104 protein-coding genes are annotated in these 113865 nt (G+C 71.3%); 54 read left to right on the forward strand and 50 right to left on the reverse strand.

What is annotated here, in order from left to right:
• The first annotated feature begins 127 nt into the window (after positions 1 to 127).
• Entirely contained in the window at positions 128 to 280 is a 153-nt protein-coding gene (locus FK530_RS25855) for a hypothetical protein (RefSeq protein WP_158645100.1), read from the forward strand.
• Positions 273 to 1034 carry an MTAP family purine nucleoside phosphorylase gene (locus FK530_RS13685; RefSeq protein WP_146487594.1) on the forward strand — a complete coding sequence of 254 codons (762 nt, stop codon included), beginning with the start codon at positions 273 to 275 and terminating at the stop codon, positions 1032 to 1034. Before FK530_RS25855 ends, FK530_RS13685 begins: the two co-directional genes overlap by 8 nt.
• Before the next feature lie 72 nt (positions 1035 to 1106).
• On the opposite strand, the gene FK530_RS13690 is transcribed toward FK530_RS13685, so the two are convergent.
• The 7 genes from FK530_RS13690 to FK530_RS13720 form a co-directional block, all read right to left on the reverse strand.
• Positions 1107 to 1928, reverse strand: coding sequence for a bifunctional allantoicase/(S)-ureidoglycine aminohydrolase (locus tag FK530_RS13690; RefSeq protein WP_146487595.1), 822 nt, complete (start codon positions 1926 to 1928; stop codon positions 1107 to 1109).
• Entirely contained in the window at positions 1925 to 3196 is a 1272-nt protein-coding gene (locus FK530_RS13695) for a DUF6986 family protein (protein WP_146487596.1), read from the reverse strand. Before FK530_RS13695 ends, FK530_RS13690 begins: the two co-directional genes overlap by 4 nt.
• Before the next feature lie 105 nt (positions 3197 to 3301).
• Complete coding sequence (gene guaD / locus FK530_RS13700) at positions 3302 to 4585, reverse strand: guanine deaminase (RefSeq protein ID WP_146487597.1); 1284 nt, start codon at positions 4583 to 4585, stop codon at positions 3302 to 3304.
• Positions 4582 to 5391 (reverse strand): xanthine dehydrogenase accessory protein XdhC, encoded by an 810-nt coding sequence (gene xdhC / locus FK530_RS13705; protein WP_146487598.1) that lies wholly within the window; start codon positions 5389 to 5391, stop codon positions 4582 to 4584. Before xdhC ends, guaD begins: the two co-directional genes overlap by 4 nt.
• Positions 5392 to 5398: 7 nt before the next feature.
• On the reverse strand, positions 5399 to 7843 hold the full coding sequence (gene xdhB / locus FK530_RS13710; RefSeq protein WP_146487599.1) for a xanthine dehydrogenase molybdopterin binding subunit: 2445 nt from the start codon (positions 7841 to 7843) through the stop codon (positions 5399 to 5401).
• On the reverse strand, positions 7840 to 9288 hold the full coding sequence (locus FK530_RS13715) for a xanthine dehydrogenase small subunit (protein ID WP_231706631.1): 1449 nt from the start codon (positions 9286 to 9288) through the stop codon (positions 7840 to 7842). The genes xdhB and FK530_RS13715 overlap by 4 nt, the downstream gene beginning before the upstream one ends.
• A gap of 242 nt (positions 9289 to 9530) precedes the next feature.
• The gene (locus FK530_RS13720) at positions 9531 to 11039 is read right to left on the reverse strand and encodes an NCS2 family permease (protein ID WP_146487601.1); all 1509 of its coding nucleotides are present in this window, start codon (positions 11037 to 11039) and stop codon (positions 9531 to 9533) included.
• Between the two features lie 460 nt (positions 11040 to 11499).
• Here FK530_RS13720 and FK530_RS13725 point away from each other — a divergent pair, with 460 nt between their 5' ends.
• A complete protein-coding gene (locus tag FK530_RS13725; protein WP_146487602.1) occupies positions 11500 to 12264 on the forward strand; it encodes an IclR family transcriptional regulator in 765 nt (254 codons plus the stop codon).
• A 9-nt stretch (positions 12265 to 12273) separates the two neighbouring features.
• On the opposite strand, the gene FK530_RS13730 is transcribed toward FK530_RS13725, so the two are convergent.
• Positions 12274 to 14544 carry an enterochelin esterase domain-containing protein gene (locus FK530_RS13730; RefSeq protein ID WP_146487603.1) on the reverse strand — a complete coding sequence of 757 codons (2271 nt, stop codon included), beginning with the start codon at positions 14542 to 14544 and terminating at the stop codon, positions 12274 to 12276.
• Between the two features lie 57 nt (positions 14545 to 14601).
• Between FK530_RS13730 and hisH the strand changes: the two genes are divergently transcribed.
• The 7 genes from hisH to FK530_RS13765 are packed head-to-tail and all read left to right on the forward strand — an operon-like array spanning position 14602 to position 18850.
• Positions 14602 to 15231 (forward strand): imidazole glycerol phosphate synthase subunit HisH, encoded by a 630-nt coding sequence (hisH, locus tag FK530_RS13735; protein ID WP_146487604.1) that lies wholly within the window; start codon positions 14602 to 14604, stop codon positions 15229 to 15231.
• Entirely contained in the window at positions 15228 to 15482 is a 255-nt protein-coding gene (locus FK530_RS13740) for a hypothetical protein (RefSeq protein WP_146487605.1), read from the forward strand. Before hisH ends, FK530_RS13740 begins: the two co-directional genes overlap by 4 nt.
• A gap of 9 nt (positions 15483 to 15491) precedes the next feature.
• Entirely contained in the window at positions 15492 to 16229 is a 738-nt protein-coding gene (gene priA / locus FK530_RS13745; protein WP_146487606.1) for a bifunctional 1-(5-phosphoribosyl)-5-((5-phosphoribosylamino)methylideneamino)imidazole-4-carboxamide isomerase/phosphoribosylanthranilate isomerase PriA, read from the forward strand.
• Positions 16226 to 17089, forward strand: coding sequence for an inositol monophosphatase family protein (locus FK530_RS13750; RefSeq protein ID WP_146487607.1), 864 nt, complete (start codon positions 16226 to 16228; stop codon positions 17087 to 17089). The genes priA and FK530_RS13750 overlap by 4 nt, the downstream gene beginning before the upstream one ends.
• Positions 17090 to 17114: 25 nt before the next feature.
• Complete coding sequence (gene hisF, locus FK530_RS13755; RefSeq protein WP_146487608.1) at positions 17115 to 17891, forward strand: imidazole glycerol phosphate synthase subunit HisF; 777 nt, start codon at positions 17115 to 17117, stop codon at positions 17889 to 17891.
• Positions 17888 to 18232 (forward strand): phosphoribosyl-AMP cyclohydrolase, encoded by a 345-nt coding sequence (hisI, locus tag FK530_RS13760; RefSeq protein WP_146487609.1) that lies wholly within the window; start codon positions 17888 to 17890, stop codon positions 18230 to 18232. The genes hisF and hisI overlap by 4 nt, the downstream gene beginning before the upstream one ends.
• Before the next feature lie 54 nt (positions 18233 to 18286).
• Positions 18287 to 18850, forward strand: a complete 564-nt coding sequence (locus tag FK530_RS13765) for a hypothetical protein (RefSeq protein WP_146487610.1) — start codon at positions 18287 to 18289, stop codon at positions 18848 to 18850.
• Between the two features lie 16 nt (positions 18851 to 18866).
• Here the strand turns inward: FK530_RS13765 and FK530_RS13770 are convergent, their stop codons facing one another.
• Positions 18867 to 19325: a peroxiredoxin family protein gene (locus FK530_RS13770; protein WP_146487611.1), complete on the reverse strand. Its 459-nt coding sequence runs from the start codon at positions 19323 to 19325 to the stop codon at positions 18867 to 18869.
• Between the two features lie 37 nt (positions 19326 to 19362).
• On the opposite strand from FK530_RS13770, the gene FK530_RS13775 reads away from it, so the two are divergent.
• The 3 genes from FK530_RS13775 to trpC are packed head-to-tail and all read left to right on the forward strand — an operon-like array spanning position 19363 to position 22476.
• A complete protein-coding gene (locus FK530_RS13775) occupies positions 19363 to 20919 on the forward strand; it encodes an anthranilate synthase component I (RefSeq protein WP_146487612.1) in 1557 nt (518 codons plus the stop codon).
• A complete protein-coding gene (locus tag FK530_RS13780; protein ID WP_146487613.1) occupies positions 20916 to 21617 on the forward strand; it encodes a TIGR02234 family membrane protein in 702 nt (233 codons plus the stop codon). Before FK530_RS13775 ends, FK530_RS13780 begins: the two co-directional genes overlap by 4 nt.
• A 40-nt stretch (positions 21618 to 21657) precedes the next feature.
• Positions 21658 to 22476, forward strand: coding sequence for an indole-3-glycerol phosphate synthase TrpC (gene trpC, locus FK530_RS13785; protein WP_146487614.1), 819 nt, complete (start codon positions 21658 to 21660; stop codon positions 22474 to 22476).
• Here trpC and FK530_RS13790 read toward each other — a convergent pair.
• Both FK530_RS13790 and FK530_RS13795 read right to left on the reverse strand, forming a co-directional pair.
• On the reverse strand, positions 22473 to 23372 hold the full coding sequence (locus FK530_RS13790; RefSeq protein WP_146487615.1) for an N-acetylglucosamine kinase: 900 nt from the start codon (positions 23370 to 23372) through the stop codon (positions 22473 to 22475). The two genes, trpC and FK530_RS13790, sit on opposite strands and share 4 nt — an antisense overlap.
• A complete protein-coding gene (locus FK530_RS13795) occupies positions 23369 to 24802 on the reverse strand; it encodes a sugar porter family MFS transporter (protein WP_146487616.1) in 1434 nt (477 codons plus the stop codon). The genes FK530_RS13790 and FK530_RS13795 overlap by 4 nt, the downstream gene beginning before the upstream one ends.
• Before the next feature lie 98 nt (positions 24803 to 24900).
• On the opposite strand from FK530_RS13795, the gene FK530_RS13800 reads away from it, so the two are divergent.
• Entirely contained in the window at positions 24901 to 25629 is a 729-nt protein-coding gene (locus FK530_RS13800; RefSeq protein ID WP_146487617.1) for a GntR family transcriptional regulator, read from the forward strand.
• A 117-nt stretch (positions 25630 to 25746) separates the two neighbouring features.
• Here the strand turns inward: FK530_RS13800 and FK530_RS13805 are convergent, their stop codons facing one another.
• From FK530_RS13805 to FK530_RS13820, 4 genes are read right to left on the reverse strand one after another with little or no spacing between them, the layout of a single operon-like run.
• Positions 25747 to 26754: a transporter substrate-binding domain-containing protein gene (locus FK530_RS13805; protein WP_146487618.1), complete on the reverse strand. Its 1008-nt coding sequence runs from the start codon at positions 26752 to 26754 to the stop codon at positions 25747 to 25749.
• Positions 26751 to 27542: an amino acid ABC transporter ATP-binding protein gene (locus tag FK530_RS13810; protein WP_146487619.1), complete on the reverse strand. Its 792-nt coding sequence runs from the start codon at positions 27540 to 27542 to the stop codon at positions 26751 to 26753. The genes FK530_RS13805 and FK530_RS13810 overlap by 4 nt, the downstream gene beginning before the upstream one ends.
• Entirely contained in the window at positions 27539 to 28453 is a 915-nt protein-coding gene (locus tag FK530_RS13815; protein WP_146487620.1) for an amino acid ABC transporter permease, read from the reverse strand. The genes FK530_RS13810 and FK530_RS13815 overlap by 4 nt, the downstream gene beginning before the upstream one ends.
• Positions 28450 to 29163: a GNAT family N-acetyltransferase gene (locus FK530_RS13820; RefSeq protein ID WP_146487621.1), complete on the reverse strand. Its 714-nt coding sequence runs from the start codon at positions 29161 to 29163 to the stop codon at positions 28450 to 28452. The genes FK530_RS13815 and FK530_RS13820 overlap by 4 nt, the downstream gene beginning before the upstream one ends.
• Positions 29164 to 29242: 79 nt before the next feature.
• On the opposite strand from FK530_RS13820, the gene trpB reads away from it, so the two are divergent.
• From trpB to FK530_RS13845, 5 genes are all read left to right on the forward strand, one after another.
• Positions 29243 to 30601 carry a tryptophan synthase subunit beta gene (gene trpB / locus FK530_RS13825; RefSeq protein WP_166443293.1) on the forward strand — a complete coding sequence of 453 codons (1359 nt, stop codon included), beginning with the start codon at positions 29243 to 29245 and terminating at the stop codon, positions 30599 to 30601.
• Positions 30598 to 31380, forward strand: coding sequence for a tryptophan synthase subunit alpha (trpA, locus tag FK530_RS13830; protein WP_146487623.1), 783 nt, complete (start codon positions 30598 to 30600; stop codon positions 31378 to 31380). The genes trpB and trpA overlap by 4 nt, the downstream gene beginning before the upstream one ends.
• A 264-nt stretch (positions 31381 to 31644) precedes the next feature.
• Positions 31645 to 32814 carry a GGDEF domain-containing protein gene (locus FK530_RS13835; protein ID WP_146487624.1) on the forward strand — a complete coding sequence of 390 codons (1170 nt, stop codon included), beginning with the start codon at positions 31645 to 31647 and terminating at the stop codon, positions 32812 to 32814.
• Positions 32811 to 33947 carry a GGDEF domain-containing protein gene (locus FK530_RS13840; RefSeq protein WP_146487625.1) on the forward strand — a complete coding sequence of 379 codons (1137 nt, stop codon included), beginning with the start codon at positions 32811 to 32813 and terminating at the stop codon, positions 33945 to 33947. Before FK530_RS13835 ends, FK530_RS13840 begins: the two co-directional genes overlap by 4 nt.
• A gap of 63 nt (positions 33948 to 34010) precedes the next feature.
• Entirely contained in the window at positions 34011 to 35639 is a 1629-nt protein-coding gene (locus tag FK530_RS13845; protein WP_146487626.1) for an ABC-F family ATP-binding cassette domain-containing protein, read from the forward strand.
• 29 nt (positions 35640 to 35668) lie between these two features.
• Here the strand turns inward: FK530_RS13845 and FK530_RS13850 are convergent, their stop codons facing one another.
• The 7 genes from FK530_RS13850 to FK530_RS13880 form a co-directional block, all read right to left on the reverse strand.
• A complete protein-coding gene (locus FK530_RS13850) occupies positions 35669 to 36262 on the reverse strand; it encodes a class F sortase (RefSeq protein ID WP_146487627.1) in 594 nt (197 codons plus the stop codon).
• Positions 36262 to 37500, reverse strand: a complete 1239-nt coding sequence (locus FK530_RS13855; RefSeq protein ID WP_146487628.1) for a prealbumin-like fold domain-containing protein — start codon at positions 37498 to 37500, stop codon at positions 36262 to 36264. Before FK530_RS13855 ends, FK530_RS13850 begins: the two co-directional genes overlap by 1 nt.
• An 85-nt stretch (positions 37501 to 37585) precedes the next feature.
• Positions 37586 to 38824 (reverse strand): glycosyltransferase, encoded by a 1239-nt coding sequence (locus FK530_RS13860; RefSeq protein WP_146487629.1) that lies wholly within the window; start codon positions 38822 to 38824, stop codon positions 37586 to 37588.
• A 2-nt stretch (positions 38825 to 38826) separates the two neighbouring features.
• Positions 38827 to 39450: a TetR/AcrR family transcriptional regulator gene (locus FK530_RS13865; protein ID WP_146487630.1), complete on the reverse strand. Its 624-nt coding sequence runs from the start codon at positions 39448 to 39450 to the stop codon at positions 38827 to 38829.
• A gap of 32 nt (positions 39451 to 39482) precedes the next feature.
• Positions 39483 to 40253: a PIG-L deacetylase family protein gene (locus tag FK530_RS13870; protein WP_146487631.1), complete on the reverse strand. Its 771-nt coding sequence runs from the start codon at positions 40251 to 40253 to the stop codon at positions 39483 to 39485.
• Positions 40254 to 40327: 74 nt separating this feature from the next.
• Positions 40328 to 41983: an AMP-binding protein gene (locus tag FK530_RS13875; RefSeq protein ID WP_231706632.1), complete on the reverse strand. Its 1656-nt coding sequence runs from the start codon at positions 41981 to 41983 to the stop codon at positions 40328 to 40330.
• Between the two features lie 5 nt (positions 41984 to 41988).
• Complete coding sequence (locus FK530_RS13880; RefSeq protein WP_146487632.1) at positions 41989 to 42954, reverse strand: cyclase family protein; 966 nt, start codon at positions 42952 to 42954, stop codon at positions 41989 to 41991.
• Positions 42955 to 43110: 156 nt separating this feature from the next.
• Between FK530_RS13880 and FK530_RS13885 the strand changes: the two genes are divergently transcribed.
• The gene (locus tag FK530_RS13885; protein WP_231706646.1) at positions 43111 to 44055 is read left to right on the forward strand and encodes a helix-turn-helix transcriptional regulator; all 945 of its coding nucleotides are present in this window, start codon (positions 43111 to 43113) and stop codon (positions 44053 to 44055) included.
• On the opposite strand, the gene FK530_RS13890 is transcribed toward FK530_RS13885, so the two are convergent.
• The 3 genes from FK530_RS13890 to FK530_RS13900 are packed head-to-tail and all read right to left on the reverse strand — an operon-like array spanning position 44056 to position 49725.
• Positions 44056 to 47418, reverse strand: a complete 3363-nt coding sequence (locus FK530_RS13890) for an ATP-binding protein (RefSeq protein ID WP_146487634.1) — start codon at positions 47416 to 47418, stop codon at positions 44056 to 44058.
• Positions 47415 to 48215 carry a DUF4194 domain-containing protein gene (locus FK530_RS13895; protein ID WP_231706633.1) on the reverse strand — a complete coding sequence of 267 codons (801 nt, stop codon included), beginning with the start codon at positions 48213 to 48215 and terminating at the stop codon, positions 47415 to 47417. The genes FK530_RS13890 and FK530_RS13895 overlap by 4 nt, the downstream gene beginning before the upstream one ends.
• Before the next feature lies 1 nt (position 48216).
• Complete coding sequence (locus FK530_RS13900) at positions 48217 to 49725, reverse strand: DUF3375 domain-containing protein (RefSeq protein ID WP_146487635.1); 1509 nt, start codon at positions 49723 to 49725, stop codon at positions 48217 to 48219.
• 97 nt (positions 49726 to 49822) lie between these two features.
• Between FK530_RS13900 and FK530_RS13905 the strand changes: the two genes are divergently transcribed.
• From FK530_RS13905 to FK530_RS13920, 4 genes are all read left to right on the forward strand, one after another.
• Positions 49823 to 50845 carry a glycerophosphodiester phosphodiesterase family protein gene (locus tag FK530_RS13905; protein WP_146487636.1) on the forward strand — a complete coding sequence of 341 codons (1023 nt, stop codon included), beginning with the start codon at positions 49823 to 49825 and terminating at the stop codon, positions 50843 to 50845.
• Between the two features lie 194 nt (positions 50846 to 51039).
• Complete coding sequence (locus tag FK530_RS13910; RefSeq protein ID WP_146487637.1) at positions 51040 to 51801, forward strand: YdcF family protein; 762 nt, start codon at positions 51040 to 51042, stop codon at positions 51799 to 51801.
• Positions 51802 to 51927: 126 nt separating this feature from the next.
• On the forward strand, positions 51928 to 52752 hold the full coding sequence (locus FK530_RS13915; protein WP_146487638.1) for a VOC family protein: 825 nt from the start codon (positions 51928 to 51930) through the stop codon (positions 52750 to 52752).
• A gap of 67 nt (positions 52753 to 52819) precedes the next feature.
• Positions 52820 to 53542, forward strand: a complete 723-nt coding sequence (locus FK530_RS13920) for a hypothetical protein (protein WP_146487639.1) — start codon at positions 52820 to 52822, stop codon at positions 53540 to 53542.
• On the opposite strand, the gene FK530_RS13925 is transcribed toward FK530_RS13920, so the two are convergent.
• Together FK530_RS13925 and acnA are read right to left on the reverse strand one after the other, a co-directional pair.
• Positions 53539 to 54102, reverse strand: a complete 564-nt coding sequence (locus tag FK530_RS13925) for a TetR/AcrR family transcriptional regulator (RefSeq protein WP_146487640.1) — start codon at positions 54100 to 54102, stop codon at positions 53539 to 53541. The two genes, FK530_RS13920 and FK530_RS13925, sit on opposite strands and share 4 nt — an antisense overlap.
• 105 nt (positions 54103 to 54207) lie before the next feature.
• Positions 54208 to 57024 carry an aconitate hydratase AcnA gene (gene acnA / locus FK530_RS13930; RefSeq protein WP_146487641.1) on the reverse strand — a complete coding sequence of 939 codons (2817 nt, stop codon included), beginning with the start codon at positions 57022 to 57024 and terminating at the stop codon, positions 54208 to 54210.
• A 170-nt stretch (positions 57025 to 57194) separates the two neighbouring features.
• On the opposite strand from acnA, the gene FK530_RS13935 reads away from it, so the two are divergent.
• From FK530_RS13935 to FK530_RS13970, 8 genes are all read left to right on the forward strand, one after another.
• On the forward strand, positions 57195 to 57848 hold the full coding sequence (locus tag FK530_RS13935) for an Rv1476 family membrane protein (protein WP_146487642.1): 654 nt from the start codon (positions 57195 to 57197) through the stop codon (positions 57846 to 57848).
• Between the two features lie 241 nt (positions 57849 to 58089).
• Complete coding sequence (locus FK530_RS13940; RefSeq protein ID WP_146487643.1) at positions 58090 to 59559, forward strand: C40 family peptidase; 1470 nt, start codon at positions 58090 to 58092, stop codon at positions 59557 to 59559.
• Between the two features lie 92 nt (positions 59560 to 59651).
• On the forward strand, positions 59652 to 60713 hold the full coding sequence (locus FK530_RS13945; protein ID WP_146487644.1) for an AAA family ATPase: 1062 nt from the start codon (positions 59652 to 59654) through the stop codon (positions 60711 to 60713).
• A 2-nt stretch (positions 60714 to 60715) separates the two neighbouring features.
• Positions 60716 to 61687 carry a DUF58 domain-containing protein gene (locus FK530_RS13950; protein WP_146487645.1) on the forward strand — a complete coding sequence of 324 codons (972 nt, stop codon included), beginning with the start codon at positions 60716 to 60718 and terminating at the stop codon, positions 61685 to 61687.
• Between the two features lies 1 nt (position 61688).
• Positions 61689 to 62672, forward strand: coding sequence for a VWA domain-containing protein (locus FK530_RS13955; RefSeq protein ID WP_146487821.1), 984 nt, complete (start codon positions 61689 to 61691; stop codon positions 62670 to 62672).
• 75 nt (positions 62673 to 62747) lie between these two features.
• On the forward strand, positions 62748 to 63473 hold the full coding sequence (fabG1, locus tag FK530_RS13960; protein WP_146487646.1) for a 3-oxoacyl-ACP reductase FabG1: 726 nt from the start codon (positions 62748 to 62750) through the stop codon (positions 63471 to 63473).
• Between the two features lie 55 nt (positions 63474 to 63528).
• On the forward strand, positions 63529 to 64371 hold the full coding sequence (gene inhA, locus FK530_RS13965; RefSeq protein WP_146487647.1) for an NADH-dependent enoyl-ACP reductase InhA: 843 nt from the start codon (positions 63529 to 63531) through the stop codon (positions 64369 to 64371).
• The gene (locus FK530_RS13970) at positions 64368 to 65381 is read left to right on the forward strand and encodes a ferrochelatase (protein WP_146487648.1); all 1014 of its coding nucleotides are present in this window, start codon (positions 64368 to 64370) and stop codon (positions 65379 to 65381) included. The genes inhA and FK530_RS13970 overlap by 4 nt, the downstream gene beginning before the upstream one ends.
• 9 nt (positions 65382 to 65390) lie before the next feature.
• Here FK530_RS13970 and FK530_RS13975 read toward each other — a convergent pair whose 3' ends face one another.
• Both FK530_RS13975 and FK530_RS13980 read right to left on the reverse strand, forming a co-directional pair.
• Positions 65391 to 66167, reverse strand: coding sequence for an Rv1486c family protein (locus FK530_RS13975; RefSeq protein WP_146487649.1), 777 nt, complete (start codon positions 66165 to 66167; stop codon positions 65391 to 65393).
• A gap of 48 nt (positions 66168 to 66215) precedes the next feature.
• Complete coding sequence (locus FK530_RS13980; protein WP_146487650.1) at positions 66216 to 67691, reverse strand: flavin-containing monooxygenase; 1476 nt, start codon at positions 67689 to 67691, stop codon at positions 66216 to 66218.
• A gap of 106 nt (positions 67692 to 67797) precedes the next feature.
• Between FK530_RS13980 and FK530_RS13985 the strand changes: the two genes are divergently transcribed.
• The 4 genes from FK530_RS13985 to FK530_RS14000 are packed head-to-tail and all read left to right on the forward strand — an operon-like array spanning position 67798 to position 71581.
• Positions 67798 to 68907: a phosphotransferase family protein gene (locus tag FK530_RS13985; protein ID WP_146487651.1), complete on the forward strand. Its 1110-nt coding sequence runs from the start codon at positions 67798 to 67800 to the stop codon at positions 68905 to 68907.
• Positions 68904 to 70064, forward strand: coding sequence for an Rv3169 family protein (locus FK530_RS13990; protein ID WP_146487652.1), 1161 nt, complete (start codon positions 68904 to 68906; stop codon positions 70062 to 70064). Before FK530_RS13985 ends, FK530_RS13990 begins: the two co-directional genes overlap by 4 nt.
• Before the next feature lie 11 nt (positions 70065 to 70075).
• Complete coding sequence (locus tag FK530_RS13995) at positions 70076 to 70897, forward strand: DUF3097 domain-containing protein (RefSeq protein WP_146487653.1); 822 nt, start codon at positions 70076 to 70078, stop codon at positions 70895 to 70897.
• 36 nt (positions 70898 to 70933) lie between these two features.
• Entirely contained in the window at positions 70934 to 71581 is a 648-nt protein-coding gene (locus FK530_RS14000; RefSeq protein ID WP_158645101.1) for a TetR/AcrR family transcriptional regulator, read from the forward strand.
• Here the strand turns inward: FK530_RS14000 and FK530_RS14005 are convergent.
• Together FK530_RS14005 and FK530_RS14010 are read right to left on the reverse strand one after the other, a co-directional pair.
• Positions 71550 to 72230, reverse strand: a complete 681-nt coding sequence (locus FK530_RS14005) for an SGNH/GDSL hydrolase family protein (protein WP_146487655.1) — start codon at positions 72228 to 72230, stop codon at positions 71550 to 71552. The two genes, FK530_RS14000 and FK530_RS14005, sit on opposite strands and share 32 nt — an antisense overlap.
• Before the next feature lie 8 nt (positions 72231 to 72238).
• Entirely contained in the window at positions 72239 to 73600 is a 1362-nt protein-coding gene (locus FK530_RS14010; protein ID WP_146487822.1) for an MFS transporter, read from the reverse strand.
• Between the two features lie 174 nt (positions 73601 to 73774).
• Between FK530_RS14010 and FK530_RS14015 the strand changes: the two genes are divergently transcribed.
• The 3 genes from FK530_RS14015 (at position 73775) to FK530_RS14025 (ending at position 75974) form a co-directional block, all read left to right on the forward strand.
• Positions 73775 to 74236 (forward strand): winged helix-turn-helix transcriptional regulator, encoded by a 462-nt coding sequence (locus tag FK530_RS14015; RefSeq protein ID WP_146487656.1) that lies wholly within the window; start codon positions 73775 to 73777, stop codon positions 74234 to 74236.
• Positions 74237 to 74310: 74 nt separating this feature from the next.
• Entirely contained in the window at positions 74311 to 75216 is a 906-nt protein-coding gene (locus tag FK530_RS14020; RefSeq protein WP_146487657.1) for an AurF N-oxygenase family protein, read from the forward strand.
• Positions 75213 to 75974, forward strand: coding sequence for a DUF4873 domain-containing protein (locus tag FK530_RS14025; RefSeq protein ID WP_146487658.1), 762 nt, complete (start codon positions 75213 to 75215; stop codon positions 75972 to 75974). Before FK530_RS14020 ends, FK530_RS14025 begins: the two co-directional genes overlap by 4 nt.
• 1 nt (position 75975) lies before the next feature.
• Here FK530_RS14025 and FK530_RS14030 read toward each other — a convergent pair whose 3' ends face one another.
• Positions 75976 to 76851 carry an alpha/beta fold hydrolase gene (locus FK530_RS14030; protein WP_146487659.1) on the reverse strand — a complete coding sequence of 292 codons (876 nt, stop codon included), beginning with the start codon at positions 76849 to 76851 and terminating at the stop codon, positions 75976 to 75978.
• Between the two features lie 81 nt (positions 76852 to 76932).
• Here FK530_RS14030 and FK530_RS14035 point away from each other — a divergent pair, with 81 nt between their 5' ends.
• Both FK530_RS14035 and FK530_RS14040 read left to right on the forward strand, forming a co-directional pair.
• Positions 76933 to 77364 carry an NfeD family protein gene (locus tag FK530_RS14035; protein WP_146487660.1) on the forward strand — a complete coding sequence of 144 codons (432 nt, stop codon included), beginning with the start codon at positions 76933 to 76935 and terminating at the stop codon, positions 77362 to 77364.
• Positions 77365 to 77386: 22 nt separating this feature from the next.
• Positions 77387 to 78643: an SPFH domain-containing protein gene (locus FK530_RS14040; RefSeq protein ID WP_146487661.1), complete on the forward strand. Its 1257-nt coding sequence runs from the start codon at positions 77387 to 77389 to the stop codon at positions 78641 to 78643.
• A gap of 10 nt (positions 78644 to 78653) precedes the next feature.
• Here FK530_RS14040 and FK530_RS14045 read toward each other — a convergent pair whose 3' ends face one another.
• The 3 genes from FK530_RS14045 to FK530_RS14055 are packed head-to-tail and all read right to left on the reverse strand — an operon-like array spanning position 78654 to position 80931.
• Positions 78654 to 79121, reverse strand: coding sequence for a hypothetical protein (locus tag FK530_RS14045; RefSeq protein ID WP_146487662.1), 468 nt, complete (start codon positions 79119 to 79121; stop codon positions 78654 to 78656).
• A complete protein-coding gene (locus tag FK530_RS14050) occupies positions 79118 to 79723 on the reverse strand; it encodes a hypothetical protein (RefSeq protein WP_146487663.1) in 606 nt (201 codons plus the stop codon). The genes FK530_RS14045 and FK530_RS14050 overlap by 4 nt, the downstream gene beginning before the upstream one ends.
• A 56-nt stretch (positions 79724 to 79779) precedes the next feature.
• A complete protein-coding gene (locus tag FK530_RS14055) occupies positions 79780 to 80931 on the reverse strand; it encodes a TDT family transporter (protein WP_146487664.1) in 1152 nt (383 codons plus the stop codon).
• A 71-nt stretch (positions 80932 to 81002) separates the two neighbouring features.
• Here FK530_RS14055 and FK530_RS14060 point away from each other — a divergent pair, with 71 nt between their 5' ends.
• Positions 81003 to 81932 (forward strand): LysR family transcriptional regulator, encoded by a 930-nt coding sequence (locus tag FK530_RS14060; RefSeq protein WP_146487665.1) that lies wholly within the window; start codon positions 81003 to 81005, stop codon positions 81930 to 81932.
• Here FK530_RS14060 and FK530_RS14065 read toward each other — a convergent pair.
• Genes FK530_RS14065 through FK530_RS14085 form a run of 5 tightly spaced genes read right to left on the reverse strand, consistent with a single transcriptional unit; the run spans position 81880 to position 86805 of the window.
• The gene (locus FK530_RS14065; RefSeq protein ID WP_146487666.1) at positions 81880 to 82671 is read right to left on the reverse strand and encodes an ABC transporter permease; all 792 of its coding nucleotides are present in this window, start codon (positions 82669 to 82671) and stop codon (positions 81880 to 81882) included. The genes FK530_RS14060 and FK530_RS14065 overlap by 53 nt on opposite strands.
• The gene (locus tag FK530_RS14070; RefSeq protein WP_146487667.1) at positions 82671 to 83531 is read right to left on the reverse strand and encodes a 2-aminoethylphosphonate ABC transporter permease subunit; all 861 of its coding nucleotides are present in this window, start codon (positions 83529 to 83531) and stop codon (positions 82671 to 82673) included. The genes FK530_RS14065 and FK530_RS14070 overlap by 1 nt, the downstream gene beginning before the upstream one ends.
• Positions 83528 to 84610, reverse strand: a complete 1083-nt coding sequence (locus tag FK530_RS14075; protein WP_146487668.1) for an ABC transporter ATP-binding protein — start codon at positions 84608 to 84610, stop codon at positions 83528 to 83530. Before FK530_RS14075 ends, FK530_RS14070 begins: the two co-directional genes overlap by 4 nt.
• The gene (locus FK530_RS14080) at positions 84607 to 85638 is read right to left on the reverse strand and encodes a 2-aminoethylphosphonate ABC transporter substrate-binding protein (protein ID WP_146487669.1); all 1032 of its coding nucleotides are present in this window, start codon (positions 85636 to 85638) and stop codon (positions 84607 to 84609) included. Before FK530_RS14080 ends, FK530_RS14075 begins: the two co-directional genes overlap by 4 nt.
• Positions 85639 to 85698: 60 nt before the next feature.
• The gene (locus FK530_RS14085) at positions 85699 to 86805 is read right to left on the reverse strand and encodes a TIGR03364 family FAD-dependent oxidoreductase (protein WP_146487670.1); all 1107 of its coding nucleotides are present in this window, start codon (positions 86803 to 86805) and stop codon (positions 85699 to 85701) included.
• 155 nt (positions 86806 to 86960) lie between these two features.
• On the opposite strand from FK530_RS14085, the gene FK530_RS14090 reads away from it, so the two are divergent.
• Both FK530_RS14090 and FK530_RS14095 read left to right on the forward strand, forming a co-directional pair.
• On the forward strand, positions 86961 to 87725 hold the full coding sequence (locus tag FK530_RS14090) for a GntR family transcriptional regulator (protein WP_205124209.1): 765 nt from the start codon (positions 86961 to 86963) through the stop codon (positions 87723 to 87725).
• Positions 87722 to 88420, forward strand: a complete 699-nt coding sequence (locus FK530_RS14095; RefSeq protein WP_146487672.1) for a phosphonatase-like hydrolase — start codon at positions 87722 to 87724, stop codon at positions 88418 to 88420. Before FK530_RS14090 ends, FK530_RS14095 begins: the two co-directional genes overlap by 4 nt.
• A gap of 4 nt (positions 88421 to 88424) precedes the next feature.
• Here FK530_RS14095 and FK530_RS14100 read toward each other — a convergent pair whose 3' ends face one another.
• Positions 88425 to 90281, reverse strand: coding sequence for an HNH endonuclease signature motif containing protein (locus FK530_RS14100; RefSeq protein WP_146487673.1), 1857 nt, complete (start codon positions 90279 to 90281; stop codon positions 88425 to 88427).
• 131 nt (positions 90282 to 90412) lie between these two features.
• Entirely contained in the window at positions 90413 to 91099 is a 687-nt protein-coding gene (locus FK530_RS14105; protein WP_231706635.1) for a TVP38/TMEM64 family protein, read from the reverse strand.
• A 153-nt stretch (positions 91100 to 91252) separates the two neighbouring features.
• Here FK530_RS14105 and FK530_RS14110 point away from each other — a divergent pair, with 153 nt between their 5' ends.
• Genes FK530_RS14110 through FK530_RS14140 form a run of 7 tightly spaced genes read left to right on the forward strand, consistent with a single transcriptional unit; the run spans position 91253 to position 100110 of the window.
• Positions 91253 to 93046 carry a methylmalonyl-CoA mutase family protein gene (locus tag FK530_RS14110; protein WP_191834038.1) on the forward strand — a complete coding sequence of 598 codons (1794 nt, stop codon included), beginning with the start codon at positions 91253 to 91255 and terminating at the stop codon, positions 93044 to 93046.
• Position 93047: 1 nt separating this feature from the next.
• The gene (gene scpA, locus FK530_RS14115; protein ID WP_146487674.1) at positions 93048 to 95279 is read left to right on the forward strand and encodes a methylmalonyl-CoA mutase; all 2232 of its coding nucleotides are present in this window, start codon (positions 93048 to 93050) and stop codon (positions 95277 to 95279) included.
• Positions 95279 to 96262 carry a methylmalonyl Co-A mutase-associated GTPase MeaB gene (meaB, locus tag FK530_RS14120; protein WP_146487825.1) on the forward strand — a complete coding sequence of 328 codons (984 nt, stop codon included), beginning with the start codon at positions 95279 to 95281 and terminating at the stop codon, positions 96260 to 96262. Before scpA ends, meaB begins: the two co-directional genes overlap by 1 nt.
• 38 nt (positions 96263 to 96300) lie before the next feature.
• Positions 96301 to 96768: a flavodoxin domain-containing protein gene (locus FK530_RS14125; protein WP_146487675.1), complete on the forward strand. Its 468-nt coding sequence runs from the start codon at positions 96301 to 96303 to the stop codon at positions 96766 to 96768.
• Positions 96769 to 96827: 59 nt separating this feature from the next.
• Positions 96828 to 98474 carry a thiamine pyrophosphate-binding protein gene (locus tag FK530_RS14130; RefSeq protein ID WP_146487676.1) on the forward strand — a complete coding sequence of 549 codons (1647 nt, stop codon included), beginning with the start codon at positions 96828 to 96830 and terminating at the stop codon, positions 98472 to 98474.
• A complete protein-coding gene (locus FK530_RS14135) occupies positions 98471 to 99103 on the forward strand; it encodes an SRPBCC family protein (protein ID WP_146487677.1) in 633 nt (210 codons plus the stop codon). The genes FK530_RS14130 and FK530_RS14135 overlap by 4 nt, the downstream gene beginning before the upstream one ends.
• Positions 99100 to 100110: a 3-oxoacyl-ACP synthase III family protein gene (locus FK530_RS14140; protein ID WP_146487678.1), complete on the forward strand. Its 1011-nt coding sequence runs from the start codon at positions 99100 to 99102 to the stop codon at positions 100108 to 100110. The genes FK530_RS14135 and FK530_RS14140 overlap by 4 nt, the downstream gene beginning before the upstream one ends.
• Here FK530_RS14140 and FK530_RS14145 read toward each other — a convergent pair.
• Positions 100107 to 101351, reverse strand: a complete 1245-nt coding sequence (locus tag FK530_RS14145; RefSeq protein ID WP_158645102.1) for an alpha/beta hydrolase — start codon at positions 101349 to 101351, stop codon at positions 100107 to 100109. The genes FK530_RS14140 and FK530_RS14145 overlap by 4 nt on opposite strands.
• Before the next feature lie 100 nt (positions 101352 to 101451).
• On the opposite strand from FK530_RS14145, the gene FK530_RS14150 reads away from it, so the two are divergent.
• Entirely contained in the window at positions 101452 to 102750 is a 1299-nt protein-coding gene (locus FK530_RS14150) for a TrpB-like pyridoxal phosphate-dependent enzyme (protein ID WP_146487680.1), read from the forward strand.
• An 18-nt stretch (positions 102751 to 102768) separates the two neighbouring features.
• On the opposite strand, the gene FK530_RS14155 is transcribed toward FK530_RS14150, so the two are convergent.
• Entirely contained in the window at positions 102769 to 103536 is a 768-nt protein-coding gene (locus FK530_RS14155; RefSeq protein ID WP_146487681.1) for a helix-turn-helix domain-containing protein, read from the reverse strand.
• 80 nt (positions 103537 to 103616) lie between these two features.
• Between FK530_RS14155 and FK530_RS14160 the strand changes: the two genes are divergently transcribed.
• Entirely contained in the window at positions 103617 to 104558 is a 942-nt protein-coding gene (locus tag FK530_RS14160; protein WP_146487682.1) for an amidohydrolase family protein, read from the forward strand.
• A 4-nt stretch (positions 104559 to 104562) separates the two neighbouring features.
• Here the strand turns inward: FK530_RS14160 and FK530_RS14165 are convergent, their stop codons facing one another.
• The 6 genes from FK530_RS14165 to FK530_RS14190 form a co-directional block, all read right to left on the reverse strand.
• A complete protein-coding gene (locus tag FK530_RS14165; protein WP_146487683.1) occupies positions 104563 to 104889 on the reverse strand; it encodes a PspA/IM30 family protein in 327 nt (108 codons plus the stop codon).
• A gap of 52 nt (positions 104890 to 104941) precedes the next feature.
• Positions 104942 to 107467, reverse strand: a complete 2526-nt coding sequence (locus FK530_RS14170; protein WP_146487684.1) for a sensor domain-containing protein — start codon at positions 107465 to 107467, stop codon at positions 104942 to 104944.
• Positions 107464 to 108342, reverse strand: a complete 879-nt coding sequence (locus FK530_RS14175; protein ID WP_231706636.1) for a Gfo/Idh/MocA family protein — start codon at positions 108340 to 108342, stop codon at positions 107464 to 107466. The genes FK530_RS14170 and FK530_RS14175 overlap by 4 nt, the downstream gene beginning before the upstream one ends.
• A complete protein-coding gene (locus FK530_RS14180) occupies positions 108339 to 109802 on the reverse strand; it encodes an amino acid permease (protein ID WP_146487685.1) in 1464 nt (487 codons plus the stop codon). The genes FK530_RS14175 and FK530_RS14180 overlap by 4 nt, the downstream gene beginning before the upstream one ends.
• A 64-nt stretch (positions 109803 to 109866) precedes the next feature.
• On the reverse strand, positions 109867 to 111162 hold the full coding sequence (locus tag FK530_RS14185) for a styrene monooxygenase/indole monooxygenase family protein (protein WP_146487686.1): 1296 nt from the start codon (positions 111160 to 111162) through the stop codon (positions 109867 to 109869).
• A 23-nt stretch (positions 111163 to 111185) separates the two neighbouring features.
• Positions 111186 to 112400: an acyl-CoA dehydrogenase family protein gene (locus tag FK530_RS14190; RefSeq protein ID WP_146487687.1), complete on the reverse strand. Its 1215-nt coding sequence runs from the start codon at positions 112398 to 112400 to the stop codon at positions 111186 to 111188.
• 101 nt (positions 112401 to 112501) lie between these two features.
• Between FK530_RS14190 and FK530_RS14195 the strand changes: the two genes are divergently transcribed.
• A complete protein-coding gene (locus tag FK530_RS14195) occupies positions 112502 to 113752 on the forward strand; it encodes a PA0049 C-terminal domain-containing protein (protein ID WP_146487688.1) in 1251 nt (416 codons plus the stop codon).
• Positions 113753 to 113865 lie beyond the last annotated feature (113 nt).

A 113865-nucleotide genomic window follows, 5' to 3' on the forward strand; every position in this document is an offset into this window, starting at 1 on the left:
CTCGGAAACGATGTTCACGAGCAACCATCAGGTGGGGCCAGATCAAACCGTCGCAACACCACCGGCGAGTCGCAAACGGGGCCAGGTCTAGCCGTCGAGCCGGGGCCTCTTCAAGCTGTCATAGCCAATGAAGGCGGTACTCGAAGGCACTCTCGTCGTCGACGATCCCGACGACGTGCGCACGCACCCCGGGCACGGCACGGCCGCGTTCCCGCCCCGTGCGTCCGACGTCCCGACCACACCCGCCGGAGCCGACGCCGAAGGAGCGCGGAATGTCTGATCACGCCACGCAGCGCGGGGGTGACGCGACCGTCGCGATCCTCGGCAGCTGGGGGTACTACGGCCTGCTCGACGACGCGCGGTCCTACCCCGTGGAGACCCCCTACGGTGCCCCCTCGGACGATGTGGTGATCGGGACCGCGCACGGCCGGCGGGTCGCCTATCTCACCCGGTCGGGACGCGAGCGGAACATCCCGCCGCACAGGATCAATCACCGGGCGAACATCTGGGCGCTCCATCACCTCGGTGTGCGCCACATCCTCGCCGCGACCCCCGCCGGTGCCTTCGATCCCGGCGTCGGGGTCGGCACCGTCGTCGTGCCGGACCAGTTGGTCGACCGAACGGGCCGCACCGACGACACCTTCCACGACGACGAGGACGTGCGCGTCTCCTTCGCACGGCCCTTCGCCGAGAGGACCCGCGCCGCGGCGATCGACGCGTTGCGCGACCAGCGCTGGGTGGTGGCAGACGGCGGCGTCGTCGTGGTCATCCGCGGCCCGCGTTTCTCGACCGCGGCCGAATCCCGCTGGTACGCGGCGCAGGGGTGGGACGTCGTATCGACCGCGCCCTATCCGGAGGCGGCGCTGGCCCGCGAGCTCGACATGGGGTACGCCTGCGTAGCGCTGGTCACCGACCACGACGTCATCGCCGAAACGCCATGGCCCGTCAGCCAGGAGCGCGTGCAGGACGAGCTCGATGCGAACACTCTGCGGCTGCGCGAGGCGCTCATCCGCGCCGCCGCCGCGCTGTCCTGACGGGGCGAGTCCCCGCCCGTACGACGACGTGCCCCTCCCGGATCCCGGGAGGGGCACTCGCACGGTGGAGCGTCAGAGGACGATCTGGCGGTTCACGTCCTTGTACAGCAGGTACCGGAAGTTCGACGGTCCGCCGGCGTAGCAGGCCTGGGGGCAGAAGGCGCGCAGTGACATGTAGTCGCCCTCCTGGACCTCGACCCAGTCACCGTTGAGGCGGTACACCGCCTTGCCCTCGAGGACGTAGAGGCCGTGCTCCATGACGTGCGTCTCGGCGAACGGGATCGACGCGCCCGGTACGAAGGTCACGATGTTGCAATGCATGTCGTACGCGAGATCCTGCGGATCCAGGATCCGGGTCGTGCGCCACTTGTTGTCGGTGCCCGGCATCGGCGACGGCTCGATGTCGCGCTCGTTGCCGACCGCGGTCCGCGGGGTGTAGCCGGCGAGCGGCTCGTAGCGCTTGCGGATCCACTGGAAGACGGCGGCGCCGTCGGACGTGTTCGCCACGGACCAGGGCGTCCCGGCCGGGATGTAGGCGTAGCCGCCCGACGTGAGCGAGTGCGTCGTGCCGTCGATGGTCACCTCGAGCTCGCCCTGCGTCAGCAGCAGGAAGCTCTGGACCTCGGGCTGGGGCTCCGGCGCGTCCGAACCGCCGCCGGCCCCCACCTCGACGATGGACTGCGCGAAGGTCGTCGCCCCGCCGGCCACCGGCCGGTTGAGCACCCACGCCCGGGTGTTCGTCCATCCCGGGAAGACCGAGGTCACGATGTCGCGCATGACGCCGCGCGGAATCACGGTGTACGCCTCGGTCACGATGGCGCGGTCGGTGAGCAGGTCCGTCTGCGGCGGGTGGCCGCCCTGCGGCGAGTAGTAGACGGGTGCGGACGAGCTCATCGGGTCTCCTCGTGGGGGGTGGTGGAGCGGTTCAGGGCGAGATCGCGGACCGTGTCGACGGTGACCTCGGCCGCGGCGCGGACCTCGGTGTCGGTGAGCGCCCCGCATGTCACGCCGCGGTGGATGAAGGATGCGAGTGCCCGGGCGGTGGCGGGCTCGTCGAGGATCGCGGAGTCGATGCGGTGCACGTAGTTGCGCAGCCGCGTCGCCGCGGCCGGGAAACCGTCGCGGTAGAAGGCGTAGGTCGCGAGGAAGCGCGTGACCAATTGGGCGGGATGCAGGTCCCAGCCCTGGTAGATGCCGCGTTCGAGGTGCCGGCGTACGAGGCGCGCGTGGAGCCGCCACGCCTCGGCGACGTGGACGGGATCGCCGACCGGCAGGATGTTCGTGGAGCCGTCGGACATGTGCACGCCCGTGCCGGCGATCGCGAGCTGCATGATGTTCTTGGCGTGATCCGCCGCCGGGTGCTCCATCGACTGGTACTGCGCGGCGATGCCGAGCGAGGCCGAGTAGTCGTAGGTGCCGTAGTGCAGCGACGTGACGCGGCGGTCGGCGGCGTGCAGGAGAGTCGCGACCGGCGCCGTGCCATCGGCACCGAGGATGACCTGTGGGGTCTCGACCTGCACTTCGAAGCGCACCCGGCGCTCGTCGAGTCCGAGCGCGCTCTCCAGTGCGCGGCTCGCGTCGACCATCGCCTCGACCTGGCCGACAGTGGTGACCTTCGGCAGTGTGATGGTCAGCCCCGCGGGGAGCGGCCCGGCCGCAGCGAGGCCGCTCACGAACAGGTCGAGCGTCCGCAGGCCGCGGGCGCGCACCGGTGCCTCGAAACACTTGAACCGGATGCCGACGAAGGGCGGAGCCGAGCCCGCGCGGACGGCGGCCGACACCGCCTCGACGGCACGCGCGACATCGGCGTCCTCCGCGGCGTCACCGCGGTCACCGTAGCCGTCCTCGAAGTCCAGACGCAGGTCCTCGATCGGTTCGTCGTTCAGCTTGCGCCGTACCAGGTCCGGGAGATCCGGATCGTTGAGGCCCAGGGCGCGCGCCACCTCGGCCAGCCCGCCCGCGGCGTCCGCCGCCGCAAGGGCCTGTTCGCCCCATTCCCGCGCGGTCGCCGGGGTGTACCGGTCCGCGGGAAGGTAGACGGTGTGCACGGGCTGGCGGCGTCCGTCGTCGCCCGGGTAGTCGCGCGCCAGCAGATCATCGGTGGCGGCCAGCCGACGCTCGATCGCGGCCAGGGCGTCGTCGGTGAGCGAGCGGCTGGGCATGGGACCTCCGTCTAGGCTAATGGAAAAGTAATTCCGTATGGTGGAGTCTACGCCGATTCGATGCTCCGCACAAGGAATTCGCGACGCGGTCCCGTCGGATGAGGGCTAGGCGGACACCTCGTCGCCGCCGATCCAGACGCGCGCCACGTCGGCGGGCGTCGCCAGCGAGAAGATCTTCGCGAGAGCGTTCTCCGCCGACTCGGCGTGCCGGAGGCCCACGTCCAGCGGATGCCCCTCCGTCGGCCGGATCAGGAGCGCGTCGAACTGGCGTCCGACGGACAGGTCGCCCACCTCGTCGAGTCCGAGCGCGGTCGCGCCGGCACGTGTCGCCAGGTGCAGCAGGTGCGCCGCGGTGAGTGGGACGCCGTCGGCCTGCAGGAGCTGCTGCATGAAATAGGCCTGGAGACCCTCTTTGAAGAGGGAGAAGCCGCTGCCGGCGCCGACGTCGGTACCCAGGGCGACGGTGACGCCGTGGTCGAGGTGGCGCCGCAGCGGGAAGGACCCACTGGCCAGGGCCGAGTTCGAGGTGGGGCAGTGGGCCACCGAGGCCCCGGCGGACGCCATCAGTGCGAGTTCGGAATCGGTCGGATGCGCGTTGTGCGCGAGCACGGAACGCTCGTGGATCAGGCCGTGACGATGGTAGGTGTCGAGGTAGTGGGCCGACCCCGGGAACTGGTCGATGACCGCCGCGATCTCCGCGGGATTCTCGTTGATGTGCGAGGTGAACCAGAGGCCGGGGACGTCCGCCGCGAGCGCTGCGCCGCTCTCGAGCATCTCGGGCGATGTCGAGTACGAGAAGCGAGGGGTCACGGCGTAGCGGAGGCGCCGGTGGCCGTGCCAGCGCTCCGCGAGTTTGCGCCCCTCGTCGTACGACCTCGCCGGGGTGCTGAGCAGGGGCTCCGGGAGGTTGCGGTCGCTGGTCACGAGCCCCGCCGTGACTCGCACCCCCACCCGGTCGGCTTCGGTGAACAGCGCATCGACGGCGTCGGAGAAGTGCGAGCCGAAGACCAGGGCCGTCGTGGTGCCCGCGGCGGTGAGTCCCGTGAGGAACTCGCGCGCCACCGAGCGGGCGTACTCGGCGTCCGCCAGCCTGCATTCCTCGGGTAGCGCGCACCGGTCGAGCCAGTCCAGCAGCGGCATGCCGAGCCCGCCGATGGCCCGGATCTGCGGGTAGTGCACGTGCGTGTCCACCATGCCGGGCAGGAGGACGCCGTCGCGCAGGTCGACCACCTCGTCGTCGGGCCGGCGTTCGGCGATCGTGCGGAAGTCGCCGCGCTCGGCGATGGTGCCCGCCTCGACCGCGATTCCTGCGTCGTCGTGCGCCCGCAGTTCGCCTCCGGTGAAGGGATTGTCGGGCGTGTCCAGGACACGACAGCGGTAGATGGTCATGAGGGGTCTCCTTGTACGGCCGAGGGGAAGCGGGCGAGCAGGTCGGCGGCCACGCTCACGGCGATGGTCGCCGGGTGCTTGCCACTGAGGGTGCTCAGCCCGATGGGTGATTGGATGGTGTCGATGGTCGCGGCGTCGTGCCCGGACTCGGCGAGCATCGTGCGGAAGCGAGCCCACTTGGCCGAGGAACCGATCAGCCCGACGCTGCCCAGGCCGGGTGTGCGCAGGACCTGATCGCAGAGGCTGAAGTCCTCGGCGTGGTCGTGGGTCATGATCAGGACGTGGGCGCCCGGCGGCAGGTCCTCGAGGATCTCCTCGGGAAGCACCGAATGGTGCAGGTGCACCGTCGCCTCGCCGGGCTCCAGAGCGCGCGCCGCCTCGATCTGCTCGGGGCGCGAATCCGTGAGGTGGAGCTCGATGTCGTGGCGGGACAGGATGCGCGCGAGTTCGAGGCCCACGTGTCCGACCCCGAAGATCGCGACCGCCGGTACCACCGGGAGCGGCTCGAACAAGAGAACCACCTCGCCTCCACAGCATTGCCGCCCGTGTCGATTCCGGGCCTTGTCGTTCAGTCGCAGGGTGAGGGTCTCCGGCACGGAGATCGCTTCCGCGAGCAGCTCGCGCGCCCGATCGACGGCCGTGAGTTCCAGGTTGCCGCCGCCGATCGTGCCGAGCACGGCGTCGGCGGTGGCGATCATCTTGGCGCCCGGCTCGCGTGGCGCGTGTCCGCGCACCCCGATCTGTGTGATCAGGACCGCGGGTACGCGGTGCCGGCGGAGGCGGGCGGCGTCGCCCAACCAGGTCATGGTGGGCTCAGCCGAGCGGTGCGGGGGCCGTTGCCGCCGAGGCGGTATCGGCCGCCGGTGCCCCGGTTGGAGGCCGACCGTTGCGGGACGGATCGTTCGGCTCCACGGGGTGCGCGGGCAACGCCGACCGCGCGGCCTCCAGCGCCCAGTAGACGGCCTCGGGCGTCGCCGGGGAGGCGAGCTCGACGGAGACCCCGGCCGGGCCGAAGGCCGCCGCCGCCTGGCGCAACGCCTCGCGGACCGAGAAGGCGAGCATGAGCGGCGGCTCGCCGACGGCCTTGGACCCGTAGACCGCCCCGTCCTCGTGAGCCTTGTCCAGCAATGAGACCCGGAAGTCCGGCGGCATCTCCGAAAAGCTCGGCAGCTTGTAGGTGCTGGCGGATTGTGTCAGCAGCCTGCCGCGGGTGGGGCGGTCGCTCTCGTCCCAGCGGAGGTCCTCCAGGGTGAGCCACCCCGCACCCTGTACGAAGCCGCCCTCGATCTGACCGATGTCGATCATCGGTGAGAGCGAGTCGCCCACGTCGTGCACGATGTCCACGCGCCGTAAGCGGTACGCACCGGTGAAGCCGTCGACCTCGACCTCGCTGGCGGCCACGCCGTAGGCGAAGTACTTGAAGGGCTCACCCTGCATCGCCTTCGCATCCCAGTGCAGGCCCTCCGTGCGGTAGTACCCCGAGGCGGAGAGTTGAACCCGCTGGAAGTACGCGGCGTGGACGACCTCCTCCCAGGTCAGCTTCTGGGCCGATGCGCCGAGGCCGCTGATCGTGCCGTCGCTGAACCGCACGTCCGCGGCGTTGGTGCCGATGAGCGATGCGGCGACCGCGGCGAGGCGATCGCGGATCTGTTCGCAGGCGTTCTTGACCGCGCCGCCGTTGAGGTCGGCGCCGGAACTGGCCGCCGTGGCGGAGGTGTTGGGCACCTTGTCCGTCCGGGTCGGCGCGAGCCGCACGCGCGCGAGTGGCACGCCGAGCGTCGTGGCGGCCACCTGCAGCATCTTCGTGTGCAGGCCCTGGCCCATCTCGGTACCGCCGTGGTTGATCAGGACCGATCCGTCCTTGTAGACGAGGACCAGTGCGCCGGCCTGGTTGAACGCGGTGAGGTTGAAGGAGATACCGAACTTCACCGGGGTCAGGGCGAGGGCCCGTTTGACGTTGGGATGCGCGGCGTTGAAGGCGGCGATCTCCGCCTCACGGGTCTCGACCTCTCCGGATTCCACGACCTGCTCCCACGCCGTGCGCACCCGATCGGCGTGGCGCACGGGCTGGCCGTACGGCGTGGTCTGGTCGTCGCCGTAGAAGTTGCGGCGCCGCAGCTCGCGCGCGGACACGCCGAGGCGCGGGGCGCAGGTGCCGAGGATGTCCTCGATGACGAGCATGCCCTGGGGGCCGCCGAAACCGCGGAACGCGGTCTGCGAGGTCTTGTGGCACTTCGCGATCCGCCCGTGGACCGCGATGTTCGGGATCCAGTAGGCGTTGTCGATGTGGCAGAGGGCCCGCGCCAGGACCGGCTCGGAGAGGTCCAGGCTCCACCCGCCGTCGGCGGTCAGGGTGGACTCGAGGGCGGTGATGAGCCCGTCGGCGTCGAAGCCGACGCGCCAGCTGGCGTGGAAGCCGTGCCGCTTGCCGGACATGGTCATGTCCTGGGTGCGATCCAGCCGAAGTCGTACCGGCCGGCCCGTCAGCGTGGCGCCCAGCGCGGCGATCGCGGCGAAGCCGTGTGGCTGCATCTCCTTGCCGCCGAAGGCCCCGCCCATGCGCAGGCACTGCACGGTGACGGCGTTGCTGGGGAGACCCAGCACGTGCGCCACGATGTCCTGCGTTTCCGACGGGTGCTGGGTACTGGACTGGACGAAGATCTGCCCGCTCTCGTCGACCTGCGCCAGAGACGCGTGCGTCTCCAAGTAGAAATGCTCCTGACCCGCGAACTCGAACTCGCCGGTGTACACGTGAGCGGCCTCGCGGAACCCGGTGTCGGGGTCGCCGCGGCGGACCGTCGGACGGGCGCCGTGGAAGCTCTCCGCGGCGATGGCGTCGCCGACCGAGACGAGGGAGGGGAGCGGCTCGAGCTCGAGTCGCACCGCCGCGGCGCCGAGCCGCGCGGCCTCGAGCGTCTCGCCGAGCACCCAGCACACCGCGTGTCCGTAGAACATCACCTCGTCCTCGGGGAACAGAGGTTCGTCGTGCTTGACCCCGGCGTCGTTCACGCCCGGGACGTCGGCCGCGGTGAGCACCCGGACGACCCCGGGGATGCGCAGAGCGGGCGCGGTGTCGATGGAGACGATCCGCGCGTGGGCGCAGTCGGACTGGACCGGGTGTGCGTGCAGCGCGCCGGGCGTGCGCCCGACGAGGTCGTCGGTGTACAGCGCCGCGCCGGTCACGTGCAGCATCGCGCTCTCGTGCGGGATCTCCTGCCCGACGACGGGATTCGTGGGACGTTCGGAAAGGTGGCTCATGACAGCTCCTCTCGGGCCTGGTCGTCGGCGAACAGCTTCTCGAGCGAGCGGCCCAGCATGGCCACCCGGTAGCGTCCGGAGGCCCGGTGGTCGTCCATCGGCGTTCCCTCGGCGCGCAGCACCTCGGCGGCCGCACGGACGGTGTCCTCGGACCAGGGCCGGCCGAGGAGTGCACGTTCGGTCGCGGTCGCCCGCAACGGGGTCGCGGCGACGCCGCCGAGCCCGATCGCTGCACGCGTGATCGTGCCGTGCTCCACCGTGAGGGCGAAGGCGACGGCGACGCTGGAGATGTCGTCGAAGCGCCGCTTGGCTATCTTGTGGAAGGCCGTGAGCGGGTTCAGCGGCAAGGGGATCCGGACGGCTTTGATGAGTTCGTCGGGGCGGCGCACTGTCGCGCGGTAGCCGGTGAAGTAGTCCGCGAGCGGGACGGTGCGCTCACCGTCGCGCGAGGCGAGGACCAGGCGGGCTTCCAGCGCCAGCAGCGCGGGTGGTGTGTCGCCGATCGGAGAGCCCGTTCCCAGGTTGCCGCCCAGCGTCGCGGCGTTGCGGATCAGGCGGGAGGCGAACTGCGGGAAGAGCTGGGCGAGGAGCGGCACGCGGCCGTCGAGGCGACGCTCGATCTCGGACAGCGTCAGCGCCGCACCGATCTCCAGTTCGTCGTGTGCCCAGCGCAGTTCGCGCAGCTCCGGCAAGCGGTCGATGGCGACGACGAGGGGCTCGCGTCGCCCCTTGAGGTTGACGTCGACACCGAAGTCGGTGGAACCGGCGACGAGGACGGGGGAGTCGTCGCCGGCGAGGAGATCGAGTACCTCGCTCAGGCCGGCGGGCCGGACGAACCGGCCCTGCGGGCCGGTGATCTCGGTGGGGGTCGCAGCGGGGGCCGCGGCGGTGCGACGGGCCGCGAGCGGATCATCGGGCGCGGGTTCGGAGGGAAGGCCGTACGCCGCGTCCCTGATCGGTCGATAGCCGGTGCAGCGGCACAGGTTCCCGGAGAGCGAGTGCAGGTCGAAGCCGTTCGGACCGTGCTCGTCGTCGTGGTCGCCGCACTCCCCGGCAGGGCCCCCGGACGGCGCCCGATCGGGGCGGTAGAACTCGGCGGCCATGCTGCAGATGAAGCCGGGCGTGCAGTAACCGCACTGGGAACCCCCGCGCAGCGCCATCGCGGTCTGGACCGGATGCGACTCGTCCGGCCCGCCGAGTCCCTCGGAGGTGACGACCTCCTGGTCGGCAAGGGCGGCGGCCGGCGTGAGGCAGGCGTTGATCGCGGTCCACCGGGTCCGGTCGTCCGGGGCCTCGGGATCCCCGGGGCGGGCGACGAGAATCGAGCAGGCGCCGCATTCCCCCTCGGCGCAGCCCTCCTTGGCCCCGGTGAGGCCCTGGTCGCGAAGCCAGTCGAGGGCACTCGTGTGCACCGGGCCGGTGAAGGGTCGGGATCGACCGTTCACGGTCACATGACATCCGGTCAGCGTTTCGGTCACCGCTGCATCCCTACTGAACCGCGGCACGCGGTTCCGACAGGCATGGTTTGCGAGGCTGAGCTGGACCGCTGGTTTTCCATGCGAACACGATCCAGTGCATTTCATGATAGGTGACGGGAGTCACATCGGGAAGGTCTTTTCGGAATATTCTTTCCGCATCACGGAGTTGTGCGGCGGAGGTGGATCCGGCCACGCTGCGCCGTTGCAGCTCAGCCGCTGATGAACGCGGTGATCGGCCCTCGGACGAAGTAGAGGATGAACCCGACCGAGACCGCCCACAGTAGCCAGTGCGCCTTCTGTCCGCGACCGCTGAGGACGCTCAGGAGTGCCCAGGTGATGAAGCCCACGCCGATGCCGTTCGCGATCGAATAGGTCAGGGGCATGGTGACGATGGTGAGGAAGGCGGGCAGGGCCACCGAGAAGTGGGTGAAGTCGATATCCCGGATCTGCGCCACCATCATCGATCCGACGACCACCAGCGCGGCCGCGCCCACCTCCATCGGGATCACCCCGATGAGCGGCGCGAAGAACATCGAGCCCAGGAAGAGCACGCCGGTCACGCAGGCTGCCAGGCCCGTGCGCGCGCCCTCCGCGATGCCCGACGCCGAGTCGACGAAAACGGTGTTCGACGAGCCGGAGGTGGCGCCGCCGGCGACCGCTCCCATGCCCTCGATCACGAAGGCGGAGCGGATCCGCGGGAAGGTGCCGTCGGCTTGGCCGACGCCGGCCTGGCGCGCGAGGCCCGTCATCGACCCCATGGCGTCGAAGAAGTTCGTGAAGACCAGTGTGAAGACCAGCATCGTCGCTGCCAGAGCGCCCACGCGCTCGAAGGCCCCGAACAGGTCGAACTGTCCGATCAGGCCGAAGTCGGGGAGCGCGACGATATGGCTGGGCAACTCGGGTGCGCTGAGATTCCAGCCCTTCGGGTCCGGATGGTTGGGGTCGCCGACCGTGCCGAGCTTCGCGAAGTGCTGGATCACGATCGCCGCAAGGGTCGCAACGATCATGCCGATGAGGATGGCGCCGGGGACGCGGCGCGAGACCAGCACCGCGATGAGCAGCAGCGCGAAGATGAAGACGGCCGTGGGCAGCGCGTCGATCGAGCCGTCGTGGCCCAGTTGTACCGGTGGCCCGGCCGGCGTGCGCGTGACGAAACCCGAGTTCACGAAGCCGATGAAGGCGATGAGCAGGCCGATGCCGACGGTGATGGCGGTCTTCAGCTCCGCGGGTACCGCGCGGAAGATCGCGGTCCGGATGCCGGTCGCACCCAGAACCACGATGATCACGCCGTTGATGATCACCAGGCCCATCGCCTCCGGCCAGGTCACGTCCTTGACCACCGCCACCGCGAGGAAGGAGTTCATCCCCAGGCCGGCGGCGAGCGCGAACGGGAGGCGTGCGACCAACCCGAAGAGGATCGTGATCACGCCCGCGGTCAGGCCCGTGACCGCCGTGACCTGCACGAATCCGAGGGTTCCCTGCGCGGCATCGGACGAGCTGCTCAGGATGAGCGGGTTCAGCACGACGATGTAGGCCATCGCGACGAAGGTGACGAGACCGCCGCGGATCTCGCGGGGGATCGTCGAGCCGCGGCGGGTGATCTCGAAGAAGCGATCCAGGAACGGCGTGCCCGCGGGATCCGGGCCGTCTTTCCGGTCGATGGCCACGGGGGGTGCGACGTGTTCGTCGGCCCCGTTCTGCTCTTGCTGGCTGGTCATGGTGGTCCTCTCGGTCCGAAACGCCGGGCGGGTGCCCGTCGCGTTCAGGCGCTCCGGGGAGCGACGGCGAAGTGGGGCTGATCGAAGGCGACGCGTGGTGGCTATCGCGTGGGGCTCCGCAGATCTGCGTTCCGCCCATCGGAAATGTGATTCCGATCACGTCGAGTGAAGCACGCGCTCCAGGGGCTGTCAAGCACATGTTCTCCGGGATTCTCGCCGACTTCCGCCGTGCGCCAACATGTACCAGCTGAACCCTCTGCACGGGGGCTGAGCTTCAGTGGGGCGATGGCCCGTGGGCGTGATTCCGTATCGTGGTAGCAGATTTTCAGTCATCAGGCGTGATTGAGGCGTGCTGTCGGCCGCGGATCGACCGCGATACCGCAATACGGAACACAAGATGGAATCAGCGCGTACTGTCGCGATTGGAACAGCAAACGACCAGACGTCCGGGGAGGCGATCATGGCGGGGAAGTCCACGTCCGGGGTGCAGTCGGTGGAGCGCGCCTTCGAACTGCTCGAACTCATGGGGCGCGCCGGAGGCGAATGCTCGCTCAGTGAACTGTCGGCGGGGACGCCGTTGCCGCCGCCCACGATCCACCGCCTGCTGCGCACCCTGGTGGGCATCGGCTACGTCCGCCAGCTGCCGAACCGGCGCTACGCACTCGGTCCGCGGCTGATCCGCCTCGGCGAGGTCGCGAACCGCCAACTCGGCGCCGTCGCGGTGCCGGTGCTGCAGTCCCTGGTCGACGAGCTCGAGGAGACCGCGAGTCTCGCGGTGCTCGACGGCGACATGGTGATCTACACCGGACAGGTGCCCTCGCAGCACAGCATGCGCACGAACAACGAGGCAGGCCGCCGCGTCAATCTGCACAACAGCGGTGTCGGCAAGGCCGTCCTCGCGGAGCTCGACGACGCCCGCATCGTCAAACTCGTGGGGCAGGCCGGGATCCCTGCGCCGACGCCCAACAGCGTGAGCACTCTCTCCGGCGTCTTCGCCGAGGTCGAGAAGGTCCGCGCGCGCGGCTACTCGATCGACGACGAGGAGCAGGAGGCGGGGGTGCGCTGCTACGCCATGGCGGTGCCGGGCGCGCCCACCCCGATGGCCGTCGGGATCTCGGGCCCCGTCTCCCGGCTGAGCGACGACTTCGTCGATCGCGCGATCCCCGCCCTGCAGCGCGCCACCGGGATCATCTCCGACGCCCTGATCGGCGCCCGCGAGATCTGATCGTCCTGCTCACTCGCCGCCGGAGCGACGGCTCTCCGAGGGGGCGGGTCGTCCGCCGCCCCAGAACACCCGGTCGAGTCGGGCTCGATCCGGGCCGCGCCGGCCGCCGCGCAGTCGGCGTACGACGCGGCTCAGACCGTGCCCGACGGGGCGCGCCACCGCGGGGAAGGACAGCGCGACGCCGGCGACGAGGAGGAGTGCCACCGCGCTGAAGCCGTACGTCTGCGTGAGGTGTTGACGACGATCCGCGGCGCGGGCGACTTCCATCCGCTCGTAGGTCATCGGATGTCCGAGCACCGGCACCCTGTTCCTCGTGTACGCCCGGAGTTCGCGGGGAGGTTCGCCGGCGCGCACGAGGTCCTCCCGCGTGCCGATCTCGCGGTGGTCGATGAGCAGGCACGTGTCCTGGCGCTCCATCAGTCGCCCGTCGCACCGCACCGGCCCCGAGGCGACCTCGACGTCCGCGTAGCCACGTGCGGCCAGGACGAGGAAGCCCGCCGTGCACGCCAGGAGGAAGCCCCGCCACAGGTACGTCGCGGCGGTGGACGGGGCGGGCGCGCCTTCGTGCGCGGAACCCCGGTCGACCGGGTGGTCGGACGGTCGCAGATCCTTCAGAAGGAGCGCGGCCCAATCGGTCTCGTCGTGGCCGCCCGTGAAGACGGTCTCGGTGACGGTGTGCCCACTCGCTCGCGCGGTGGCCGCGACCGCGGCGACGTTCGGGACCAGTTCGTCCTCGTACGAGCCCACCGCGAGGTGCAGCGCGAAGGGGGCTCCTGGCGTCGAGAGCAGGTCGTGCACCCATTGCTCGCGGCCCAACACGGACTCGGGGCGAGTGGTAAGGCCGGGGCGCCACCAGACGGAGGGGGAGTAGGCGAGGACGGTGTCGATGCGCCCGGGGTGCTCACAGGCGAGCGCGAGTGCCGCGATCGCGCCCATGCTCTGACCCGCCGCGAGCACCCGCCGCGGCGCGCCGGGAAGGAGCGCCAGGGCGGCCGGGAGCACCTCGTCGGCGACGGCCCTGCGCACCGCGTCCGAGCCGAGGAACCGCAGCCGCTCCGCGGGGCCGGTGGGGGAGTCGATCCCGAGGACGCACATGCGCGGGCCGCCGCCCCGCGATCGCCGGCGCTCGACCACGGCGGGCAGCCCGTGCCGGTCGATCCACGCGTCGGCGTCGAAGACGATCGCGAGCTCCACTTCGCCCTCGCCGGGCGGAACGAAGAGGCGGTAGCGCACCGCGGGGTCGCCCTCGGTCGTGCCGTCCAGGACCGGGGACGGCGCGTCGTGGAGCCCGAGCCAGGGCGAGAGATCGGGGGCGTCGGGACCGCGCAGGACCGACCCGAACGACGAATCCGCGGAGCGGTTGAGCGGATCCGGTACTGCGGCGCTCCGGATCGCGCGCCCGTCGACCGGACGCCCGTCGCGCACGCCGGGGGAATCGGCGCGGAACGGGAGGATGCGGTAGCCGGAGAGCACATCCCGCGGCAGCGTCAGCTCGACGAACCAGAGGTCGCCCGCCGGGCGGAGCCGCATCAGTCCGGCATCGACGCGGTGCTTGTCGGTGAGGCGGTTCGCCCAGAGGTACACGCCGACAGGGGGATTCGCTGCCTCGTGGCGCCAGACGAACAGGGCTCGCACGCGGGCGGGATCGCGGGGGTCCTCCGTGAGCAGCGGAGTGTCCAGCGACCGGAGGGCCCTGGTCTGCGATCGCGTGAGCGGCTCCGCGCCGTCGACGATCGCCCGGCGCAGGGCGTTCGCGGACTTCGCCGCGCCGGCGCGCGGTCGCCTCGATGTCAGTATCGCCATGGCACCGACGGCGAGGGCGAGGGTCGCGATGCCGACGGAGCCCGGGATCATCGCCGAGATCAGGTGGGCGCGCGTATTCCGTTGGAACGTGAGCCGGCGGTCGTAGTCGTAGGGGTAGGGCTTCTCCGTGAGGCCACCCCTCATCACGACCGCCGGGACGTCGACCGCCACGCCGGCGCGCGCGAGTAACTCGAACATCGGCTCGCCGCGATCTCCCCTGCCCCGACTGAGGATCGCCCAGCACGTGTCGCCGCGCTCCATCACCTGACCACCACAGGCGACGGGGGTGTCGGGAAGGCGGCTGTCCCGGGCGTACGAGGCCGCCGCGGTGACCGCGATCCACAGGAAGACGATGCCCACGATCGTCAGGATCGCCGGCGCAGCCTTTGCGCCGAGGCGCGCGTTCTCCCTCGCGAACTCGGCGCGATAGGCCTGCGCCTCCTCGCTGCCCTCGTCCGCCCTGTCGAACACCCCCACGCCGCCAGCGTAATACTGCGGTGCGGCCGCTGAGCGGGGCCGATTAGGCTGGACGGCATGAAGAAGGTGGCGATCCTCGACTACGGCTCCGGCAACATCCGGTCCGCGCATCGTGCGATGGAGCGGGCCGGCGCCGAGGTCACCGTGACCGCGGACGCAAAGACCGCGCTCGCCGCCGACGGGCTGCTCGTCCCCGGCGTCGGCGCCTACGAGGCCTGCATGGCGGGCCTGAAGGGCGTGCAGGGAGACCGGATCATCGGCGAGCGGCTCGCCGGTGGGCGACCGGTGATGGGCATCTGCGTGGGCATGCAGATCCTGTTCGAGAAGGGCATCGAGTTCGGCGTCGAGACCGACGGGTGCGGCGAGTGGCCCGGCACCGTCGAACGGTTGCAGGCGGAGGTGGTGCCGCACATGGGCTGGAACACCGTTCAGGCGGCAGAGGGCTCGAAGCTGTTCGCCGGCACCGACGCGGACACCCGGTACTACTTCGTGCACTCGTACGCCGCGCAGCGGTGGGAGCTCGACATCGCCGACCACATCCGCGCGCCGAAGGTGACGTGGGCCGACCACGGCGGGCCCTTCGTCGCGGCCGTGGAGAACGGTCCGCTGTGGGCGACGCAGTTCCACCCCGAGAAGAGCGGCGACGCGGGCGCGGTGCTGCTGAAGAACTGGGTGGACACGCTGTGAGCGGCAAGCGGAACCTGTCCCTCGGTCGGCTCGCGCTGTTCTCCCTCGGCGCCGCGGTCGCCGTTCTCGGACTCGCGGTGCTGCTGCTCAACGTGCTGCGGCCCAGCCCCGCCGTCGGGCTGCTCATCGTCGCGGTGGGGCTCGTCGGGGCGGTCGCCGCGATGGGGATCGTGTCGAACCGCATCGTCGGGCGGGCCGTGCAAGGGTCCCAGGAGCGGGAGCCCGGAAAGTCGGATGACACGACGCACTAGGCTGGTCGCGTGAGTCTGGTACTTCTTCCCGCAGTCGACGTCGCCGAGGGCAGGGCCGTGCGCCTCGTGCAGGGTGAGGCCGGTAGCGAGACGGCCTACGGGTCGCCGCGCGACGCCGCCCTCGCCTGGCAGAACGACGGGGCGGAGTGGGTCCACCTCGTCGACCTCGACGCCGCGTTCGGCAAGGGCAGCAACCGCGAGCTGCTGGCCGACGTCATCGGCGAGCTGGACGTCAAGGTCGAGTTGTCCGGCGGCATCCGCGACGACGACTCCCTCGCGGCGGCGCTGGCCACCGGCTGCGCCCGCGTGAACCTCGGCACCGCGGCCATCGAGAATCCCGAGTGGTGCGCGAGCGCCATCGCCCGCCACGGCGACAGGATCGCGGTCGGCCTGGACGTCAAGCAGCTCGACGGCCAGTGGCGGCTGCGCGGCCGTGGCTGGGTCACCGACGGTGGCGACCTCTGGGAAGTGCTCGAGCGCCTCAACCGCGACGGCTGCAGCAGGTACGTGGTCACGGATGTCTCCAAGGACGGCACGCTGACCGGCCCGAACCTCGACCTGTTGGCCGCCGTCGCCGCCGCGACGGACGCGCCCGTGGTCGCCTCCGGCGGCATCTCGGCGCTCGAGGACCTGACCGCCATCGCCACCCTCGTCGATCGCGGCGTCGATTCCGCCATCATCGGAAAGGCCCTCTACGCGGGCCGGTTCACCCTTCCCGAGGCCCTCGATGCGGTGTCGCGTCGATGACCGCCCTCCCTGCGGGATTCACGGACGACCCCGATCGGCTGCTCGCTCTCGCCGGCGCGGCACTCGATGCCGCCGCGCCCCGCTTCATCGAGGGTGTCGGCGCGCCCGCCTCCATCGCGAAGGGCCCGGCGGACTTCGCCACCGACCTCGATCTGGAACTGGAGCGGCGCATCACCGCCGCCGTCGCCGAGGCCACGGGCGTGCCGGTGCACGGCGAGGAGTACGGCGGCCCCGCCGTCGACGAGGGCACCGTGTGGGTGCTCGATCCCATCGACGGCACCTTCAACTACTCGGCGGGATACCCCGCCACGGGCACCCTCCTGGGGCTGCTCCACGACGGCCGCCCCGTCGCCGGTCTCGCATGGTTCCCCCTCGTCGGCGACGCCTTCGCCGGACACGTCGCGGGCCCCGTCCGCAACCGCGGCGAGATCCTGCCGTCCCTGGGCGAGGCCGGGCTCGACGACGCGATGATCGCCGTCGGCAGCTTCAGCCGCGGCAGCAACGGCCACTTCCCCGGCGACTACCGCTACGCCATCCTCGGCGAGGTGTCGCGGCGCGTCGCTCGCGTCCGGCAGTTCGGCTCGACGGGCGTCGACCTCGCCTACACGGCGTCCGGCGCCCTGGGCGGCGCCGTCGTCTTCGGTCACCACCCGTGGGACAACGCCGCGGGCGCCGCACTCGTGCTCGCGGCCGGTGGTCGCGTCACCGACCTGGCGGGCGACGACTGGCACGTCGGTTCGGATTCCGTGCTCGCGGGCGCCCCCGGCGTCTACGACGAACTGCTGTCCATCGTGCGGTCGGTCGGCGCACCGTCGGACTTCCGCGGCGACCCGGGCCATTCCGGAACCCTGAGCTACTAGAGACATTCGAAGGAGGCATCGACCGATGACGGTGGCCGTGCGCGTGATCCCGTGCCTGGACGTCGACGACGGGCGCGTCGTCAAAGGCGTCAACTTCCAGAACCTGCGCGACGCGGGCGACCCCGTCGAACTCGCCGCCGCGTACGACGCGCAGGGGGCCGACGAACTGACCTTCCTCGACGTGACCGCCTCGAGCTCGGGCCGCGGCACCATGCTCGAAGTGGTGCGCCGCACCGCCGAGCAGGTCTTCATCCCCCTCACCGTGGGCGGCGGCGTCCGCTCGGTCGAGGACGTCGACACCCTGCTCCGCGCCGGCGCGGACAAGGTCTCCGTCAACACGGCCGCGATCGTCCGGCCGGAGCTGCTCCGCGAGCTGTCCAACCGGTTCGGCAGCCAGTGCATCGTGCTCTCCGTCGACGCACGCACCGTCCCGGACGGCGAGGAGCCGACGGCATCCGGCTGGGAGGTGACGACGCACGGCGGCCGCAAGGGCACGGGCATCGACGCCATCGAATGGGCCCGGCGCGGTGAGGAACTCGGTGTGGGGGAGATCCTCCTCAACTCCATGGACGCCGACGGCACCAAAGCCGGATTCGACCTTCGGATGATCGCCGCGGCCCGTGCGGCCGTGCACATCCCGGTGATCGCCTCGGGCGGCGCGGGCACGAAGGAGCACTTCTCGCCCGCCGTGGAAGCAGGGGCCGACGCGGTGCTCGCCGCCAGTGTCTTCCATTTCGGCGACATGACTATCGGACAGGTCAAGGACGAGATGGCCGGGCACGGCCTGGTGGTGCGACGGTGACGGGCCTCGACGAGGCGATCGCCGCCCGCCTCAAGCGCAACGCCGACGGCCTCGTCGCCGCCATCGCCCAGGAGGAGGGCACCGGCGACGTGCTGATGATGGCGTGGATGAACGACGAGGCGCTCGCGCTCACACTGGCGACCCGTAAGGGCACGTACTACTCGCGCTCGCGGAAACAGCTGTGGGTCAAGGGCGAGACCTCGGGGCACGTGCAGGAGGTCCGCGACGTACGGCTCGACTGCGACGGCGACACCGTCCTGCTCACGGTCCGGCAGACCGGTCCCGCCTGCCACACGGGCACCCATACCTGCTTCGACGGGGACCTGCTGCTCGGACCGTGATCGTGATGAGCATTACCTAGATCTTCCTCAGTGAATCCGGTATTCATTATGTTCATGACTACCGTGACCCTTCTCCGCCGCTTCGCCGTCACCTCCGCGGCGGTGGCCGTGGCCGCCGCCGGCGTCGCCGCACCCGCTTCTGCCGCGCCCGCCCGTCTCAGCGCGGCGTCGCTCTCGTTCCCGACGTCCGCGCTGCCCGGCTGGACCATCAGCCCCGCGGACGCCGGCGGTGTGGGCCTGGCGCGGGCCCCGTTCGGGCCCTCGGGCACGACGTGGGCGTCGCAGGTCAGCATCGGCGACTTCGGGCGGTCCGGCCTGGACGTGAAGGCTCTCGCCAAGGCCTTCGCCGCGGAGATCGCCAAGGACGGTGGTTACAACGGCCACAACCCCCGGCTCGAGGGCCTCCAGGTCACCGATGCCCGGGTCTCCGGGATCCCGGCCGCTCGGGCGACCGCGAACATCGTTCTCCAGAACGCTCCCACCCGCGGCGAGCGGTTGCGGATCACCGTCGTCGACACGAATCCCGAGACCTACTTCGTCTCGCAGGTGCCGTTCGAGGCGCCGGACCGCCAGGCGCAGGCCGCAGCGGCCGAGTCGGGGCTGGTCGCCACCCGCTGAGCCCTGGGGGTCGCCGCTACGCGCTGAGCGTGCGGAGGAAGGCCAGCGTCTCCTCGACGTGCGCGACCGCGCGCAGCTCACCGACGACGATGTGCAGCACCGTCCCGTCGGTGTCGACGAGGAAGGTCTGTCGCCGCACCGGGGCCACCGCGAACCTGCCGCGCTTGACGTCGTACTCCGCGGAGACGGCACCGTCGGCGTCGGTGAGCAGCGGGAAACCCGGCTCCATCACGTCCGCGAAGGCCTGTGTCCGGACGAGCGGGTCCATGCTGATCCCGATGCGGGCGGTGCCGCGACGATCGAACTCCTCGCCCGCGTCGCGGAACCGGCCGACCTCGGCCACGCACACGGGTAGGCCGGCGGTGAGGTAGAAGAAGACCGCGGCGCGGCCGTCGCCGCGGAGCTCCGAGAGGGTGCGGACGGTGCCGGTGCGGTCGGGGAGTGCGAACTCGGGGGCCCGCTGGCCTATGCGCATGTCCGTGAACCTACCGGCGCTGGGATACTGAGAGACGATGAGTACCGCACAGCAGCCCGACCTGCAGCCCGACGGCGCGACCACCAGCCGGGACGAGTTCCTCGCGCTCGCGGAGCGGCACCGCGTGGTGCCCGTGATCCGGACGGTGCTCGCCGACGCCGAGACCCCGCTGTCGACCTACCGCAAGCTCGCCGGAGGTCGTCCCGGCACCTTCCTGCTCGAGTCCGCGGCCGCGGGGCAGTCGTGGAGCCGGTGGTCCTTCGTCGGTGCGCCGGCGCCCGCCGCGCTCACCGTCGTCGACGGTGCCGCGACCTGGATCGGGAAGGCGCCCGCCGGCGCACCGTCGGGCGGCGATCCGCTCGAGGCCCTGGGCGAGGTGCTGCGGCTGCTCAGTTCCGAGCGGATCGCCGGGCTGCCGCCGCTCAACGGCGGCATGGTCGGCTACCTCGCCTACGACGCGATCCGGCGCCTGGAGCGGCTGCCCGACACCACCGTCGACGACCTGCACCTCCCGGAGATGGTGTGGCTGCTGGCGACCGATCTGGCCGCGATCGACCACCACGAGGGCACCATCACGCTCATCGCCAACGCCGTGAACTGGGACGGCTCCGCGGACCGGGTCGATGAGGCCTACGCCGACGCGGTGCGCCGGCTCGACGCGATGGAGGCCGCCCTGGCCGCCCCGCTGGCCTCCTCGGTCGCCTCGTTCACGCGGCCCGAGCCCGAGTACACCGCGCAGCGCACCGTCGACGAGTACAGCGCGATCGTCGAGAAACTGGTCGGCGACATCGAGGCCGGCGAAGCCTTCCAGGTCGTGCCCTCGCAACGGTTCTCGGTGCCGAGCGACGCCGATCCCATCGACGTCTACCGCGTGCTCCGCGCGTCGAACCCGAGCCCGTACATGTACCTGGTCCAGGTCCCGGCGCCCGACGGCTCGGTCGCCTTCTCGATCGTCGGGTCCAGCCCCGAGGCGCTGGTCACCGTCTCCGACGGGACCGCCACCACCCATCCGATCGCGGGGACGCGGTGGCGTGGAGCCTCCGCCGAGGAGGACCTGCTGTTGGAGAAGGACCTGCAGGCCGACGAGAAGGAGAACAGCGAGCACCTCATGCTCGTCGACCTCGGCCGTAACGACCTCGGGCGCGTCTGCACGCCCGGCACGGTGCGGGTCACCGACTACCGGCGCATCGAGCGCTACAGCCACGTCATGCACCTGGTCTCCACCGTCTCCGGCGATCTCGCGCCCGGCAAGCAGGCCCTCGACGCGGTCGCCGCGTGCTTCCCCGCGGGCACCCTCACCGGCGCCCCCAAGGTGCGCGCCATGGAGCTCATCGACGAGGCCGAGCTGACCCGCCGTGGGCTGTACGGCGGCATCGTCGGCTACCTCGACTTCGCGGGTGACGCCGACACCGCCATCGCGATCCGCACCGCGGTGCTCAAGGGCGGCACCGCGTACGTCCAGGCCGGCGGCGGCGTCGTGGCCGACTCCGTCGGCGAGTACGAGTACAACGAGTCGCGCAACAAGGCCCTGGCCGCGCTCAAGGCCGTGGCCGCCGCGAACACGCTGCGCACCGTGGCGGGGGAGGACCGATGACCGCCAAACGGAACCTCGCGATCGCGTCCGTCCTGCTCGCCGCTGCGGCGGGCGCCGTCTGGGGATCGGGCCGGATGTCCTGGATGGGCGTCACGATCGCCGACGGCCTCTCTCCCGAACGCACCCTGGACGTCGCGGGGCACACCTGGGCGCCCGCGCTCTCAGCGCTGTGGCTGGTCTTCCTCGCCGCGATCGCGGCGGCCCTGGCCCTGAAGAACTGGGCGCGGGGCGTCGTCGCCGTGGTGGTGGCCGTCGCCGCGATCGGCGCCGCCTACCCTGCGGTGACCGTGCTGACGCAGGACCCCGACATCGGGTACCTCGAGAAGATCCTGCGCGACGCGCCGGCCAACGGCGATGCGGGCACGTCCGTCATGGGCAACAAGGACTACATCGCCCAGGTCGACCCGACGGCCGCCGGGCCGTCCGTCGCGTTGCTCGGGGCCCTGTTCGCCGTTCTCGCCGCGGCGCTCCTGATACGCGGATTGCGGGGCGGCGGCATGGGCTCGAAGTACGTCTCGCCCGCGGCGCGGCGCGCGGAACTCGAGCAGCGCGTCTTCGACGAGGCCGCCCAGGAGCCCGCCTCCGAGCGGGACCTGTGGGACGCGCTCGACGGTGGTGACGACCCGACCGAGGCGGGTGGCGCCCGTCCCGGCACGGGTGAGGGGGCCGGACCCGAGCACCCGCGGGCCGAGGGCTAATGTTGGTGCACGCTCCACGATCCAGGAAGGGCCCGCAGCCGTGACTTCTCCCACTGCTCTCGACTCGATCATCGAGGGTGTGCGCGCGGACCTGGCTGCGCGTGAGGCCCTCGTCGATCTCGCCGCGGTCAAGGCCGCGGCGAAAGCCGCGCCGCCCGCCGTCGATGCCACCGCCGCGCTCCGCGAGCCCGGTATCGCCGTCATCGCCGAGGTCAAGCGCGCCAGCCCGTCGAAGGGGGATCTGGCAGGTATCGCCGACCCCGCCGAGCTCGCCGCCGAATACGAGGCCGGGGGAGCGCGCGCGATCAGCGTGCTCACGGAGGAGCGCCGGTTCAAGGGCTCGCTGGCGGACCTCGACGCCGTCCGCGAGCGCGTGCGGATCCCCGTCCTCCGCAAGGACTTCATCGTGACGCCCTATCAGATCCACGAGGCCCGCGCGCACGGCGCCGACATCGTGCTGTTGATCGTCGCGGCGCTGGAGCAGCCCGTCCTCGTCTCGCTGCTGGACCGCATCGAATCGCTGGGCATGACCGCGCTGGTCGAGGTCCACACCGAGGACGAGGCGGACCGCGCGCTCGAGGCCGGCGCGACGGTGATCGGCGTCAACGCCCGCAACCTCAAGACCCTCGAGGTGGACCGCGAATCCTTCGCGCGGATCGCACCCGGCCTCCCGTCCTCGGTGATCAAGATCGCCGAGTCGGGTGTGCGCGACAGCCACGACCTGCTGACCTACGCCGGCCAGGGCGCAGACGGGGTGCTCGTGGGCGAGGGCCTCGTCACTGCCGGGGACCCGCGGACCGCGGTCTCCGACCTCGTGACGGCCGGCTCCCACCCGAGCTGCCCCCGCCCCGCGCGCTAGTCCCTCGCGGTCCGCCGGTCCAGCTCGCGCAACGCGATCTGGATGGCGCCGCGCACCGGATCGACGGTCAGCACCCGAAGATCCGAGATGCCGCGCAGCCCGAGATGGTGCCGGACCCGCCGCTGCAACGCGGGCTGGTGCACGGCGAGGCCGCCCGCGAGCACGACCGGGCCCGTCGAGCCGATCCGCTCCGCCACCGAGGCGGCGATGTCCGTCAGCGCGATCGCCGCCTGGTCGACGATGTCCGTGCTCACCGGATCGCCCGACTGGGCCAGCTCGAAGACCACCCGCGCGCGACCGGCCCAGTAGCGCCGCTCCTGCTGCGCGTAGAAGTGATCGAGCAACTCGTCCGTGTCCTGCAGGCCGCAGTCCGCGGCGAGCTGCTGGCCGAGATGGTCGGCGGGCTCCTCGCGATCGAGCCGGATCAGCGTGCGGCGCACCGCCTCCTTGGCCACCCAGTAACCACTGCCCTCGTCGCCGAGGAGGTAGCCCCACCCGCCCGCGCGGGCGTGCCGGTCGCCCGCGCGGCCCCAGGCGACGGCGCCGGTGCCGGAGATGACCGCCACGCCGTCCCGCACGCCCGCCGCGGCCAGGATGAGCTGGCTGTCGTGCACGACGCGAACGCGGGCACCGGGGACGCGCTCGGCGAGGAGCGCAGTGAGGGTGGCCGCCCCGGCGGGGGTCTCGACGCCGGCGGCGCCGGCGCAGACCGCCCCCACATCGTCGACGCCGAGCCTGCCCAGCGCGATGTCGAGCTGGCGACCGGCCTCGTCGCGCCCCACGGAGGAGATGTTGGCGCTGCCCGCGAGCGCCTCGGCCACGACCACGCCGTTCTCGGCGCGGACCGCCTGCGTCTTCGACCCGCCGATGTCGAGGCCGATCACCGCCGAGCTCATCGCGCCGCCGCCCCGGCCCCGGCCCTGTCGGTCTCGGCCGGCCAGGTGCCGTTGTTGCGCCAGTAGTACTGGATGTCCTCGAGTTTGCGGCCCTTGGTCTCCGGGGCGAACTTGAGCACGAACAGGAAGGCGACCACGGAGAGCGCGCCGAAGACCGCGAAGGTTCCGGTGCCGCCGAGGAGCCGGCTGTTGAGCATCGTCAGAGTGAGCTGCGCGACGATGGCGTTCGCGACCAGGTCCGAGGTGAGCATCGCCGACGAGCCGTAGGCGCGCAGTCGGGCGGGGAAGGCTTCACCGGCGTAGACCCAGACCAGCGAGCCGAAGCCGAAGGAGAAGCCGATCACGACGAGGACCAGCCCCGCGAAGCCGACGACGCCCGCGGTCTCGTGGTTCGTGAAGTCCCCGTCGGCCATCTGGTACGCCAGGATCATCACCGCGAAGGCGAGGATCATGGTGCCGATGCCGCCGAGCAGAATCGGTCGCCGACCGAACTTGTCGACGGTGAAGATGGAGATGACCACCGCGAGCAGGCCGAAGAGCTGGACGAAGGCGGGCAGCATGTACTTGCCGAAGTTCCCGTCGTAGCCCATCGAGGCGAAGATGTCCGGGCTGTAGTAGATGATCGCGTTGATACCGGTGATCTGGATGAAGAAGCCGAGGACGACCACGAAGAAGGTGGCGCGCAGGTAGGGCTGGCGGAAGAGCTGACTCAGCCTGCCGCCGGACTCGTCGGACAGTTGGGCGCGCATCTCGTCCAGCTCTGCCTCGATGTCGGCCGCGGTCGAGTCCGGCTCCACGGAGATGAGCGCGGCGCGGGCCTCGTCCTCGCGTCCGCGGGTCATGTACCACCGCGCGGTGTCCGGCAGGCGGACCAGCAGCAGGGTCACGATGATCGCCGGGACCGCGGCGAGGCCGAGCATCCACTTCCACGAGGTCGTGCCCAGGCCGGCGAGCAGGTAGCCCAGGATGTAGCCGAGGATGATGCCCACGATCGTCGCGAACTGGTACGCCACCAGCATCGCGCCGCGCCGTTTCGCAGGCGCGGATTCGGCGACGAAGACCGGGACGACCACCACGGAGACGCCGACCGTGAGGCCGAGCAGGAAGCGCGCGGCCAGCAGGAGCGGAACCGTGGGGGCCAGCGCTCCGAACAGGGCGAAAGCGCTGTACCCCGCGGCGACGGAGATCATCGCCTTGCGGCGTCCGATCCGGTTGGCGAACCACCCGCCGACGAGGGCGCCGAGGATCTCGCCCACCACCACGACCGTGGCGAGCGCCTGGGTCATCGTGTCGCCGAGGCCGAAGTCGGCCCGGATGAAATCCTTCGCCGCGGCGATGTTCGACGTGTCGTACCCGTAGATGACGCCGAGGCTCGCCGCCGCGATCCCGACGAGCACCGCGTTCGACGCCGCACCCTGCCTACCGCTCATGTTCTCTCCTTGAGGTCTGCTTCAATTGGTCTACACCACTTGAAGTAGGCTAAGAGTGGCATAGACCACTTTCGGCGTCAAGGGGTAACGTGGAACACATGACGCTTCCTCGTACGTCGCACACCGAGCCGCCGCGGTACTTCCGCGCCAAACTCGAGCTGCAGCGCCGCATCGGCGACCTCGGGCACGGCGACACCCTGCCGGCGGAACGGCGCCTCGCGGAGCAGCTGGGCGTCTCGCGCACGACCCTGCGGAAGGCGTTGGCGGAGCTCTCCGCCGAGGGGGTGTTGCGCCGCGAGCACGGCAGTGGCACCTACGTGGCGCCGCCCAAGGTGGTGCGGGTCCGACAGCTCACCTCGCTGAGCGAGGACTTCGGGGTCGACGGCAAGGCGGTGCGGTCGCGCCTGCTCTCCTGCGACCACGTGACCGCGGACGCCGAGACGCAGGCCGCCCTGGAGCTTCCGCGCGGAGCGCGGGTCTACCGCGTGACGCGGTTGCGCATCGTCGACGACGAGCCGCTCGCCATCGAGGAGGCGCACCTGCGGGGGCCACTGCGCGGCCTCGCGGCCAGACTGGAGGAGCAGGACTCGCTGTACCGGGTGCTGCGGGAACAGTACGCGCGCGCGATCACCGCGGTGGAGGACACCGTCGAGACGGCTCTCGCCGCGCCGAGCGAGGCGGAGCTGCTCGGGGTGACCGCGGGCCATCCGCTGCTCATGGTGCACCGCCTCGGACGCGATGCCGACGGCGTGGCGCTGGAGTGGACGCGGAGCGTCTACCGGGGCGATCGGTTCAAGTTCGTCGCCCGCGCGACCACGTCGGGGTGACCGACGGTATCCCGTCCGTGACGTCTCGGACGGCGAGGTGGGCCGACGGGTGCCGACGACGAGGGCCGCGCACCGGATCGGTGCGCGGCCCCGCCTGTCGTCACTCGTCGGCGTCGGTCACTTGTCGGTGATCGGCAGACCGGGCGGATTGATCTCCGACGTCGGCACGGCCTCGGCTTCCAGGCCCCACCGCCGGAGCACCTTCGCGTAGTCGCCGCTGCGGATCGTCGATTCCAGCGCCGCCTGTACCGCGCGGATGATCCCGCTGTCCTTCTTGGTGGTCGCGCCGATCAGGCCCTGCAGCGTGGAGCCCGCACCCGACACCCGTCCGACGATCTTCGTCGCGTTCGGGGTCCCCTTGGTCTGCGCCACGTGGAAGGCCGAGATCGGGTTGGGACCGAAGTAGGCGTCGATCTGACCGGACGCGAGCGCGGCGTAGACACCGGTGTTGTCCTGGTAGTTCTTGATCGTGATCCCGGGCTTCCCGGCGGCGCGGAGGTCCGCGTCGTAGCGTTGCAGGATCCGCTCCTGGTTGGTGCCGGAGCCGACGGCGACCGTCTTCCCGGAGAAGGAGTTCCCATCGGTGAAGGTGAAGGTGGATGAGTCCTGGACCTCGACGGCCAGATCGTCCTTACGGTAGGTCGCGAAGTCGTACTTCTGCTTGCGCGCCTCCGTGACGGTGATGTTCGAGACGCCCAGGTCGAACTGGCCGCTGTCGATCCCGAGGAACAGGCCCTCCCACGAGGTGTTGGACTCCTCGAGCCGCAGGCCCAACGATCCCGCGATGAGGTACGCGATGTCCGACTCGTCGCCGATGAAGACGCGCTCGTCGTCCGTGGCGGGGAAGTAGAAGGGCGCGTTGCCGGCGCCCGAACCGTGGGCGACACGGAGCGTGCCGCGGTCCCGGATCGCCTGCGGGAGGAGAGCCGCCGCGGCCTCGTTCTTCGGCGGGAGGATGCGGTCCTGCTTGCTGGTGAGATTGAGCTGCTGCCCCGCCGCCCCGGTCACGCTCGCCGTCGACGATTCCGTGGTCTGCCCGCCGCACCCGGCGAGGAGAGATCCCGCGACGGCGATCGCCGCCACGAGGAGGGGCAGGCGATGGAGGGCTCGAGTGCGGGTGGTCATGCGGTCTCCTTGGTGGTCCAGTGGGCGAGGAAGGTGCGGGTGCGGTCGGTGGCGGGGCGGTCGAGGACGGCCGATGGGGTCCCGACCGCGACCACGCGGCCGCGGTCGAGGAAGACGATCCGATCGGAGATGCGTCGCGCGAAGGCGAGTTCGTGCGTCACCACGACGAGGGTGCGGCCCTCGGCGGCGAGCTCGGCGATCACGGTGTTCACCTCACCGACGAGCTCGGGATCGAGAGCCGAGGTCGGCTCGTCGAACAGGATCAGGTCCGGATCGAGCGCGAGTGTGCGGGCGATCGCGACGCGCTGCTGCTGACCGCCGGACAGCTGCCCGGGATAGTGGCCGGCGTGCGCGCCGAGGCCGACCCGGTCCAACAACTCGCGGGCGCGGTCGTCCGCCTCGGAGCGGCTCCGTCCCAGCGTCAGGCGCTGCGGGCGCGCGACGTTCTCCGCGGCCGTCAGATGGGGGAAGAGGTTGAACTGCTGGAAGACGAAGCCGATGCGCGCGCGTTGGCGGCGCAGCTCGCGCTCGCGCAGCGCGACGAGGTGTCCGCCGCGGCGCCGGACGCCGATGAGCTCGCCATCGACTCGGACGACGCCGGCGGTGGGCTCCTCCAGATGATTGAGCAGCCGGAGCAGGGTCGACTTCCCGGATCCCGACGGCCCGATGATCGAGACGACCTCGCCGGGCGCGATCGTGAGATCGACCCCGCGGAGCACCTCGTCGTGCCCGAAGCGTTTCGTCAGGCCCACGGCCTCCAGTCGCGGGCGCGGATCGGTGGCGGTCATGCGGCGTTCTCCTTCGTCGCGGGCTTCGAGGCCCCGTAGCCGCGCGCGAGGCGCTTCTCGAGGTAGTGCTGGCCGATCGACAGGACGGTGGTCAGGAGCGCGTACCAGGCGACGGCGACGAGCAGGAGCGGGATGATCCGTCCGTTTCGTCCGTAGATCACCTGGACCTGGTAGAACAGGTCCGGCAGAGCCAGGATGAAGACCGCCGTCGTGCCCTTGAGCAGGCCGATCACCTCGTTCGCCGCGGGCGGCACGATCGTGCGCAGCGCCTGGGGGAGCGTGATCCGTAGGAGGTGCGCGGTCGGCGGGATGCCGAGGGCTCGAGCGGCGTCGTGCTGTCCGTCGGCGACCCCGAGGATCCCGGCCCGCACGATCTCCGAGCCGTAGGCGGCCTGGTGCAGGACGATGCCGATGACGGCCGCGGTGTACGGAGAGAGCAGGTCCTTGGTCGGGGAGTCGATGAACGTCGGGCCGAACGGGATCCCGAGTCCGATCGTCGGGTACAGCGCACCGAGGTAGCCCCAGAACAGGATCTGCACGATGAGTGGGATCGACCGGAACAGCCAGATGAAGCCGAAGCTGAAGGCCGCGAGCACGCGGTTGCCGGACAGGCGCGCCAGGGCGAGCACCCCGCCGAGGAGGAAGCCGAGGACGGCGCCGATCGCGGTGAGCTGCACCGTGAACCACAGTGCCTCGAGCACCGTCGGGCTGAACAGGTAGGCGCCGAACGTGGGCCAGTCGTAGCGGGGATTCGTCACCGCCGATGTCGCGAGCTGTGCGAACAGCACGATCGCGACCGCGACGGCGAGCCAGCGGCCCCACTGGACGCGGTGTCGTACGGGCAGCGCGGCGAGCGCGGCGAGCTCGGGGTCGGTGGTGGCCGGCTGCGGCCGGCTGAGGGCGAGGGTCATGACGCTCCGGTCGGGTCAGTGGTCGGCGGAAGGGCGAGGAGCAGGGGGATCGAGGCGCGCAGGCGGAAGCCGAGGTGCTCGTAGACGGCGCGGGCGCCGGTGTTCTCGGCGGACGTGTGCAGGAAGGGGACATCTCCCCGCTCCCGGATGTGGTGGCCGACCGCGCGGACGAGCCGCGTCGCGAGGCCTCGGCCGCGGTGCGCGGGATCCGTGCACACCGCGCTGATCTCGGTCCATCCGGGCGGTCGCAGTCGTTCGCCGGCCAGGGCGATCAGGCGGCCGCGATCGTCGCGCAGGCCCAGGTAGAGCCCCAGTTCGACGGTGCGCCGCTCGAACGGCCCGGGCCGTGTACGCGCGATGAGATCCAGGATCTCGTCGGTGTCGTTCGGCCCGAGCACCTCGGCCTCGTCGTCCGATGCGGTGGCGAGGGCCGCACCCTCGTACTGGACGAGGGGGATGCGCTCGACGATCCTCCACCCGGGCGGCAGCGGCTCGGGCACGCCGCGCAGCGAGATCGGGGTGCCCGGCACGGCGAGGCTCGCCAGCGCGGCGTAGTCCCCGGAAGTCGGCTGCGGCGGATGGCCGACGAACCGGGCCACTTCGGGGCGGTAGCGGACGACGGCCCCGTCCCCGAGGCGGAAGCGGGCGTGCGCGCCGTACAGCGATGCCCGGACGGGATCGTCGAGGACGTGTCCCAGAGTTGTGGTCATGCCCGGAAACACTCGTCGCGGAGCCGGATTCGCGGAATGTTTGGCGTCGCTGTGATTTCACTTTGACCCGGGAGGGATAATCGTTGCTGTGAGCCTCCCAGAAGCGAGTACCGGACTGTCCGAACGATCGGCCTTCGAGCCGGACGGGACCGGTCATTGGGGCGCGTGGGGCGGGCGGCACGTGCCGGAGGCGCTGATGGCGGTGATCGAGGAGGTCACGGCCGAGTTCGAGAAGGTGCGCTCCGACCGTGAGTTCCTCGGCGAACTCGACCGGCTGCAGCGCCAGTACACGGGGCGTCCCTCGCCGCTGTACCCGTGTGTCCGCCTGAACGAGCACGCGGGCGGCGCCAAGGTCTACCTCAAGCGCGAGGACCTCAACCACACCGGCAGCCACAAGATCAACAACGTGCTCGGTCAGGTACTGCTCGCCAAGCGGATGGGCAAGCCCCGCGTCATCGCGGAGACCGGCGCGGGCCAGCACGGCGTCGCCACCGCCACCGCGTGCGCCCTCCTCGGCATCGAGTGCGTCGTGTACATGGGCAAGGTCGACACCGACCGGCAGGCGCTCAACGTCGCGCGGATGCGCCTCCTGGGTGCGGAGGTCATCGCCGTCGCATCGGGCTCCGCCTCGCTCAAGGATGCGATCAACGAGGCGCTGCGCGACTGGGTCAGCAACGCCGACACCACCTACTACTGCTTCGGTACCGCCGCCGGGCCGCACCCCTTCCCGCTGATGGTGCGCGACCTGCAGCGCATCGTCGGGATGGAGGCGCGCGAGCAGGTCCTCGAGGCCGAGGGCCGGCTGCCCGACGCCGTCGTCGCCTGCGTGGGCGGCGGCTCCAACGCGATCGGGATATTCCATCCCTTCATCGCGGACGAAGGCGTGCGGCTCGTCGGGTGCGAGGCCGCGGGCGACGGCGTGGAGACCGGCCGCCACGCCGCGACCTTCACCGGTGGCAGCCCGGGCGCCTTCCAGGGGGCGTATTCGTACCTGCTGCAGGACGAGGACGGCCAGACCATCGAGTCGCACTCCATCTCCGCCGGGCTCGACTATCCGGGCGTCGGCCCGGAGCACGCGCAGCTCAAGGAGTCCGGGCGCGCGGAGTACGTGCCGATCACCGACGCCCAGGCGATGGACGCCTTCGCCCTGCTGTGCCGCACGGAGGGCATCATCCCCGCGATCGAGTCCGCCCACGCGGTGGCCGGCGCGCTGGATCTGGGACGTGAGCTCGGCCCCGAGGCCGTGATCGTGGTGAACCTGTCCGGCCGCGGGGACAAGGACGTCGACAGCGCGGGCAAGTGGTTCGGCCTGCTCGACGAGCACGGCGACGTCGTCGGTCAGAAGGTGATCGGCGCGGACCTGAACACGGAACTGCGCAACACCGAAACGCGGGACGCGGCCCCGCACAGCGGCGAGGTCGAGGGGGAGAACAAGTGAGCGCATTGGCACCGGTCTTCGAGCAGTGCCGGGCGGAGAACCGCGCCGCGCTGGTGACCTACCTGCCCTGCGGGTATCCGACCAAGCAACGCGGCATCGACACCGTCGTCGCGATGGTGGAGTCCGGCGCCGACATCGTCGAGCTGGGCGTGGCCTACAGCGATCCGGTGATGGACGGTCCCGTCATCCAGCGCGCCGCGGACGACGCCTTGCGCGGCGGCATCCGGGTGCGCGACATCTTCGCGTACGCCGAGGCCGTCGCCGCCGCGGGCGGCGCGCCGGTCGTCATGGCGTACTGGAACCCCGTGCTCAAGTACGGCGTCGAGGCCTTCGCGCGCGACCTCGCCGCCGCCGGTGGCAGGGGCCTCATCACGCCGAACCTGATCCCGGAGGAGGCCGGCGAGTGGATCGCGGCGGCCGATCGTCACGGCCTGGACAAGATCTTCCTCGCGGCGCCCTCGTCGACCCCGGAGCGTCTCGCCTTGACGGCGAAGGCCTCGTCGGGCTTCCTGTACGCGGCATCCACCATGGGCGTGACCGGCGCCCGCGACGCGGTCGACAACGTCGCGCCCGAGCTGGTGGCCCGCGTGCGCGAGGTCTCCGACATCCCCGTCGGCGTCGGGCTGGGCGTGCGCTCGGGTGCTCAGGCCGCGGAGATCGCGCGCTACGCGGACGCCGTCATCGTGGGCTCGGCTCTGGTCAGTGCGGCCGGGGACTCCCTCGACGCGGTGCGGCGCCTCACGGAGGAACTGTCGGCCGGAGTGCGCGACCGCGCGTGAGGTGAGCTCGAGGACCGCGGACGCGGCGCTGCACGATGCCGATCGGCCTGTGCGCAACACAGTGTGAAGGTCAGCGCGCACCGTCGGCGGTCCGATACTTCGATGACCGACCGCTGTGTCGACGAATCCGCCCGCGACACTTGCGATTGCAACATGTGATCGTTCTGACATCATGACCCCATCGTCGGCGGCGTCGAGGGTTCGCAGGGGTACAGTCCCGATTCGTGGTGGTCTGGTCGGGTCTCGTGGCGAGTGGGGGTGGCGATGGCTGACGCACCCCGGTCGACGACCGTGCTGCGTCGACACGCCCGCTTCGCGTGGCGACGCCTGATCGACCGCGACGCCTGGCGCAGCGCGGGCCGCAAGGAGTTCGCCTACATGACGACGGCGATCCGGTACCTCAACGGTGAACGGGCCCTGCGGATCGCGGTGGCGCTGCTCGCGATGATGATGTTGCCCCTGGCCCTCGTGATGCAATTCAACCCGATGGGGCCGGAGGGAGTGCCGGCGCGCGTCGCGCACCTGACCGTGGCCGTGATCGGATTCCTCCTCGGTCTCCGCTGGTTGGTGGGCAGTTGGCCGACCTACCGCGAGGCGGTGTGGTTCCTGCTCGCCTCCGACCTGTTCATCGGCATCGCGGTGGGAGTCCTGTCCGATCCGACGGCACGCATCTGCGGCACCATCCACATCGCGATGCTGGGGATGTACGCGGCCTTCCTCCTGGGCTGGCGGATCCTCTTGCTGCACTGCGTGTACGCGCTGCTTCTGATCGCCGGGCTGACCGGGTACGCGATCGTGGCGGACGGGCGCACGGTGCAGGACCTGTACGTGTACACGACTCCCGCGATCACGACCGTGGTCGGCCTTCCCGTGGTGATCCAGGCGATCGTGGAGACCGGGCGCCACGGCGCCGCCAAACTGACGGAGGAGTGGAACATCGACAGCCTGACCGGCGCGTACAGTCGCCGCGGGATGAACTTCGCGGTCCGTGGTACCGCACGGCGGGTGGCGGCTACCGGGGTCGTGCTCGTGGGAGCCCTGGATCTCGACGGCTTCAAGCGGTTCAACGACAGCCATGGGCACGGCGCCGGGGATCAGCTTCTCCGGGACGTCGTCACCAGGCTCAAGTCCGTGCCGCGCCTGATCGTCGGGCGATTCGGTGGTGACGAGTTCGGGATCGTCGGATTCCGGGAGGGCCCGGAGGACGCGGCCCGGACCATCGACGAGTTGCGGCGTCTGCTCAGCTCCCGTGACGGTGACGGTGACGACGACGCGGGGATTCCGGCCAGCCTCGGGATAGCGCTGGCGCCGGTGTCGTCGGACCGCGACAGGCTCGCAGAACTCGCGGGCATCGCCGACGAGATGCTCTACGCGGCCAAGCGCTCGCCCGCCGACGCGCTTCTCGTCCGCGACCTGACCGCTGTGGTGCGATGAGAACGACGGGGACACGGCGTTTCGCGCGCTCCGTGCTGCGCCGGCTCGGGGACCGTGAGGGCTGGCGCACCGCGGGCGTCGCCGAATACGCCTCCGCGCAGTCCTGGCTGCGTGTGCAGGGCGGAGGGTTGGCGCTGCGGCTCGCCGTGGGCGGACTCGCGCTGATGATGGTGCCGCTGTGCGTCGGGGTCCTCTTCTCCGCGGGCCGGCCTACGACGACCGGCGCGATGATCGTCTTCGTCATCGCATCGAGCGGCAGCGCCGTCCTCGGGGTCTGGTGGCTGAGGCTGCGCGAACCACGGGCGCGGGACGCGATCCGGTTCGTCGCCACTGCCGACATCTGTCTCTTCGCGGGGTGCCTCGCGCAGGCGGGGACGGCCCGGATCAGCGGTACCACCTATCTGGGGATGCTCGCTATGCTCACGGCGTTCCTCCTGGGCTGGCGCGTGCTGCTGATGCACTGCCTCCTCTCCGTCGCGGCCGTCCTCGCGACCACGGTCACGACGATGGTGGTCGACGGCTCCTCGCTCGGTGAGCTCTACACGACCCTCGCGCCGGCATTGGCCATGGTCTTCGCGCTGCCGATGATCGTGCAGTTCGTGGTCGAATCGGGCCGCCGGGGGATCGGCGTCGCCGTGACCGACCAGAACCGCGACGGCCTGACGGGTCTCTACAACCGGGTCGGCATGCAGTCCGCGGTGCGCATCATGGCGCGCCGCGAGCACGGCGCCGCGGTGGTGGCGATCCTCGATCTCGACCGGTTCAAGCAATACAACGACACCAACGGCCATCTGTCGGGCGATCAACTGCTCGTGGACACCGGGCGGGCTCTCAAGGACGGGCTGCCCGAAGCGCTCGTCTCCCGGATGGGCGGCGACGAGTTCGTGGTGGTGGCGCTCCGCCCGACGCGTGCCGCCGCGGACGCCGTGGTCGCCGGGCTGCGCGCACTCGTCGCCGGCGACGGAGTGACGGGCCCGTCGATCGCGGGCAGTGCGGGCGTGGTGGTCCTGCCCCGCCTGGAGCCGCGGGGTTTCCCGCGCGCCGTTTCCGCCGCGGACCACGCGCTGTACGAGGCCAAGGCCGATCGTTCCCTGCGGCTCGTCGTGGGCAGGGGCGACGTGGAGCTGCCGTGAGCGTCGTCACCACCGCGAAACGAAGGTGAGAACCGGTCCCCCGGGGCGGTAGGCTGGCCCGTTGTGATCACCGCGACCGACCTCGAAGTGCGCGCCGGCGTCCGCACCCTGCTGACCGCGCCGGGCGACCAGTTGCGCGTGCAGGCGGGCGACCGGATCGGCCTCGTCGGCCGCAACGGCGCAGGTAAGACGACCACGATGCGCATCCTCGCCGGCGAGGGTGAGCCGTACGCGGGGAAGATCATCTCGTCGGGCGACGTGGGCTACCTGCCGCAGGACCCCCGCGAGGGCGACCTCGACGTGCTGGCCAAGGACCGCGTGCTGTCGGCCCGCGGCCTCGATCAGATCGTCGCGCAGATGGCCAAGCAGCAGGTGCGGATGGCGGAGCTGGTCGGCGACGAGCTCGACACCGCGGTGCGCAAGTACGGCAACCTCGAGGAGCGCTTCTCCTCGCTCGGCGGCTACGCGGCGGAGTCCGAGGCCGCGCGGATCTGCAACAGCCTGGCCCTTCCCGAGCGGGTGCTCGAGCAGCCGCTGCGCACCCTGTCCGGCGGTCAGCGGCGCCGCGTGGAGCTGGCCCGGATCCTGTTCGCCGCCTCCGACGGCTCGGGCGGCAAGTCCGACACCACGCTGCTGCTCGACGAGCCGACCAACCACCTCGACGCGGACTCGATCGGCTGGCTGCGCACCTTCCTGCAGAACCACGACGGCGGACTCATCGTGATCAGCCACGACGTGGACCTGCTCAACGACGTGGTCAATCGCGTCTGGTTCCTCGACGCGGTGCGCGGCGAGGCCGATGTCTACAACATGGGGTGGAAGAAGTACATCGACGCCCGCGCGACCGACGAGCAGCGGCGGCGCCGCGAACGTGCGAACGCCGAGAAGAAGGCCGGCGCACTGCGTGTCCAGGCCGCGAAGATGGGCGCGAAGGCGACCAAGGCCGTCGCCGCGCAGAACATGCTGCGCCGCGCCGAGCGGATGATGAGCGAGCTCGACGACGTGCGCGTCGAGGACAAGACCGCGCGGATCAAGTTCCCCGCCCCCGCTCCCTGCAGCAAGACCCCGCTCATGGTGAAGAACCTCACCAAGACCTACGGCTCGCTGGAGATCTTCACCGGCGTCGACTTCGCCATCGACAAGGGCTCGCGCGTCGTGGTCCTCGGGCTCAACGGCGCGGGCAAGACCACGCTCCTCAAGCTGCTCGCGGGCGTCGAGACACCGGATACCGGTGGCCTCGAGCCCGGGCGCGGACTGAAGATCGGCTACTTCGCCCAGGAGCACGACACCCTCGACGACGCGGCCTCCGTGTGGGACAACATCCGCCACGCCTCGCCGGACGCGGGGGAGCAGGACCTGCGCGGACTGCTGGGCGCGTTCATGTTCACCGGGCCCCAGCTCGAGCAGCCCGCGGGCACCCTGTCGGGCGGCGAGAAGACCCGCCTGGCGCTGGCCGGGCTCGTCTCGTCCGCCGCGAACGTGCTGCTGCTCGACGAACCGACCAACAACCTGGACCCGGTCAGCCGCGAGCAGGTGCTCGAGGCGCTGCGCTCCTACGAGGGCGCCGTCGTCCTGGTCACGCACGACCCGGGCGCGGCCGAGGCGCTCAACCCGGAGCGTGTGATCCTGCTGCCCGACGGCACCGAGGACCACTGGAACGCCGAGTACCAGGAGCTCATCGAGCTCGCCTGACAGCCGCGCTCGTCTGATACGCCTGGCGGTCAGGCGCGCTCGGCGTACACCAGGTCGTTGTTCTCGTAGCCCAGCGGTGGGCCGATGAACTTCCCGCCGCAGGTGACGAGGATCAGGGTCTCCGGGCCGTCGAGGCGGTTGAGGTCGTCCGTCGGGAGGACTCCCTTGTGGACGGACGCGGTGCGGGTGACGCGGTACCGGACCGCCGCCCCGTCCTTCCCGGTGAGCGTGACCTCGTCGCCCCGGGCGAGCCCGGCGAAGCGTTTCGCGTAGCCCGCGCCCTGCCGTGCATCGTCGACGTGGCCGGTCACGACGACCGACCCCGCGCCCGATCCCGGGAGCGCCGAGTCCACCCACCAGCCGACCCGGTTCACGTCCGTCGGCGGGTACAGCGCCCCCTGTGAGTCGGTCGCGACCGCGTCGACCGCGGCCTCGGCGCCGCCGACGGTCACGGTGACCGGCGCGGTCGGCTCGGTCGCCGTGGCCGTCACCGGGGGCCGCAGATCGCTCTGCGCGTTCGGGTTCGACGACGGCGCCGCCGCCGTCCCCTCGACGGTGCTCCCGCAGCCCGCGAGGGCGAGCACCACCGCCCCGGCGATCAGAGCCCCTGCGGCGCGGCGCATCACGACGTCCGCCCGGACGGGATCGAGGCGATCGGGACACGGACGCCGAGGTTGCGGACGACGGGCCCCGCGCCGATCTTCGAGTTCGTGACGCGGACCTGGAATTGCGGGGTCAGGCGCACCTCGAAGGCGACGGCCGCGGCGTCGCGGACGTAACCGGCCGGGGCGGCGGTCTCGATCGCGCGATAGCAGCCCGACGGGAGGGCGAAGTCGGCGACGCCGTTCTCGCCGGTCGTCACCGCCCGGACCGCCTCGTCGGAGCCGCAGCGCGAGATCACGAAGGACGCGCCGGCCAGCGGCGCGCCCGTGATGCGGTCGGTCTTGACCAGGGTGCCGTTGGTCTCCACCTCGCCGGGCGGGACGGTGACCCCGCACCGGAAGCGGAACGCCAGGCGGTTCACGGCGTTGCCCTCGACGCGGGAGTAGGCGTTCGGGCCCAGCAGTACGCACGACGACGGCCACGCCGTCGGGACGACACTCACGCAGTCGCGGGGGAAGGCGCCGCCGCCGTTGCCCGCGCTGTCCGTGCGCGCGCCGCCCAGCGGTCGCCAGCTGTCGCATTCGGCGACCGCGTACTCCGACGGGACGCCGCGACCGTCCTGGTCCCGGGCGGTCAGGGTGAAGCGCACGTTCCGGTTCGGCGGCGGCGTGGTGCTGGTCGGCGGGACGATGCCACCGCGTTCGAAGACGAAGCGGAACTCCGCCCGGCCGGAGTCCGTGGTGATCGTCTGCGCGGCGGGCGAGAGCAACCGCCAGTTGGTCGGGACGCGATTCATCGTCGCGCGGACGCAGGGCCCGGTGACGGTGGTGGCGCCACCGTCGGCGAGATCGGCACCCGGACCGCCGGTGCAGCCCTGCACGAAGGCGCTCGCCCCGGGGACGCTCGCGCCACGCGTGTCGACGATCCGCACCGCGCCCACGGTGAGCCGGCTCGGCGGCCGTGTCGTCGTGGTGGGCAGGACGGTGGTCGGGATCGTGACGGTGGGCGACGGGCTCGTCGCGGGGGTGCTCGGCCGCGTCGGCACTGTCGTCGTGGGCGGCGCGGTCGTGGTCGGCTTCGGTGCGGGCGGGGTCGTGGTCGTGGCCGGTGCCTGCGTGGTGACCGGCGTCGGGGTGGGCGCGGGCGGCGTCGTCGGTTCGGCTCCCGCGACGGCCGGCATCAGGCCCAGCATCGGGATCACGGCCGCCGGCAGCACCAGCGCGCCCCGGATCCGGTTACTCCGGTTCGTCTTCCGCATGGCGTCCTCCTCGTTCGTTCCCCCGTGCGGCGATGTCCGCCGACGTGAGGAAGATCGGGACCCGGCGCGGAATCCGTTAGCCCTGTTACGAGATCGTTATGGCGCGCTCCACCGCGGTGAGTACGGCCGCGGCTCCGTCCTCGGCCGTGATCGCGCTGCTCAGGACGCCGGCGGCGGAGCGGTAGGACGGCGCGTCCACGGCGGCACGTATCGCCTGCGCGAGTGTGGAAACCGTGACCGTCGTCCGTGGGATCGGTGCGGTCGCCGCGCCGAGGGCGTGGATCCGCCGCGCCCAGAAGAACTGGTCGACGCCGGGCGACGGGAGGGGCACCGTCGGGACGCCGGCGCGCAGGGTCGCGGCGGTGGTCCCGGCCCCGCACGAGTGGACGACGGCGGCCACGCGCGGCAGGACGTGCTCGTAGGGGACCGGGCCGATGTTCAGGACGCCGGCGCGGTCCGGGACCCGCAGCCCGGCGCCGCCGGACTGGACGATGCCGCGGACCCCCGCCTCGGCGAGCGCCTCGTCGAAGACCTCCGAGAGCCGGTCCCGCTCCTTCACCGACACCATCAGGGAGCCCAAGGCGATCAGGACCGGCGGCGGACCGTCATCCAGGAAGGCGTCGAGGTCGCAGGGTGCGGTCCACCCGTCGGGGGAAGGGGACCACCAGTAGCCGACCGGATCGATCCCGGCACGCCAGTCGGCGGGGCGCGGGAGGACCGACGGCGAGTACCCGTACAGGATCGGCCAACCGGCCTCCGACCGGTCGCGACGCAGGCGCCGCGCAGATCGCTTCGGCAGGCCGAGGTCGCGGCGCAGGTCGGCGACGACGCCCCCGTACATCCGATCGACGGTGCGCTCGGCGAGGCGTCCGGCGGCCCGGTTGATCCCGCCGCCCGCCGACCAGGAACCGATCAGGCTCGGCGGGTACGCGCGCGTCGCGGACAGCGGCTGGAACCGTACACCGAGCGAGGGGATTCCTCGGGCCTCGGCGAAGGCGTGCATCGCCGGTTCCGCGAAGGGCGACATCAGCACCGCGTCGGCGGGCACGTCCTCCACCGCGTCCAGCAGGTTCCGGCTGAGCTGCCGGATCCCGCCGGGCCGGACCAGCTGCAGGGCGTCCGCGAGCGACGGTTCGCCGTCGGGGCCACCCAGGTCGAGGGGGATGGCGAGGGCGCCGAGGCCGAGCGCGGCGGCCTCCTCCGCGAGATCGGTATTGGTGGTGATGGTGACGCGGTGGCCGGCCGCCTGCAGGCGCAGGCCGACCCCGGTGAGCGGCATGGTGTCGCCGCGGGATCCGTAGGTCGCGATGAGGACGTGTGCCATGGTCAGTGCGCCTGGTCGGGGCGGGTGGCGCGGAGGAAGGCGTCGACGAGGTCGTCGGCGTAGCCGTCCAGGTCGTACGCGGGGTCGATGTTCGTGGTGAACATCGCCGTCCCGATCGCGCCGCGGACTGCGGATGCGATCGAGGCGGGGTTCAGCGGCCGGAACTCGCCGGCGTCGACGCCCTGCCGGAGGATCGGCTCGAGTTCGACGCGGGCGCGGGCAGCGTCGTGCTCGGGTGCCACGGGCAGGTCCCACAGCCGAGCGCCGTCCTTGCCGCGGAAGCCGTTGCCGATCTCAGTGATCGCGGCCTGGTGCGCGGGGTGGGTGCGGAGGTAGCGCAGGTGCGTGCGGATGTGGGCCTCGAGCTTGCCGGCGGCGGTCGGCGCGGCGTCGACCGCGGGGACCATGACCGCGAAGAGCGTGCGATAGCACTCCGAGACGACCGCCGCGATGAGGCTGTCCTTGTCGCCGAAGTGATAGAGCACGACGCTCATCGCGACTCCGGCGCGGTCCGCGATCCTGCGGACCGACGCCTGCGCATAGCCGAGCTCTGCGATGGCGTCGATGGCGCACTGTGCGATCTGCGCGCGTCGGGCCTGCTCGGTGAAGGTTTCGTTAGATCGCATGATCTAACTATAGATCAACTGATCTAGGCGCCTCAGAGGAGTCGATCCGACCGCGGTGCGTCCGCTTCGTTGAAGTACTCGGTGCGCACCAGCGGGGAGACCAGCCACGGTGGGAGCGCGCGCAGGAGCCGCATGAGGCGGGCTGCGCGCCCGGGACCGTTGATCTCGGACCGGTGCGCGCCCAGCGCGCGTTGCTTGGTGCCGACGAAGCGCCGCACGTCGATGCGGTGCGTGATCTCCGCGGCCGGGGTGAACCAGGTCTGTGCGGCGGCGAGATCGTGGTCGCGGGTCAGACGCAGGCGGGTCGTGATGCCGAGGAGCCGGACCGCGATCTCGCGCGGGACCGTCGCCTCGACGAGCCGCACGCCGGTGGATTCGGCGGCGCGCCGAGCGATCGCATGGACGGCGACGTGGTCGCGGTGTCCGTAGCCGCCCGCGGGGTCGTAGCCGATGAGCAGGTCCGCCTCGACGTCGCGGAGGATCGTCGCCAGGCGTTTCGCAGGCTCCTCGATGCCGGCCCGGACGAGGCGCGCCCGGCCCGGAGGATCCGGATACAGCTCGGCCCCGTGGCCGCTGTCCGCGTATCCGAGCCACCGCACCTCGGCCGCGCCGATCGCGGCCGCCGCGGAGTCCAGTTCGCGCAGTCGCCGGCGCGGATCGGGCTCGTCGTCGCCCCGCATCATGCCGTCCGTCGCGACGACCAGCACCACGCGATGCCCGGCGGCGGCCAGCGCGGCGAGCGTGCCGCCCATGAAGATCGACTCGTCGTCCGGGTGGGCGTTGAGCGCGACGACCGAGGCCATGCGCTCTGTATAGCAGTTCCGCGGCCGCTCGGCCCGCCGCCCGGTGCGGCGGCGGGCCGAGCTGCCGGTCGCGATCAGACGTCGCGCAGCTCGCGGCGCAGGATCTTCCCGGTCACCGTCTTCGGCAGCTCGGTGACGATCCGCACCTCGCGCGGGTACTTGTACGCGGCCATGCGCTCGCGGCAGTGCGCGATGAGCTGCTCCGGTGCCGCATCCGCGCCCGGCAGCAGGCTGACGAAGGCGCGCACGGTCTCGCCGCGCACCTCGTCGGGGACACCCACCACCGCCGCTTCGCGGACCGCGGGATGCTCGGCGAGTACGTCCTCCACCTCACGCGGCCACACCTTGTAGCCCGAGGCGTTGATCATGTCCTTCTTGCGGTCCACGATGAACACCCAGCCGCCGTCGTCCATGAAGCCCACGTCGCCGCTGTGCAGCGCGCCACCGGGAATACCGGCCGCGGTCTCCTCCGGCTTGTTCCAGTAGCCCGCGACCACCTGCGGCCCCTCGGCGACGATCTCGCCGATCTCGCCGAGCGGGAGATCGGCACCGTCGTCCCCGACGATCCGCACCACGGTCGACGGCGCCGGGAGCCCCACGGACAAAGCACCGGAGTCCGGGTCGACGGGGATCTCCACGCCGTACGGCGAGACCGTCATCGGGCTCGTGGTCTCCGTGAGGCCGTAGGCGTTGTGCAACGGCCGGCCCGTGGCCTCGGCGAACCGGCGCGCGGCCGTCGGGGAGATGGGCGCGCCGCCCGAGTACACCGACGTGAGCGAGGCGAACGCGTCCCGGTCGAAGCCGGGGTGGTTGAGCAGTGCGTTGAACGCCGTCACCGCGCCGATCGTGCACGTGGGGCGGTGCTCGCGCATCGTCTCCAGCATCACCGCCGGATCGAAGCGGTAGGCGAGGATCATCGGCATCGGGGCGAGCATGCTCAGCGCGATGTGTCCGATGAGTCCTGTGATGTGGAACAGGGGAGCGATCGCGAGGACGGCCGCGTCGGGGCCCGGCGCGAACTTCGCCGCGTCGCGGTAGACGGTCGCGGTGAAAACCACGTTGCGGTGGGTGTTGATCGCGCCCTTCGGCCGGCCCGTCGTCCCCGAGGTGTAGGTGAGGAAGGCGGCGTCCCCGGGCGCGAGAGCGACCGGCGGCGGTACCTCGCCGCGATGCGCCGCGATGAACTCCACGAGGTCCGTCGCACCGTCGGGCACGGCCCGCCGGGGCGTGGGGAACAGTCGCGGATCGGCCCGGGTCTGCAGGTCGAGCCCGCTGGTGGTGAACACCGTCCGGACCGCGGTGCCGGGCACCACGTCATGCGCGACGTCCTCGTACAGATCGTCGAGTGCGACGAGTGCGGTCGCGCCCGAGTCGCGGAGCAGGGTGTCCAGCTCCCGCGCGCGGCTCATCGGGTTGATCGAGACCGTGCACCCGCCGGCCTTCCACGCCGCGATCATCCCGATCACGAACTGGGGCACGTTCTGCAGGTAGAGCGCCAGCCGGTCGCCGGGCGCGAAGCCCTCGGCGATCAGGCCCGCCGCCAGGGCGTCGGTCAGGCCGTCCAGCTCCCGGCGGGTGATCGCCCCGTCGAAGTAGCGGATCGCCGCCTGGTCGGGATGGCTCGCCACGCCCGCGCGGAACATGTCGAGTGCGGTGTCGAAGGCGATGTCCACCGCGTCGGGCAGCGACTCGTACCGGCCCGCCCAGGGGCGCCGCGCGGAACCCGTCACCGCGGTCACTTCACCACGACCGGGTTGACGGGCGCGCCGCTGCCCTGGGCGATCTTGAGCGGCGCCGCCGTGTACATGAACTCGTAGACGCCGTCGGCCGCGCAGTCCGCCGCCAGGGCCTCGAGGTCGGTGATCTCGGTGAAGACGACCCCGAGGTTGCGCATCAGGGCGCAGTGCAGGGTCAGCGCGACGCCGTTGTTCTGGTCCGTGGTCACCTCGTTGGCGATGGTGTCGGTCACCAGGTTCGGGATCTCCTTGTCGGCGAACCACTGCACCAGCTCGGGGCTGTACTGCAGGCCGGGCTCGCAGAAGCCCTCGTAGAAGGCGTCCCCGAGCTCGAAGAACAGCTGCAGGTAGTTGGTGCGGATCAGCAGTACGTCGCGGGGGCGCAGTTCGACGCCCTGCGCCGCGGCGCACGCCTCGAGGTCGGTGTGGTCGAAGGTCTCGGCGGTGTCGAGGTGCTCCTTGCCACGGAAGCGCGCCATGTCGAGCAGCACCCCGCGACCCACGACGCCGCGCTGGGCGATGGGCTCCACGCTGGCGACGTCCATGCCGCCGACGGTGGTGCGGGCGTCGTAGCCGTTCCACAGCTTGCCGTCGTACCAGACGTGTCCGAGGGCGTCGTACTGCGTGGAGCCCTGGAGGAAGGCGTCGATCTTGTCGTCGGCGTAGTGCAGGCCGCCGGGGAACTGCGGCGCCTCCGCGCCGTCCCAGCTGGCCTCGTCCATGATCTGCGTGCGCACCGCAGGGCTCCGGCCGGGCCACACCGGGTCGCCCTTCGGGTCGCCGATGAGCCGCTGCAGCGTGAAGACCTTGCCGCTGCGGACCAGCGCCGCGGCGGCGACCGCCTGCTCCGGGCCGAGGTAGTTGAGCGAGCCCACCTCGTCGTCAGGGCCCCACTTGCCCCAGTTCGACGGAGCCTGGGCGAGCAGGTCCCCGAGGTCGGGCGCTGTCACGGTCTGTTCGGTCATCGGTCCTCCTTGTTCGATGGTCCGCCGGGCCGGCCCGGCGGTGACGCGTGTCACAATCGACGGTAGGAAGCGCGCGACGGCGGGACGTTCGCCCGGGCGCACGGTTCTTTCGCGCAGGCGCTCGCGCCGCGGGAGGGAGGAGCAGGCGTGCCGTACATGATCGACGGCCTCGTCACCGGGGCCGAACGGAGCCTCACCGGCTCGCGCGCGCACGGCGCGTGGCGCGACTGGTGCAGCGGCGTCCACGGCGAGTTCGACATCTCCTTCGGCAGTGACGGCTACCGCGGCGATGTGTTGCGCCAGCGCACCGACGAGTACCAGCTGGTCTCCTGGACCAGTCAGCGCGAGCACGTGCGCCGCGACGCGCGCGGCATCCGTAACGACCCCCGCGGCCACTACGAGCTGTTCATGCCCCTGCGCGGCGCCCTGCATGTGGGCGGCGACGTCACCGAGAGCGCCCTGCTGCCGGGGGAGATGGTGCTCGTCTCGATCGATGCGCCGTTCGTCCTCGCGCACGACGACGGCGCCTCCGCCGTGGCCCTGCTGATCCCCGAGCACCGCGTCTCGCGGACGCTCGGCTCAGTGGCGAAGGAGGGGGTCCGGCTGCGCGGCGGCCGCGGGCTGGGCCGAGTGACCCGGGACCTGGCGGCGGCGCTGATCGACGAGCGGGAACAGCTCACGGCGGCGGAGTTCGACGCCGCGTGCGACCGTGCCGTGGACCTGTTCTGCCTCGCCGCCAGCGGGGAGACCGACGGTGCGGGCACCGCCGACGACGACGTCCGGGCCGCGGTGCTCCGGCACGTGCGGGCCCACGCGACCGAACCGGACCTGAACCTCGCCGCTGTCGCCGCGGCCGTCGGCTGGTCGGCGCGGCACATCCAGGCGGTGCTCTCCCGCACCGGGGAGACCTTCTCCGACGCCGTGCGCGGCGAGCGGCTCGATCTGGCGCGGGATCGGCTGGCCGACCCCCGCTGGGCAGGGCGCGGGGTCGCATTCATCGCCGACTCCGTCGGCTACGGGTCGGCGAGCGCGTTCAGCACCGCGTTCAGCAGGCGATTCGGGCGCTCGCCGCGCGACCACCGTGCGGCGACGGCGAAGTGACTACCGCGACGGCGCCAGCTCGCCGAACGTCGCGTACCGGGCGTCCGAGCGGGCGCCGTCGGGCGTGACCTGCTTGTCGACGAGGATCACCTGCCCGATGAAGGGCTCGACGATGCCGACCATGCGGATCGGGGCGGCGATGATCAGCTGGAAGCCGAACTGCTCGAAGGCCCGCAGCGACTGGGCGGAGAAGCGTTCGTCGGACTTGCTGAAGGCCTCGTCGAGCATGAGGGGCGCGAACGCCGGCTCGTTGGAACCGTCGATCCCGTGCGAGCCCAGCGCGAAGCTCAGCGCCGCCGCGAGGCAGAACGCGACGAGCTTCTCCTGCTCGCCGCCCGAGTTGGTCGCGGTGTTGCGGTAGGTGACCACGGCGGGGGCGTCCGGCTCGGCGCCGACCGCGTTCTCGCGGCCGTAGAAGGAGTAGCCGGTCCGCACGTCGAGGACGTTCTCGGCCCACCGGCGCGACTCGGGGTCGTCGCCGGTGAGCCGCAGCACCAGCCCGCGGATCCGCTTGAACTGCGCCGCCATCGCGGCCGGCTCGGCGCGCTTGGCCGCGGGGGCGTCGCGCACCATGTCGTCGACCAGCTTCGCGAACTCCGTCGCCTCCGGTGTGGGGCGGGCGGCGTAGGCGATCTGCAGGTACGTTCCCTCGTTGAACTCGACCCGGCGCAGGCCCGCGTTGACGTCGGCGATGCCGCGGGTGATGGCACGGTGGGTGTCGTCGACCTCCTTGAACAGGTTCGACACCGAGTGGCTGACGTCGGTGGTGATGAGCCGGCGGAACTTCTCCGTGGCCGCGGCGAGGCCGTGCGCGACGAGGTTCTCGTGCACGGCCACGAAGTCGGGCGCGGAGGCGGCGTCGGCGGACAGCTCCGTCGAGGCGTCCGGCCACTCGCGCAGGAACTGCTCCGCGGTCCGGACGATGCGCGTCTCGGCGGCGTCCCGTTCCGCGGTGGCCGCGGCCTGCTGGCGCTCCAGCTCGGCCCGCAGGTCGGCCCGCACCTCGCCGAAGGTGTCCAGTGTGAGCCGGCGGGGCCTGGCCTCGTCCGCCGTGAGCAGGTGCCAGAGCGCCGTGGCGAGGAAGTCCTCGTCGGGCTCGCTGAGCTTCGGCGCGCTCTCGGCGTCGATCTTCTCGAACTCGGCGAGGAGGTCGTCGAACTCGGTGCCGGCGCGGTTCATGGTCTCGGTCAGCGCGCCGATGCGGGTCTGCGCCTCCGCCAGCTCGCCGTAGGCGTTGTCGGCCTGCAGCTCGAGCTCGCCCAGGTCGGCGTTGCCCGAGCGGGCGTCGGAGATCCGGTCGGCCAGCTCCTCGGCCTCCGCCTTCGCCGCCCAGTGGTCCAGTTCGGCCCACGACGAGTAGCCGAGGACGCCGGCGGCGCTGTCGGCGACGGCCTTGTGCTCGGCGAGGTCGTCGCGCAGGGTCGCCGATGCCTCGGCGGCCTTGGCGTGCACGGCGGCCAGGTCGTCGCGGCGCCGCTGCAGCGCCTCGCGCTTCGAACCGGTGTTGGTGCCCAGCACCCACTGCGAGCGGTCGGCGACGGCGCGGCGGTCGTCCTTGCGGAACCGTCCGCCCGCACCCTTGACCAGGCCCTCCGGGGTGACGGCCTGCTCGTGCTGCTCCAGCTCGGCGGGGGAGTCGACGCAGGTGTGCCGCGCGGCCCGCGCGACGGCGCCGGCGAGCCACCGTCCGGCCTCGGTCGACTCGTCGACCGTGAGCTTCGCGGCCAGGGACCCCGGAGCCGGGCGGGTGGTGTCGGCGCCGTCGACCACCTGGTAGGTGAGGACGCCCTGGACGCGGGTGGCGTTGACGTGGTCGGCGACGGCGCGCTGGTGCTTCGCGGGCACGAGCAGCGTGGTAGCGAGCGGCCGCAGCACGCGCTCGGCGGCGCCGGCCCACACGGCCTGCTCCTCGGGCTTCACGTCGATCAGCTCGGCCGCGTACGGAAGTTCCTCGGCGGGAACGCAGGTGGCGCGGGCGATCGCGTCGCGCTGGTCCAGCAGCGCGGGCGGCAGCAGGGAGGCGCGGCGGTCGAGCACCGAGAGCTCGTCGTCGACGGATTCGACGGCGCGGCGCGCGTCCGACTCGTCGGTGTAGGCGGAGTGCACGCGACCGGCGAGGGCCTCGGCGGCCTCGGTCGCGCGGTCGCGGATGCCGGGGATCTGCTCGCGCAGCGCGGCGAACTCCTCCGCCGACTCCGGCGCGCGCTCGCCCAGCTTCTCCACGGCGGCGGCGAACCGCTCGTAGGCGCGCTGCCGGGCTTGGGTCTGCAGCTCGCGGGACTGCAGCTCGGCCTCGAGCACGCCGACCTCGCCCTGCTCCTGTCGCAGGCGGTGCAGGAGGTCGTTGTAGCGCTGCTTGCGCTCCTCGGCCCGGTCCTCCCAGCGGGCGATCTGCGCGTCCATGCCAGCGCGTTCGCCCTCGATCCGGTCCATCTGCTCCTGGAGTAGCCGCAGCTTGTGTCCGCGCAGGTAGGACCGCATGGGCGCGCCCAGCAGATCCGCGGCGCGCGTCGTCCCGACGGTGGCCGACCGGTAGCGCTCGTAGGCCTCCGGCATGGGCCGCAGGACCTTCTCCTGCGCCTCCGCGCGGGCCGCGGCCCGGTACGCCTCGTCGAGCTGGGTGAAGTTCTCCACCAGCCGCTCGGCGCGGGCGTAGGTCTGCGGCCGGTCGAGCATGTAGGTGCGGATGAAGGCGTCGAGGTCGCCCACGTTCTTCATCGCCTTCGCCTTGCCGAGCAGCGCCAGCGCGGCGCTCGAGGTGCCGATGCCGACGCGCCGCCGCAGCGCGTCCTGGTAGGCGGCCTGCGTGTCGAAGGACTCGACGCCGCCGTGCCGGGAGCGCCAGCCGCGGGTGTCGAAGCCGGACGTCGCCCACTCCTGCAGATCGAGCAGGTCGAACTGCCCGGAGTGCAGCTGGTACCAGGACTTCAGGGAGGCACCGTCGGTGCCGCTGCCCGGGAACCACTTCACGGCGACGGCCGTGGTGACGTTGCCCGCCCCGTTGTCGTAGGTCGCGGCGACCGCGGACCAGGTGGCCGACTCGCCGCGCAGGTACTGCACCTTGGACTGCTGGTGCTCGTCGTCGTTGACCGACCAGGCGCCGCGCACGTAGTCCGCCATCGAGCGGGCGGCGCGCTTGGCGCCCTTGGCCGTCATGTCGGCGGAGGCGTTGAAGGACTGGTCGTAGGTGGGCAGCAGCACGACCGAGTGCGCGTCCATCAGCGAGGACTTGCCGGAACCCGACGGGCCCGTGAGGATCACGCCCCGCTCGTCGATGGGGAAGTCCTTGTAGCCGTCGAAGGTGCCCCAGTTGACCACCTGCAGGCGGGTGAGGCGGTACTGGCCGAGATGCTTGCGGGTCACTGCTGCTCCTGCGTCTCGTTCTCGGGTTCGACGGTGCGGTCCTCGCCGTCCTCGCCGTCCTCGCCGTCTTCGACCGGCGCCGCGGCCTCACCGAGGTCCTGATCGGTGCTGGCGAGGTCGCGGTACGCGGCGGTGTACAGGTCCACCTGCTCGGGCGTGAGCAGCGAGGCGATCACCGAGTGGACGGCGTAGCGGTCGCTGGTGCCGACCCGCCGGATCAGGCGGCGCGTCTCCAATTGGTTGATCGCGGCGTCGGCCTTCTTCACGAAGCCCGCCTCGTCGGTGTCGCGCGCGGGGCGGAAGGTCAGCAGGTGGTCGATCATCTCCTGCCGCTCCACGACCGCGGTCTCGTCCGGGCTGGAGAGGTGCTTGAGGCGCAGGAACAGTGCCAGCACCGACGCGGCGAGCGAGAGGCTCTGCGCGCGCAGCAGATTCCGCTGCCGCGGGTCGTTCTCGCTGACCTGCCGGGTGAAGGCGTGCTTGGTCTCGCGGTTGATCTCCAGCAGCAGGTTCAGCTCGGAGAGCCGGCTGCGCAGCAGCGTCTCCTCGGCCTCGATCACCGCCCAGTTCTTCGACCGCGCCGAGACGTGCGGCGCCGCGATCAGCTCCTGCAGGGCGTAGCAGACCGAGTTCGGCAGCGCGGACGTGTCGCCGTCGAACCGCGGGGCGGTGTCGGCGCCGCGCAGGGATTTCACGGCGTCGTCGTCGGCGATGCTGAAGTCGGCGAGATCGATCTCGGGCAGCCCCTCGTCGGCGGGCACGTCCAGCGTGTCGTCGAGCTGCGTCTCGTCGGTCATGTCAGGCCTCCTGCTCGAACAGCGTGGTGGGCTCGGGCGCGGCCGAGGTGGGGGTCAGGGGCGGCAGCGCGGCCGCGAAGGCGACGTGCGGCACCGTCATCTCCCGGGGGCCGCGGGCCGTGTGCGCGACGACCGTGACCGGGCGATCCGCGTCGACGGTGCCGTACCGCGCGCCGAGCGACCAGACGCCGACCACATCGCCGGCGCGGGGCGCGTCGATCGTGGCGAGGATCTCGGCGATGTCGGCGCCGTCGTCCCGCGCGATCGTGGCGTTGATGGCGGAGGCGAGGGAGTCCCAGTCGATGGCCTCGCGGCCGACGAGGCGGGCGGGGTCGATGGTGAACTCGCCGGAGGTCTCGCGCACCTCGGGCGGGAGCGTGACGATGCCGTCGTGGAATCGCAGAGCGCCGACGGAACTCGTGTCGACGGCGGACATCGGGACTGCCAGGCCCGTGTCACGGCCCGCGGAGGCGGCGTCGAAGGCGTCGACGGCCGCGCGCTGCGCCTCGGTGATGCGGGCGCGCAGCGACTGGTACTGCAGGAAGTCGCCGTCCTTGACGAAGGTGTTGATCCGTCGATAGACCTGGCCGCGGATCTCGTCGACGCGCTGGACCTGCATCCACATGCGGTCGAGGAAGCCGGTGAGGGAGTCGCGCAGATCGTCGGGGAGTTCCACCTCGTGCACGACCGAGGCGACAGAGGTCTCCAGCTGGCGCCGCAGGCGGTGGTCGGAGAGCAGGGTGTAGAAGGCGTCGAAGGCCTTGCCCTCGGGGGTGTTCGCGAGCTCGTCGTGGCCGTCGAAGAGGCGCTGCAGCGTCTTGGCGTACGCCTCGGCCTCGGTGGAGTCGGACGCTTCGAGTCCGTGCGTGAGGAGCGCACGGGTGTGCTCGCGGAGCTTCTCGCCGTAGCCCAGGATGTCGGCCGGCATGCGCTCGGCGAGGGAGCTGACGATCTTGAGGTCGTCGACCACCTTGTCCCGGTCGTACTCGGGGATGAGGCCCTGGCGCAGCGCCTCGCGGCGCCGGGTGAGCTCCGCGATCTGCTCATCGAGGGCGCGCAGGTGATCGTCCGGGTCCGCACTGACCGTGACGGCGACCGCCGACAGCCTGGCGGTGACCAGCTCGAGGGCGGTCTCCGTGGCGACGTTGCGGTCCAGCGAGACGGCCTGCACCTGCCCGAGTGCCGTCGTTGCGCCGCGGGTGAGCTGGATGACCTCGCGGTCGTCCTCGTCGAGGGTGCGGGAGACGTATCCCGCCTTGACCCAGCTGTCCAGGACGTCCGGGCCCGCGGGGACGGGGCGGGCGCGGTCGGTGAAGTGCTGGGCGAGGGACTGCAGGTCGACGGTGAGCGCGTCCCCCAGCTCCTCCGCGTCGACGGGGCCCGTGCCCAGGCGTGCCGCCATGAGCGCCAGGTACGCGACGGCATTGGGGGAGCGGAGGAGGCGGAGCGCGACGTCGTTGTCGGCGTTGTCCGTGAACGCGGCGTACAGCTGCGCGGCCGACTGCGCCATAGTGCACCTCCCGTTCGTCAGCGACGGTCCAGTGTATCGGTGCGCCCTTCACGTGGCGGACAGGTCGGGTTCATGATCGGGGCCTAGCGTGCGAGTCATGAACCCGCGTCGCCTGTCGATCGTGTCCGTGTGTCTCGCGCTGCTGGTCGGGGCGGCCCCGGCGGGGGCGGCGCCGCGCACCGTCGACCTGCAGGCGCACCGGGGCGGGCTCGGACTGCAGACCGAGTCGACGCTGGAGGGCTTCTCCGCCGCCATGCGGCTCGGCGTGACCACCCTCGAACTGGACACCCAGGTCACGAAGGACCGGAAGGTCGTCATCACACATGACCGGAAGGTGGACGCGCGAAAGTGCGTCGACACGGCGCGGGCGACACCCGGCGATCCGCAGTATCCGTACGTGGGCAAGTACATCCATGAACTGACCTACGCCCAGATCCGGACCATGAACTGCGGGTACGAGAAGGTTGCGGCGACGCAGCGCGTCGTGGAGGGCGCCCGGATCCCCGAGCTGCGCGAGCTCTTCGACCTCGTCCGGTCTCGTCGCTCGCCGGTGCGGATGAACATCGAGACCAAGGTGGAGGCGGGCGCACCGTCGGAGACGGCGCCGCGCGGCGAGTTCGTGCGGGCCGTGGCGGGGGAGATCGCCCGGTCCGGCCTGGCCCGCCAGGTCACGATCCAGAGCTTCGACTGGGCGGCCCTGCGGGAGATCGGTCCGCTGCTGCCGGGCGCCGGCCTCATCGCGCTCACCAACGGCGAGCAGTTCCTGCAGACCGGGAAGCCCGGGGCGTCGCCGTGGCTCGGGCTCGACGTCGACTCGTGCGGCGGCGACTGGGTGCGGGCGGCGAAGGCCACGATCCCCGGCCTGACCGCGATCTCCCCGGTGCAGGGCGACCCGCAGGACGGCGGGGTCGGCGATGCGGGCTTCGTGCGGTTCACGACGCCGGAGCTGATCCGCCGCGCGCACGACCTGGGGCTGAAGGTCATCCCGTGGACCGTCAACGATCCCGCGACCATGCGCGCGCTGCTGAACGACGGGGTGGACGGGCTCATCACCGACTACCCGGACCGCGCCCGCACGGTCCTCCGAGAGCTCGGGGTCGCGCTGCCCGCCTCCTCGTAGGCGGCCGACGAGCAGTTTCGGTGCGTGTCGGCGACGACACGCCGTTTTCCGACCGCCGAAATCCACCGAGGCTGTCAGTCGCGGCGGCCCTGCCCGCGCACGTGGCTCCGGGCACGATTCAACGTTCACGTGTGCAACACACGACTCAGTGGTGTAGTTTTCCATCAGCTGTCACATTTGTCACGGAGGTCAAGATGCGTGTCTCTGGTTTCATCCGTTCGGTTCTGTCGGCGACGGTGGCGGTCGCCGCGATCGCTACCGCGACCACCGGGACCGCGGGGGCGGCACCGTCGACCTCGACGTCGACGACGTCGCTGACCAACCAGGCGATCGACCGCCAGGCCGCGGGAGACACGGCGGGCGCGCAGGCCGCGATCAACCAGATGCCGATCGACCAGGCGCAGAAGGTCGTGGCTCTGATGACCAACGTCAACAAGGCGCTCACCTTCCCGCTCACCGACCAGGTGCCCGGCGGCGTCGCGCCCGGTACCGCGATCGTGATCCTGGGCTTCGGCCTCGAGGACAACGGCGGCATGCGGCCGATCCTGGTCGAGCGACTGACCAAGGGACTCGCCGTCGCCCAGGCCTATCCGGCGTTCCCCATCGTGGTGACCGGCGGCGCGCCGAAGGCGGGCAAGACCGAGGCCGCAGCGATGAAGGAGTGGTTGCTCGCGCAGGGCGTCTCCGGCACCCGCATCTACACCGAGGAGAAGGCGGGCTCCACCCAGGGCAACGCCATCAACACGGCGGTCCTCATGCAGCAGAACGGCTTCGGCAACGGCGCAGTGCTCGTCACCTCCGCCGATCACACCCGCCGCTCGGTCGCCGACTTCCTCGTCGCCGGCATCACCCTGCAGGCCGTCGTCGCCTCCGACGCCAAGATCCAGTCGGCGCCGATGTCCGCCAGCGGTGTCGCGGCCGTCTACCGGGACGCCCGGGGCGTCGCGAAGATCTAGGGCGACGGTGCCGGCGGGTTCGTCACCCGCCCACCGTAATCGGCTCGCGGTGAGGCGGGCGCGGTTGGGCGACGATGTCGCGCGAACCCTGGAAACTTGTCGGCCGGGTGTGCCACCGTATCTCCCATGACCGCGTACCACGCCCCGCTGGGCGCACCCGTGTGGATCGACCTCATGACCTCCGACATCGACGCGGCGGTGGACTTCTACGGCGCCGTCTTCGGGTGGGAGGCCGATCCGCCCAACGAGGACTTCGGCGGCTACCGGAACTTCCGCGTGAACGGGAACCTCGTGGCGGGCGTGATGTCGCCGCCCGACGGTGGCGGTGGGCCCGGCGACGTGTGGTCGACCTACCTGCGGGTCGCGGACGCGAAGGCGTCGCTGCGCGCGGCGACCGATGCCGGCGCGTCGGTCGTGGTGCCGGTCGCACCGGTCGGCGACTTGGGGCGGTTCGCCTTCGTCATCGACCCGGTCGGCGCCGCGATCGGCCTCTGGGAGCCGGGGAAGCACGAGGGCTTCGTCGAGCGCGGCGTGCCGGGCACCCCGTACTGGTTCGACTGCATGAGCCGCAGTTACGACGCGACCAAGTCCTTCTACCGCACCGTCTTCGACTGGCAACTCGAGGAGATCGGCAGCGGAGGCCAGGAGGGCTCCTTCGGCCCCGATCGCTACAGCCAGGTCCTCGCCGGCACGGACGGGCACCGGGAGGGGGTGGCCGGGATCATGGACGCGGCGCCGCTGTTCGACGCTGGCGTGTTCGGGGAAGGGATGCCGTCCTTCTGGCAGGTCTACCTCACCGTCGAGGACACTGCGGCCGCAGAGCGGCGGATCGCCGACGCGGGCGGCGAGATCCTGCGCGGCGCGGAGGTCACGCCGTGGGCCACCATGGGCACGGCGCGGGACCCGGGCGGCGCGGTCTTCCTGTACGCCACCCCTCCCGAAGGGCGCTGAGGACCGCTCCGGTCACGTTCAGGCGTTCGCAACCGGATCCCAAGGTCGACGGGACTACGCTCCCGGCATGACCTACAACCAGGGCGGATATCCGCCGCGCGGCCCCTATCCGCCGGGCGGCGGCCAGTCCCCGTCGTACCCCGCGCGACCGCCGCAGGCTGCGCCCCACAGCGGCGCCCCGGCGCAGCCCGGCGGGCCGTGGGGAACCCCGCAGCACGGGTACGACCAGCCGGGACAGCCGCAGTACGGACAGCCGCAGTACGGCGGGTCCGGGCCGTACGGCGGGGGACCGGCTCAGTACGGCGTGCCCGGGCCGGCGGAGCCGGGTGGCCCGGCGGCGACGCGCGGCGGGATCGGCGCAGTGCTGCAGTTCCTCATCGCCGGCGCGGCGGCGTTCGTGATCATCGGTGCGTTCCTGCCGTGGGCCACGGCGTCGGCGACGATCGGCGGCTCGTCGATCCGGAACTCCGCCTCGGGCATCGACGGTAGCGACGGCTGGATCACGCTCGTCGTGGCGTTCATCGCCGCGGGTGTCGCAGTGGCCGCCGCCGTCCTCCCCGCGACAGGTGTGCCGCTGCGCCTGGTCTCCGGCATCACTGCCGCCGTCGCCGGACTGGTGATCACCGGTCTCGCGGGCTACGACCTCGCGAACGTGGTGAAGCTGACGTCGACCTACTCCTCGCTGGTCGACGTCTCGGCCGGCATCGGCCTCTACCTCACGCTGCTCGCCGGCAGCGCGGTCCTGGGACTGGGCATCGGAGCGATCGTCGCCGCCGTGATGACGCGCTAGGGGCGGCGCACGCTCTCCTCGACGAGGTCCAGCACGGCCTCGAGGCCCGCCGTCGGACGGCCCGACGCGAGGTGCGTGACCAGCCCGTCGAGCACCAGGTCGAGGTAGCCGAGGATCACGTCGGTGGGCAGGTCGTCGCGCAGCCGGCCGCGCTGCTTCTGGCGCTCCAGGCGGCGCAGCGTGGCTTCGGTGAGTTCCGCGCTCCGCTCGGTCCACTCGGCGCGGAAGTCGCCGTCGTTCTTGAGCCGACGGGCGATCTCCAGGCGCGTCCCGAGCCAGTCGAAGCGCTCCGGGTGGCTGAGCATGTCGCGCATGACCTGGACGAGGCCTTCTTCCGCCGCGATGTCGGCCATCCGCTCCGCGTCCTCGCGGGCCAGCGCCAGGAACAGCGCGTCCTTGTCACGGAAGTGGTGGAAGATCGCCCCGCGGGACAGGTCGGTCGCGGCTTCGAGCCGCCGGACCGTGGCGCCGTCGTAGCCGTACTCGGCGAAACAGGTCCGGGCACCGTCGAGGATCTGGCGGCGCCGCGCGGCGAGGTGATCGTCGCTCACCTTGGGCATGTCGATGCTCCTGATCGAACGGGGGCGTTACTCGATGTCGGCTACGCGAACGGCGGGCCCGGCCGCTGGGGCCGGACCCGCCGTCACTGGTCGAGACTGCAGCTACTAGCTCTTGACCATGTTCCGCAGCACGTACTGCAGGATGCCGCCGTTGCGGTAGTAGTCGGCCTCACCGGGGGTGTCGATGCGGACGTCCGCGTCGAACTCCACCTTCGTGCCGTCCTCCTTCGTGGCGGTCACGTGCACCGTCTTCGGGGTCACGCCGTTGTTGAGCTCCGTGATGCCCGCGATGTCGAAGGTCTCGGTGCCGTCGAGGCCCAGGGACTTCCACGACTCGCCCTTCGGGAACTGCAGCGGGACCACGCCCATGCCGATCAGGTTCGAGCGGTGGATGCGCTCGAACGACTCGACGATGACGGCCTTGACGCCCAGGAGGCTGGTGCCCTTGGCCGCCCAGTCGCGCGAGCTGCCGGAGCCGTACTCCTTGCCGCCCAGGACGACCAGCGGCGTGCCGGCCTTCTGGTAGTTCATGCACGCGTCGTAGATGAACGACTGCGGGCCGCCCTCCTGCGTGAAGTCGCGGGTGTAGCCGCCCTGCGTGCCCTCGAGACCGATGGTGTCGAGAACGCGGTTCTGCAGGCGGATGTTGGCGAACGTGCCGCGGATCATCACCTCGTGGTTGCCACGACGGCTACCCAGCGAGTTGTAGTCCTTGCGCGCCACACCGTGCGAGTCCAGGTACTGGGCCGCGGGGGTGCCGGGCTTGATCGGGCCGGCGGGGCTGATGTGGTCGGTGGTGACCGAATCGCCGAGGAGCGCCATGACGCGGGCTCCGGAGATGTCGGAGACGGGCTCCGGCTCCATCGTCATGCCGTCGAAGTACGGTGCCTTGCGGACGTACGTCGAGTCCTCGTCCCACTGGAAGGTGTCGCCCTCGGGGGTGGCGAGGTTCTGCCAGCGGTGATCGCCCGCGAAGACCGTCGAGTAGGACTTGCGGAACATGTCCTGGTTGATGGCGTTCTTGATCGTGTCGTCGATCTCCTGCGCCGACGGCCAGATGTCCTTGAGGAAGACGTCGTTGCCGTCGTGGTCCTTGCCCAGCGAGTCGGTCTCGAAGTCGAAGTCCATCGTGCCCGCGAGGCCGTAGGCGATGACCAGCGGCGGCGAGGCCAGGTAGTTCATCTTGACGTCGGGGGAGATGCGTCCCTCGAAGTTGCGGTTGCCCGACAGCACGGCGGTGACGGTGAGGTCGTTGTCGTTGACGGCCTTGCTGATCTCGTCGGGCAGCGGGCCGGTGTTGCCGATGCACGTGGTGCAGCCGTAGCCGCCCAGGTAGTAGCCGAGCTTCTCGAGGTACGGCCACAGGCCGGCCTTCTCGTAATAGTCGGTGACGACCTGCGAGCCGGGGGCCATGTTGGTCTTGACCCAGGGCTTGGTGGTCAGGCCCTTCTCGACGGCGTTGCGGGCGAGCAGCGCGGCGCCGAGCATGACCGACGGGTTCGAGGTGTTGGTGCAGGACGTGATACCCGCGACCGCGACGGCGCCGTGGTCGAGGATGAACTCGCCGCGCTCGCCCTTCACCCGGACGGGCTTGGACGGACGGCCCTCGGCGCCGTTGGCGGCCGACTGCACGTTGACGGCACCGTCGTCCGCGAAGGACAGGGCGGCGGGGTCGGACGCGGGGAAGGACTCCTCGACGGCCTCGTCCAGCTGGGTGTGGGCAGCGGGGTGCTGCTCCTCGACGTAGTTGTGGATGTCCTTGCGGAAGGCGACCTTCGACTCCGAGAGGAGGATGCGGTCCTGCGGGCGCTTCGGGCCGGCGATCGACGGCACGACGGTGCCGAGGTCCAGCTCGAGGTACTCGGAGTACGCGGGCTCGTGCTCCGGGTCGTGCCACATGCCCTGCTCCTTGGCGTACGCCTCGACCAGCGCGAGCTGCTGGTCGGTGCGGCCGGTGAGGCGCAGGTAGTTGATGGTCTCGCCGTCGATCGGGAAGATCGCCGCGGTGGAGCCGAACTCGGGGCTCATGTTGCCCAGGGTCGCACGGTTGGCGAGCGGCACCTCGGCGACGCCCTTGCCGTAGAACTCGACGAACTTGCCGACCACGCCGTGCTGACGCAGCATGTCGGTCACGGTGAGCACGACGTCGGTCGCGGTGACGCCCGGCTGGATCTCACCGGTGAGCTTGAAGCCGACGACGCGGGGGATGAGCATGGAGACCGGCTGGCCGAGCATGGCCGCCTCGGCCTCGATGCCGCCGACGCCCCAGCCCAGGACGCCCAGGCCGTTCTCCATCGTGGTGTGCGAGTCGGTGCCGACGCAGGTGTCGGGGTAGGCCTGGCCGTTGCGGGTCATGACGACCGGCGCCAGGTACTCGATGTTGACCTGGTGGACGATGCCCATGCCCGGGGGGACGACCTTGAAGTCGTCGAAGGCGCCCTGGCCCCAGCGCAGGAACTGGTAACGCTCGCCGTTGCGCTGGTACTCCAGGTCGACGTTGCGCTCGAGCGCGTCGGCGGTGCCGAAGACGTCGAGGATCACCGAGTGGTCGATGACCATGTCGGCGGGGGAGAGCGGGTTGACCTTGTTGGGGTCGCCGCCCAGGGCCGTGACGGCCTCGCGCATGGTGGCGAGGTCGACGATGCAGGGCACACCCGTGAAGTCCTGCATGATCACGCGCGCCGGCGTGAACTGGATCTCGACGCTCGGCTCGGCCGAGGGATCCCAGTTCGCCAGGGCGTTGATGTGATCGGTGGTGATGTTCGCGCCGTCCTCGGTCCGCAGCAGGTTCTCTGCGAGGACCTTCAAGGCGTAGGGCAGCTTCTCGGTGCCGGGCACGGCGCTGAGGCGGAAGATCTCGTACGACTGATCGCCCACCTCGAGCGTGCCGCGCGACGAGAAGGAATCGATGCTCTTGCTCACGTCAGCTCCACTCAACGTTTTGTGGTGTGCACCGACGGGCTGTGTCGGTGCCTGAAGTCCATAATACAGTACGCTTGTCCTGTGAGAGTCCGTGGGGCTGGTTCTCAGCGGACGCAGCTCATTGTGCCTCGTTCCGGGCGGCCCTGTGGGCGTGTCGTACTGTGAGGCCCATGGGTCCGCTGCCGATTCTCACCGAAGTGCCGACCGACGTGGATCTGTCCACGCTCCAGGCGGACCTCGCGACGGACGGCGTCGCCGTGCTCAACCCCGATCATGCCGACTCCGTGCCGCAGCTCGTACAGGTGGTCAAGGACGCGCGGGCGCAGGGGATCGAGAACTTCCAGGTGGTCGTTCTCGCGCACGACTACAACCCGGACACCTCGCTGCGCGACCTCGGTACCGAGCTCGGTAAGCAGATGGGGGCCGGCGACGACCATCCGGTGACGATCCTCGTGATGTCGCCCGGTCAAGTCGCGGGCTACTCGACGCAGCTCTCGCGTTATCAGATCGAGAAGGGGCAGGACGGCTACACGGGCCGCCTCGCGCTCAACAATCCGCCCAAGGCCGCGCAGGACTTCGCCACTGTGGCGCACGACGCGACCTTCCCGTGGACGGGCTTCACGGTCGGGCTGGTGCTCGTCGTCGCCGCTCTCGCGGGCTGGGCGCGTGTCGTGACCCGCCGGCGCAGCCGAGCGGTGGACGCCGCCCGGAAGGCGGCCGCGGAGTCGGCGGGTGTCGCCGCAGCGGTCGGCGCGGAGCCGGACGGCGCGCCGGCGTCCGCGCCCGAAGAGAATGGCGGCTCCGCTGTTCGATCGAACGAATAGCGCACATTCATTCGAAATTCCAGCTGTGTAATTCACTGCCGCTGTCCGTTTCTCGAGTAATTCGACGCACCGGCATCCATGCAGGTCCGCATGCCTGCACGGCGTCTCACAACTGTGTAATTTGTGATTCCTGTTTTCCATTGTTGTGGAAGTGCCGTACGGTACGTCTGAAGCCAATGTTGTGCGTGTTGCCCATGCGCACTCATCGGGTCTGAACGAGTCTTGAGTTGAGGGAGACACCTTGAGGCGTACGGCACACCCCGCCACGAAACTCGCTGCGCGGTCGTTGCTCGCGGCAGTCGCCACCGGCTCGCTGGTGGCGGGCTCCGTCGCGAGCGCGGGATCGGTCTTCGCCGAGCCCAACGGCCCCGACGCGAACCCCGCCAATGTCGTCGCCGCGCTCGTCGACCGCATCGCCCAGGCCGACCAGCGCATCGCGGATCTGCGCGGCGATGTCGCCACGAAGCGCCAGTCCGTGAACCGCGCGGTCGTGGACCTGCAGTCGGCGCGCGACGCCGCCACCGCGGCCTCGGGCGCGATCACCGTCTCCGAGGCCGCCGTCAAGGAGTCCGACGCCAAGATCAAGACCGCGCAGGATTCCTTCGACCAGGTCGTCCGTGCCGCGTACGCGCAGGGCACCAGCGCCGGCGGGCTCGTCGACACCCTCGGGGGCGACGACCCCGCCGTGGCCGTCGACCGGGCCACGACGCTCCGCATCGTCGCCGACAAGCAGAAGTCGGCGCTCGGCGACCTCAAGGCGGCCAAGACGCGCGCCGAGGCCTCCCGCACCGCCGCCCGCGCGGCCAAGGTGCAGGCCGACGCGGCGACCGCCGCCGCGGCCGAGCGCAAGACGACCGCCGAGGACTCCATCACGCAGACCGTCGCCGCGCTCACCACGCAGCAGCAGGAGCAGACCACGCTCAGCGCGCAGCGCGAGCTTGCGCAGCGCGCCCTCGACCAGGCGAAGCGCGCCGAGGACCGCGCCGCCCAGCAGAAGATCTACGCCCAGTACGTCGTCGACGAGCAGCAGACCCAGCAGATCGCCGCCCCGGCTGCTCCCGCCGCCCCGGCCGGCCAGGCAGCCGCGCCGGCCGCGCAGGCTGGCACGGCCGACAGCGCCGATCCGCTCGCGGCGGCGCGGACCTTCGCCCAGGGCATCGTCGGCCAGGCGTCCTCGCTGTTCAGCAACCCGTTCGGCGCGCTCACCGGCCAGGCCGCGCCGGCGGGCCAGCAGCCCACCGCGCCCGCCTCGCAGGCCGTCCCCGGCGTGTCGAGCATGAGCGGCGCCCAGATGATCGAGACGGTCATCCAGCGCGGCATGTCGGTCATCGGCGTGCAGTACGCGTGGGGTGGCGGCAACGCCTGGGGCGCGACGAAGGGTGTCCGCGACGGCGGCGTCGCCGACAGCTTCGGCGACTACAACCGCGTCGGCTTCGACTGCTCGGGACTGATGGCGTACATGTACGCCGCCGTCGGCATCGCGCTGCCCAAGTACTCGGGCTACCAGTACACGACCGGCAACAAGGTGCCGATCAGCCAGCTCAAGCGCGGCGACATGGTCTTCCGCGGGCCCGGCGGCACCCAGCACGTCGCGATGTACCTCGGCAACAACCAGATCCTCGAGTCGCCCCAGTCCGGCGGTGCGGTGCGCCTCGCCCCGTTCGACGCCTCGACGTTCCTCTCGCAGGGCGTCCGCGTGATCAACAGCTGACCCCGGGCGATTCAGTACGCTCGGGGGAACGGGCCGGCTCGGTCCGGATCGGACGGGCCCGCACGGGCCGGGGGAACGACGAAGGGACTTGCGTGACGCACTCACAGGGGCAGGGCATCGCCTCGAGCGACGAGGTCAAGCTGCTGGAGCGGGCGGTCTACGAGGTCAAGCGCGTGATCGTCGGCCAGGATCAGCTCGTCGAGCGGATCCTGGTGGGCATGCTCGCCAAGGGGCACGTGCTCCTCGAGGGCGTTCCCGGCGTCGCCAAGACGCTCGCGGTCGAGACCTTCGCCACCGTGGTCGGGGGCTCCTTCTCCCGTATCCAGTTCACCCCCGACCTGGTGCCCTCCGACCTCGTCGGTACCCGCATCTACCGACAGGGCAAGGAGCAGTTCGACACCGAGATCGGCCCGGTCTCGGCGAACTTCCTGCTCGCCGACGAGATCAACCGCGCGCCCGCCAAGGTGCAGTCCGCGCTGCTCGAGGTCATGGCCGAGCGCAAGGTCTCCATCGGCGGCCAGACCTACCCGATGCCCGATCCGTTCCTCGTGCTCGCGACGCAGAACCCCATCGAGAACGAGGGCGTCTACCCGCTGCCCGAGGCCCAGCGCGACCGCTTCCTGTTCAAGGTCGTCGTCGGCTACCCCTCCATCGAGGAGGAGCGGGAGATCGTCTACCGCATGGGCACCGTCCCTCCCGTGCCCTCGCAGGTCCTCGACCCGGCCACCGTGCAGCGACTGCAGCGCGCCGCGAGTGAGGTCTTCGTGCACCATGCGCTGGTCGATTACGTGGTCCGCGTCATCGCCGCGACCCGCACGCCCCGCGAGTTCGGGCTCGACGACGTGGCCTCGTGGATCACGTACGGCGCCTCGCCCCGTGCGACGCTCGGCATCGTCGCCGCCGCCCGCGCCCTGGCGCTGCTGCGCGGCCGCGATTACGTGGTCCCGCAGGACGTCGTCGAGATCATCCCCGACGTGCTGCGCCACCGCCTGGTCATGAGCTACGACGCCCTCGCCGATGAGGTCACCGCCGATCAGGCGATCAACCGTGTGCTGCAGACCGTCGCGCTGCCGCAGGTCGTCGGGCAGCCCGTCCCGCAGCCGCCGGCGCCCGCCCCGCAGCAGTACACGCCCGCGCAGCAGCCCCAGGGCTGACGATGCCGGCTACACCTCCCGGTGCGCCGACCGAACCCGGGCCCCGGCGCAGCCCGCTCCCGAGCTTCGCCGGCGGCGAGGTGGACGAGACGCGCATGCAGGCGTCGCTGAAGATGCTCGAGCTGCTCGTGCGCCGTCGGCTCGACGGTGTGCTCAAGGGCGATCACCAGGGTCTGCTCCCGGGTCCCGGTTCGGAGCCCGGCGAGTCCCGCCCGTACACGCCCGGCGACGACGTGCGCCTCATGGACTGGTCGGTCACCGCGCGCACGACGCACCCGCACGTGCGGCAGATGATCGCCGACCGCGAGCTGCAGACCTGGATCGTAGTCGACCTGTCCGCGTCGATGGACTTCGGTTCCACGGGCGGCACGAAACGCGACCTCGCCGTGGCCGCGTCCGCGGCCGTGGTGCACCTGGTGAGCGGCGCCGCGAACCGCGTCGGCTGCCTCGTCACCAACGGCGCGCAGCTGGTGCGCGTGCAGCCCACGTCCGGGCGCGCCCAACGCCAGAAGGTGCTCAAGGCGATCGCCACGGCGCCGCGGGCGGTCGAGGGGACGCGCGGCGATCTGCGGGTCGCGCTCGACGCCCTGCGCCGACCGGAGCAGCCGCGCGGCCTCGTCGTCGTGATCAGCGACTTCCTCGGCGACGTGGACTACGTGCGCGAGCTCCGCGGCATCGCCGCGCGGCACGAGGTGCTCGCCGTCGAGGTCCTCGACCCGCGCGACGTCGAGCTCCCGGCGGTCGGCGAGATCGCACTGCGTGACGCGGAGTCCGGCGCCGTGCGCGAACTGACCGTGACCCCCGAGCTGCAGCAACGGTTCGCCGCCGCGGCGCAGGAGCACCGCAAGCAGGTGGCCCGGACGCTGCGCGGCGTGGGTGCGCCGGTCCTCGAACTGCGTACCGACCGCGACTGGCTCGCCGACATCGTGCGGTTCGTCGCCGCGCGTCGACGTGGATTGGCTGGTGCTTCCTGACATGGGCGGACTGACCTCGCTCGCCACCCCGATCTGGTTGCTCGGCATCCTCCTGGTGCTCGCCATCCTGGCGGGGTACGCGTACAACGAGCGGCGGCGCAGCAAGCGGGCGCTGAAGTTCGCCAACATGTCGGTGCTCGACTCCGTCGCGCCACCGGGACCGAACCGGTGGAGGCACGTCCCCATCGCGCTGCTCAGCATCGGGCTCGTTCTGCTCATGGTCGCCCTCTCGGGGCCGCAGGCCATGCGCAAGGTGCCGCGCAGCAGGGCGACGGTCGTGCTCGTCGTCGACGTCTCGCGCTCGATGGAGTCCACCGACGTCAGCCCCAACCGGCTGGACGCCGCGAAGGAGGCCGCCAAGAAGTTCGTCGGGGAACTCCCGCAAGGTATGAACCTGGGCATCGTCTCGTACGCCGGCACCGCTCAGCTGCTGGTCTCGCCGACGCCGGACCGATCGCTCGCCACCAACGCGATCGATCACCTCGAGACGGCGAACCGCACCGCCACCGGCGAGGGCATCTACGCCGCGATCCAGTCGATCAAGAACATCCGGGACGTCCTGGGCGGCAAGGACAACGCGCCGCCCGCGCGGATCATCCTCGAATCCGACGGCAAGCAGACGGTGCCCATCGACCTCGACGACCCGCGCGGCGGATTCACCGCCGCACGCAAGGCGAAGGAGGAGGGCATCCCCATCTCCACCATCTCCTTCGGCACCGTGAGCGGCACCGTCGACATCGACGGGCAGAACATTCCCGTCCCCGTCGACGACGCATCACTGAAGAAGATCGCGGAGCTCTCCGACGGCCAGTTCTTCTCGGCGTCCTCGCTCAGCGACCTCAACGAGGCCTACGGCACCCTGCGCGATGAGATCGGCTGGGAGATGCAGAAGGGCGACAATTCGCGGATCTGGGTGCTGTGGGGGACGGGCTTGCTGGTGCTCGGCGCCGCGGGCGCGGTGCTCTTCAACCGGCGCCTGCCGTGACCGGCATCCTCCGCCCGACGACGCGCGAGGCCGGAGATTTCCCGGCTCGCGAGCGCGATTGATAAGTTGGCACCCATGTCGACTTCTGAATTCACGCCCCGGTCCGTCCTCGTCACGGGCGGCAACCGCGGTATCGGCCTCGCGATCGCGCAGCGCCTCGCCGCCGACGGCCACAAGGTCGCGGTGACGCACCGTGGTTCCGGCGCCCCCGAGGGCCTGTTCGGCGTGCAGTGCGATGTCACCGACAACGACTCGGTCGAGGCCGCGTTCAAGACGGTCGCCGAGCACCAGGGGCCCGTCGAGGTGGTGGTCGCCAATGCGGGCGTCACCGAGGACACCCTGCTCATGCGCATGAGCGTCGAGAGCTTCGAGAAGGTCATCAACGCCAATCTCACCGGCGCCTTCCGCGTGACCAAGGCCGCCACGCGCGACATGCTCAAGAACCGCTGGGGCCGCTTCATCTACCTGGGCTCGGTCGTCGGCCTCATGGGCACGCCGGGTCAGGCGAACTACGCCTCGTCGAAGGCCGGCGTGATCGGCCTCGCCCGCTCGGTCACCCGTGAGGTCGGCGCGCGCAACATCACCGCCAACGTGATCGCGCCTGGGCTCATCGACACCGACATGACGGCCGAGCTCCCCAAGGAGTACGTCGAGACCGCCGTCAAGCAGGCCATCCCCGCCAAGCGGATGGGCCAGCCGGAGGACGTCGCCGCCGTGGTCTCGTTCCTCGCCTCGGACGATTCCTCGTACGTCACCGGCAACGTCATCAACGTCGACGGTGGCCTGGGCATGGGCCACTAGGCCCAGCGCACCGTCGAACCAGCCCGCAGCACCGAAAACTGAAGGAGGCACGTCCGTGACCGGACTGCTCGAAGGCAAGACCATCCTCATCACCGGCATCATCACCGATGCCTCCATCGCCTTCTCGGCCGCCAAGGTGGCCCAGGAGCAGGGCGCCAAGGTGATCATCACCGGCATCCCGGAGCGGCTCCGCCTGATCGACCGCATCGCCAAGCGCCTGCCGCAGGAGGTGCCGCCGGCGATCCCGCTCGACATCACCGACGAGGAGTACCTCGGCACCTTGGCGGACAAGGTCCGCGAGCTCGCGCCCGAGGGCGTCGACGGCGTACTCCACTCGATCGCCTTCGCGCCGCGCACCCTCATGGGGCCGGACGCGGTGCCCTTCCTCGAGGGCCCCGGCCCCGACGTCGCGAAGTCCTTCGAGATCTCCGCGTGGAGCTACGCCTCGCTCGCGCGCGCCGTGCTCCCCGTCATGAACGAGGGCGGCTCGATCGTGGGTATGGACTTCGACCCCCGCACCGCGATGCCCGACTACAACTGGATGGGCGTCCAGAAGGCCGCACTCGAGTCGGTCAACCGCTACGTCGCCCGTGAGGTCGGCTACGCCAAGAAGATCCGCAGCAACCTCGTGGCCGCGGGCCCGATCAAGACCCTGGCCGCCAAGGCGATCTCGGGCACGGCGACCGACGACGCCAAGAAGCTGAACATGCTCAACCAGTACTGGGACGGCGCGTCGCCCATCGGTTGGAACGTCGACGACCCCGAGGTCGTGGGCAAGAGCATCTGCGCGCTGCTCTCCGACTGGCTGCCCGGCACCACCGGCTCCATCGTCTACGTCGACGGCGGCGCCAGCCACAACACGTGGTTCCCCGAGGAAATGATCAACGCGCAGTCGTGACCCACGACGCGCTCCTCGTGCTCTCCTTCGGAGGGCCCGAGCACCCCGACCACGTCCGGCCGTTCCTGGAGAACGTCGTGCGTGGTCGGGGCGTACCGCCCGAGCGGCTGGACGCCGTCGAACAGCACTACCTGCGGTTCGGCGGGGTCTCGCCGATCAACGCGCAGAACCGGGCGCTGATCGCGGACGTCGAGGCCGAGTTCGGTCGGCGGGGCCGGGAACTGCCGGTGTACTTCGGTAACCGGAACTGGCATCCGATGGTCGAGGACACGGTCCAGCGGATGAAGGCCGACGGCGTGCGCGACGCGCTGGTCTTCGCGACCTCCGCGTGGGGCGGCTTCTCCGGCTGCCGCCAGTACGACGAGGACATCGCCCGCGCCCTCACCGCCGTCGGCCCCGGCGCGCCGCGGCTGACGAAACTGCCGCAGTTCTCCGATCACGAGTTGTTCCTGGAGTGCTTCGCCGACGCCGCCGAGGCCGCGGTGGCGACGGTGCCGGCGGGTTCCCGGCTCGTCTTCACGGCGCACTCGATCCCGGACGCCGCCGACGTCGCCGCGGGCCCGCCCGGCGTGGAGCGCCTGTACTCCCGGCAGGTCCAGGACGCTGCTGCGAACGTCGCCGCCCGCCTGGGCACCGACTTCGACGTCGTCTGGCAGTCCCGCTCCGGGCCGCCGCAGGTGCCGTGGCTCGAGCCCGACATCTGCGACCACATCCAGTCGCTGTGGGATCAGCGGATCCCCGGCGTCGCCGTCGTGCCGATCGGCTTCGTCTCGGATCACCTCGAAGTCATCTGGGACCTCGACACCGAGGCCAAGGAGCTGGCGGGGGAGCTGGGCATGCCCTTCGCGCGTGCCGCCACCCCGATCGGCGACCCCCGGTTCGCGGAGATGGTCGCCGACCTCGTCGACGAGGCCGACGCCGGTCGCTCGACCGGGCTCGGCGTCAGCGTCGACGGTGCCGCGTGCGTCGAGGGCTGTTGCCCCGCGGTCCGGCGCCCGGCCCGCACCTGAGGGTGTCGATCAGCCGCGGAGTTCGTCGCGGCAGACGGCGTTGACGGCCGCCACGCGCGCGGCGCGGACGGTGCGCCACAGGTCGCGGTAGGCGGCGTCGCCGCCCTGCGCGGAGGCGAGGGTCAGGCCGGCGTACGGATTCTCGGCGCCCGCGACCAGCAGGATGGCCTCCACCATCCCTGCGCTGTCGAGCACGCGGTGGGCGCGTTCGGAGGCGTTGAGCGGCAGCCGATGCGCGCCCAGGTACCGGGTCAGTTCCATGACGAGCCGGCGGGGATCGTCGGTCGCGTCCGGCGCGGGCGGCAGGCTGGCCAGCGCGGACGGCGCGTCGCGGACCGCGTCGCGCAGCGCGTGTTCCGCCGCGCCGAGCGACACCGGGTCGGGATCGACCAGTGCCGGCTCGTGCAGGAAGGCCTGCCAGCGCATCACGTCGCCGGCCTCGGGCGTCGGCACCAGGGCGATGGTCGACGCCGCACCGTCGAACAGCACGACCTCGCCGCGGGCCATCGCGGCCTGTTCGAGATCGGTTCCGGCGGGCAGCCCTCGCGCGTCCCCGGGCGCGGGCAGCAGCAGCCGGACGGTGTGCGGCGCCAGGGCCCGGATCTCCGCGAGCAGGTCGGGGAGATCGCCGTCGACGACGGATTGGACCGGCGCCCATTCGCCGAGCGCGGCCAGCAGCTCGTCCGTGCCCGCCGATCCCGCGAGCCACGCCGCCGACCACACGGCGAAGCCCTGGGCGGGCCCCGCGGTGGCGCGGCGGGCGAGAGTGGCGACGGGGGAGCTCATGGGGATCAAGGGTAGGCCCGCTGCGGGCCGGTGGCGAACCGCGTCGGGTCAGGGCGCGAAGACGTAGTCGCTGAGCGGGAATCGGCGGCTCGACCAGGTGGCCTCCAGCGTGGTGGAGGCGCGGAAGGGCACGTCGCCGTTCTTGGTGAAGTAGTAGCTGTTCGCGTTCGCGCACGTCGGATCGGCGAAGACCTGGTTGCCGCGGCGCGCGAGCACCGACTCCATGTACGCGTCCTGCGCCGCGGCCGTCACCTCGACGGTGCGGGCGTCGCGTCGCCGGGCCTCGCGCAGCACCCGCACGATGTGGGCCGCGCTGTTCTCGACGAGGGTGAAGAACGACGCGCCGTTGTAGCCGTACGGGCCGAAGACGGTGAAGTAGTTGGGGAAGCCCACGGTGGAGACGCCCTGGTAGGACCGCAGATGCGTGCGATCCCAGCGATCGGCGAGGTTCTCGCCCTCGGGGCCGATCAGTTCGTAGGTGGGGAGCGCGTCACGGTCGGTGACCTTGAAGCCCGTCGCGAGGATCAGGACATCGAGTTCGTGCTCGACACCGTCCGCGGTGCGGACGCCCGTCGCCGTGATCTCCTCGATGGACCCGGTCTCGAGGTCGACGTTCGACCGATTGAAGGTCGCGAGGTAACTGTTGTGGAAGCTGGGCCGCTTGCAGCCGAGCGCGTAGCGCGGGGTGAGCCGGTCGCGGGTCGCCGCATCGTGGACCTGGGTGGCGAGGTACTGCCGCGCCGCGTGCTCGATGGCGTTCGTCCCGGGGATGAACCGGTGGAAGTGGGCGAGGACGGGGAAGGTCGCCTCCACGTACGCCTGACTGGCGAGGCGGGACAGCGCCTTCGCGCCGGGAACGACGGCGAGGGCGCGGCGCCCGATCGCGGGGATGGGGAAGTCGAACTTGGGAAGGCACCAGATGGGTGTGCGCTGGAAGACGGTGAGCCGCTCCACGACCGGCGCGATCTCCGGGATGACTTGGACCGCGGTGGCGCCGGTGCCGATGATGCCCACCCGCTTGCCGTCGAGTGCGATCGAGTGGTCCCATCGGCTGGTGTGCATCGACGGGCCGGCGAACTCGTCGAGGCCCGGGATGTCGGGGAGTTTCGGCTGGCTGAGCGGGCCGCCGGCGTGGATCATCCAGCGCGCGGTCAGCGGTCCGGTGCTCGTCTCGATGCGCCAGCGGCCGTCGGCGTAGGTCGCGGATGCGACGCGGGTGCGGAACCGGAACTTCCCACCGATCCCGTACTCGTCGACACACCGCTCGGCGTAGGCCTTGAGCTCGTGTCCAGGCGCGTAGCTGCGCGTCCACTGCGATCCCTGGGCGAACGAGAACTGGTAGCTGAACGACGGGATGTCGACCGCCACTCCCGGATACGTGTTCCACTGCCATACACCGCCGGGGCCGTCCGCGTCGTCGACGACCAGTACGTCGTCGAAGCCGGCACGGGTCAGCGCGATGGTGGTGCCGATCCCGCTGAATCCGCCGCCGACGATCACGATCTCGTGGTGCTCGGGTTCCATTCCGCTCCTGTCCACGCCGCCCTTCGCGTGAGCGTATAGGACGCTGGACGGTCGAATTCGATGAAACATGTTCTAGCAAACGTCGCACGGATCTACCCTGACCTGCATGAGTGAATCGGACACCTTCGCCGAGCAGGCGCGCCCGGCGTCCTCGCAACGCACCCCGGACGAGGTGCGCGCCCGGCTCCAGGAGTGGTTCGCCGCGCGCGAGCCGGGGGCGGAGGTGTCGGATCTGCACCTGCCCGAGGGCAACGGCATGTCGAGCGAGACGCTGCTGGCCACGGTCCGGACGGATGGGGAGGAGCGGCGGCTGGTGATCCGCGTCGCGCCCCGCCCGGAGTCGGACCCGGTATTCCCCAGCTATGACCTGTTCGCCCAGTTCGCGGTCATGCGGCACGTCGCGGCGCACGGCGTCCCGGCCCCGGCGTGCCTGTGGGTGGAGGAGGACCCCGCCGTCATCGGCGCGCCCTTCCTCGTCATGGACCGCGTCGACGGCGAGGTGCCGCCCGACGTGATGCCGTACACCTTCGGCGCGTGGCGGCCCGACTCCACCGACGCCGATCTGCGGCAACTCGCGGACGCCTCGGTCGACGTGATCGCGACGATCCACGCGGTGCCGCCGCCCGCCGACGGCCTGGTCCCCGTGCCCGAGGCGGGGGAGACCGCGCTCGCGGCGCACCTGCGGCGCCTTCGCGCCTTCTACGACTGGGCCGCCGAGGGGCACCGCCGGGCGCCGATCCTCGATCGCGCCCTGGCCTGGGCGGCCGAGCAGCTGCCCGGCCACGCCGACGCCGTGCTCAACTGGGGCGACGCCCGCATCGGCAACCTCATGTACCGCGGGAACGTACCCGTCGCGGTGCTCGACTGGGAGATGGCCACCGTCGGCCCGTGCGAGCTGGACCTCGGCTGGTTCGTCTACCTGCACCGCTTCTTCCAGGACCTCGCCGAGCTCGCGGGCCTGCCCGGACTCCCGGGCTTCCTCCGCCGCCAGGACGTGGAACGACGGTACGCCGAACGCACCGGGCACATCCCGCGCGAGATGGACTTCTACACCGCGTACGCCGCGATCGTGCACGGCGTGATCATGTACCGGATCCAGACCCGTGCCATCGACTTCGGGGCGTCCGCAGCGCCCGAGGACCCCGACGACATGATCCTGCACCGCGCGAGCATCGAGAAGATGCTCGACGGGACGTACTGGGAGGCCGTGCCGTGACGCGGTGGCCCGGCTCCCCGCCGCGTACCTGGAGCGGCTCGCCGCTCTCGCCGGCGGACGACCTGCCGATCCACCAGGTCGCCGAGGTGATCCGTCACCCCGCCACCTCGGACCGGAACTTCTACGACCGCTACTACTTCAACGCGCACAACGGGAACAGCGACGAGCCCTTCCTGGTACTCGGCCTCGGCGTCTATCCGAACCTCGGGGTGATCGACTGCTTCGCGGTCGCGCGCCACGGCGACGAACAGGTCGTCTTCCGCGCCTCGAAAGCGCTCGGCGCGGACCGGTCGGACACCGTCGTCGGGCCACTGCGCCTCGAGGTGCTCGACGGCCTTCGCCGGCTGCGCGTAGTCCTCGCGCCCGGACCCGACTACGACCTCGCCTTCGATCTGACCTTCACCGCGACCGGCCCGGCGCACCTCGAGCCGCGGCACTTCCACCGGCAGCTCGAGCGCGTCACCTTCGACACCCAGCGGTTCGTCCAGGTCGGCTCCTGGGCGGGCGAGCTCACCGTCGACGGTGAACGGTTCGACGCGAGCACCTGGCGCGGTAACCGCGACCGGTCCTGGGGTGTGCGGCCCGTCGGCGAGGCGGAACCGCCCGGCCGCCGCGTCACCGAGGCCGGCAACTTCTTCTGGATCTACTCCGTGCTCCGCCTTTCGGAGGCCACGATCTGCGTGGTTCTCCAGGAGGACATCCGGGGGCGACCGGTCGTCGAGGACGCCACCTGGATCCCGCACGACGGTTCCGAGCCCCGCTGGCTCGGGCACGTCGCGCACGACGTCGACTTCATCCCGGGGACCCGGCAGGCCCGGGCCGCCCGGCTCGCGTTCACCGGATCCGACGGTGCCCGGACCGATGTCGACCTCCGCATCCTCACCGCGAACCACTTCGGCTTCGGCACCGGCTACGGGCTCGACCAGGACTGGCGGCACGGCATGTGGCAGGGCGAGGAGAAGATTGAGGGCCGCCGGTTCCGGGTGTCCGAATTGGACGTCAACCTCACGATGTTGGTCCCCGTCGAGTACCTGGCGGCCTGCACCGTCCGGCACCCCGACGGGCGTACCGAGGAGGGAGAGGGCCTGTTCGAGTTCGGCGCGATCGGCCCGCACACGCGCTACGGGTTCCAGCACTACGTGGATCCCGCGCCGTAGAATTCTCCGCCGTGGCGGACAGGTACGGAGACATCTACGCGGGGCATGCGAGCAAGAAGGCGCGCGTGATCCCCGAGGTGCCGGCGGATCGCGACCTCGTCGTCGAGGACGCGGCCACCGGCTTCTGCGGTGCCGTCGTGGGGTTCGACAAGAGCTACGACGGCGACTTCGTCAAGCTCGAGGACGGTCGCGGCGTCGTCCGGGTCTTCGCGATGCGCAAGGCCGCCTTCCTCATCGACGGCGAGCCGGTCACCCTGGTGAAGCCGCGGCCGAAGGCGCCGTCGGCGCCGCAGCGCAGTGCGTCGGGTTCGACCCGGGTGGAGGGCGTGAAGGCCCGTGTCGCGCTGCCGAGCCGGATCTGGGTGGAGGGCATCCACGACGCCGCGCTGGTGGAGCGCGTGTGGGGCCACGACCTGCGGGTGGAGGGCGTCGTCGTCGAGCAACTGGAGGGCCTGGACCACCTCGGCGCCCGCCTCGCGGAGTTCCAGCCCGGTCCCGGCCGGAAGGTCGGCGTGCTCGCCGACCACCTCGTGGAGGGCTCGAAGGAATCCCGGATGACGCAGTCCCTCGGGAAGTACGTGATGGTGACCGGTCACCCCTTCATCGACATCTGGGCGGCCGTGAAGCCCGCGTCGGTGGGCATCGCGGCGTGGCCGGACGTCCCCGGCGGCGAGGACTGGAAGACCGGGACGTGCGCGCGCCTGGGCTGGGGTACCCCGCAGGACGGCTGGCGCCGCGTCCAGAACGCTGTGACATCGTTCCGCGATCTCGACGCCTCACTCATCGGCGCGGTCGAGCGCCTCGTCGACTTCGTCACCGAACCCGATTCCTGACCCTGTTCCGGGCCGCGGCGGGGATAGAATCCGCTGGTGGCATCGACCCCGACGACGAAACCCGACACCCGGCAGCAGATCCTGCGCGCGGCACTCGACTGGGTCGACGAGGCGGGCCTGACGCGGATCTCGATGGGCGCGCTCGCCAAGCGGGCACGCCTGGCGCGGGCCACGCTCTACCAACACTTCACCGGCAAGGACGCGCTGGTCGAGGCCGTGGTGTCCAGCGAGCTGGAGAAGTTCTACAGCCGGATCCACGACTACGCCGACCCGATCGAGGACAACGACGAGCGCCTCGCCGCCGGCTTCGCCTTCGCGTACGCCTACCTGCGGGAACATCGCGCTCTCCAGCGGATCCTGGCGCTGAATCCGGCGCTCATCCTGCCCTACGTCCACGGCGATTCCCCACAGATCAAGGAGGGGCGGCGCTTCTTCCTCAAGGAGATCCGCCGCGGCGAGTACCGCGACGACGCCGATGTGGACGCGCTGGCGGACTTCTTCGTCCGGCAGCTGCACTCGCTGCTGCTGACCCCGCTGCCACCCGTCGAGGGCGCCGTCGACGAGCCGGATCACCGCGGTCCCAGCGCCGCGAACGTGGAGGCCGGCCGACGGTACGCCGAGACCTTCGTGATCCCCGCCCGCGCGCAGTTCGTCAAGCAGGACCCGCCGGGATCCGCGCGCTGAGCGCGTCGATCAGGATGCTTGCGATGACCGCGTGCCCCGTGCGCGCGAAGTGGATTCCGTCCGCGCTGACCAGATCGGGTCGGTCGTTCAGCGGGTGATCCCAGCATTCCGCGACGACGGCACCGTACTCGGCGGCGAGGGTCCGCGTGATGTGGTTGAGTCGGATCACGCGCTGGCCGAAGTCCGGGAACGCGGGGATCATGAACGCTCTCCCGAGGGTGAACACGCTGACCTGCGCCCCCGTGCCGTGCGCCCACTCGTACATCGCTCGTAGATCGCTCTCGATCCGGCTCCAGTCGGGCGTGCGTCGGATGATGTCGTTCGCGCCGCTGTTCACGTGCAACAGGTCCGGGCCGAATTCCTCGATTCGGGCCGTCTGCTCCTGCATCGCCTCCGCGGTGGTCGCGCCCACGCGTGCCGTGGTGATGAACTCGAGATCCGGGTGAACCATTCGGAGTGTGCGCTCTACGCGTTCGGCCCAGCCCAGATCCTGGTATCCCGGCGTCGGGTCGCCGATTCCGAGAGAGAGACTGTCGCCGAACACCGCCATTCGGTGCCACGGTGCTCGCCGGAGGAGGGCGGCCCCGGCTTCGGCGGACAGGACGTCGCGGTCCGCGGCCTCGGCCGGATGCGGTGTGCTGATAGTCATGAGAATCCTCACTGTCGATGTCGAGAGTCAGCTGTGCGGGGGCGGATTCCCACGGCGGTGCCGGCGGCCGTGGCAGCGAGGACCGCCACGAGGATCCAACCCACGACGAAACCCGAACCGGTGGCGGACGGGCGTACCTCTCCGAGCACGGCGACCAGACCTGCGATGCCCAGCGCATAGCCCGCCTGGCGCGCAGTGTTCACGACGGCACTACCGGTCGCGGCGGTGTCGGGCGTGAGTCCCGCTGTCGCGGAACCGATCAGGGTTGGCATCGCAATACCGATTCCGACCGCGGTGGTGATCCAGCCGGGGAGGACGTCCGTGGAGTACGTGCCTCCGCCGCTGATCGCCAGAAGCAGGGCTCCGCAGGCGAAGACCGCCAGGCCGGCGGCCACGATGACGCGCGGGGGAGCCTTGGCCGCGAACCTCTGGGTCAGCGCTGCGCACGCGATGACCACTAATGGGCCCGGGGCGAGGGCGAGACCGGCCTGCAGCGGCCCGTAGTCGGCCGCGACCTCGAGCCACAGTGAAACGCTGAGGAAGAGGGCGCTGAAAGCGCTGGTGAACAAGATGATCGTGGCGTTGGCAACAGTGAAGCCGCGTAGGCGGAACAGGGTCGGGGGCATGATCGGGGTGGGGTGGGTTCGCACGCGATGCACGAGCACGAGAGTCGACGCCCCCGCGACGACCGCAGCGAATGCCGACGGGGCGGACGTCCAACCCCAGTCGCCCGCATTGACCAGGAGGACCGATACGGCGCCGATCGCGAGCGCGATGGCGATCACCCCGAGTGGGTCCGGCATGCGAGTACTGCTCGACGGTGATCCCGCGGGGATCGTCCGGATCACGAGGACTGCGGTGGCGACGCCGATCGGCAGATTGATCAGGAACGCCCACCTCCACGAGCTCTCGGCGAGCAGCCCGCCGACCACCGGCCCGAGTGCGCCCGCGAACGACGAGCACGTGGCCCAGATCTTCACCGCGCCGTCGCGCCGATCTTCGGGCAGCACGCTGAGCAGCAGCCCGAGGCTGGTCGGGGTCAGGACCGCCGCACCGAGCGCCTGCGCGAGCCGTGCGGCGACGAGCACGCCGAGGGTCGGAGCGACCGCGCAACCCACGCTGGCCAGCGTGAACAGCGCGAGACCGGCGACGAACCCACGCTTGCGGCCGTACCGGTCGGCGAGCCGCCCCGCGGGGATCAGGCAGGCCGCGTACACGACGATGTAACCGTTGAGCACCCAACTCAGGGCGGGCAACGACGCCGTCGGGTACGAGCCGCTGATCGACTCGAAGGCCACGTTGACGATGAACAGATCCAACATCGTCATGAACGCAGCCAGACACAATAGGACCGTCGTTCGGGTCGCCATGGCAGGAGGCACCTGTTGTTCCTGCGCTGCTTCCGCCCTCGCCGGTTTCCGCTGCCGCGTTCCCGCGTCGTCGTTCTTCGTCACGCCGCCTCCTGGGTAAGTTGGAGAATCAAACTTGCATCAGTGTGGCCGAGTCGGTTTGAAAACACAACCCCCTGAGCGCACAATGGAGTCATGCCTGATCGGACCGCGGAGAAGCATCACCCCAGGGATTGCACGATCGCCGACGCGCTCGAGGTGGTCGGGGATCGATGGAGTCTGCTGATCGTCCGTGAACTCTTCTACACACAAAGGCGTTTCACTGAGATCGCACGCAACACGGGGGCGCCGCGCGACGTGCTCACGGTCCGTCTGCGCAAGCTCGTCGAACGTGGAGTGATCGCCCGCGAGCAATACAGCGAAAGGCCGCCGCGATACGAGTACCGGCTGACCGAAGTCGGCCGCGCGTTGTCGCCGGTGCTGCTCACGCTCAAACGCTGGGGGCACGAGCACGTGCGCGGGGGAGGCGACCCGGTACGTATCGAGCACGTGTGCGGTGAGGAGTTCCGCGCCGAGGTGCACTGCGCGGCGTGCGGCGACCGTGTCGGTCGTGGCGAACTGGTCATGGAGGACGCGCTCGCGCGCCCGCTTGACTGACCGTTGGCTCCCTATGAGCTGGATGGATAGACAGAATGCTGGACTCTGTCCAGCGCGGGTGTTACGTTCGCCACATGACCGATACGACTCTGCCCGAACGCACCCGTGAGAGCGTGGCCGATCGACTCCTCGGCGGATCCGTCAAGCGCTCGTACGCGCCCGTCGTCGACATCGATTGGGACGCCCCGATCGATCCCGACAAGTTCTTCCTGCCGCCGCACATGTGCACGCTGTACGGCACCGACATCTGGAACGGCATGTCCCGTGAGGAGCAGATCGCCCTCTCCAAGCAGGAGATGGTGAACCTGCTGTCCATGGGCATCTGGTTCGAGAACCTGCTCAACCGGCTGCTGCTGCGCGACCTGCTCTCCAAGGACCCCACCTCGCGCGACGCCTTCTACTCGCTCACCGAGATGGGCGACGAGTGCCGCCACATGGTGATGTTCGGGAAGGTCATCGACCGGGTCGGCGAGCGCCCGTACCGGCTGCGCGGCTGGCAGCTCGCCGTCGTCAAGTACGTTCTGGCGCCGGTGATCCGCGGCCAGGCGGTGTGGATCGCCGCCCTCGTGGGCGAGGAGATCTTCGACGCCCAGCAGCGCCAGATCAAGGACGATCCCGAGCTGCAGCCGATCGTCGCGCGGCTCATGCAGATCCACGTCACCGAGGAGGCCCGGCACATCGGCTACGCCCGGGACGGCGCGCGCCGCGGCGTCGCGGACCGCACCCGCCTGCAGACGCTGCTCGTCGGGAACCTGCACGCCGGCGCCGCATTCGGCTTCCGCATGCTCTTCGCCAACCCGCGCATGTACGCCCGCGTCGGCCTCGACCCGAAGGCCGCCTACCGCGCCGCCATCACCAACCCGCACCACATCAAGGCCAAGCAGGACGGCTTCCGCGACCTCGGTCGTTTCCTCGACTCCGTGGGTCTCATGGGCTCCTTCGCGCGGTGGTCGTGGAAGAAGGCGGGGTTCCTCGCGTGACCGCCGAGGGCCCGCGGATCGCCGTCGTCGGCGCTCCCCTCGCCGGCGTCGACGGGGCCGTCGTAGCACCGTCGGACGTGGAGAGTCTGCGGTTCCGGCCCGACCGCGACGCATGGACCCTGACCACGCCCGCCGGTGCGACCGACTACGACCTGGTCGTCCTCGCTGGGACGACCGCCGCGGTCGACGTGCCGGTGCTGGACCCGCGAGTGGCACCGCCGGGCACGGTCGGACCGACCGACGCGGATCGGGCGTATCTGGGCATGCTCGTCGACGGGGTGCCGAATCTCGTGCTCACCGACGGATCCAGGGCGCAACTGGCGACCCTGCAGGCGTGGCTGCGGTGGATGTACACAGAAGGGGCGACGCGGCTGCTCTCGCGGCCGCCGGTGACCGCGCGGTGGATTCACAAGGGGCGGCGCGCACCGTCGCGGCCCGACCGGGACGCGATCGACCTCTCGAACGACCACGTGCGCGACGAAGGCGTCTTCGCCGGTGAGGCGGTCCTCCGTGCGGGCGACTTCGAGGCCGTCTCGCCCGTCCGTCTGGCGGGGCATCTCGAGCCGCTGGACGGGAACTATCACTGGTACGGCACCGTCGATGACCTGGAAGTCGGTGCGGCGCTGAAGAAGATGCCGCGGGGCAGCGTGACCGTCTCCGTCGCCGGGGGAGAGGCCTCGCCCGCGTTGGTCACCGACAGAACCGTCTGGGGTACCTACCGGCTCGTCGGTGTCGGGGCCCCGCCGTATCCGCTCTGACTCAGCGGTTCTCGGCGGCCGCCCCGGCGACGAGGCGGCGGACCTCCTCGACGATCACCTCCGGGTCCGTCAGCGGCACCTGATGCCCCGAACCGGCCGCCACGACATGCCGGCCCGAGGGTGATGCCGCGGCTCGTCCCGCGTGCGCCTCGTTGACCCGCGCGCGCACCGCCTTTCCCAGGCCGCCGCTCTTGGCCCCCGAGACGACGGTGACGGGAATGTCGCCGAGGTCCGGCGCGGAGCTCTGCCACGAACGCAGTTCCGGGTAGAACGTCGCCAGTTCCCGCTCCATCGTCGCGATCGCCTGCGGCGTGGTCGCCTCGCGGGCGAGGTCGGCCCGGACATCGGCCGGGGCACTGCGGAAGGCGAGTCCACCGAGGAGGCGGAGGATCCCGGTGCGGGCGAGAGTCCGCATCACGGCCAACAGGATCGCATCCCGTCGCCCCGAGCTCCGGCGGAACATGTCCTCCGCCGTCTCCTCCGACGGGTCGACCAGGACGAGACCGGCGATCCGGTCCGGCCGCCGCGACGCGGCCAGGCGGACGAGCAGTCCGCCGAGGCTGTGCCCCACGAGGACGAACCGGGTGGCTCCGCCGCCGGCGAGACCGTCGAGCAGGTCGTTCAGATCGTCGGCCATCCGGTCGAAGGTCCGGTCGGCCTGGTCGGGATCACTGCGGCCGAGCCCGGATCGGTCGTAGACCACCGCCGTCGCGAACTCCGACACCGGCGGCTGCACGGTGCCCCACGAGGATCGGGTTCCGCCGGCACCGGCCTCGAAGACCACGACCGGTGCGCCTGCAGGGCCCGGCAGGGCCGCGGCGTGGAGCGTGCGGCCGTCCCGGGTGGGCAGGTAGGCGCTGTCGCCCTGTGTGTGCATCGAACCCCCTCGTTAGCTATTAAGGTGAACCTAACACGCGAGGTCCTCGCCGCGTCTGTCCGATTCTGGCAGGATCGAGGTATGGCAGCGGCGTTGTGGCTCATCGGAGCGATCCTGCTGGCCGTCGCGGAGGTCGCGGCCGGCGAATTCACCCTGCTCATGTTGGGCGGCGGAGCGCTGGTCACCGCCGGAGCCACGGGCCTCTTCGGCCTTCCGCTGTGGGCACAGGGTGTGGTCTTCGCCGTCTCGTCCGTGCTCCTGCTCGTTCTCGCCCGGCCGCCGCTGCGGCGGTACGTCGAGCGCAGGCGGGGAGACGCGCCGTCGTATCTGGAATCCCTGCCCGGCACGAAAGTGACCGTCCTGGAGTCCGTCTCGGGCGGTGGCGGGCGCGTGATGATCGGCGGGGAGGAATGGTCCGCGCGGACGCCGTACGACGGTGCGCCGATCCCCGTGGGTGTGGAGGTGACCATCGTCGAGATCGACGGCGCGGTCGCCGTCGTGGTGGACAGCTGAGCCGACAAGGAGAGGAAGATCCATGGAGGGCATAGGAATCGGACTGGTCGTACTCCTCGTACTGATCCTCGCGGCGGTGGTCGTGCTGGTCAAGGCGCTGGTGCTGGTGCCCCAGGCGCAGGCGGCCGTGATCGAGCGGCTCGGCCGGTACACCCGCACGGTGTCGGGGCAACTGGCGCTGCTCATCCCGTTCATCGACAAGGTCCGCGCGCGCGTGGACCTGCGCGAGCAGGTGGTCTCGTTCCCTCCGCAGCCCGTGATCACCCAGGACAACCTGACGGTGAACATCGACACCGTTGTGTACTTCCAGGTCACGCGCCCCGAGGCCGCGGTGTACGAGATCAGCAACTACGTGGTCGGCGTCGAGCAGATCACCACCACGACGCTGCGCAACGTGGTCGGCGGCATGACGCTCGAGGAGACGCTGACCTCCCGCGAGAAGATCAACGGCCAGCTGCGCGGCGTGCTCGATGAGGCCACCTCGCGCTGGGGCCTGCGCGTCGCACGCGTCGAACTCAAGTCGATCTTCCCGCCCCCGTCGATCCAGGAATCGATGGAGAAGCAGATGAAGGCGGACCGGGAGAAGCGTGCCACCATCCTCTCCGCCGAGGGGCACCGGGAGGCGGCGATCAAGTCCGCCGAGGGCGACAAGGCCAGCCGGATCCTGCTCGCCGAGGGTGAGCGGCAGGCCGCGATCCTCTCGGCCGAGGCCGATCGCCAGGCGGAGATCCTGCGTGCCGAGGGCCGACGGGCCGCCGCGTACCTGGAGGCGCAGGGCGAGGCGAAGGCCATCGAGACCACGTTCTCGGCGATCAAGTCCGGCCGGCCGACGCCGGAGTTGCTCGCGTACCAGTACCTGCAGACGCTGCCCGAGATGGCGCAGGGGGATGCGAACAAGGTGTGGGTGGTCCCGAGCGACTTCAACGCCGCGCTCCAGGGCTTCATGCGCAACCTCGGCACGCCCGGCTCCGACGGCGTCTTCCGGTTCGAAGCGTCCGAGGACGGCCCGACGTCCGCGCCCGACATCGATACCGACGGATGGTTCGACACGCCTGAACCGGTGGCCCCCGTCGTCGTGACGAAGGACGAAGTGCCGGACGCTCCCGCGGTGCCGCCGAGCGCCGCCACTGCGCCCCAGCCCGCGCCCGGTCAGGAGTCGGAGGTCCCGTCGGACACGACGGCGCAGCTCCCGCTCGGGCAGACGGCCGAGCAGTGGCAGCAGCCCTCGCCGTACCAGGTGCAGCAGCCGGGGTACGCGCCGCCGCAGCACGAGGCCTGACGGCGCCGGATCACCGCCCCAGCGCGACCGCCACCCCGGCGCAGGCCACGGCCCAGAGCACGGAGACGAAGGTGCCGATGATGAACTGCTCGGCCGCGCCGGGGTGGCGCAGTTCCGGGTAGCGGGCGAGGCCCTTCGCGGCCACGATCACCGCGAGGCCACCGCCGAAGTTCGCGAGAACGCAGACCGCGATCGCTGCGCGTTCCAGGACGCCGATGGAGAGCCCGCCGCGGAGCGGCGACGCCGGGAGCTCCTTGCCCTCGCCTGCCTCCCCGTCCGGGCCCGGCCCGTCGGAGTCGTCGGGGGCGGACTCCTCCGCGGCGGAATCCGTCGCCGGTTCGTCCTCTCCGGTGGCGCCGACCAGGATCGCCGGAACCGCAGCCCGCAGGAGCCCCGCGGTGCCGCCGGCGCCCCGTCGGGCCGCGACGACGCCGGCCACCGTGGCGGCCAACAGCAGCGCCACGACGACGGCGATCATGCGTAGGTCCCCGCACTCGATGCCGCGTCGGCCTCGGCCAGCAGTTCCACCGCGAGCGCGCGGCCCGCGGGCTCCACCGACCAGCCCGCCGCCGCCGCGCGCTGCGACGCGGCTTGTCGCGAGACGCCCAGCTGCGCCGCGGCCGCGGTGATCGTCATTCCGGTGTGCAGCAACGCGGTCACCTCCCGTCCCTCCCGTGATCTGCGGCCCACGATAAGGCCGAGGACCGACAGGATCGCCTCGGCCCGAGCTGAGGCCCCTCGATCTGTGCCCCGGACCTGCACCGGGACGGCCACGCCCTTCGCCGCCTCGACGGCCTCGCGGGCGGCCTCGAAGGCCGCGCCCCGGCCGGCGCGGGTCTCCTTCGGCAGGGGCACTTCGACGGTGCCGGCGCCGATGCCGACGCTCCAGTGCCCGTCGCTCAGCAGGGCGAGTGCAGCGTCGACCGCGACGGCGGCGTCGTCGGTCACGCACTGCAGTTCGTCGCCGGCCGTGCGGTCGGGCGGCCGGACCCAGCGGAGGGAGTCGAGGAGGGTTCGGGCATCGTCGACCCGGTCCTCGTCGCGCCGGCTGCCCTGCTGGTCCGCAGTGATGACGATCATTTGTCAAGGCTACAGTCTTGCTAAGCGGGTTAGCAAGCGTTGAAGCTTGCGAGGTGTCAGCGCGCCAGTTCGGGGTGACGGAGCAGATCTCCGCTCACGATAGCGCGCGGCACGGTGCCCCGCACTGCGACGATCCAGCCGATCACCAGCGTGAGGAAGTAGGCGATCGCCAGCACGGTGTACGCGGGCACGCCGGTGTGTGCCGCCATGCCGCTGAAGCCGGTGGCGCAGGTTCCGATGGGAAAGGTGAAGGACCACCAGGTGAGGGCGTACGGTAGCCCGCTCGTGACCGCGGTGCGGGCCGTGAGGACCAGCGCGACGACGGTCCAGGCGAGCAGCGGCACCGTCACGACCCAGCCGTAGACGAGGCCGAACCGGGTCAGCGTGTGCGCCGCCTCGCCGCCCACGACGAGATGCGCGTCGGCGCCGAGAGAGTTGACGGCGGTGATCGACTGGCCCATCGGGCCCAGCATGATCCACGCCGTCGGCACCATCGCCGCGGGCCACGGGGCACGGCGCACCAGGCGGGCGACCACGGCGGGCATGACGACGATCGATGCGAGCACGCTGAAAGCGACGCAGCCGTAACAGAACCAGAGCAGCCCCGCGCGCAGGGTGCCTTCGGGGGCGTAGGGCAGCAGCACCGCACCGCCGGCCGCGGTCACCATCGGCGAGACCACCGGCATCAGCCAGCCGGCGAAGGCCCGATCGGCGGTGTAGTGGCCGCCCTTGGCCATGAGGACCGGGATCATGACGGCGAAGACGATGCCGAGGAGAGTGCCGACGAGCCACAGCCCGGTGCCGATCGTGAGGGCGGCGGCTTGTCCGATCCAGTCCCGGCCGACCAGGACCGCGCCGCTGCCCACGGTGAGTAGCGCCATCGCCATCGCGCCGTAGAAGTTCCCGATCACGGGGTCGCGGTGATGGCGCCGGGCGAAGTGCGGGTAGCGCGCCCAGTGCGCCGCCGTGGCGACCAGCAGCACGACGAGAAGGACCGTCGCCACCGCCCAGACCGCGGCCGCCGCCGTCCGGAGACCCGGGACGTGGACGGGCAGGCTCACTGCGGCATTCGCGATGATGCCGGTCCCCATGACCGAGGCGAACCAATTCGGCGTGATGTTCGAGCACGCCGTGCGGCGGTCGGGAAGGTCGCGGAACAGGGCCGGACGGGCGGCGGGCCGGGTGGTGGGGCGGATGTCGACGAGCATGGATTCGACTGTGCCGGGCGGGATCGGTCGCCGGTACCCACAGGTTCACTATCTAGCCATAGAGTGAGGCTATGGAAACACCGTCCGTGGAGTCGCTGCGCCTGCTCGTCGCGGTCGCCGATCTGGGATCGATCTCGGCGGCTGCGCGTGAGTGCGGGATCTCCCAGCCCAGTGCGAGTTCGCGGCTGCGCCATCTGGAGCGCCTGCTCCGGCTCGACCTGCTCGATCGTCGCACCCGGGGCGCGGAGCTCACCCCGGAGGGGGCCGCGGTCACCGAGTGGGCGCGCACCGTCGTCGCCGCGATGGCGGCGCTGCAGACCGGGGCCGAGGCGTTGCGCTTCGACCACACCGTGCGGATCGCCTGTAGCCAGACCATCGCCGAGTACCTCATGCCGGCCTGGCTGGCGCGCCTCCGCGAGCACACCGACGAGCCGGTGCACCTGACGGTCGGCAACTCCGCCGCCGTGATCGCGGAGGTGCGCGGCCACGTCGCCGACCTGGGATTCATCGAGGGGCCGACGGTGCCCGACGACCTCGTCTCGCGGACCGTCCGCACCGACCGGATGCTCCTGGTGGCGGCGCCCGGCGACCCGCTGACCCGGCGCCGCGACGATCGGCCCGTGTCCGCCGCCGAGCTCGCCGGCCTGCCACTCGTCACGCGGGAGCCGGGTGCGGGGACGCGGGATGCACTCGAGGCCGCGCTGCGCCGCGCGGGGATCGCCGACGAGCCGGTCTCGGTCGCGCTCGGGACGAACGCCGCCGTGAAGATCATGGTGGCCGCGGGTGGTCGCGCCGCGGTCCTCAGTGAGCTCGCCGTCGCGGCGGAGCTGCGTGACGGCCGACTGGTGGAGATCCCCACAGCGGGCATCGACCTGCACCGACGCCTGCGTGCGGTGCGGCGCAAGGACGCCGCACCGCGCGAGGTCGTCGCGACCCTGCTGGCCGTCGCTAGCGGGCGCGCCGCCGGAACGCCGACAGCACGCCGAGGATCACGACCGTGACCAGCACCAGGAACATGGTGTTCGCGGCGGCGCCGAACAGATCGCCGCGGTCGGACTGCGTGAAGACCGTCACCGGCAGGGTGCGCCACGACGCGGGGTAGACCATGATCGTGGCGCCCAGCTCGCCCATGCACAGCGCGATCGACAATCCCGCGGCGGCCGTGATCGACGGCAGCAGGAGCGGCAGGCGCACCGTCACCAGCAGGCGCAGTGCGGACGCGCCGAGCGATCCGCCGACCTTGTCCAGCATCGGATCGAGCTGGGAGACCGCCGCCGAGACCATCGAGTAGGCGAACGCGAAGACCAGGATCGCCTGCACCAGGATGACGATCGACGGCGTGCCGCCCAGCACGAGCGGCGGGGCCGAGAAGGCCACCAGCACACCGAGACCCACCACGACCGACGGCACGGCGACCGGCAGGTGGAAGAAGGCGTCGATCGCGCCGCGCAGCCGCGCGGGCAGGCTCGGTACCGCCAGTGCCGCCCAGGTGCCGGCGACCACGGCGAGCGCCGAGGCGAGGACTGCGGTCTGCACCGAGACGCCGATGCTCGCCGCGTTCTCCGGGGTGAAGACGTCCGAGACGTGATCGGTGGTCAGCGCGGATGGGAGCACCGAGGTCCAGCTCGCGCTGAACGCCGTGATCACCGTGACCGCGATCGGCGTGATCACGAGGCCCAGCAGGACGACGGCGAAGACGGCCCACACGGCGACCCGGGCGGCCGGATTGCGCACCAGCATCAGCGCATTCCCTTCTTCATGAGGAGGCGGTACAGCACGTACGCGCCGATCGAGATGAGCAGTTGCACGGTGGCGAGCACCGCCGCCGACGCGAAATCCTGCCCCACGATCGAGCGGGTGTAGACGAGCATCGGCACCGTGATCACGTCCTTGGCGCCCGTGAACAGCACGATCCCGAACTCGTTGAGCGTGAGCAGGAACGTGAGCGAACCGGCTGCGGCGAGGGCGGGCAGCGCGGCCGGCAGGATCACCTGCGCGATGATCCGCAGGGGCCCGGCGCCGAGCGACGAAGCAACGTCGATCTGCACCATCGGGAACTGCCCGAAGGCCGCGAGCATCGGCCGGACGACGAAGGGCGTGTAGAAGGCGATCTCGGCGAGCACCACGCCCCACAGCGAGGTCGTGAACGAGCCCGTCGGGACGCCCAGCGACTGCGCCACCCCTACGGGACCGAGGAGGACGCCGAGCGCCAGCGGGATGAGGAAGCTCGGGAAGGAGACCACGACCTCGATCAGCCGCGAGACCGCCGCGGCGCCGGGGAAGGGGACGAAGGCGAGCACGAGCGCGAGGAAGGTCCCCGCGATCAGGCAGCCCGCCGTGGAGAGCGCCGCGACCTTCACCGTCGTGCCCAGCGCGCTCAGCACGGCACCGTCGGTGAGGGTGTCGCGCCAGGTGCCCAGGCCCGCTGGGCGTTCGGCCTTGTCGGTGAAGGTGCGCGCGACGATCCCGACGAGGGGATACACCACGGCGACCAGGATGAACGCGACCGGCGGCAGGACCCACACCCATGCCGGGACCGAGAACGACCGTGCCGGAGCGGGTTCGGGGGGTGCGGGCGGGACGTCCAGCACGGCCGTCATTGCGGCACCACCATCACCTCGGCGGGGTCGACCTCGACCCACAGCGTCTCCGCCTTGAGCGGGGCCTCGACGAGCACGGGCACGTCGACGCCGATGCTCTCGCCCGTCTCGGCGGCGCGCGCCGTGACGTGCCGGACCGAGCCGCGCCACTGCTCCTGCTCGACGGTCACGCGCAGGCCGTTCGACGGTGCCGTGCGCGTGAACCGCCAGGCCCACGGGCGGACCGCGAGGTGGTGGTCACCGTCGGGCAGCGGGCGGGAGGTGCGTAGCGCGCCGCTCGGCAGGAGGTCGGCGCCGCCCAGGAAGGTCGCCGTGAAGCGCGTCGGCGGGCGGTGGAAGAGGACGTCGGTGCTGTCGATGGCCTCGAGCCGGGCGTCGCGCATGATGGCGACCCGGTCGGCCAGGGCGAGCGCCTCGCTCTGGTCGTGCGTCACGTAGACCATAGCGACGTCGGGCAGCTCGGCGCGCAGGCGCTGCAGCTCGCCCAGCATGTCCTTGCGCATCCCGGCGTCGAGGGCCGAGAGCGGCTCGTCGAGGAGGACCACCTCGGGGCGGGTGGCGAGCGCGCGGGCGATGGCGACGCGCTGCTGCTGGCCGCCGGACAGCTGGCGCGGCAGGCGATCCGCGAACGCGCCCATGCCGACCATGTCCAGCACCTCGGCGACGCGCGGCGCGATCTCCGCGCGATCGGCGCCGCGGGACTTCAGGCCGAAGGCGACGTTCCTCGCGACGGTCATGTGCGGGAAGAGCGCGTAGCTCTGCACGACGATGCCGATGCCGCGTTTGGCGGGCGACAGGTTCGTCACGTCGCGGCCGTCGATGGTGATCGTGCCCGAGGAGACGCGCTCGAAACCGGCGATGGCCTTGAGCGCGGTCGACTTGCCCGATCCGGAAGGCCCGAGGAGCGCGACGGTCTCGCCGCGCGCGACCTCGAAGCTGCAGTCCCGCAGCGCGACCGTGTCGCCGTAGGTGACGCCGACGTTCTCCAGCCCGACGGCGACCCGGCGTCGGACGGTCCGGTCCACGGCGGCGTCGTCGAGGCCCTTGGGCGCGGCGATGTTCCGTTTCGGCGCGGTCACTGGCCCGTGGCCTTCTCGTACGCCTTGACATCGGCGTCCAGTCCGCCGAGGACCTCGTCCCAGTTCGGGTACCAGATGTCCACGCCGTCGGTCGCCGTGCGGAAGGCGTCCCACTGCGGGCCCGACGGCGTGACGTCGGTGCGGACGGGGGCGCCCCAGGCGCGGGCGGGCACGTTCTGCTGCACGTCCTTCGAGAGGAGGTGCTCCATCAGCTTCTTGCCGTTGGCCGAGTGGGGAGCCTTGTCCGCGAGGCCCATGTAGTAGGGGAGCGGCAGGGTCGTGCGCTTCCCGTTGAATGCCGGGTAGAAGACCTCGTAGGCGACCTTGTCGGCGGCGATGGCCGCGAGCGCCATCTGGACGTCGGAGTTGGCGACGGTCAGCTCGCCCTTGCTGGTCTTGGGGCCGAGCTTGCCGGTGGACGTCGACGGGCCGACGTTGTTCGGCTGCACGTCCGTGAGGTACTTCAGCGCCGCTTCCTTGCCCATGACGTGCTGCAGGAGAAGCAGGAGCGCGGTACCGTCGCCGGCCTTGCCGGGCGTGGAGTACTGGATCTTCTGCTTGTACGCGGGGCCGGTGAACTCGGCCCAGTCGGCGGGCTTGGGCTGCGCCGCGGTGTTGCGGATCATCGCGAAGTAGTTGTTGACGACCGCCACGTACGTGCCGTCGGCGGCCTTGAGCTGCGCGGGGACCGCGGAGGTGTCGACCTCGGACTTCACCAGCGAGCCCTGCTGCTGCGCCTGCTGGATGAAGGGCGGCAGGGTGACGAGCACGTCGACCTGGGGATTCGCCTTCTCCTTCTGGGCGCGGGAGACGACCTCGCCCGAGCCGGCCTCGACCAGGGAGACCTTGATGCCGGTCTGCTGGGTGAAGTCCTCGAATTCCGCCTTGTACCAGTCGCCGAGGCCGTCGGCGCTGTAGACGGTCACGCTGTCCGACGAGCCGGAGCCGCCGCCGGTGCCGCCGCACGCGGCGACGGCGAAGACCGCGGCGACCGCCGTGATCGCACTGAGGGAACGGGTGATGCGCATGGAGGATTGCCCTTCGTTCGAGTGGAGCGGAGGTGGAGGGTGGTGTGACGGGGTGTTCGGTCAGGTGGGGAAGTGGCGGCGGGCGAGGCCGTGGGCGATGGTCATGCCGACCCCGGAGGTCACGATGCGCACGCTGAGGTGCTCCTCGGGTTCGGCGACGAGGTAGGGGTGTAGTGCGCTGGAGGCGTAGACGCCCTGCCAGCGCTCGATGATGCGCAGCTCGTCGAGGCCCATGATGCGGGCCGCCTCGGCGCGGAGCGTCTCGGTGACCGCCTCGTCGAGGAAGGGCCCGACGGTGCGGTCGGTGTGGTGGGAGTCGCCGATCAGCAGGGTGCCGTCGGGGCGCTGAGTGAACATGACGTTCGCGTCGATCGCGAGCAGGTCGGGGCGGTCGGCCGCCATCCGCGTGCGGAGCGCGCCGGCGGCCGCGGTCTCGGCGAAGGCGGGGTAGCGCAAGAGCGAGGTGGCGGTCAGCACGGCGGGGGCGACGACGGTGCCGGGGTCGGCGGCGCGGGCCATCTGGAGGGCGCAGCGCTGCACGCGGTGCTCCTCGGCGAGCTCGGGGAGGAGGTGGTCGAGATCGTGGCCGACACAGACGATCACGCGGCCGGCCTCGATCGTCCCTCTGCTGGTGTGCGCGCGCGTGCCGTCGAAGCCGAGGTAGGCGGTGCCGAAGCGGACCTGGGCGCGGTCCTGGGCGTCGACCCACGCGGCGAGCCGGGCGACGGTGACCCGCGGGTCGACGCGCAGGTCTGCGCGGAGTGCGGCACCGCCGACCACGTCGCCCGCGCCGCCGCCGGGCAGCTCGGTGCGGACCTGAGCGGCGGTGCGGAGCTCGACCTCGCCGGGTCGGATCGCGGCGAGCTCCTCGAGCACGGCGAGTTCGGTGGCGTGCCGGGCCACCGCGAGGCCGCCGGTGGCGCGGGCGCCGAGACCGGCGCGGTCGTCGAGCTCGAGCCAGCGCTCGCGCGCCATGTGGGCGAGGACTGCGAGATCACCGGACTGCCCGGTGACGCAGGCGTGGCCGAAGTTGCGGACGGAGGCGCCGACGGCCCGGGCGTCGCGTTCGACGACGGTGACCGCCAGGCCCCGTTCCAGGGCCTCGACGGCGTGCGCCAGACCGACGATGCCGGCCCCGACGACGAGGACGTCCGTTGCGGTGTTCATGGCGCCCAGCCTTGCTCGGCTGGGCGCCGCTTGGCAAGACGAATTGATTGATGTCTATACAAGTTGTCCATCCGTACACCCAGCTAGTTGATTCGTTCACGCGGCGTTCACTCGACCGCCAGGCGGATCCGGGAATCACTTGTATTATCAATGACGTGGTAGCAGCTCACCCCCTCCATCAACGCCTCGCCGACGAATTCCGTGCGCGCATCGCCTCCGGTCGCTGGCCGGAGGGAGAACAGGCACCCAGCGAGGCCGCGCTGTGTGAGGAGTTCGGGACGTCGCGCGGCCCTGTCCGGCAGGCGCTCGCCACCCTCCGCGCGGAGGGCCTCATCGTCGGTGGGCAGGGACGGTCGCCCATCGTCCGCCGCAACGTCCCCAGTCACAGCGCGAGCGCGCTGGGCTCCTTCACCGCCTGGGCGCGGGAGCAGGGCCGGGAGCCCGGGCAGCGCACCGTCCTGCAGGCGAGGGTGCCCGCGACGCCGGACATCGCCGAGCGGCTCCAGATCGAAGCCGGGGAGCCGGTGCTCGAGCTGCGTCGCGTGCGCACGCTCGACGGCGCGCCCGCGCTCTGCGAGACGATGTACTTCGTCTGGTCCCTGGGCAAGCGGCTGATGGAGTTCGACCCCGATTCCGGATCGGTGAACCGCTTCCTCCTCGACGCGGGCGCCGACCTCTACGCCTCCACCCACCAGATCGACGCCGTCGCCGCGACCGCCGAGGACGCGGCTCAGCTCGGCCTTCCCGACGGTGCCCCGCTCCTTCGGGTGCGCCGCACCACGACCGATGCCGCCGGCGACGTCGTCGAGTACGCCGAGGACCGCTACGTCCCCGGCGTCACCAGTGTGATCGTGGAGAACCGACTCTTCGCGGCGCCGAGCCCGGCGCTGCGCTCCGTCCCCGTCAGGAGAGATGCATGAACGCCCCGATCGAGCTCGTCGCGCTGGACATGGCCGGCACCACCATCGACGACGGCGGCGCCGTCTACGAGGCGCTCCGCGGTGCTGTCGAGGACGGCGGAGCCACTGTCGCCCAGGCGGATCTGCAGGTGTGGATGGGAACCGACAAGGTCGAGGCCATCACCAACCTGCTCCGCCTCGGCGGAGTCGAACCCACCTCCGAGCGCGTCGAGGCCGGCTTCGCACGCTTCCGCGAGCGCCTGCAGGAGGCGTACGCGACGACCCCGCCGACCGCGATCGACGGCGTGCCGGCGGCACTCGCCGAGCTCCGCGCCCGCGGCGTGAAGGTGGCGCTGACCACCGGTTTCGACGATGCCGTCGCGCTCCCGCTCCTCGCCGCGCTCGGCTGGGGCATCGGCGACGGGGACGGTGCCGTCGTGGACGCCGTGGTCACGACATCCGATGTGGCCGCGGGCCGGCCGGCGCCGTACATGATCCACCGCGCGATGGAGCGCACCGGCGTGCGCGACGTGCGCCGCGTGCTCGCGGCGGGGGACACGGCCGTCGACGTGCAGGCGGCGAGCAACGCCGGCGCCGTGTCCGTGGGCGTGCTCACCGGCAAGGCCGACCCGGAGGTGCTCGCGCAGGCGGGCGCCGACCACGTGCTCGGCGGCGTCGTCGACATTCCGGGGCTGATCGCCACGCCCTCGATGTAGTGACCTAGAACGGTGGCGGGCGGAGGGGTGCGGTGTCGTCGTAGATCTCGCCCGCGGTTTCGGCTTGGGCGCGTTCCTGTTCGCGGGCTCGGGTTTCGGCGGCGGCGTTGCGTTGTTCATGGCGGCGGTGGCGCAGCAGCCGGTTCTGGGCGCGCAGCGCCGTGCGGGCTTTCGCGCGGCGTGTGGCGGCGGTCGCCAGCCCGCCGGGGTTCTTCGGTGTCGGTGGCCGCGTGGGTTCCGGTGCGTCCCAGATGATCTTCTCAAGTCCGGGCAGCAGCTCCCGGGCGGTGCCCGGTGGCACGGTGTAGATGCCGCCGGTGGGGTGGCGCCATTCGACGGTGCCGTCGGGCAGGATGTCGGAGAGCCAGCCGGTCTCGGTCTTGATCCGATGGTGGAATCCGCACAGCGGTACCAGGTTCCCCACGGTGTTCTTGCCGGCGACGGTGGTCGGTCCGCCCGTAGCGGGGTCGTCGTGGTCGTACTCGCCGACGTGATCGGCCTGGCAGCGGCCGGACGGTGTGCTGCAGCCGGGGAAGACGCAGCTGGGGTACGTCAGGCGCATCACCAGCAACTGGTACCAGGTGGGCCGATACCCGCCGGCACCCCGCACGTGCACCTCACCAGTGGCGGGGTCACGGCGCCCGAGGACCCGCCACCGGGTGCTGCTGGCGGCGATCAACTCCCGCGCGTGCTCGACGGTGACCAGACCGGAAATCCCTGGATCGTCGGTGAGGACCACCGCGCCGGTGCTCTGAGCTTCAGCGGGCCGCGGTCGCGGGGCCGGCCGGTGCGCGCCCTCAGGGGCAGCGGCAGCATCGTCCGCGCTGTCATCGGTATCGGCCGCAGCACCGGCTTCGGATTCGGGCGAAGCGGTGAACAGGTTCGGATCACCGTCAGGCGCGGCTTTCCGCTGCGGCGCATCCGTGGTTGCGGTCGGCGCGACCTCGGCCAGGTCGGTTTCGTTGAGGACGATCACCGCCAACGCGGTGACCTCCTGCGAGACTGCGCCGGTGCGGGGACGGGCGTCCCGCAGATCGCAGTCGTCGCGCCCGCACAGACACCCGAGGCTCTCGTAGCCCTCTGCCAGCGCGACCAGCGCGGCGACCTGCCGTTGTCCCAGAGTTCGGCCGTCCTCCCGGCACACCGACCGCGCGACCGGCGCGACCGCTGCCGACAACCGGATCGCCTGATCCTTGCCCATCACCGCTTCCAGGTCCACCAGTCCATCGGCGCGGGCGTGGAACTCGAGCCGCTCCCGCGGCGCCACGGGAGGTGTCTGCCGCGCTGCGTCCGCATCCAGCCGGACCAGGATCGCCTTCGCGGCATCCGCCACCGCCCGCGCCGTGACCGCCTCACCGGAGCGCGCCGCGAGCCACACAGCGATCCGCTCGTCATAGGCCGCAGCGACATCCTCGTCGAGGACCGCCGCCGACGCCCGCAGCACCTCCCGCACCACCGACAGCGACACTGCCCCGGCGGCGAACAGTTCGAACAACCGCGGGCACCGCTCCCGCAGATCCAGCCCGCGATGCACCGCCGCCCCCGCAGCAACACGACCCGCACCGAGCGCGGCACCGACCTCCGCCACCAACTCATCCCAATCATCGACAAACCGGCGCGATGACTCCTCGCACACCCGCCGCGCATCATCACGCAACTCGTACAGCCTGGTCAGCACCGCCGAGCGCTCCGCCTCCAACCGATTCTGCTCGACCGTCAACACCCGCAACCGCGCCAACGCGCCCGCAGCACTCAACCCGGACACCGCACCGTCGAACACCGACGGCAACGGCGACAGCACCCGCCGCCCCAGCGTGAACGCGTCATCCGAATGAGTCATACCTTCGATTCTATTGACCAAAATCGAACGAAGATAGATCTTGACAGGGTATTTCTGCGACGACGTTTTCGACGAAGGATTCAGGGTGGCGGTCGTCGCCGCCCGCTGCGTCGCCGTGTACAGGCAAGTTCAGTGGCTTGCGGATGGGAAGTTCAAGCCTCGGGGCTTGCGGGCATGCGCGCGTCGACCAGTAGGCCCGCGACCCCGATCGCCATCAGCGCGCCGCTGACCACCACGAGCCACGGCGACGACTCACCGGTGAGCGCGTCGCCGAGCAGGACGACGGCGACCGTGCCGGGGGCGAGGCCGGCCACCGTCGCCGCCAGATACGGCCAGAAGCGCACAGGCGAGAGCGCCGACGCGTAGTTGACCAGGGAGAAGGGTGCCACGGCGATGAGCCGCAGCGATCCGACGGCCAGCCAGCCCCGGGCGCGCAGGCGTGCCGCGATCGGCACGTAGGCGCGGTGCGAGCGCACCCGGGCGAGGACCGCGGACGGGTGCCGTTCGTCGATCGCGCGGACCGCGAGGAAAGCGATCGTCGCGGCGGCGGTGGACGCAACCATGCACAGCAGAATCCCGATCGGGCCGAACAGCACCCCCGCTGACACCGTGAACATCGTTCGAGGGATCGGGAACACCGTGACCACCGTATGGGCGGCGAGGAAAAGCACCACGAACCAGGCGCCGGTCGAGTCCGCCCACCCGCGCACCGTCGAGATGCCGGGGTGCGGCAACAGCATCCCGGCGACCACGAGTGCGAGCACGACGACGCAGCCGAGGGCCGCGTGGACGACGAGGGTGCGGTCGCCGGGCCGCATCCGGGAATCGTTGTCGCTCACGTCGAGCCAACATACGCCGTGGTGGTGCGGAGTGCCGCCACCCTACTGGGGCGTAGCAAGAGCAATCGGTTAACGTGGATTCTCGGACGCCGTTGTGACGCGACGGCGGGTGCACGGTCGTGCGTGTGCGCGGCCACAGGTGAGGAGGCCCACGTGGTGGACAGTCCCTACGAGGCATGGCGCGAGTCCGTCGGCGCCGTGCTCGCGAAGTCGCGGGGCGGCACGCCGCCCGAGGACCCGATCGCCGCGTTGACCACACTCACCGAGGACGACGGCGTGCAGATCGCGCCGCTCTACTCGCAGAGGGACGAGCAGCCCGAGGCGCCGCTGCCCGGCGCCTTCCCCTTCATCCGCGGCGGCAATCCCACCCCGGATGTCCGCCTGGGCTGGAAGGTGGCCGAGCGATTCGACGCGACCACCGATGCCTCCGACGTGCTGGGAGCGCTGGAGTCCGGCGCGAGCGCCCTGTGGCTGACCCGCCCCGACCCCGCGCCGCTGCTCGAGGGCGTCTACCCCGACATGGCGCCGATCCTCCTGACGGCGGGCGGTCGGGCCGCCGACGCCGCGGCCCAGGTCTACGCCGCGCTCGACCGGGCCGCCGAGTCCGACGCCTACCGCGCCGACCTGGTGCGGGTGAGCCTCGGCGCCGCGCCGTTCACCTCCCAGGTGGTCGGCCGCGCCGACGTCTCGATCGAGGAGGCCGTTGAGCTCGCCCGCGTCGCCGACGCCCGGTCCGAGGACGTGCGGGCCCTCGTCGTCGACGGTGCCGATCTCCACAACGCCGGCGCGACTGCCGCCCAGGAGCTGGGCCTCGCCGCTGCGGCCGCGCTCGATCAGGTGCGCGCCCTGACCGCCGCGGGTCTCTCGCCTGCCGCTGCGCTGGGGCAGCTCACGATCCGTCTGGCCGCCACCGACGACCAGTTCCTCACCCTCGCCAAGATCCGCGCGTGGCGCACCGTGTGGGCCCGGGTCGCACAGCGTCTCGGCGCGCCCGATGCGGGCAACGCCCCGGTGCACGCGGTGACCTCGCTCGCCGCGACCACGCAGCGCGACCCCTGGGTGAACCTGCTCCGCACGACCGTCGCTGCCTTCGGCGCGGGGCTGGGCGGCGCCGACTACGTCACCACCCTCGACTACGACGAGGCGCTGCCGGGCGGCGTCGAGGGCTATTCGCGCGCCTTCGCGCGCCGCATCGCCCGCAACACGCAGCTGCTGCTCCTCGAGGAGTCCAACCTGGGCCGGGTCGTCGATCCCGGGGCCGGCTCCTGGCACGTCGAGTCGCTGACCGACGATCTCGCCCGCGCGGCGTGGGGCGTCCTGCAGGCCGTCGAGGGCGCGGGCGGCTTCGCCCGCGGTGCCGCCGACGAGACGATCGCGACGCGGCTCGGCGAGTCCGCGGACCGCCGCGACGCCGCCGTCGCACGCCGTGCGCGCAAGCTCACGGGCGTCAACGAGTTCCCGAACCTCGCCGAGCCGCCCGTGGCACCGTCGGCCGCGACGAACGGCCCCGTCGTGCGCTCGTACGCCGCGCCCTTCGAGGCCCTGCGCACCCGGTCCGACGCGTTCCTGCGCGAGCACGGCGTCCGTCCCCGGATCCGGATGGTGACCATCGGCACCGTCGCGCAGCACAACGGCCGGTCGACCTTCCTGACCAACCTGCTCGCCTCCGGCGGTATCGAGACCGTGCTGGACGCCGCCGAGCAGGCCGCCGGTGCCGCCACCCGCGACGGCCCGCCGGGCGCGAGGATCACCGCGCTGGCCGGATCGGATTCGGGGTACGCCGAGGAGGGCGAGGCGCTGGCCCGCTCGCTGCGCGAGGCGGGCGACCTGGTCCTGCTCGCCGGAGCGCCCGGCACCGTCGACGACGGCCTCGTCGACATCTACCTGCACGCGAAGATCGACGCGGCCGCCGCGCTCGACGACCTGCTGACCCGCCTGGGGGCTTGAGATGACCGACACCACCATCGACAGTTTCGCCGACGTGCCGTTCGAGGAGCTGCCCGGCGCGGCCCCGTCGGGCGCCGACGTGGACGCCTTCGTGGACGCCTCGGCCGCGGCCTACGCCTACACTCCGGACCAGCTGACCTGGACGACGCCGGAGGGCATCGACGTCAAGCCCGTCTACACCCGCGCCGACCGCGACGCCGTCGCCGAGGCCGGCTACCCGGTGGACTCCTACCCGGGCGCGGTCCCCTTCATCCGCGGCCCGTACCCGACGATGTATGTCAACCAGCCGTGGACCATCCGGCAGTACGCCGGCTTCTCCACCGCCGCCGAGTCGAACGCCTTCTACCGCCGCAACCTGGCGGCCGGCCAGAAGGGGCTCTCGGTGGCCTTCGACCTGGCGACGCACCGCGGCTACGACTCCGACCATCCGCGCGTCACCGGCGACGTGGGCATGGCCGGCGTCGCGATCGACTCGATCCTCGACATGCGGCAGCTCTTCGACGGCATCGACCTGGGCGGCGTCTCGGTGTCGATGACCATGAACGGCGCCGTGCTGCCGATCCTCGCGCTCTACGTGGTGGCGGCGGAGGAGCAGGGCGTCGGACCGGAGAAGCTCGCGGGCACCATCCAGAACGACATCCTCAAAGAGTTCATGGTGCGCAACACCTACATCTATCCGCCCGTGCCGTCGATGCGGATCATCTCCGACATCTTCGCGTACACGTCGCAGAAGATGCCGAAGTTCAACTCGATCTCGATCTCCGGCTACCACATCCAGGAGGCCGGGGCCACAGCGGATCTCGAGCTCGCGTACACGCTGGCCGACGGTGTCGAGTACATCAAGGCCGGCATCGACGCGGGTCTCGACGTCGACAAGTTCGCGCCGCGCCTGTCGTTCTTCTGGGGCATCGGCATGAACTTCTTCATGGAGGTCGCCAAGCTCCGCGCCGCGCGCCTGCTGTGGAGCGAGCTGGTGGCGGAGTTCGACGCGAAGAACAGCAAGTCCCTCTCGCTGCGCACCCACTCGCAGACCTCGGGCTGGTCGCTCACCGCGCAGGACGTCTTCAACAACGTCGCGCGCACGTGCGTCGAGGCCATGGCGGCGACGCAGGGCCACACCCAGTCGCTGCACACGAACGCGCTGGACGAGGCGATCGCGCTGCCGACGGACTTCTCCGCCCGCATCGCGCGCAACACGCAGCTGGTGCTGCAGCAGGAGTCCGGCACCACCCGGCCGATCGACCCGTGGGGCGGCTCGTACTACGTCGAGACGCTCACCCACGAGCTCGCCGAGCGGGCCCGCGCCCACATCCGCGAGGTCACGGAGGCCGGCGGCATGGCGAAGGCCATCGGCGAGGGCATCCCGAAGCTCCGCATCGAGGAGGCGGCGGCCCGCACCCAGGCCCGTATCGATTCGGGCCGCCAGCCGGTGATCGGCGTGAACAAGTACCAGGTCGCCGAGGACACCGCGATCGAGCTGCTCAAGGTCGACAACTCCAAGGTGCGCACCGAGCAGCTGGCGAAGCTCGAGCAGCTGCGCGCCGAGCGCGATCCCGAGGCCGTCGCGGCCGCGCTGGCGAACCTCACCCGGGCGGCGGGCTCGTCCGAGGGTGGCATGGAGAACAACCTGCTGGCCCTGGCGATCGACGCGGCGCGGGCCAAGGCCACCGTCGGGGAGATCTCCGACGCGCTCGAGCAGGTTTACGGCCGGCATCAGGCCGAGATCCGTACGCTCAGTGGCGTGTACCGCGACGAGGCCGGGGCGGCCGGCAACATCCACACCGCGACCGAGCTGGTGGAGAAGTTCGAGGAGGCCGACGGCCGCCGTCCGCGCGTGCTCATCGCCAAGATGGGGCAGGACGGCCACGACCGCGGCCAGAAGGTGATCGCCACCGCGTTCGCCGATCTGGGCTTCGACGTCGACGTGGGCCCGCTGTTCTCCACGCCCGAGGAGGTCGCGCAGCAGGCCGCCGACAACGACGTGCACGTGGTCGGCGTCTCCTCGCTCGCGGCCGGTCACCTCACGCTGGTGCCGGCCCTGCGCGACGCTCTGGCCGAGGTTGGACGGCCCGACATCACGATCGTGGTGGGCGGCGTCATCCCGCCGGGCGACTTCGACGAGCTGTACGCGGCGGGCGCGTCGGCCATCTATCCGCCCGGCACGGTCATCGCGGACGCCGCGGTGAACCTGCTGCACGAGCTGGGGAACAAGCTGGGGTACCAGCTGGCGTGATCACCGTCGCCGAACTCGCGGACGGGGTCCGGGCCGACAAGCGCGCCGTGTTGGCGCGCGCCATCACGATGGTCGAGTCCCGCCGGCCGGATCACCAGGCCCTCGCGCAGGAGCTGCTGCTCGAGGTGACGCCCCCGCCGGATGCCCCGATCGCCACCCGGGTGGGGATCACCGGCGTGCCGGGCGTGGGGAAGTCGACCACCATCGAGGCGTTGGGCAATCACCTGATCTCGTTGGGGCACAAGGTGGCCGTGCTGGCGGTGGACCCCTCGTCCACCCGCAGCGGCGGCTCGATCCTGGGCGACAAGACCCGGATGGGCACGCTCGCCGTGAACCCCCGCGCCTACATCCGGCCGTCGCCCACGTCGGGCACGCTCGGCGGCGTCGCGAAGGCGACCCGCGAGACGATGGTGCTGATGGAGGCCGCCGGCTTCGACGTGGTCCTGGTCGAGACCGTCGGCGTCGGGCAGTCCGAGGTCACCGTCGCGAACATGGTCGACACCTTCACCTTCCTCACCCTGGCGCGCACCGGCGACCAACTGCAGGGCATCAAGAAGGGCGTCCTCGAGCTGGCCGACGTGGTGGCGGTCAACAAGGCCGACGGCGACCACGTCGTCGAGGCCCGCGTCGCCGCGCGGGAGCTCTCCAGCGCGCTGCGCCTGATCCACCCGCGCGGCGCCCTGTGGCGCCCGCCGGTGCTCACGCAGAGCGCCGTGGAGGGCACCGGGATCCCCGAGTTCTGGGACGCCGTCCTGCGGCACCGCAGCACGCTGCAGGAGGCGGGGGAGTTCGACCGGCGCCGCCGCCAACAGCAGGTCGACTGGACCTGGACGATGGTCCGCGACGCGATCCTCGGCCGGGTCGAACATTCCGACGGTGTGCGGTCGGTGCGGTCCGAGGTCGAGGCCGCGGTTCAGGACGGTTCGCTGACCCCCGCCCTCGCCGCACAGCGCATCCTCGACGCCTTCGACGGCGGCTCGTGAGCAGGGCGTGACCCGCTGATCCGTGCCACGATGGAGCCATGTCGGCACTGGTGATCTGCGCGTCCTCGCACCACGGCAACACCCGGAAGGTGGCCGATCGGATCGGCGGGGTCCTCGGGGCGCCGGTGGTGGCGCCGACGGAGGTGACAGCCGAGCAGATCGACGCCGCCGACCTGGTCGGATTCGGATCGGGCGTGTACTGGATGTCCTTCGATCCGGACCTGCTCCGCCTGGTCCGCGGCCTCGCAGCGAAGCCGCGCGGCACCGCCTTCGTGTACGCGACGAGCGGGCTGCCGGAGACGCCGCTGCGCCGCTACACGCGGAACCTCGCCGATCTGCTCACGGATGCGGGATTCCAGCTCGCGCCGGAGGTATTCCTGTGTCGCGGGCTCGACACCATGGGCCCGTTCGGTCTGGTCGGCGGCCTGAACAAGGGGCGTCCGAGCGCGGCGGACCTCACGGAGGCCGAGGCCTTCGCGCGCCGACTGGGGGCGCAACGCCCTTAAGCGGACGGCGTTCGCCTGCTCTGTTGTGAAGCCCGTCACACCGGCCTACTGTGTGGTTTGTGCCTTCAAAGGTCGCGGACCGCATTGCAAATGCTTTGTATGCGTATGGTTTTCGCCACGCATACGGTATCCACGGTGCCAACTCCGAGGATCTGTTCGCGGCGCTGTTGCGGCGGCCCGCGCACCGTCGGACGGCGGTGACGATCGCCAAGCACGAGTTCGGCGCGGGGGCGATGGCCGACGGGGCCACCCGGATGACCGGGCGGCCCGCCTGCCTCATCGCGACCTCGGGCGGCGCGGCCATGAACTGCGTCCCCGCACTCGCCGAGGCCCACCAGTCGCGGGTGCCGATCCTGGCGCTGATCGGCAGTCCGCCGACCGGGGCCGAGGGACGCGGCGCCTTCCAGGACATGTGCGCCCCGCCGCGCACCGTGGACCTCCTCGGCGTGCTGCGCGGCGTCACGGGCTTCGCGGCGAAGGTCTCCGGGCCCGAGGACCTGCGCCCCGCGCTCGACGGGGCGCTCGACTGCCTCGAGCGGGGCCTGCCCGCGGCGCTGCTGCTGCCCAAGGACGTGCAGGTCGCCGAATGCCCCGCGCTGCCGGCCCGTACGCCCGTCCGGCAGCCCGCGCCGGCGCCGTCGGACGAGGTGATCCGCACTCTCCGGGCCTCCCGCCGGCCTCTGATCCTGCTCGGTGAAGCCGCGTCACGAGCGCGCCTGGCCGGCCCGGTGGCGGATCTCGCCGCCGCGACCGGAGCGGTGATCGCCGTGGGCCCCAACGGTCGCGACGCCGCGCCTCCGCGCGGGGTCGTCGGCGTCGCCGGGGTGATGGGGCACCCGTCGGTGGTGCGCGCGGCCGCCGAGGCCGACCTCATCCTGGCGCTGGGCACCGAACTCGACCTCATGGACCGCACCGGCCTGGACGCGACGATCGACGTCACGTGCACGGTGCATGTGGGTGCGGAACCGCCCCTGCGCGAGGTGACCGCGCACGAGCCCGTGCGGGACCTTGCCGCGTACACCCGGGCGCTCGCCACGGAAGCCGGCCCCTGCCGGCGGAAGCCGTGGACCCGGGCCGCGCCCGAGCCGATCGTCGTGCCCCGGAGCGGCTCCGGGGTGATGACCTGTGCGGACGCGGTGGATGCGCTGGCCGGCGTGATCCCGCGCGACGCGCTGGTCTTCGCGGATGCCGGCAACGCCGGGGCGGCTGCGGTGCACCGGCTCCCCATCGGCACGGGCGAGCGCTTCCTGGTCGCTCTCGGCATGGGCGGAATGGGGCACGGGATCGCGGCCGGGATCGGAGCCGCGATCGCCACCGGGCGCCCGACCGTGATCCTGGCCGGCGACGGCGCCTTCTTCATGCACGGTATGGAGATCCACACCGCGATCGAGGCTCGCGCACCGGTCCTGCTCGTGGTGCTCAACAACGACGCGCACGGCATGTGCGTGGTCCGCGAGGGCCGGTTCTTCCCCGACCTGCCCAGCATCAACCGCTTCCGGCCCAGCACGATCGCGGAGGGCCTGGACGCCATGTTCCCGACGCTGCCCGTCCGCTCCGCCGCCACGCCCGACGGTGCGCGCTCCGCCGCCGCCGAACTGCTGGCCCGCTCGTCCGGCGGACCGTCGTGCCTGGAGATCGGTACCGACCCCGCGGAGATACCCCCGTTCGCAGCGCTGCTGCCCGACACCGCGAAGGAGCATTCATGATCCCGGCGATCGACATCGAGGGAACCATCCGTATCGAGAGCCACCCCCGCCCGGTGGCGCAGCCGATCCTCGTGGACCGCATGCGGTCGGTGTACCCGCACGAGCAGATCTACGGCGACTTCTGTCCCGTGCAGTCCTACGTGAATGCACCGCCCGACGAGCTCTACGACTGGCTCTCCGACACCCGCTCCTTGGAGGAATGGACCTACAGCCTGCGCGGTTTCCGCGAGACCGAAGAGCCGGGGCTCTGGGTGGCTCGCGACATGCTGGGCGCCGACACCGAGATCTACACGCGCACCGTCGCGCATCCCGATGCCCGCACCGTCGATTACCACTGCGCCTGGGACCAGGGCAAGCACCTCTGGATGATCTACCTCATGCGGATCGTCGATGCGCAGACGGTGCTGAACCGACCCGGATCGGTAGTGCTGTGGGTCAACTGCCACCACCCGTTCTACGACGAGAACCCGTACCCCGAGACGGCGCCGCCCGACCGTCCCGTGTGGGTCGGCGACCTGTGGGACACCTTCGGCGCCGGCCACCAGATGGAGCTCGAGAACCTCAAAGCCATCGCGGAGCACCGGCACGCGCACGGCGAACCGGTCCGGCCCGAATGGATGGACCGGTGAACCCCCGGATCGTCGGGCTCGCGTCGTACCTGCCCGAGAACCGCGTCTCCGCCGACTACTTCCGCGAGTACGCCGATGCCGACAGCCGCACGCTCACCTCGAACCCGATGTTCGCGCCCCCCGCGTATCGGCACCACGCCGCGGCGGGGGAGTCCAACGTCGACCTGATGTGCGCGGCGATCGACCGGCTGCGGGCGCAGGTGGGCGACGAGGCCCTGCAAGCCGACGTCGTCCTCAGCCACTCCCAGCTGCCGGACCTGCCCGTCGTGGGCTGCGGCGGCGACGTCGTGCGCCGCCTCGGCACCCGGCCCTCGCTGGTCCTCGACATCCACAACGGCGGCTGCGCCGCCTTCCTGCTCATGCTGCACCTCGCGCGCACCATGTTCACCGCGGGCACCGCTCGGTCGGCGCTGCTGCTCACCGCCACCAACGCCGCCGGGAACGTCTTCACCCAGGAGCGGGTCCGGAACCTGCCCCAGGCGGCCATCCCGGGCGACGGTGCCGCGGCGGCCCTCGTGGTCGCCGACCCGCAGGCCGGGGGCCTGGAGGTCCGCGAGGTCGTGTGCGCGCAGCACAGCGAGTACGCGGGCGACATGACCGCGGCGGTCGATCCGCCGCGCAAGTACTGGGAGGCCGGGGAGGGGCAGCTGCACGTCGGCTTCACCGAGGCCAAGATCGCGAAGGTCCTCGCCCGCGGCAACCGGTTGGTACCGGAGGTCGCCCTCGCGGCCGCGGCGGCGGGCGGGCTGCGCGGACCCGACGTCGGTCATCTCGTCACCAACCAGCCGAATCGCACCTTCCTGCGGAACTGGCGCGAGGCGCTGGAACTCCCGCCCGAGCGGCATCCCGACACCTTCGACGAGTGCGGCAACCTGTTCGCCGTCGGCGTCCCGCACACCTTCGCCACCGCCCGCGCGGACGGCCGGATCGAGGCAGGGGAGGACGTGGTGCTCGCGGCCTTCGCGCACGCCGGGGACTTCGCCGCGGGCGCGCTGATCCGCACCTAGCCCGGCAGGCCCAGGCGGCCGCCGAGCCAGTCGAGTTCCGCCGTCAGCCCGCCCGACCACACCGCGAAGTCGTGCCCGCCCCGGATCCAGCGGGTGCGCACGGTCATCCCGGCCCCTGCCGCAGCGACGGCGACCCGCTTCGCGGCCGCGGTCGACGCGGCGTCGTCGGTACCGGCGACGAGCACGCCCGCGCTGTCGGGGAACCGGCGCAGCGACAGCTGCGTGATCGGATCCGCCCGCGCGTACGCGCCCCGATCGCCGGCGAAGGCGTCCCGGATCGTCTCCTCGCGTCCGCCGCCCAGGTCCGGCTCGGCGTCGGGCGACAGAGCCAGGAAGGTGCGGAAGACCTCGGGGAAGCGGGTGGCGAGTTGCAGCGCGCACGTGCCTCCGTAGGAGTAGCCGCCCACGGCCCAGGCCCGCGGCATGGGATCGACCGACAGATTCTGTCGCACCCACGCGGGGACGTCCTCGGCGAGATAGGTCGCGGCGCGCTTGCTCCGGCTGTCGGCGCACAGCGGGTTCTCGAACTGGCCGCCCGTGGCGTCGGGCACCACCACGACCGGGGCGACCCCGCCCCGACGGGCCGCGTAGGTGTCCATGGTCCGCGCGAGCTTCCCGCCCGAGAACCAGTCCCGCGGCGAGCCCGGCTGGCCGGGCAACAGCATGAGGACCGGCAGGCGCTCACGGGCGCCGGACAGGTACGCGGGCGGGAGGTAGATCAGTGCCTGCCGAGCGGCGAACCGCGAGCGGGCCGGCGGCACCGTCGCCCGGACCACGACACCGCGCACGGCCTCGGTCCCCGGGTCGGGGCGCGGCACCGTCGCCGGATAGTCGACGGGCAGCAGATCCTCGACCGACGGATACGCCGCGTAGAGCGAATTGACCTGCCCCGCACCCATCAGCGCGACCACGGCGACCGCCGTGGCACTGAGCCCCGCGGACCGCCACGACGGGGACCGGACCACGCGCACGCCCGCGAGCAGCACCGCGAGGACCGCGAGGCCGATCCACAGGAGCACCAGGGGATCGAGCCGATCGGGGAAAGGCCTCCAGACGAACTCGACGAGGAAGTCGACGAGCGCCGTCGTCGTCAGGGCGGCGCCGATGCAGGCGAGCACGGTCCGGGTGGATCCGCTGCGGCGCGTCGCGCTGATCAACCCGGCCAGGGCCGCCGCCCCGGCCAGCAGGAGCAGGAGCGGCACCGGACCCGCCGTGAGCTGCAGATTCCGCAGCGGGTTCACCGTCCGGCCCTCCGTCCTCGCACGTCGCCCAGGATAGGTGGCGACCGTAAGACGGACCTGTGGGAAAGTCGCCGAAACCGGGCGATCTACGCTGTGAGCCATGACACTCTCGGACGCCGCGGCGCACCAGGACATCACGACCGTCGAGGTTCCCACGCACTGGTACAACCTGGCCGCGGAACTGGAGACGCCCATCCCGCCGCACCTGCATCCCGGCACCAAGGAGCCCGTGCAGCCCGAGGACCTCGCGCCCCTCTTCGCGTCGGGTCTGATCGCTCAGGAGGCGTCGACCGAGGCCTACCACGAGATCCCCGAGCCGGTCCGCGAGATCCTGTCGATGTGGCGGCCCTCGCCCCTGATCCGGGCGCGGAAGTTCGAGGAGGCGCTCGGCACCTCGTGCCGGATCTACGTCAAGTACGAGGGCGTCAGCCCCGTCGGCTCGCACAAGACGAACTCGGCCGTCGCGCAGGCCTACTACAACGCCGTCGACGGCGTGACGAAGCTGACCACCGAAACCGGCGCGGGGCAGTGGGGCAGCGCACTCTCCTTCGCCGGCGCCCAGTTCGGCATCGACGTCGAGGTGTGGCAGGTCCGCGCCTCGTACGATTCCAAGCCCTACCGCGGCCACCTGATGCGCACCTACGGTGGCACCGTCCACCCGAGCCCGTCCGACCTCACGGAGGCGGGCCGCGCCATGCTGGCGAAGGACCCGGACACCACGGGCAGCCTCGGCATGGCCGTCTCCGAGGCCGTCGAGGTCGCGGCGCAGGACCCCGACGCCCGCTACGCCCTGGGCAGCGTGCTCAACCACGTGGTACTGCACCAGTCGGTGATCGGCCTCGAGGCCGTCGAGCAGCTGAACCTGCACGAGCAGGGCGCCGACGTGGTCTTCGGCTGCGCGGGCGGCGGCTCCAACCTCGCCGGCCTCGCCTTCCCGTTCCTGCGGGAGAAGATCCACGGCCGTCAGGACCCGCGGATCGTCGCCGCCGAGCCGAAGGCCTGCCCGTCGATCACGAAGGGCGAGTACCGCTACGACCACGGCGACGTCGCCGGCCTCACGCCGCTGCTCAAGATGCACACGCTCGGCATGGACTTCGTCCCGGACCCGATCCACGCCGGTGGCCTGCGCTACCACGGTATGTCGCCGGCGCTGAGCCACACCGTCGAGCTGGGGCTCGTCGAGGGCGTCGCGATCGAGCAGAACGACGCCTTCGCCGCGGGCGTGCTGTTCGCGCGGTCGCAGGGCATCGTGCCGGCCCCCGAGTCGACGCACGCCATCGCCGCCGCGGCGGACTACGCGCGCGAGCACTCCGATGAGGTGCTGGTCATCGGCCTCTCCGGCCACGGACAGCTGGACCTGCCCGCCTACGCCGAGTATCTCGCGGGCGGCCTGGCCTGACCCGGCGCCCGGCGCGCCCTAGGGGGAGCGCCGGGCGAACAGCAGCACCCGCTGGGTCGGCTCGTCGACCACCTGCAGCACCACCTGGTCGTACTCGGTGCTCGCGCCGTCCTCGGTGCGCAGCCGCACGCGCAGATGGTCGTGCGGCTGGGTCACGGCGTGCCGCCGCCACAGCTCGCGGAACCGCTCGTCCGCGCGCTCCAGGTCGTCGATCCAGGCGCTGTCCGGTTGGCCCGACGGTGCGCTCGCCCGCACGATCCCGACCACCGTGCGGCGCATCGCGTCGAGGTCAGCGAACCGGCTCTGGAAGTCGTCGTCGGTGAACAGCAGCTCCACGTACCGGCGACGGGCGGCGGGGATGGCGGCGAAGTCCACCAGGAGCTCGGCCGCTGCGTCGTTCCAGGCGAGGATCGCGGTTCCCGGTCCGATGACGAGCGCGGGTACCTCGCCGAGTTGGTCGACGAGGCTGCGCAGCGCCGCGCTCGGTGCGCCCGCCACCGGGCGCTCCGGGTGATCCGCTTCGGACAGGAGTGATTCCGCGTAGCGGGTCTCGTCGTCGCCGAACCCGAGAACTTCACCGATGCGGCGCAGCACGTCGGCGCTCGGCACGATCCGGCCCTGCTCGATGCGGCGGTAGTAGTCGTCGCTGATGAAGGCCTGCGCCGCGACCTCCTCCCGGCGCAACCCGGAGACCTGACGGCGTTCGTCGGTCGCGGGCGGGTTCGCCGCGTCGCGTCGCGCTCGAACGAAGGCGCCGAGCGTCACCAGACGCTGATCCCGCGCCATCAGTACGTAGCCGCCGCTACCGGGAGGGGGAGGGATTTCCTCCCCTGCCGCTCGCGGGGACACGGGCGCAGGGTGGAGTCATGACCGATAGGGACCGCATCGACGTTCACACCCACCTCGTTCCTCCGTTCTGGGGCGACGCTCTCGCCGATCACGGCGGCGATCCGTCCGGCTGGGCGCTGCCCCGGTGGTCGGAGGACGCGCACCTGTCCTTCATGGACGACAACGACATCGCCACGAGCGTAGTGTCGCTGACCGCGCCGAGCGTCGTCGGCTGGCGGGGGTCCGAGCGCCGGGACATGGCGCGGCGCGTGAACGAATACGCCGCGGACCTGGTGCGCCGCCGCCCCGACCGGTTCGGCGCGTTCGCGACGGTGCCGCTGCCCGACGTCGACGATGCCGTCGCGGAGGCCGAGTACGCGCTCACCGAGCTGGCCGCCGACGGCGTCGTGCTCCTCTCCAACTACGACGGGGTCTACCTCGGCGACCCGGCGTACACGCCGCTGTGGGAGACGCTGGACCGACACCGCGCCGTGGTCTTCATCCACCCCGCGCACGCGCAGCTCCCGCTCCTGCCGGACATGCCCGGACCGCTGGTCGACTACCCCTTCGACACCACCCGCAACGCCGTCCACATGGTGCTCCACGGCATCACGGACCGCTTCCCGAACATCCGGATCATCCTGTCGCACGCGGGCGGCTTCGTGCCCTACGCGGCGCTCCGATTCTGCGAGCTGCAGGCGGCGCTCGATCCCGCGGGGCGCTCGTCCGACGAGCTGCTCGCGGCGTTCCGGACGTTCTACTGGGACACCGCCCTGTCCTCGGGGCGGTACGCCTTCGCCGCGCTCCGCGAGTTCGCCGACCCGTCACGCATCCTCTACGGCAGCGACTTCCCGTACGCGCCGCCGGCGGTGGGGACGCGGTTCACGCGGATCCTCGACGAGGAATCGGACCTCGACCCCGACGCGGCGGCCGCGATCGACCGCGGCAACGCACTGCGCATCGTCGACCGACTGGCCTGACGACTCACGAACCCATCGAGCGCCGGATCTCCTCGAGCTTCGCCTTGGCGGCCTTCTCCCGCTCCGCGAAGGCGCGCTCGGCGTCCTGTCCGGCCGTGGTGCCGTGGGCGAGTTCCTCGGCGCCGAGAGCTGTGGTGGTGCGCCGCTCGATCTTGTCGCGGATGTGATCGAAGGTGGGCACGCCCGCAGCCGTGTAACCGGTGACGTCCTCGTACGACGGTGCCACCGGTCCCGTCGGCACGATGTCGACGATCTCCGCGTCGATCGGCTCCGACGCGGCCGGCGTCGGCTCGGGGCTCGGATTCTGCGCGTCGTCGGCGGGGTGCGTCATGACCCCAGGGTAGCGCCGGACGGCGGCCGGTCGGGCCGGTCGGCCGTGGCCCTCACGCGCCCGCGGTGCCCCCGTGAGCCCACTGCGGCAGCAGGTCGATGTCGACCGGCTGCGACCACAGGAAGCCCTGCGCGTAGTGGGCGCCGGCGGCGGCCAGCGCCGTCGACTCCGCAGGGCACTCGATGCCCTCGGCGATCACGTCGAGGTCGAGCGCCCGGGCCATGGCGACCGCGGCGTCCAGCATGGCCTCGAGCTGCGGGTCGGCCTGCCCGACCGACGCCGTGACCACGGATCGGTCGATCTTGACCAGAGCCAGGTTCAGGTCGCGCAGTTGCGCGAGGCTCGACCAACCGGTGCCGAAGTCGTCCAGGGCGATCCGGACGCCGAGCTCGATGAGTCGGTGGGTGGCGGCGAGGACGTGCCGCTCGGGGACGACTCGCTCGTTGATCTCGAGGATGAGCCGCTCCGGGGCCAATCCGGTACGGGCGAGGGCGCTCTCGACCACGTGCGGCAGCTGCGGGTCCGCGAGGTCCTCCGAAGCGAGGTTGACCGACACCCAGCCGAGGCCCGGAGCCGCGGCGAAGTCCCTGCAGGCGCGATCGAGCACGATGCGCGCCAGGGCGGGGAGCATGCCGAGCGCCTCCAGATGCGGGAGGAAGCCGGCAGGAGCCAGTTCGTCGCCGTCGGGGCCCGTCATCCGGGCCAGTGCCTCGGCACCCACCATCGCCCCGGACGTCAGGTCCACGACCGGCTGATAGCGCACGATCACCTCCCCGCGGTCGACCATCGACCGGATGTGGGTGGCGAGCGCGACCCGCTCCTGCTGCGGCGCACGCAGACCGGCGGAGTGCTGCACGATGCGGTTGCGCCCGTCGCGTTTGGCCTGCAGCAGCGCGAGGTCGCCGTCGATCAGCAATTGCGTGATGCCGTCGTCGGCCGCACCCGATTCGACCAGCCCGATCGAGCAGGTGACCGTCAGTTGCAGACCGTCGATCTCCACGGGTTGTGCCATCGCGCCCCGGACGCGCTCGGCCCAGTCGGGGGTGTTCCGCGCCGCATCGACGCGCGGGCGCAGGACGACGAACTCGTCGCCGCCCAGCCGCGCGACGAGATCGGTGGGGAGGCTCGCGACCTGGAGCCGTCGCGCCACGACCTGCAGCACGTGATCGCCCACCTTGTGGCCGAGCGAGTCGTTGATCCGCTTGAACGAGTCGAGGTCGATCCACAGCACGGCGAGGTCGGCGCCGTCGTCGCGCCGGAGTGCTACGACCTCGGTGGCGCGTTCGATGAAGCCCGCGCGACCGAGGAGCCCGGTCAGGTCGTCGTGGTCGGCCCGCCATAGGAGCCGTCGGTTGAGCTCGCGGATCTCGGACTCGGCGAGCCGGCGGTCGGTGACGTCGGTGTGCGTGCCGATGAGTCGCGTGGGCAGGCCGTCGGGGCCGGCCTCCATGGAGCGGCCGCGGGACTGGATCCAGCGCCATCCGCCGTCCTTGGTCCGCATGCGGTGCTCGAAGGAGAACTCCTCGGCCTCGCCACGGACGATCCGCTGGATGCTGTTCCAGCTCGCCGAGTAGTCGTCGGGATGGACGCGGTCGGACCAGTCGGAGACCGAGGAGCCGATGTCCTCGGCGTCGTAGCCGAGCATCGACTTCCAGCGCTGCGAGTAGAACATCTCGTTCGTGGAGACGTCCCAGTCCCACATGCCGTCGCCCGCACCGTCGATGGCGAACTGCCAGCGTTGTTCGGCGCGGCGCAGGAGGGCCTGGTCCCGACGTTCCGCGGTGACGTCGCGCGAGATGCCGATGATGCCGACGATCTCGCCGGCGGCGTTCCGGTACGGGGCCTTGTTGGACAGGTAGATCCGGCGCTCACCGCCGACCTCCGGGTACTCTTCGACGTCGCGACCGATACCGGACTCCATGATCTCGCGGTCGGTCTGCATCAACACGTGTGCGATCGCGGGGAAGACGACCGTGTCGTCGGCGCCGATCGCGAGGCCGCGCGATATCCCGGCGAGCTCAGCCACCGCTCCGTTGATGTACTGGTAGCGCCCGCGGTGGTCCTTGATGTAGACGAGGTCGGGGGCGGCGTCGATCACCGCCTGCAGCAGGTCGGAGACGCGCTCCGAGTGACTGGCGGATTCTTCGACGCGCTCCTGGAGCCGCCGCTGCGCCTCACTCATGGCTCGCACCGAGGCCACCCGCTCGGAGATGTCGCGCGCCAGGCCGGCGACGTAGCGACGGCCGTCGATCTCGTGGAAGTACAGGTGCGTCTCCACGGGGAACGTGCTGCCGTCCTTCCGGCGGTGCATGGCGGGGATGACCAGCGTCGTGCCGTCCAGCGCGAGGTCCCAGTTGCGCCGTGCCTCGTCGACGGTGACCTGCGCGATGTCGAGGGCGTTCATGCGCAGGAGCTCCGCCCGGGTGTAGCCGGTGCTCGAGCAGGCGGCTTCGTTCATGACGACGATCCGCCCGGCCTCGTCGTGGACGAAGAAGGCGTCGCGGGAGCGTTCGATGAACCAGCGCGCGATGTCGCCGACGATGGACCCGCCCGGCGGATCCGGGGGTGGGACTCTCATCGGCGCGTCGGGCCGGCCGCGGCCCGGATCAGGTCGATGATCCGCTGGACGTGCAGCCCGTGGCGCACGTCGAGGGGGTGATCGCCGCCCGTGGCGATCACGTCGAGGAATTCGTCGAGGAGGACGCGGAAGCACTCCGTCGACGGCGTCTCGCGGCTTTCGAGAACGGCGAGGCCGTCCCCGGAGTGCGCGCACACGCGCAGCACGGTCGGCAGCACCGGCGTCCGCAGGGAGAGCGAGACGGAGGAGGCGGCCCCGCCTGCATGGGTGAGTTGCGCGGTCCAGGTGTCGCTGGCGGCGTCGTAGCATGCGGCGTCGACCCCGGTGATCGGGCCAGCCACCGCGTCGAGGAGATCGAGGACGTGCGGCCCGACGTCGAACAGGGCGCCCTGTTCCTGCCGCCAGGTGGAGGCGGCGAACTTCCCGGACAGCGCGGCGCCGGAGAGCCACTGCGCCTCGGCGGCGATCGGGCGCAGCGCTGCGGCGGCGCGGACGAACTCCCGGGTCTCGGGGGCGAACCGTCGGGTGAAGGCGACGATGGAGCGCACGCCGGCCGCGGCGACGGCGTCGGCGAGGGCTGTGGCCCCGGCGAGGTCGAGCGCGATCGGCTTGTCCAGGACGACGTGCTTGCCCGCCCGTGCCGCCTGTTCGGCGAGGGGCGCCTGCACGTTCGGCGGGACGGCGAAGGCGACCGCGTCCACGGCGTCGAACAGCGCGGCGGGCGAGTCGAAACTGCGCGGGAAGACCTCGGCGGCGGCAGCGGGGTCGCGGGCCCAGCCGCCGACGAACTCGACGCCGGGATGCGCGGTGAGCGCCGGAGCGTGGGTCTCCCGCGCCCAGGGACCCGCTCCGACCAGACCGATGCGCACCGTCACCCGCCAGAGTCTGCCACGGCCGCCTCCTTGCCCAACACGGAGTGGCGTCGACCGTAGAACAGATAGATCGCGACACCCAGCGCGAACCAGACGAGGAAGCGCAGCCAGGTCGCGACGGCGAGGTTCAGCATCAGGTAGACACAGGCCAGGCCCGACAGGACCGGGATCACGGGGGAGAAGGGAACCCTGAACGGGCGCTTGAGATCCGGCTTGGTGCGCCGCAGGATCGGCACCGCCAGGGAGACCAGGAGGAAGGCGAAGAGCGCCCCGATGCTCACCATCTCCGAGAGCGCCTCGATCGGGATGAAGCCGCCCATCAGGGCGCAGACGATCACGATGATCACAGTCAGTCGGGTCGGAGTGCCGAAGCGCGGCGAGACCTTCGCGACGGAGGGCGGGATCAGACCGTCGCGGCCCATGGCGAAGCCGATACGGCCCATCGTCACCAATTCGACGAGGATCACCGAGGTCAGTCCGGCCACCGCGGCGATCGCCACCAGATCGCCCGCCCAGGACGCGCCGACCACGTCGAATGCCTTGGAGAGCGGCGCGCTCGAGTCGATGTCGGTGTACTTGACCATGCCGGTGAGGACGACCGACACCAGGACGTACAGCAGGGTGCAGGCGAGGAGCGTGCCGATCAGCGCGCGCGGCATGTCGCGCTCGGGCTTGCGGGCCTCCTCGCCGAGGTTGGCGACCGCTTCGAAACCGGTGTAGGCGAAGAAGACGACCGCGGCAGCGGTGAGGATCCCGGCGACACCGAAGTGCGACGGCGCGCCGCCCAGGAAGGTCTCGATCAGCGGGCGGTCCAGCGCGTTGCCGCCGGATTGGGCCGGCACCGAGTCGGGGATGAAGGGAACGAGATTGGAGCGGGTGATGAAGAAGGCGCCGACGATGACGACGAAGACGGAGATCGCGACCTTCACCAGGACGAGGACGTTGGTCACCCGCGCCGATTCTCGGATCCCGACGGTCGCGATCACGCCGAGGATCACGATCACCAGAATCGCGCCGACGTTGACCGGCGCCTCCTCGGTGAACCACTGCGGCGGCAGCCCGAACAGGTCGGCCAGGTAGCCGGACCAGCTGCGGGAGACGACGGCCGCACCGAGCCCGAACTCCAGGAGCAGGTCCCAGCCGATGATCCACGCGAAGACCTCGCCGATCGTGGCGTAGGCGTACGTGTAGGCGCTCCCGGCCGTGGGCACCGCCGAGGCCAGTTCCGCGTAGCAGAGGGCGGCGAACAGGCTGACCACGCCGGCCACGATGAACGAGAGCGCGATGCCGGGACCGGCGTTCACCTTGGCCTGCACGCCGGTCAGGGTGAAGATGCCGGTCCCGATCACGATGCCGACGCCGAAGCCGATGAGGTCGAACAGCCGCAGATCGCGCCGCAGTCCGCCCTCGGCGGCCCCGTCGGCCTTGATCCTGGCCAGGGGTTTCGTCCGCAGGATGTCCATTCCGCGGGACGCTACTCGCTCCCCGGTCCGTTCGCAGAGCTATCTGTTCGACGGGCCGCCGGAATCAGGCTCGTGCGAGGGCCGCCTTCGCGTCGGCGATGAACCGCTCGACGTCCGCCTCGGACCGGAAGTCGAGGATCGGCGCCGGCTCGGACAGCAGACCGAACAGCGCGGCTCCGACGGCGTCGTCGGCGACCGCGCCCGCGAACAGCAGTCCCGCGGCGAAGGCGTAATCGGGATCGCCGAGGAACAGGCGGGTCACCTCCGCCGCGGCGTGGCCGCGCTCCTCCCAATGCCGGTCGAACTGGTCGCCGATCCATTCCGCGGTGAAGTCGGAGCCGCGTACCTCGATGGCCTTGACCAACGCCGCGACCTGGATGAGGCCGGTCTGGGCGCCCTGGCCGGCGATGGGGTCGAAGGCGATCGCGGAGTCGCCCAGCGCGAGTACCGGGCGGCCGCCGCGGGTGTAGCCGACGCCCTGGCGCACCGTCGGGGTGACGGCGCCGCGGAGCCACGACTTCGAGTCCTCCTCGATCACGCGGAGCTTCTCGATGTCCGGGAGGTCGTCGGGGAAGTAGTCCCGGTAGATGCTGGTCACGACCTCGAGCGCGCTCTGTGCGTCCGTCACCTCGCCGAACCGCCGGACCCAGTCACCGTCGGGCTTGGCGAAGCCCAGCACGCTCCACGTCGCTCCCGCGTCCTTGTGCCAGTACGGGCCGATCCAGATCTCGCCCTGGTCGGTGTGCAGGTTGAAGACGTTGTGCTTGCCGGCTCCGTGTCCCCGGGAGGTGAACACGTCCTCGCCGTGGCCGAGGCCGGTGAAGGCCGCCGCCAGCAGGTGGCGCTGCGGTGATCGGTAGACGGTGCGCGACTCGTCGACCGGGAACAGCCCCGAGAGGCCGCCCTTGCCGGTGGAGACGAGCGTGAGGTCGTGCGCGGCGGCGATCGCGTCGAGGTTCTCCGGCGTCACCGTCTCGACGTGGAAGGAACCGCCGGCCTGCTCGAACAGCCGGATCCGGTCGTACGCCCGCAGGCGGACGTCGATGCCGGCGGCGGTGTAGGTGAAGTCGGGGTCGAAGGCGAGCACCTGCTCCAGCGCCCCGGGCTCGCCCGTGTTGAGGCGGGTGTTCATGCCGGTCGAGACGGGCGCCTCGGGGTAGAGCTCCTCGACGAGCGTGTGGTCGACGTCGCGTGAGTGCCCGAACAGCACGGCGGTGCCGGTGGCGGGCACCTCGTCGCGGAGCTGCTGGGCGGTGCGGTCGCTGTACAGATCGACCGGGTGCCCGGCGCGGGCGAGGACGAGCGCGGCGGTGGCTCCCACCACTCCGGCGCCGATGATGGCGATGCGTGCCTGGGTCATGGTCGTGCCTTTCGGTGGTGTGGTTACTTGGCGATCTCGGTGCGGGAACCGGCGTTCCACGCGTAGGGCAGGTCGGCGCCGTTGAGCAGCAGGTCGCCGATCGCGCGGGCCTTCTGGATGGCGGGGTTGTGCACCGCGAGGGTGCGGGCGTTGCGCCAGTGCCGGTCCAGCCGCAGGTCGGCGTCGACGATGGACGCGCCGCCGACCTCGAACAGGTCGCTGGTGGCCTTCAGCACGGTGTCGATGACGGCGAGCTGGGCGTGCGCGGCGGCCAGCTCGGCCTCCGGCAGCAGGTCCTCGTGGACCCGTCGGTCCGCCAGGGTCTGATCGAGCACGTCGGCGACGGCGATCACGGACTGCTTCGCGGACCATGCGGCGCTGGAGAGCCGGCCGATCACCTGCTGCACCAGCGGATCGTCGCGCTGCAGGTCGGCGGCCGCGTGCGAGAACGTCCGGGTCCGCGCCCGCACCCAGGCCACGGTGTCGTCGGTGGCCCGCTGCGCGATACCGGCGAGCCCGGCGAGCTGCACGAGCTGCAGGTACGAGGTGGCGTAGGTGGCTCCCGGAGCGCCGTAGCCGGCGCCGAGGAGCCGGTCCGCGGGCACGGCCACGTCGGTGAAGACGGTCGTTCCGCTCGCCGTGAGGCGCTGGCCGAAGCCGTTCCAGTCATCGACCTTCTCCACGCCCTCGGCGGTCGCATCGACGAGCACGCCGACCCGCTCGCCGTCGAGGTCCGCCGCGACCAGGATCTGGTCGGCGTACAGCGTGCCGGTGGAGTAGAACTTGGTGCCGTTGAGGCGGTAGACGCCGTCGGAGTCCGCGGTCAGCTTCGTCGCGTAGCCGCCCACGGAACCGGCGCCCGGCTCGGTGATCGCGTTGCCGACGATGGTCCCGTCGACCACCGCACGGAGCCAGGCGTCGCCGGCGGGGGTGTTAGCGAGCCGCTGGTCCTCGACGAAGTTGACGTGCACGCGCAGGGCCTGCGGGATGTTCGAGTCGGCGGCGGCGAGGTTGATGAGCTGGCGGAAGAACTGCCGGAGCGAGACGCCGCCGCCCCCGAGCTCCCGAGGCACGCGCAGCGCGGTGAAACCCGCGGCCTTGAGCTGCGCGATCGGCTCGTGCACGAGTTCGCGGTCGCGCTCGCGGGCGACGGCCCCCTCGGCGATCCGGGCGTAGACGGGGCCGAGGGTCGCGTCGAGTTCGGCGTCGGACGTGGGGGCGGTCAGCGAGGTGGTCATGGCCGACAACTGTGGTCTGCGAACGATCCACTGACGAGGGTTCGCCGCGTCGTGAACGTATTCCGGCCGGAACGCGTGCCGCGGTGGCCTAGGTTCGACGAATGGCACGTCGTCTCGCGCATGCGATCTCCCTGTCCGCCGTCGGAGCCGTCGCCGCCGGGCTCCTGTTCGCAGCTCCCGCCGTCGGCGAAGGACCGTCGACGGTGTCCACGTCGGAAGAGCGCCTCGGTACGGGCGAGGTTCCCGGTCGCCTGGTCGCCTCCGCGGGATTCGAGCGGTATCCGCGCGACCTGTCCCGGGCGCTGGCGGGGGCGCGCACCGTCGCGGAGGCGGAACGGGCTGCGGAGCGGTCGTCTCGGGACCTGTGGCGCGCGGCCGTGCAGCGCGTGCAGAGCGGCGCCGACGGCTTCACGGCCGACGACCGCCCGCTGTACTGGACGCGGCTCGCCATGATCCGTGCCGTGCGCGAGTGGCGGCCCGGCTTCGCCGTCCCCGACGCGCAGCGCACCGGGATGGTGACCACGATCGACGAGGTCTCGCGCGGCCAGCGCCGCGCGCCGACGGGCCGGACGGTGCTCGTCACCGGGTTCGATCCGTTCCGCCTCACGCGGGACATCCGGCAGGGCAATCCGTCCGGTGCGATCGCGCTCGCCCTCGACGGCACCCTGATCGACACCCCGAGCGGCCCCGTGACCGTGGTCGCGATGACCTTCCCGGTGCGCTGGAGGGATTTCGGCGCGGGGATGGTGGAGCGGGCCGTGACCCCCTTCCTGCGGCCCGGGCCGTCGCGCGCGGTGGGCTTCACGACGATCAGCCAGGGCAGGCCCGGGAAGTTCGACCTGGAGGCGATCAACGGGGTGTGGCGCGGCGGCGCGGTGGACAATGAGGCGGCGTGCTTCCGTGGCGAGGCGCCGGTCGCCGGGGACGCGCCGCAGTGGACCCGCAGCACACTGCCGATGGCCGCGGTCACCACGGCCGCCCGAGGCCGCTATCCGGTGGTCCGCAACCCCGAGATCGCTTACACCACCGGGACGAACCCGGCGGTCTCGACGGCCTGCGGCCTGCCGCCGCTGCCCTCGACCACGACCACCGCGGAACCACCGGCCGGCGCTCTCGCGCGGCAGGGCGCGGGCGGCGACTACCTCTCGAACGAGATCGGCTACCGCGTCACGCTCGTGCGCGACCGGCTGGCCGCCCCCGTTCCCGGCGGTCACCTGCACACGCCGGTGCTCGACGGTCTGCCCGCGGACCGCGGTGTCGTGGAATCGGCGCAGTATCGAGCGAACCTGGCGGCGGTCGTCGCGCAGGCGCGCTCGGTGGTGGCGGTGGTGGCGCGCGGGGAACGCGGCTGAGAGTCCTCCGCGCGTTTCGTGCCCGATTCCGCCCCGCGATGCGCTAGAACCTGTTACAACTAGAACACGTTCTGCCGAGCTGAACGGGTTCGCAGGTCAGGAACAGGAGTGCG

Origin of the sequence: Tsukamurella conjunctivitidis (assembly GCF_007858475.1) — a bacterium.
In the GTDB taxonomy this organism is placed as follows: domain Bacteria; phylum Actinomycetota; class Actinomycetes; order Mycobacteriales; family Mycobacteriaceae; genus Tsukamurella; species Tsukamurella conjunctivitidis.

What these genes read in the sequence shown, in the direction of transcription:
- FK530_RS25855 (WP_158645100.1), top strand. Translation starts at nt 128, where the DNA reads ATGAAGGCGGTACTCGAAGGCACTCTCGTCGTCGACGATCCCGACGAC.
- FK530_RS13685 (WP_146487594.1), top strand. Translation starts at nt 273, where the DNA reads ATGTCTGATCACGCCACGCAGCGCGGGGGTGACGCGACCGTCGCGATC.
- FK530_RS13690 (WP_146487595.1), bottom strand. Translation starts at nt 1,928, where the DNA reads ATGAGCTCGTCCGCACCCGTCTACTACTCGCCGCAGGGCGGCCACCCG.
- FK530_RS13695 (WP_146487596.1), bottom strand. Translation starts at nt 3,196, where the DNA reads ATGCCCAGCCGCTCGCTCACCGACGACGCCCTGGCCGCGATCGAGCGT.
- guaD (WP_146487597.1), bottom strand. Translation starts at nt 4,585, where the DNA reads ATGACCATCTACCGCTGTCGTGTCCTGGACACGCCCGACAATCCCTTC.
- xdhC (WP_146487598.1), bottom strand. Translation starts at nt 5,391, where the DNA reads ATGACCTGGTTGGGCGACGCCGCCCGCCTCCGCCGGCACCGCGTACCC.
- xdhB (WP_146487599.1), bottom strand. Translation starts at nt 7,843, where the DNA reads ATGAGCCACCTTTCCGAACGTCCCACGAATCCCGTCGTCGGGCAGGAG.
- FK530_RS13720 (WP_146487601.1), bottom strand. Translation starts at nt 11,039, where the DNA reads ATGACCAGCCAGCAAGAGCAGAACGGGGCCGACGAACACGTCGCACCC.
- FK530_RS13725 (WP_146487602.1), top strand. Translation starts at nt 11,500, where the DNA reads ATGGCGGGGAAGTCCACGTCCGGGGTGCAGTCGGTGGAGCGCGCCTTC.
- hisH (WP_146487604.1), top strand. Translation starts at nt 14,602, where the DNA reads ATGAAGAAGGTGGCGATCCTCGACTACGGCTCCGGCAACATCCGGTCC.
- FK530_RS13750 (WP_146487607.1), top strand. Translation starts at nt 16,226, where the DNA reads ATGACCGCCCTCCCTGCGGGATTCACGGACGACCCCGATCGGCTGCTC.
- hisF (WP_146487608.1), top strand. Translation starts at nt 17,115, where the DNA reads ATGACGGTGGCCGTGCGCGTGATCCCGTGCCTGGACGTCGACGACGGG.
- FK530_RS13765 (WP_146487610.1), top strand. Translation starts at nt 18,287, where the DNA reads ATGACTACCGTGACCCTTCTCCGCCGCTTCGCCGTCACCTCCGCGGCG.
- FK530_RS13770 (WP_146487611.1), bottom strand. Translation starts at nt 19,325, where the DNA reads ATGCGCATAGGCCAGCGGGCCCCCGAGTTCGCACTCCCCGACCGCACC.
- FK530_RS13775 (WP_146487612.1), top strand. Translation starts at nt 19,363, where the DNA reads ATGAGTACCGCACAGCAGCCCGACCTGCAGCCCGACGGCGCGACCACC.
- FK530_RS13780 (WP_146487613.1), top strand. Translation starts at nt 20,916, where the DNA reads ATGACCGCCAAACGGAACCTCGCGATCGCGTCCGTCCTGCTCGCCGCT.
- FK530_RS13790 (WP_146487615.1), bottom strand. Translation starts at nt 23,372, where the DNA reads ATGAGCTCGGCGGTGATCGGCCTCGACATCGGCGGGTCGAAGACGCAG.
- FK530_RS13795 (WP_146487616.1), bottom strand. Translation starts at nt 24,802, where the DNA reads ATGAGCGGTAGGCAGGGTGCGGCGTCGAACGCGGTGCTCGTCGGGATC.
- FK530_RS13800 (WP_146487617.1), top strand. Translation starts at nt 24,901, where the DNA reads ATGACGCTTCCTCGTACGTCGCACACCGAGCCGCCGCGGTACTTCCGC.
- FK530_RS13805 (WP_146487618.1), bottom strand. Translation starts at nt 26,754, where the DNA reads ATGACCACCCGCACTCGAGCCCTCCATCGCCTGCCCCTCCTCGTGGCG.
- FK530_RS13810 (WP_146487619.1), bottom strand. Translation starts at nt 27,542, where the DNA reads ATGACCGCCACCGATCCGCGCCCGCGACTGGAGGCCGTGGGCCTGACG.
- FK530_RS13815 (WP_146487620.1), bottom strand. Translation starts at nt 28,453, where the DNA reads ATGACCCTCGCCCTCAGCCGGCCGCAGCCGGCCACCACCGACCCCGAG.
- FK530_RS13820 (WP_146487621.1), bottom strand. Translation starts at nt 29,163, where the DNA reads ATGACCACAACTCTGGGACACGTCCTCGACGATCCCGTCCGGGCATCG.
- FK530_RS13835 (WP_146487624.1), top strand. Translation starts at nt 31,645, where the DNA reads ATGGCTGACGCACCCCGGTCGACGACCGTGCTGCGTCGACACGCCCGC.
- FK530_RS13840 (WP_146487625.1), top strand. Translation starts at nt 32,811, where the DNA reads ATGAGAACGACGGGGACACGGCGTTTCGCGCGCTCCGTGCTGCGCCGG.
- FK530_RS13850 (WP_146487627.1), bottom strand. Translation starts at nt 36,262, where the DNA reads ATGCGCCGCGCCGCAGGGGCTCTGATCGCCGGGGCGGTGGTGCTCGCC.
- FK530_RS13855 (WP_146487628.1), bottom strand. Translation starts at nt 37,500, where the DNA reads ATGCGGAAGACGAACCGGAGTAACCGGATCCGGGGCGCGCTGGTGCTG.
- FK530_RS13860 (WP_146487629.1), bottom strand. Translation starts at nt 38,824, where the DNA reads ATGGCACACGTCCTCATCGCGACCTACGGATCCCGCGGCGACACCATG.
- FK530_RS13865 (WP_146487630.1), bottom strand. Translation starts at nt 39,450, where the DNA reads ATGCGATCTAACGAAACCTTCACCGAGCAGGCCCGACGCGCGCAGATC.
- FK530_RS13870 (WP_146487631.1), bottom strand. Translation starts at nt 40,253, where the DNA reads ATGGCCTCGGTCGTCGCGCTCAACGCCCACCCGGACGACGAGTCGATC.
- FK530_RS13880 (WP_146487632.1), bottom strand. Translation starts at nt 42,954, where the DNA reads ATGACCGAACAGACCGTGACAGCGCCCGACCTCGGGGACCTGCTCGCC.
- FK530_RS13885 (WP_231706646.1), top strand. Translation starts at nt 43,111, where the DNA reads ATGATCGACGGCCTCGTCACCGGGGCCGAACGGAGCCTCACCGGCTCG.
- FK530_RS13895 (WP_231706633.1), bottom strand. Translation starts at nt 48,215, where the DNA reads ATGACCGACGAGACGCAGCTCGACGACACGCTGGACGTGCCCGCCGAC.
- FK530_RS13900 (WP_146487635.1), bottom strand. Translation starts at nt 49,725, where the DNA reads ATGGCGCAGTCGGCCGCGCAGCTGTACGCCGCGTTCACGGACAACGCC.
- FK530_RS13905 (WP_146487636.1), top strand. Translation starts at nt 49,823, where the DNA reads ATGAACCCGCGTCGCCTGTCGATCGTGTCCGTGTGTCTCGCGCTGCTG.
- FK530_RS13910 (WP_146487637.1), top strand. Translation starts at nt 51,040, where the DNA reads ATGCGTGTCTCTGGTTTCATCCGTTCGGTTCTGTCGGCGACGGTGGCG.
- FK530_RS13915 (WP_146487638.1), top strand. Translation starts at nt 51,928, where the DNA reads ATGACCGCGTACCACGCCCCGCTGGGCGCACCCGTGTGGATCGACCTC.
- FK530_RS13920 (WP_146487639.1), top strand. Translation starts at nt 52,820, where the DNA reads ATGACCTACAACCAGGGCGGATATCCGCCGCGCGGCCCCTATCCGCCG.
- FK530_RS13925 (WP_146487640.1), bottom strand. Translation starts at nt 54,102, where the DNA reads ATGCCCAAGGTGAGCGACGATCACCTCGCCGCGCGGCGCCGCCAGATC.
- FK530_RS13935 (WP_146487642.1), top strand. Translation starts at nt 57,195, where the DNA reads ATGGGTCCGCTGCCGATTCTCACCGAAGTGCCGACCGACGTGGATCTG.
- FK530_RS13950 (WP_146487645.1), top strand. Translation starts at nt 60,716, where the DNA reads ATGCCGGCTACACCTCCCGGTGCGCCGACCGAACCCGGGCCCCGGCGC.
- FK530_RS13955 (WP_146487821.1), top strand. Translation starts at nt 61,689, where the DNA reads ATGGGCGGACTGACCTCGCTCGCCACCCCGATCTGGTTGCTCGGCATC.
- fabG1 (WP_146487646.1), top strand. Translation starts at nt 62,748, where the DNA reads ATGTCGACTTCTGAATTCACGCCCCGGTCCGTCCTCGTCACGGGCGGC.
- FK530_RS13975 (WP_146487649.1), bottom strand. Translation starts at nt 66,167, where the DNA reads ATGAGCTCCCCCGTCGCCACTCTCGCCCGCCGCGCCACCGCGGGGCCC.
- FK530_RS13980 (WP_146487650.1), bottom strand. Translation starts at nt 67,691, where the DNA reads ATGGAACCCGAGCACCACGAGATCGTGATCGTCGGCGGCGGATTCAGC.
- FK530_RS13985 (WP_146487651.1), top strand. Translation starts at nt 67,798, where the DNA reads ATGAGTGAATCGGACACCTTCGCCGAGCAGGCGCGCCCGGCGTCCTCG.
- FK530_RS14005 (WP_146487655.1), bottom strand. Translation starts at nt 72,230, where the DNA reads ATGACTATCAGCACACCGCATCCGGCCGAGGCCGCGGACCGCGACGTC.
- FK530_RS14010 (WP_146487822.1), bottom strand. Translation starts at nt 73,600, where the DNA reads ATGGCGACCCGAACGACGGTCCTATTGTGTCTGGCTGCGTTCATGACG.
- FK530_RS14015 (WP_146487656.1), top strand. Translation starts at nt 73,775, where the DNA reads ATGCCTGATCGGACCGCGGAGAAGCATCACCCCAGGGATTGCACGATC.
- FK530_RS14020 (WP_146487657.1), top strand. Translation starts at nt 74,311, where the DNA reads ATGACCGATACGACTCTGCCCGAACGCACCCGTGAGAGCGTGGCCGAT.
- FK530_RS14030 (WP_146487659.1), bottom strand. Translation starts at nt 76,851, where the DNA reads ATGCACACACAGGGCGACAGCGCCTACCTGCCCACCCGGGACGGCCGC.
- FK530_RS14035 (WP_146487660.1), top strand. Translation starts at nt 76,933, where the DNA reads ATGGCAGCGGCGTTGTGGCTCATCGGAGCGATCCTGCTGGCCGTCGCG.
- FK530_RS14040 (WP_146487661.1), top strand. Translation starts at nt 77,387, where the DNA reads ATGGAGGGCATAGGAATCGGACTGGTCGTACTCCTCGTACTGATCCTC.
- FK530_RS14045 (WP_146487662.1), bottom strand. Translation starts at nt 79,121, where the DNA reads ATGATCGCCGTCGTCGTGGCGCTGCTGTTGGCCGCCACGGTGGCCGGC.
- FK530_RS14050 (WP_146487663.1), bottom strand. Translation starts at nt 79,723, where the DNA reads ATGATCGTCATCACTGCGGACCAGCAGGGCAGCCGGCGCGACGAGGAC.
- FK530_RS14055 (WP_146487664.1), bottom strand. Translation starts at nt 80,931, where the DNA reads ATGCTCGTCGACATCCGCCCCACCACCCGGCCCGCCGCCCGTCCGGCC.
- FK530_RS14060 (WP_146487665.1), top strand. Translation starts at nt 81,003, where the DNA reads ATGGAAACACCGTCCGTGGAGTCGCTGCGCCTGCTCGTCGCGGTCGCC.
- FK530_RS14065 (WP_146487666.1), bottom strand. Translation starts at nt 82,671, where the DNA reads ATGCTGGTGCGCAATCCGGCCGCCCGGGTCGCCGTGTGGGCCGTCTTC.
- FK530_RS14070 (WP_146487667.1), bottom strand. Translation starts at nt 83,531, where the DNA reads ATGACGGCCGTGCTGGACGTCCCGCCCGCACCCCCCGAACCCGCTCCG.
- FK530_RS14080 (WP_146487669.1), bottom strand. Translation starts at nt 85,638, where the DNA reads ATGCGCATCACCCGTTCCCTCAGTGCGATCACGGCGGTCGCCGCGGTC.
- FK530_RS14085 (WP_146487670.1), bottom strand. Translation starts at nt 86,805, where the DNA reads ATGAACACCGCAACGGACGTCCTCGTCGTCGGGGCCGGCATCGTCGGT.
- FK530_RS14095 (WP_146487672.1), top strand. Translation starts at nt 87,722, where the DNA reads ATGAACGCCCCGATCGAGCTCGTCGCGCTGGACATGGCCGGCACCACC.
- scpA (WP_146487674.1), top strand. Translation starts at nt 93,048, where the DNA reads ATGACCGACACCACCATCGACAGTTTCGCCGACGTGCCGTTCGAGGAG.
- FK530_RS14125 (WP_146487675.1), top strand. Translation starts at nt 96,301, where the DNA reads ATGTCGGCACTGGTGATCTGCGCGTCCTCGCACCACGGCAACACCCGG.
- FK530_RS14135 (WP_146487677.1), top strand. Translation starts at nt 98,471, where the DNA reads ATGATCCCGGCGATCGACATCGAGGGAACCATCCGTATCGAGAGCCAC.
- FK530_RS14150 (WP_146487680.1), top strand. Translation starts at nt 101,452, where the DNA reads ATGACACTCTCGGACGCCGCGGCGCACCAGGACATCACGACCGTCGAG.
- FK530_RS14155 (WP_146487681.1), bottom strand. Translation starts at nt 103,536, where the DNA reads ATGGCGCGGGATCAGCGTCTGGTGACGCTCGGCGCCTTCGTTCGAGCG.
- FK530_RS14160 (WP_146487682.1), top strand. Translation starts at nt 103,617, where the DNA reads ATGACCGATAGGGACCGCATCGACGTTCACACCCACCTCGTTCCTCCG.
- FK530_RS14165 (WP_146487683.1), bottom strand. Translation starts at nt 104,889, where the DNA reads ATGACGCACCCCGCCGACGACGCGCAGAATCCGAGCCCCGAGCCGACG.
- FK530_RS14170 (WP_146487684.1), bottom strand. Translation starts at nt 107,467, where the DNA reads ATGAGAGTCCCACCCCCGGATCCGCCGGGCGGGTCCATCGTCGGCGAC.
- FK530_RS14180 (WP_146487685.1), bottom strand. Translation starts at nt 109,802, where the DNA reads ATGGACATCCTGCGGACGAAACCCCTGGCCAGGATCAAGGCCGACGGG.
- FK530_RS14185 (WP_146487686.1), bottom strand. Translation starts at nt 111,162, where the DNA reads ATGACCCAGGCACGCATCGCCATCATCGGCGCCGGAGTGGTGGGAGCC.
- FK530_RS14190 (WP_146487687.1), bottom strand. Translation starts at nt 112,400, where the DNA reads ATGACCACCTCGCTGACCGCCCCCACGTCCGACGCCGAACTCGACGCG.
- FK530_RS14195 (WP_146487688.1), top strand. Translation starts at nt 112,502, where the DNA reads ATGGCACGTCGTCTCGCGCATGCGATCTCCCTGTCCGCCGTCGGAGCC.